The organism is Aquamicrobium terrae, from assembly GCF_040545735.1.
In the GTDB taxonomy this organism is placed as follows: domain Bacteria; phylum Pseudomonadota; class Alphaproteobacteria; order Rhizobiales; family Rhizobiaceae; genus Mesorhizobium; species Mesorhizobium terrae_A.
The window spans coordinates 57672-173014 of the sequence record NZ_JBEPML010000007.1 but is presented as its reverse complement, the minus strand read 5'-3'; the positions used below and the strand labels follow the sequence as shown (position 1 = coordinate 173014).

The following is a 115343-nucleotide window of genomic DNA, read 5'->3' as shown; positions in this document are numbered from 1 at the left end:
GCCTTCCGGCGCCGGCGCGCGGGTGATCATCTCCACGCCGTCGATCTCGAGCGCCTCGTCGACCGGATCGGCGAACGAGACGCTCACCGTCAGCGCCGCGACACCTGCACAAAGAGCGGACAATGCCGCGATGGAACGTCTGCTCACCCTGTCCTCCCCCGCTGGCGCGCGGCATGTCAGCCGCGCATCTGGCTCAATCTGGCTCAGGCCACTTCGATTTTCTGTTCGTCGGTGTAGACGGACCCGTCGTCATCGACCCAGGTCAGCTTGAAGGTGCCGCTTTCGTTGACCTTGGCGCTGAACTCGAAATAGGGGTTGGCCGAGATCGCCGGATCGATGTCGCACGAGAACACCGGCTGCCCGTTGAACTCGCACGAGAACTTGTTGATGATCTTGCGCGGGATAGGCTTGCCGTCCTTGTCCTTGCGCTGACCCGACTCCATCTCGTGGCTGATCAGGGTCTTGAGCACGACAACCTCGCCGGCCTTGGCCTTCTTCGGGATCTTCACGCGGGGCTTGGGAGCTGCAGACATTTCACTTCCTTCAAATTTAGAGCCGGACCGGATGGAGGGACGGATCAGCCGCCGCAGCCGCCGATCGTCACCTTGACTTCCTTCTTGTCCATGTAGACCGAGCCGTCCGCCATCTTGGCGACGGCGATGACGTTCTGGGTCTTGGCCAGGCGCATGCGGGTGGTGGCGGCAGCCGAACCGCTCAGCGCGGTGAAGTTGAACGTCGCCACATCCGGGCTCGGATTGCCATCGGCAAGGATCAGAACCTGCGCGACCATGTCGTCGCCCTCCATGGCGCTCTCGACCTCGACGGAGATCGGCACGGTATTGCCGTTCTCGGCGATCTCGGGCGCGGTGAGGGTGATCTTGCCGCTCTGCACCTCCTTGCCGCCGGCGAAATCCGAAATCAGCTTGCTCGCCTCCTCGGGCGCGGCCATGGCGCGGCCGGGCAGCATCTGCAATGCCGGGACGACGGCCGCACCTGCGGCCAGCGCGAGTACATGACGCCTGTTGAGTGCCATGCTTGTCTCCTTCTCGTTCTATTCCTTGAGCGTCGCCAGATAGGCGACAACATCCTCGACCTGCTGCGCGGTCAGAATTGTCTTGCCGACGAGGTCCTTGCGGACATTGATGCCGACATTGAGGCTGTAGAAGCCCGGCATCATGGTCTCGTCGCTGAACGCCTGCTTGGCGTCCACGACTATGGCGCGCAGTTCTTCCTCGCTCCAGCGATCGGCCGCGCCGTCGAGCGAGGGCGCGACATCGCCGTGAAACTGTTCCTGGGAGAGCGCCGTCACCGCATGGCAGGCAAGGCAATTGCCGAGGCTGCGATTGGCGAGCGTCTTGGCGCCCTCTTCCGGATTGCCGGGAACCCCGGTCAGGGATTCCTTGACGGCCATGTCCTCGATCCGGACGTCGGCCGGAGCCACCTCTGCGGCCTGGGCAAGCCCGGCCCCGGCACATGCGGCAATAGCAACGATAGCGGTGAGCGTCCGCCCCATTCGGCCCTCCTCCAACCAGCGGGCCGCACGGGCGATCCGCTCCTCTCAGTCAACGATAGTCCGCCCCAATCGGGCAATCAATCAAAAAATATGAATTCGTGAATATATCACTCGCCATCCCCCAGCCGGCCGGCCGCCCTCAGCTCGTTGATGATGCGGGCATGGTATTGCTGAAAATGCTCCTCGCGCTCGTAGCCCTTCTCCTTCACCCAGCGGAACATGTTGAGGAAGGTCCATTTGCCGAAGGCGCCCGGCATGGTGGCGACGGCCGCCTCGGCCACCGTCTTGCCCTCTGGCGCCTCCTCCGGCAGGAACACGATGGTGGGCGTGAAGACATAGCCCCATTTGCGCGCGGCGGTCTTTTCGGTCAGCGCCTCGCCGTCGAGGTCGGTGACCTCCTCGTCGCCGAACATGTTGTACTGCACCACCATGAAGTTCTCGCGGATGTAGTCGCGCACCTCCGGGTCGGAGAGGATATTCTCGTGCATCTCCTTGCAGTAGATGCAGCCGCGCTGCTCGAAGGTGATGGCGAGGCGCTTGCCCTCGCCCTTCGCCTGGGCGATATCCTCGGCGATGTCGCGGAAGGTCATGGCGAACCATTCTTCCTTGTGCAGGCCGTCCTCGCCCAGTTCCGCCGCGGCGAGCGTCTGGGCGAAGGCGAGGGCCATCAACAGGGTGAATGCGCGTGCCAGCAGCTTGTGCATGGTCTCTCCTCCTAACCGATGCTCTGGAAGGCCGGGAAGGTTTCCAGGAGCCAGTACGAGATGGCCGACATCTGGCCGGTGATGAACAGGATGCCGGTGACCACCAGCAGGCCGCCCATGGCCATCTCGACCTTGTGCATGTGCTTCTTGAAGCGCGCCGCCCAGCCGAGGAAGCGGCTGGCGAACAGGGCCGCCAGAATGAACGGAATGCCGATGCCGAGCGAATAGGCGCCGAGCAGGCTGGCGCCGCGCAGGGCCGTGCCCTCGCTGCCGGCGATGAACAGGATGGCCGCCAGAACCGGCCCGACGCAGGGCGTCCAGCCGAAGGCGAAGGCCAGCCCGATGACATAGGCACCGAGCGGGCCGGCGGGCTTGCGGTCCACCTGCACGCGCGCCTCGCGATAGAGCATGCCGATGCGGAAGACGCCGAGGAAATGCAGGCCCATGGCGATGATGAGGATGCCTGCTATGATCGCCAGCGTATCGAAATACTGGGCGATGGTCTTGCCGATGACGCTTGCCGTGGCGCCGAGCGCGATGAACACGGTCGCAAAGCCGAGCACGAAGGCGATGGCCGCCACGACCACCCGGCGGCGCTGCGCGGCACCGGGCGTTTCGGTCTTCAGTTCGTCGAAGCTGACGCCGGCGAGCCAGGCGAGATAGGGCGGCACGATCGGCAGGACGCAGGGAGACACGAATGACAGCAATCCCGCAAGAAGCGCCCCGCCCAGGCTTACATCCAGCATTTCCTCTCCCCGCTTGCAGATTCGGCCTTGCGCCGGTCTGGCCTATTGAATGCATACAATGCTATATTTCTATATTAAACAAGGGCTGAAGTTGTGCGAGGGTCGGCGATGACCAGTTTGAAGACGGCGGTACTGGCGTTCCTTGTCCTGGTCGCGGCGGTTCCGGCCGCCGGTGCCGCGGAATTGCTGATGCTGGAACAGCCGGGCTGCGCCTGGTGCGCCCGCTTCAACGCCGAGATCGCCCCGGCCTGGCCGAAGACCGAGGAAGGACGCCGCGCGCCGCTCAGGCGCGTCGACATCACCGAACCCTGGCCGGACGACCTGAAGCACGTGGCCCGGGAGCGGTTCACGCCGACTTTCGTGCTGATGGAGGACGGCAAGGAAATCGGTCGCATCCGGGGCTATGTCGGCGACGAGTTTTTCTGGTATCGTATCGGAGAGATGATCGCGCTGTTGCCCAAGGAACAGTCGACGCAGTAGCAGGGCTGCCCAGGACCAGGGTCGGTGCCAATTTTTATTTCAGGATCGTCAGTCACGACATGAGCTTACCGAAGATCCAAGACGCCCAGACGCCGGAAGACTTCAACCAGCTTCTCGAACAGGCCCGCATGGCCAGCGAATTGCTGAAGGCGCTCGCCCATGAAGGACGGCTGCTGATCCTGTGCCTCCTTGCCGAAGGCGAGAAGTCGGTTTCGGAGCTGGAAGAGGCCATGCGCCTGCCGCAGGCGGCGGTTTCGCAGCAGCTTGCCCGGCTGCGCTTCGACCGGCTGGTCACCACGCGCCGCGAGGGCCGGGTGATCTACTATTCCATCGCCAGCAAGGAAGTGTCCTCGGTGATCGAAACGCTCTACAATCTCTTCTGCGCGCCGGTGCGGCGCCCCCGCAGGGATTAGCCGGGAGCGGCCGCCGGAGGGGGAGCGCGGCCAGGCCGATGCCAACCCGCCGATGCCAGCCCGCCACGCCAGCCACGGGCCGGAACCGCCGCCGGGCGGAGCCACCGGCCTTCAGCCAGAGGGAGGAAGCATGAACATCGCCACCCATCCATGGTTCCTGGCCCTTGCCGGCCTCGGCGCCGGCGTGCTGCTCGGCTTCGTGGCCCGCGCCAATCATTTCTGCACCATGTCGGCGCTGGAGCGCATGTGGTACGCCAACGACAGCCGTGGCGTGCGCACCTGGATGCTGGCCGCCGCGACCGCCCTCATCGCCACCCAGTCGCTGCAGGCGGCCGGCATGGTCGATACGGCCTCGAGTTTCTACATCCATTCCAGCTTCGCCTGGGTCGGCGCCATCGCCGGCGGCCTTGCCTTCGGCTTCGGCATGGCGTTGGTGGGCACGTGCAGCTTTGGCGCGCTGGTGCGGCTCGGCGGCGGCAGCCTGCGCTCGCTGATCGTGCTGGTCATCCTCGGCCTGGCCGCCATGTCGGCACAGAAGGGCCTGATCGCGCAGGCGCGCGTGGCGCTTTCGGACAACCATGCCATCGACCTGTCGGACAAGGGCGGCCAGTCGCTCGGCGCTTTGGCCTCGTTCTGGAGCGACCATGACCTTTCGCTGGCCGTCGCCCTCGTCGCGGGCCTCGGCCTGCTCGGCTGGGTGTTCCGCGACCGCCGCTATCGCGGGCAAAGAGGGTCCATCCTGACGGGGATCGCCATCGGCCTGATCGTCACCTTCGGCTGGTGGGCGACCAGCTACGCGACCGAGCATTCCTTCGAGGTGGTGCAGATCGAGGCCGGCTCCTTCGTCGTGCCGGTCGCCGACACCATGCTGCACGCCATCACCTTCACCGGCGTGGTGCCGGACTACGGCGTCGGGCTGGTTCTGGGCGTGATCGTCGGGGCTGCCGCCTGCGCGGCATGGAAACGCGACGTGCGCTGGGAAGCCTGCGACGACGCGCGCGAGTTGGGCCGGCATCTGGCCGGCGGCGCGCTGATGGGCATCGGCGGGGTCTTCGCCATGGGCTGCACCATCGGCCAGGGCATCACCGGCATCTCGGCGCTCGCCATATCGGCGCCGCTGGTGCTGGCCTCGATCTTCCTCGGCGCGAGGCTCGGCCTTGCCTATCTGATCGAGGGCTCGCCGCTCGGCGCCTTCCGCGCGCTGGACCGGCAGCCCGCGGAATAGGCATCCGGGGATTGCCGCCCTATGCCGGCACGTAGACGAAACCGTTGCCGCGCCGCTCCACCATGCCCGCCCCCGGATGCGGGAAATGGAAGCCGATGGCGCGGGCCTTGTCCGTCGCCAGACGGTCGAGCAGGGCGAGCCGCGTGCCCGCCCCCTGCTGCGGGTCCTGATCGCTGGCCGTCGGCCAGCCGGGCCGCGCGAAGGACACCGTCGCATTGGAAATGGCGTCGCCGACGATCAGCACCGGCTCGGCTCCATGCACCATGAAGGACAAATGGCCCGGCGTATGGCCGGGCGTGTCCACCGCCTCGATGCCGGGCAGCACCTCGTCGCCGCCCTTGATGAAATTCACCCTGCCATCCAGCGCCGCAAAGCGGTTCCGGGCGCCGACCACGAAGGTCTGGCGGTCCTCCGGCATCTGCGACATGGCATCGGACGACGACCAGAAATCCCATTCCGTCCGGCCGATATGATAATCTGCGTCGGCAAACACCAGTTCGTCGAAATCATCGGTCAGCCCCCACAGATGGTCCGGATGGGCGTGGGTGATGACCACGTCGGTCACCTCGCCGGGATCGACGCCGGCCGCTTCCAGCGACTTCATCAGCTTGCCGGTGCTCGACATGAAATTCGGGCCCGCGCCGACATCGAAGATGACCAGCCTGTCGCCTGAGCGAACCAGCGTCACGTTGCAGTCCGGCCGCATCGCATCGGTCGGCTGGCCTGCCTCCTCCAGCAGCCTGACGAGTTCGTCCTGCGGCGCATCGGGAAAGGTGAAATTGAGCGGCAGCGTCATCATGCCGTCGCTGACCACGGTGAGCTCGGCGCTGCCGGTCGACAGCGTCTGCGCCCGTGCCGTCCGGACGGGCGCGAACGCCGCCCCGCCGAGCGCGGCAGCCGTTCCGGCCAGGAATGTCCTGCGGCTCAAAAGCCCCCCGTTTCGCAACATGGTCGACATCGGCCTCCCTCCTTCCATGCAAACATTTTGTTTTTTGCATATTCCAGCAAAGCAGGCTAGCCTTGGCGAGCGAAATGCCGTTTTAGGCAACGGCCAACAAACACCTGTGGAGGAGGACGCCATGCTCAAGCTGAAACCCGTTTGCGGGGCTCTGGTCGCAATCGGCCTGAGTTGCGCCATCACCAGCCTTCCCGCGCTGGCGCAGGACGGGGTTCACACCGTCACCTCCGACAGCCCCTTCGAACAGGTGATGAGCGATCTGGAGGACGCCATCGTCAACCGCGGCTATGTGGTCGACTACCACGGCCATATCGGCGACATGCTCGAGCGCACTGCCGCCGATGTCGGCGGCGGCAAGCTCTACCGCAATGCCGAGTTCCTGCAATTCTGCTCAGCCGTCGTGTCGCGCAACGCCATGGAGGCCGACATTGGCAACATCGCCTACTGCCCCTATGTGATCTTCGCCTACGAGCCCGAAACCAAGCCCGGCGAGGTCACCGTGGGCTTCCGAGAACTGCCGGCCGGCCCCGGCCGCGACGAGGTCAACAAGCTGCTTGCCGAAATCGTCGGCCAGGCCGCCGACGGACTTTGATGCCGCGCGGCTTGACCACACATTGGATTATTGGAATGTACGCGCCTGAAGGTTACGCCCCGGCGCGCTTTGAATCCCTGTTTCTCCTGGAGGAAAGATCTTGAAGACGTTCTATGCCGCCGCGCTCACCATCGGCCTTGCGCTTCCCGTGTCCGCATTCGCGGCCGACCACGAGGTGAAGATGCTCAACAAGGGATCGGACGGCACCGCGATGGTGTTCGAGCCCTTGGTGGTGAAGGCAGCGCCCGGCGACACCATCACCTTCGTGCCGACCGACAAGAGCCACAATTCGGCCAGCATGAAGGGCGGTCTCCCGGAAGGCGCCGAAGCATGGAAGGGCAAGACAAACGAGCAGATCACGGTCACCGTGCCGGCCGAAGGCGTCTACATGTACCAGTGCACGCCGCATCTGGGCATGGGCATGATCGGCGCCGTCGTCGTCGGCCAGCCGACCAACCTGGAAGCGGTCAAGGGCCTGAAATATCCGGGCAAGGCCAAGAAGACGGCGGAAAAGATCTTCGCCGAGATCGAAGCCGGCTCCTGACGAGTGCTGGCCCGCGCGCGGCTGTGCGTGCGGGCCGTTTCAATTCCGGATCGAACGGTCCTCAGGGGCACTGCTGACTTCGCGTGTCACCTGCCCCGGGCAACGCCATGGCGTGCGCAGCATCGCCGCGCCGTCCGGCCTTACGCCCACGGCCGGACCGGTCATGTGTCCGCTCAGACAGCGGTCCGCACATCCAGGCAAATGGATGGCGATCTCGTCGTCTTTTCTTCTTGTGCAGACGACCCTTTGCAGATGCCGGAATTCCGGACGCGATCGGCGCCCCACGGAAACTTCCGTGGCATCATGCAGCAGAGTTTGAATGGATCGACGCCCCCACAAGCGCGTCCAACGGGACGCTTGATACGCTAGCGCGGATGAGTCGCCTGCGATCCCCCGACCGGTGTGTAACCGGGAAACATGTGATTGATCTTGAATGCCACTTCGGTGCGGTTGGTTGCTTTCAGCTTACGCATGATGTTGCGGATATGCACCTTGACGGTGCTCTCGCGCAGGTTCAGCTCATAGGCGATGATCTTGTTGGCCTTGCCGCGCCGCAACGCCTCGACCACTTCGGCCTGGCGCAAGGTGAACATGCCCGACAGCGGCCTGGAATCGGAACCGGTCTCGACCAGCCGACGCATCGCCATGACGCTGCTTGCGGGAACGAACACGCCGCCCGCCATGGCCAGCCCGATGGCCTCGATGCAGACATCGATGCCGACGGAGGTCGGGATGAAGCCGCGTACGCCATATTCGAGCGCCTGCAGGATCTGCGGCAGTTCATCGGTGTCGGCCAGCAGGATCAGCGGGATCTTGGCGAACTCCGCCGACAGGCGCCGGATATCCTCGCCGACCTGCGGATCGCCGATCCGCCTGCCCCCGATATTCAGCAGGATCGCGCATACGGGCGGAACCTGCTCGCGCTTGGCCATGTAGTCCTCGATCCTGCCCACGGGCAGCACCGTCAGCCCGAGTCCCCGCGCAACCAGGCTCTGGGCAAAGCATTCCCGCTCGAGCGCGCGATTGTCGACGATGACAAGCGTGCGGTCGGCTTGCGCCAGCGCCTCGCTTCCGGGGGGTTCAGCGCCCGGATCATGCAAGCCATGTGGTGAGAGTGGAGAACCGATAGGCGTTTTGGATAGTGACGCATTGGCGCCATTGGAAGCGATACCCATACTCATAGGTTTATTCCCCTTTGACACTGTAGGTCTGGTGTCGGCTCTGAGTGGTAATTCGCGACGATTAAACCCCGACCGTTGTGGTATTCTGGCCGGGACCTCCCCCCCGAAGCCGAATGCAACCATAACTTTTTTTGTGGCCCATCAAATTAACCCAGATTAACTGCGTGTTAATCAAACTAAATCGGGGAGTACATCTTATGGATGTAAACCTCTCCGTCCTCAGTTTGAAGGAGAGGCGGAATCCATCCGGCCAAAAAATGAGCATTGCGGCTATGATAGCGGCCACCCGTTCGATGTCGAACTCCGCTTTCCGCAACATTATCTGAAAATATAGCCTTCAGCCGACAAATGACGAATGCCCCCGTATCCGTCTTCTTCACAGTACTGACCGGATTCCAACCTGCCAGACCGGCTTTGGAATTTCCTTTTTTCGATTCGCAATAAGCACTCATCCCAATTGGGGGATTTTATATTCTGCGAATTTAAGTTAACCTGAGACAACCTTTGATAAGGTATTTTATCACGCCGGGGTGAAGCCGCTGGTTGGGGAAGCGGGCTTCGCAACGAAGATATTGAGGAGGACGGTCTGGAGAAGGGGGGTGTCGGATGAACGACACGCGAGATGCGCTCACCCGAAAGCTTCAAGCCTTCAAGGGCCTCGGCCCTGAAGACATGGCCATGCTCCAGGATCTGCAAAGGCTCCGCTCGCAGATCCCGGCCGGCAAGGAGGTTGTCTACGAAGGCCAACATTCGCATACGGCCTATATCCTGCGGCAGGGATGGGCCTGCTCGTACAAGCGGCTGCGCGACGGCAGCCGCCAGATCATCGACATTCAGGTCCCCGGCGATTTTCTGGGGCTGCGCAGCCTGCTCTTGCGGGCCTCCGACCACAGCTTCCTCACCATTACCGATGTCGAGGTGGCCCGGCTCGACAGGCACCGCATGCTGGAGGTGTTCCGCCGCACGCCGCGGCTGGCCGTGGCGCTCATGTGGGCGGCCTCGCGCGACGAGGCCACGGTGGTGGAGCATCTGGTCAGCATCGGCCGGCGCGGCGCCTTCGAGCGCACCGCGCATTTCCTGCTCGAACTCGGCGAACGGCTGAAACTGGTCGGCATCGGCAACGGCAGCGCCTATCCCTGCCCGATCTCGCAGTCGATCCTGGCCGATGCGCTGGGCATGACCGCAATCCACATCAACCGGGTGCTGCGCCAGTTGCGCGAGGCCCGGATCGTCGTGTTCCGCGACGGCATGGTCGAATTCCAGGACATGAAACGGGCCGCCGACATCACCGGTTTCGAACTCACCTATCTCGACCAGTCGCCCGAGAGCTGAGCATTTTCTGCGGCCGGACGGAAACGCCCGGCACAAACGCGTCCCCAGAAAAGCAAGCCGGAACAGCGGGGGCGCGTTCCTGAGGATGCTCGCGACTTCCGCCGCCACGCTGTCACCTCTTCCCGGCCTTACACCCGGAACATGCCATCCGCACGCGCGCTGATGCCTTCGCGAAAGCGGGCCGCAGCCTCCGACCGGTTCTGGACGCCCAGCTTGCCGATGATGTTGTGGAGATGAACCTTGACCGTGTGCTCGGACAAGGAAAACTCGGCGGCGATGATTTTGTTCTGCAGGCCGCGCGCCACCATCTCCAGGATCTGGAGTTCGCGCGCCGTCAGCGTCGCCAGATCATTGTCGACCGCGCCCATGAAGGACCCGCCCGCTACGCCGGCGGACGGAACGGCGCCCTCGCCGGCGATCTGCCTGAAGAACAGGCGCGCCGGAAAATATTCGCCGCCATGCAGCATCAGCCGCAGCACCGACAGCCAGACATCCAGCTTCAGGTCCATCGGCAACACGCCTCGCACCAGCCGCGATCCAAGCAGATCGCTCAGCCGGCAGGACGGCTCACGGTCTCCATGTTCGATGACGGCCGCGCTCGCCAAGGGGTGCAGGCGCAGGATATCGGCCGACGCCACTTCGATGGAGGCGAACATATATGGCTCGAACAGGATGAGCGCCACGGGATCGGGATAGGACATGCGGGCCGCCGAAGCCTCGAGGCGCTGCTCGACCGTCACCGAGGGAAATTCGATCTCCACGGCCCGTATCAGGTTCGCCGACACGGTTCCCGGCATGGCGATGAGCAGCATTGTCCTGCGCGGCGGTCCCACCTCCTCCGGAACCCCCGGCCCGGTGGCCCTATGTTGCGGATCGGTCAATGCGGCTCCCCCCGTGCCACGCCTTCGACAAACCGACAGGGCCGGGCGACATCGTTGCGACTGCCCGGCCCGACGAAACCGATTTCGTCTGCTTACGACGATAACGGCAGCAATCGGGCACGGCGACGCGGCAATAGGCGGAAAGACCGATCGTTCAAGGGAGAGGGATGCGCGACAGTCAGGACACGTGGCTGCCTCTTTGGGAGGTCTGGCGGCGCCCCCGCCATCCTTTTGGATGAGGCCGGCGCCACCGGGCAGCCGGCGCAGGGGCTATTTCGCGAACTTCTTCGCCCCGGCCACGCAGACGACGATGGCGACGGTGACTCCGATCATCGCCGGGTTGACCTCCTCATGCAGCAGCATGGCCGCCAGGGCGAGGCCGAAGAAGGGCTGGAGAAGCTGAAGCTGGCCGACCGCGGCGATGCCGCCCTGCGCAAGGCCGCGATACCAGAACACGAAGCCGATCAGCATCGAGAACAGAGAGACATAGGCAAGCCCCGCCCATGCCGGGCCGCCGATGCCGGCCAGCGTGCCGGGGCTGGTCATCATGGCGATGACCAGCATGATCGGCAGCGACAGCACCAGCGCCCAGCAGATCACCTGCCAGCCGCCGAGCTTGCGCGACAGCCGGCCGCCCTCCGCATAGCCCAGACCGCAGACCACGACCGCAGCCAGCATCAGAAGATCGCCCACCGGCGCGGCCGAGATGCCCTGCGAGACGGCAAAGCCGACGACCAGCAGGCTGCCCAGCAGGGAAAATGCCCAGAAGGCCGGGCGGGGACGCTCACCGCCGCGCAGGACGCCGAAGATGGCGGTGGCAAGCGGCAGCAGGCCGATGAAGACGATCGAATGCGCGGAGGTGATGTGCTGCAAGGCGATGGCCGTGAGCAGCGGGAAGCCGACCACGACGCCCAGCGCGACGACGGCGAGCGAGACGAGGTCGTCCCGCTCCGGCCGGCGTTCGCGCAGCGCCACCAGCAGCGCCAGACCGATGAGGCCGGCGATCGCGGCCCGCGACGCAGTCAGGAACACCGGCGCGAAATCGGCCACCGCCACGCGCGTGGCCGGCAGCGAGCCCGAAAAGATCAGCACGCCGAGGAACCCGTTGAGCCAGCCTGTCGTCGTCTTGTCCATGGTTTTCACCCGTTTCGGCCACCTGCCCGGCCATTTCTGCTTCTCCTATGGGGTAGAGAGGCATGGGTTTTCCAGATACAATGCAGTACGATTTTATCGAACTGTACTGGTCCGAAAGGCATTACGGATGGAAAGGCAGCTTGCGCGCGAAACGGCGGATCCCGCCGATACGCTGATCGGGACGCTGATGGCGACGATCCGCCGCCGCATCGCGTCGCGCAGCCTGACGCCGGGCGCCCGTCTGCCCTCGATCCGCGCCCTGGCAGCCGCCATGCAGGTTTCCAAATCGACGGTGGTCGAAGCCTATGAGCGGCTGGCGGCCGAGGGCGCCATCCGGTCCCGTCCAGGCTCGGGCTATTTCGTGGCCGCGCCGATGGCGCCGCTGTCGCTGGCCGATATCGGCCCGAGGCTCGACCGCGAGGTCGATCCCCTGTGGATTTCGCGCCAGTCGCTCGATGCCGGCGACACCATGCTGAAGCCGGGCTGCGGCTGGCTGCCGGCCTCGTGGATGCCGCAGGAGGCGATGCGGCGCGGCCTGCGCACGCTGTCGCGCACCGCCGATGCCACGCTGGCCGACTACGGCACGCCTCTCGGCCTGCGGCCGCTGCGCGAACTTATGGTGCGGCGCATGGGCGGACACGGCATCGTCGCCGCGCCGGAACAGGTCATGCTGACCGAATCCGGCACCCAGGCCATCGACCTGATCTGCCGCTACCTGCTGGACGCGGGCGACACGGTGCTGGTCGACGATCCCTGCTATTTCAATTTCCATGCGCTGCTGCGCGCGCATCGGGCCAGGGTGGTTTCGGTGCCCTACCGGCCGGACGGGCCGGACATCGAGCGTTTCGCCGCGGCATTGGAGGAGCACCGGCCGCGCCTTTACCTCACCAACAGCGGCATCCACAACCCGACCGGCGCCAGCCTTTCGCCGGTGACCGCGCATCGGCTTCTGAAACTGGCCGACCAGCATGACCTCGTCATCGTCGAGGACGACATCTTCGCCGATTTCGAGCTGACGCCGGCGCCCCGTCTGGCCGCCTTCGACGGGCTGGAGCGGGTGATCGCCATCGGCAGCTTTTCCAAGACCCTGTCGGCCTCGGTGCGCTGCGGCTATGTGGCGGCAAGGCCGGAATGGCTGGAGGGGCTCGTCGACCTCAAGATCGCCACCAGCTTCGGCGGCAGCCATTTCGCCGAGGCTCTCGTGCTGGCGCTGCTGACCGACGGCAGCTATCGCAAACATCTGGAAGCTCTGCGCACCAGGTTGGCGCGCACCCTGGCCGGGACGGCCGCGCGGCTGGAGGCTGTCGGCATCGTACCGTGGCTGATGCCGCAAGCCGGCATGTTCCTGTGGTGCCGCCTGCCGGACGGCGCCGATGCCGGCAAGGTGGCGCGCCATGCGCTGGCCGAAGGCATCGTGCTGGCGCCCGGAAATGCCTTCAGCCTGTCGCAGACCGCGCACGGCTTCATGCGCTTCAACGTCGCCCAATCGGACGATGCGCGCATTTATCAGGTGCTGGAAGCGGCCTTGCAGCGCGTCTGAGTTCAGTGCGCCGGGGCGGCCGGCGAGCGCATCAGCATGCCGAACAGGTCGCGCGGATCGTCGGGATCGGCGATCAGGTCGAGGAACTCCAGCGCATCGCCGCCGACCGTCAAATCGTAGACATAGCGCAGCGCCGAAAAGTCCTCGATGGCGAAGCCGACCGAATCGAACAGGGTGATCTGACGCTCGTCCCGCCGTCCGGCCGCATGGCCGGCAATCACGTCCCACAGTTCGGTGACCGGATAATCGGCGGCAAGCTGCTGGATTTCCCCTTCGATGCGGGTCTGCGGAGGAAACTCCACGAAGATGTCGGAGCGCAGCAGGATGTCCTTGTGAATCTCGGTCTTGCCGGGGCAGTCGCCGCCCACGGCGTTGATGTGGACGCCGGGCCCGACCATGTTGTCGGTCAGGATCGTGGCATATTGCTTGTCGGCGGTGGCCGTGGTGATGATCGACGCGCCCTCGACCGCTTCGGCGGCCGCACCGCAGATCTCGATCGAGGCAAAGCCCTGCCGGGCGAGATTGCCGGCGCATTTGCGCGAGGCGGCCGGGTCGATGTCATAGAGGCGCAGCCGGTCGACGCCGAGCAGCGACTTGAAGGCCAGCGCCTGGAACTCGGACTGGGCGCCGTTGCCGATGACGGCCATGGTGCTGGCACCCTTCGGCGCGAGATATTTGGCCGCAACGGCCGACATGGCGGCCGTGCGCAAGGCGGTCAGCATCGTCATCTCCGACAGCAGCACGGGATAGCCGGTCGAGACATGCGACAGCAGGCCGAAGGCGGTGACGGTCTGGAGGCCGTCGCGCGTGTTCTTCGGATGGCCGTTGACATATTTGAAGCCGTAGAGCGTGCCGTCGCTGGTCGGCATCAGCTCGATGACGCCATCGACGCTGTGCGAGGCGATGCGCGGCGTCTTGTCGAAGCTCGGCCAGCGGCGGAAATCCTCCTCGATATAGCCGGCGAGTTCGCCGAGGAAGCGCTCGATGCCCACCGAATGGACCAGGCGCATCATGCGGTCGACGCTGACGAACGGCACCACGTTGAGTTGCTTGTCCATTCAGGCCGCCCTTCTCTTGCCCGTTATCGTCTTGCCAAGCAGGCTGCCCACCAGTTCGACGGCAAGCCCGGCCGTGCGGCCCCGCTCGTCGAGCACGGGATTGAGCTCGACCACGTCGAGGCTGGTGACGAGCCTACTTTCGTAAAGCAGTTCCATGGCCAGATGCGCCTCGCGGAAGGTGGCGCCGCCCTGCACCGGCGTACCGACGCCGGGGGCCAGCGGCGGATCGAGGAAATCCACATCGAAGGAGACGTGCAGCAATCCGTTCGCCGCGCGCACTTCGTTCAGGAAGGAGTCCAGCAGCGCGGCGATGCCCTTGCGGTCGATGGCGCTCATGTCATGGACGCGCATGGCCGTTTCCGCCAGCGCCTCGCGCTCGGCCGCGTCGACGCTGCGCAGGCCGAGGATGCAGACATGCTGTGGCGACAACGGCGCGGCAAGCGGCGGGAAATAGCCCTCGAAGCCCGGCAGGCCGCACAGATAGGCCAGCGGCACGCCATGCAGATTGCCGCTGGTGGTGCTGTCCAGCGTGTGAAAATCGGAATGGGCGTCCATCCACAGCACGAAGAGCGGCCGCCCCTCTTCGGCGGCGCGGCGCGCCAGCCCGGACACCGACCCCGCCGAGATGCTGTGATCGCCGCCGAGGAAGATGGGGAAGCCGTCGGCGCTCGCCTCATAGGCCATGCCGGCGGTCGCCTCGACCCAGGCACTGACCTCGGGCAGGAATTTCAGGCGGTTGGCATGGGCGGGAACGGCGCGTGGCTGCGGCGTCGGCACGGCACCGAGATCGACGACTTCATGACCGAGGTCGCGCAATGCGGCGACCAATCCGGCATCCTTCAGCACCTCCGGCCCCAGCGCGCAGCCGGGGACGGGCTGCCCCTGCTCGACCGGTACGGAAATCAGCTTGCACTTCATGGCCACCCCTTGATCGTTCGGCCCAGAAGAACCCATTTCCCCGGCACATGGAAGCAGCCAGATTGCCTAATCCGGCGGCACGACTTACCATAATGGTAAGGTCAATTGACCGGATCGGGCATGACATGGACGCAACCGACCAGCGCCTCATCACCATATTGCGCCATGACGGGCGGCGCAGCCTCTCCGACCTCGCCGCCGAGCTGGGCCTGACGCGCGCCACCGTGCGCGCGCGGCTGGAGCGGCTGAAGAACAGCGGCGAGATCATCGGCTTCACCGTCATCCTGCGCTCCGACGCCATCGACCTGCCGGTGCGCGGCATCATGATGATCGAGATCGGCGGCCACAGCGCCGATGCCGTCATCAAGGCGCTGAACGGCTTCTCCGAGGTGAGCGCCATCCACACCACCAACGGCAAATGGGATCTTGTGGTGGAACTCGGCACCTCCGACCTGATCGCGTTCGATCAGGTGCTGCGGCGCATCCGGTTGATCCCCGGCATCACCAATTCCGAGACCAGCCTGCTGCTCGCCACGCCCCGGAGCGTCAAGGCAAGGCTTTAGGAGCGGAATACGAACCGCTTCGGCATGACCAGCGACAGCGCATGGGTCAACTGGCTGCGCGCCAGCAGGCCGAGCGCGGCGAAATAGGTCGCGGCGCCCACGCTCACCAGAATGGCAAGGGCCGCCACCGGCTGCATGCCGGCCGGCAGCAGCGTCCTTGCCAGCAGAACCGTCAGCAGCATCACGATGCCGGCCTGTATCGGCTTCAGCATGACGCCGGCATAGGCGCGCGGGCCGACATCGGTCATCTTGCCGGCGGCGATGAAGGCCAGCGGGCTGAGCAGAATAGCCCGCACCACCATGGCACCGGCAATGGCGGTGATGCCGAAGGACGAGGCAGCCACGACCGCCGCCAGATTGGCGAGGGTCTGGGCCACCTGTATGCGCAGCCAGATATCCGGCCTGCCGCCGCCCTGCACGATCGAGCGCTGTACGCTGCTGATCGCCCCCAGAAGCCCGAGGAACACGAAGGCACGCAGCACTGGCGTCGCTTCCAGCCATTTCTCGCCGAACAGCACATGGATGGCGAGGTCCCCCACCGCCAGCAGGCCGAGATTGGCCGGCACGGCGAGGATCATGGTGAGCGACAGCGTCTGGACATAGGCGGAGCGCAGCCGCTCGATATTGCCCTGTATGGAGGCGACCAGGGGCATGGTGACGCTGTTGGCGGGCGCGATGATGGCATCGGTCATCAGGTCGTTCAGGCGCCGTCCTATAGAATACAGGCCGAGCGCATGGGGGCCGAGCAGGCTGCCGATGATGCCGCGGTCGAACTGCGAATTGGCCACGTCGAGGGTTTGCTGGCCCAGCATCACCAGCAAGGTCGGGCGCGCCGGCTCGACGGCGCGCATGGAAAATCGCGATTGCGGCTTCCAGCCGGCGTAGTACCAGTTCAGCACGCAGGTGAGGAGGTGATAGATGAACGTGGTCATCACCGCGCTCATCGCGCCGAAACCGTAAAGCGCCATGAGAATGGCGACCGGGGCGAGCGCAATGGTTATGATCGCCGTCTGCGAGCCGATGCGGGCGAAATCCCGCTTGACCACACGGATGGCGCCGGGAATGGTGCCGATGCCGTTGGCGACGATGGAGCCGGCCACCACCCACATCAGGGGTTCGAATTCCGCAGCATCGAGGAAGCGTGCGACCGGAGCGGCGGCGGCCAGACAAACCAGCCCGACGCCCAGCGACAGCGCCAGGTTCAGCCAGAACAAACCCGAGATGGTTTCCGGCTTCAGGTTCTGGCGCACGATCAGCGTCTCGCGGAAGGCTCCGGTGGTCAGGAGGGACCCGAGGAGGAAGATGACCGTCGACAGCGTCATCAGGCCGAACTGGTAGATTTCCAGCAGGCGGGCGAGGAAGACGGCGACGAAGAAGACCGTCCCCATGTTGATGATCTGCGAGCCGATCAGCCAATAGGCGCCGAGCCTCGCCTGCTGCTTCAGCACCATCGCGGCCAGTTCCCGTCGCCATGCGCAGTCGATGTCTGAATGCCCGCAGCCAAATGCCCATCTCCACGGGGAACTTCAGGGCCCGCCTGCGACGGCAGGCCGGGGCCGGCGCCCCCTTTGATCAAGCTTTCCCAAGCATCGGCAGCATGCGACCGGCGGCAGGACGAAAGCAAGCGATCACCCGGCGTAGCAAGTCAACAGGATGGCGAGGGGGCTACCCCTTATTGTTGCGTTGATGCTTGGCGACGAGACGCGGAAGCTCTTGCTGCAAGACCAGTAAGGGCCGGCCGCGAACCGCCGCTGCCGGCAAACCACGGGGGGTACGTGGCATGGCTGTCCGGCAGGCAGTCTTCCTCGTTGGCGGCAAGGGGACCCGTCTCGGCGCCCTTACGGCCACCACGCCAAAGCCTTTGCTTCCGATCGCGCCGGACATGCTGGTGCTCGATCTGCTGATCGAGAATGCCGCACGTCACGGCTTCACCGACATCGTGCTTCTGGCCGGCCATCTCGGCGACCGGGTCGAGCTCCTCTACCATGGCCGGCGCATCAGGGGGGCGACGATCCGCGTGGTGCGCGAGCCGGAACCGGCCGGCACCGGCGGCGCGCTGCGCCACGCGGCCGAGCTGCTCGACCCATGGTTCCTGCTGGCCAACGGCGATTCCTGGTTCGACATCAATCTGTGCGCCTTCGCGGTCGCGCCGCCGCGCAACGGCCTTGCCCGCATCGCCCTGCGCCGAATCGACGACTGCGCGCGCTACGGCTCGGTCGAACTGCACGGAAAGCGCATCACCGCCTTCGTCGAAAAGAAGGCCACGGCAGCGGGACCCGGCCTCATCAACGGCGGCATCTACCTGCTCAATCGCGCGGTGCTGGACCATGTCCCCGGCCCCTGCTCCATCGAGCGCGACGTCTTTCCGGCCCTGGTCAGGCGCGGCGGTGTCGAGGGCCAGGTGTTCGACAACTATTTCCTCGACATCGGCCTGCCGGAAACGCTGGCGCAGGGACGCCGCGAGTTCCCCGCCCTGCTGGCGCGGCCCGCCGCCTTCCTCGACCGGGACGGCGTCCTCAACATCGACCGAGGCTACACCTACCGGCCCGAACAGCTCTACTGGACGGAGGATGCCCGCGAGGCGGTGCTCGCCCTCAACGAGGCCGGTTATCTGGTGTTCGTGGTCACCAACCAGGCAGGGGTCGCGCACGGCTTCTACCACGAGGCGGACGTGCACGCCTTCCATGCCCGCATGCAGGCGGAACTGGCCGACATCGGCGCCCATGTCGATGCCTTCTACCACTGTCCCTTCCATCCGGACGCGACGGTGCGTCGCTACCGGCATCCCTCGCATCCCGACCGCAAGCCCAATCCCGGCATGCTTCTGAAGGCGCGGCGCGAATGGCGCGTCAGCGACCGGGGCAGCTTCCTGATCGGCGACCGCGAAAGCGACATCGAAGCCGCGATCCGCGCCGGCATACCGGGCCTGCGCTACGAGGGCGGCAGCCTGCTGGCGACGGTGCGGCAGGCGCTCGCCGCCGTGCGCCCGGCCCCAAGCGTGCCGCCACCCGCGCCGATACTTCTCGACACTCCAGCCATGCAGGCAGGTTGACCATGCCCCATCTCACAGCCACTCGCCGGCAATTCGTCCTCGATCACGGATGGCAGGCCGATACCGCCATCTACCGCGCGGGCCAATGGATGCTCGACTGCGCCGTGCCGTTCTGGGCCGAGCGCGGCGTCGACTGGCAGCGCGGCGGCTATGTCGAGCAGATGGCCTTCGACGGCAGCGCCCGGCCCGTCGACTTCAAGCGCACGCGCGTCATCGGCCGCCAGATCTACGTCTTCAGCCACGCAGCGCTGCTGGGCCGCGACGACGTGCTCGACTGCGCCCGCTTTGGCTACGACTTCCTCACCCGCAACGCCTGGCTGGGGCCGGATGGCGGCTGGGCGCGGCTGCTCACCCCCGACGGCGAGGTCAAGGACCCGACACCGGACCTCTACGACCTCGCCTTCATCCTCTATGCCTTCGGCTGGTTCCAGCGCGCCACGGGCGACGAGACCGCCCATCAATGGGCGCTGCGCACCCTCGACTTCGTCGAGACCCACATGCGCCATCCCGGCGGTCAGGGCTATCTGGTGGAGAAACCGGCTTCCGGCGCGCGCCTCCAGAACCCGCACATGCATCTTCTGGAAGCCGCGCTGGTCAATCTGGAAGTCAGCGGCGACGAACGCTTCCGGCGCTTCGCCGACGGGATCGTGGAGCTTTTCACGACCCGCTTCTTCGACCCCCGGACCTCGACGCTGGGCGAACAGTTCGACGAGCGCTGGCACCGGCTGCGCAACCGGGACGGGCGCGCCATCGAGCCCGGCCACCAGTTCGAATGGGCGTGGATACTGGCGCGCTACCAGCGCCTCACCGGCCGCGACATGAGGCCCTTCGTCGAGGGGCTGACATGGTTTGCCGAGACCCATGGCGTGGAGCACGGCGAATGGCTGGCCCTGAACGCGGTTCGCGACGACGGCGTCGTCCTCGATGCCGGCTCGCGCGTGTGGCCCAACACCGAGCGCATCCAGGCGGCCGTGGCGATGTTCGAGCTGTTCGGCATGGACCCGCGCCCGGTCTTCGCCAGCAGCACGCGGGTGCTGTTCGACCACTTCCTGGACCGGCGGCTGGCCGGGACATGGATGGACCGCATCGACGCCGACCGGCGGCCGATGACAGACCACGTGCCCGCGTCCACCCTCTACCACCTGATGATCGCCTTTGCCGAGATGCTCAGGATCGCTCCGGAGGTGGACGATGCCTTTCCCGGATGAGGCGGCCGCGCTCCTGCCGGGCCTTTTTCTTCTCCATGATTTTCGAGGATGACGATGCACATATTGGTCACTGGCGGGGCCGGCTATATCGGTTCGGTTCTGGTCCCCACGCTTCTGGAGAAAGGCCACAAGGTCACGGTGCTCGACACTTTCGCGCGGGGCACCACCGAGCTTGCGCCCTGCTGCCGCCATGCCGGTTTCGAGCCGGTTCGCGGCGATGCCCGAGACGAGCGCATTCTGGACGAACTGGTGCCGAGGGTGGACGCGGTGATCCCGCTGGCCGCGCTGGTCGGCGCGCCGTTGTGCAACCAGGACCCGATCACCGCCAGGACCCTCAACCGCGACGCCGTGGTGGCGCTGACCCGGCGCGCCTCGCCGGCGCAGATGATCGTCTACCCCACCACCAATTCCGGCTACGGCATCGGCGAACAGGGCATCTTCTGCACGGAGGAGACGCCGCTCAAGCCGATCTCGCTCTACGGCATCACCAAGGTCGAGGCCGAGGCAGCCGTGCTGGATACGGCCCGGGGCGTGACGCTGCGGCTGGCGACGGTGTTCGGCATGTCGCCGCGCATGCGCATCGACCTTCTGGTCAACGACTTCACCTGGCGGGCCGTCACCGACCGCGCCGTGGTCATCTTCGAGGGCCATTTCAAGCGCAACTATATCCATGTGCGCGACGTGGTGAAGGGTTTCGAGCATGCCCTGGCCAATTTCGACGCCATGCGCGGCCAGCCCTATAATCTGGGGCTTTCCAGCGCCAACCTCTCCAAGCTCGAACTGTGCCAGCGCATCCAGGCGCATGTGCCGCAGTTCGTCTATCTCGAGGCACCGATCGGCGAGGACCCCGACAAGCGGGACTACATCGTCTCCAACGAGAAGCTGGAGCGTACCGGCTGGGCGCCGGACTGGGGCCTGGATGACGGCATCGGGGAACTCATTCGCGGCTACAGGATGATCCGCAACTCCCGCTACGCGAATGTGTAAGGCAATTTCCCGCACTTTTGCGTCGAAACAATAGCCAGCGGATACGCCTGAAAGCTGGACGCTCCACCAAAGAGGGTAGCTCGACCACCGAACGCCCGGTTTGCGCGGCAAAACGCCCTTGGAAATACTAACTGCGGCCCGACGACAATCGCCTGCCTGGCCGATCGCGGAAATCTTCAAGCTTGGGGGCATGCATCCATGATCATCGTCAGAAGTCCCTTGCGGGTATCCTTCTTCGGCGGCGGGACCGACCATCCGTCCTGGTTCAACCGGCCGGAGCCGGGGGCCGTGCTCTCCACCACCATCAACAAATACATCTACGTCCAACTCCGGCGCCTGCCGGCGGTGTTCGACTTCAACTACCGCGTGGCCTGGGGCATGCTGGAGGAAGTGCGCTGCATGAACGAGATCCGCCATCCGGTGGTGCGCGAGGTGCTGAAGCACTACGGCTCGGCCGACGACAGCGGCTATGAGGTGATCTACAATGCCGACCTGCCCTCGCAGACGGGCCTCGGCTCCTCCTCCGCCTTCACCGTTTCCCTGCTCCACGCCTATTTCGGCAATCTCGGCCGGCTGAGCCCGAAGCATGTTCTGGCCCGCGAGGCGATCTTCGTCGAACAGGAACTGCTGAAGGAAACCGTCGGCTGCCAGGACCAGATCGCGGCCGCCCATGGCGGACTCAACCGCATCGATTTCAACCCCGACGGCGACCACAGGATACGCCCGGTCAACATCACGCCGACACGGCGCGCCCAGCTGGAGGACTCGCTGATGATGTTCTTCACCGGCTTCACCCGCTCCGCCGACGCCATCGAGAAGAAGAAGGTCGCCCGCTTCGGCGACCGCACCCGCGAACTGCGCGCCATGTACGAGATGGTGGCCGAGGGCGAGCGCATCCTGACCGACCCGAACTGTTCCCTGACAGAATTCGGAAGGCTGCTGCACCACGCATGGATGGAGAAGCGCAAGCTCGACAGCTCCGTGTCCAATCCGGCGATCGACGGCTATTACGAAGCGGCGCGCAAGGCCGGCGCGCTGGGCGGCAAGCTGCTCGGCGCCGGCGGCGGCGGCTTCCTTCTGATGTTCGTGCCGCCGGCCGCACGCGCCTCGGTGCTTGCCGCGCTCGGCGCCCTCACCTTCGTCCCGTTCAGGATGGAGCACGACGGCACGTCGGTGGTGCTCTACAACCCCGACCTGACATCGAACTACCTGACTTCGTCCGCAAGGGTGTCATAGCCGTGAACCTTCATGTCGCAAGCATCGAGGCGGAAGCCGGGATCGCCGGCTTCGTCTGCCGCGCCACAGACAGCATGTGGACGGCCATCGAACGCGCGCTCGACAACGGATACGGGCTCGTCTTCGTCACCGGCAGCAGCGGCGAGGCGGTCGCGCGCCTGACCCTTCAGGAACTGCGCGAGGCCATTCGCGCCGGTGTGCATCTCGGCCACGCCACGCTCGGCGACATCGCCAGACCGGGCGATCTCGACGACCCGGCTTCTCCGGTGGCCCCGATACTGGACGCGCGCCGGCACATCGTGGGCATCGAGAAGCGGCAAGGCGCTGCCCTCCTGCCGGTGGCCGAGCCCGACCTTTCCCATGCGGAGCTGCGCAACCTGCTGGATGCGTTCCTTTCCACATGGATATCGTCCACGGGCGACTACATCACGCGGTTCGAATCGGGCTTTGCCGCCCGCACCGGCATGAGCCATGGCGTCGCCACCTCGAACGGCACGGTTTCGCTGCACCTTGCGCTCGCCGCGCTCGGCATCGGCCCCGGCGACGAGGTGATCGTGCCCGACCTGACCTTCGCCGCCTCGGCCAATGTGGTCATCCATCTCGGCGCCACCCCGGTCCTGGTCGATGTCGATCCGCAAACATGGTGCATCACACCCGAGGCGATCGAGCGCGCCGTCACGCCCCGCACGCGGGCGGTGATGCCGGTGCATGTGTTCGGCCGCCCGGCGCCGATGGCCGAAATCCGCGATCTGGCGCTGCGGCACGGACTGTACGTAGTAGAGGATTGCGCCGAGGCCCATGGCGCACAATATGACGGACAGCCGGTCGGCTCGTTCTCGGACGTCGCCAGCTTCTCCTTCTTCGCCAACAAGATCATCACCACCGGCGAGGGCGGCATCTGCGTCACCCGCAACCCCGACCTCGCCCTGCGCATGCGGATGCTGCGCGACCACGGCATGCGCCCGGAACGCCGCTACTGGCATGAGGAAGCCGGCTACAATTTCCGCATGACCAATCTGCAGGCATCGATCGGATGCGCCCAGCTCGAACGCATGGACGCCTTCCTGGACATGCGCCGCAAGGTGCACGAGGCCTATGAGGCGGCGCTGGGCGGCCTGCCGGGCGTCGATTTTCCCCCGCCGATGCCGCCCCGGCATGAGCCGGTGACATGGTTCTCCTGTGCGCTGGTGCCGGCGGAGGCGAGGCCGAAGCTCATCCAGGCCTGCAAGCAGGCGAACATCGACCTGCGGCCCTTCTTCCACGGCCTGTCCTCCATGCCGGCCTATCGGCACTATGCCAGGAAATGCCCGGCAAGCGCGCGGCTTTCGGCCTGCGGCGTCAATCTGCCGACCTCGCGAAAGGTGGATGGCGGGATGGTCGAGCGCATCGCCGGTATCTTCGCGGGCGTGCTTGAGGCCGGAGGGAGCTAACGAGGCGCAATGATCGCGCGGTTATGTGTGGCGCTGGCCGCCCTGCTCGGCGCAACGGCGGCATGGGGCGCCGACCTGATGTGGGGCGTGAACGGCCATCCCTTCACCGCCTATCCCGGCATCTCGTTCGCGCGGCAGCTCGACTTTGTCCGCGACCTCGGCATGAAATCCTATCGCGTGAACATCTCCACCGCCGACGACATTCCCGAACTGGCGGCTCTGGTCGAACAGGCCAGGGCGCGTGACATCGACATCTTGCCGGTCATCACCCCGGACCTCGATCTCGACGCCGAGACCGCCGGCGATCTCTACGCCAAGTCCTACGCGATGGCGGTGGCCATGGTGTCGCGTTTCAAGGACGACATCCGCGTGTGGGAACTCGGCAACGAACTGGAGAACTACGCGATCCTGACGGCATGCGAAATGCGTGACGACGGCATCCAGTACGATTGCTCCTGGGGGCCGGCGGGCGGCGATGGGCCGGGCCATTATTTCACCCCGCGCTGGAAGCAGGTGAGCGCGGTGCTGCGCGGCCTTTCGGACGGCACCGCGTCGGTCGATCCGACCATCCGCAAGGCCATCGGAACCGCCGGCTGGGGGCATACCGGGGCTTTCGAGCGCATGATCGCCGACGGCATCGACTGGGACATCTCGGTGTGGCACCACTATGGGGCCGATCTCAAACAGCCGCTCGACTATCTCAAGACGCTCGGCAAGCCGATCTGGGTGACCGAGTTCAACCATTCGAGCGAGAAAGGCGAGCAGGCCCAGGCGGACGGATTGCTGGAAATGATGACGCTGCTGCGCGGCTACCGGCAGGACTATCCCATCGAGGCCGCCCACATCTATGAACTGCTCGACGAGCCCTATTGGGCGCCGAGCTTCGAGGCCGTCATGGGCCTGGTGCGGCTGCGGAAGACGGACAAGGGCGCGTGGACGCCGGACGGCGTCAAGCTGGCCTATGGCGTGGCCAAGGCCTTCATTGCCGCCGGCGGCAGCAGCGTGGCGGTCCCGCAATCTCCGGCACAGACCTCGCAGCCCGCCTCCGCAGATCCCGTCCCGCCCGCGGCGGGCTGCGATACGGGCTCCCTGAACACGGCCGTCGTCAACCATGCCAACCAGGTGGCCTATTTCTATTGCCTCGCCCTGAACCGCCTGCCGAACCCCACCGAGCAGTGGCGCCAGGCCCTGGCCATGAAGCAGGGCCGCACGGTGGCCGAGATGATGGCCTCGGTTCTGGAAACACCGGAATTCAGCAAGGTGAATGGGCGCGAGGAAGCGACGAATGCAGCCTATATTGCCGCCATCTACCGAAGGCTGCTTGGCCGCGAGCCGGACGGCAGGGGCCTGTCCGACTATCTTTCACGGCTGGACGGCAACCAGATGACCCGTGAGGAACTGGCCCTGGAAGCGGTCGGCTCACAGGAATTCCGTTCCCTCCATTCCTTCCTCTTCGCGCAGGTTCCGGTCCCCTGACGGCTGCATGGCCAGCAATGTGGCTACCGCCTCCAGAATCTCGCGGTCGAACCGCTCCTCGGAAAAGCGCTCGGCATTGAGGTGGCAGGCCAGCGGCGTCACGGTCGCCGCATTGGCCTCGAACTGCTCGACCGCCTCGATCAGGCTCGCCGTATTTTGGCGCGCGAACAGCACGCCCGTCGGCTTGCCGGACCGACCCAGCGGCCGGACGATATCGGCGGCCCCGCCACGGCCGAAGGCGATCAGCGGCGTGCCGCAGAACTGGGCCTCGGCCAGCGTGATGCCGAAATCCTCGCACCCGGCAAACACCATGGCGCGGGCCCGCGCGACGCGGGCGACATAGTCCTTGCGCGGCAGGTGGCCGGTGAAGGTGATGTTGGAAGCCGCCCGCGCGCGCAGATGCTTCGACTGCGCCTCATCCCCCACCACGACGAGGCGCCGGGACGGCATCTTGCCGAAGGCGTCGACCACCAGGTCCAGCCGCTTGTAGGGCGCATGGAAGGCGGCGGTGACGTAATAGTCCTCCTTGACCGGAACATAGTCGAGCTCCGCCGTGGCGACGGGCGGATGCACCACCATCGCCTCACGCCCGTAGATGCGCTTTATGCGGGAGCGGACATAGCTCGAATTGGCGAGCATCAGGTCCGGCCCGTGGGCGGTGCGCATGTCCCACATGCGCAGCTTGTGCAGCAGGTAGCGGAAGGCGAGCCCCTTCGGCCCATAGCCCATGCGACCCTGTTGCAGATAGGAAAACTGCTCGTCCCAAGCATAGCGGATGGGGCTGTGCACATAGCACAGATGCGGCTGGTCGGGCCGCGTCAGCACCCCGCGGGCGAAGGCGGCCGAGGACGAGATGACGGCATCGTAGCCGGTGACGTCGAACTGCTCGATCAGGATCGGGCAGAGGAAAAACAGGGCGCGGTGATATTTGCGCACCCAGGGCAGGCGGTTGGCCGCCGACGTGTGGAAGGTCACGTCGCGGAAATACTCTTCCTTCACCGCAGGCGGAAGGAAATCGAACAGGGTGAAGACCTCGGCGTTCGGGAATATGCTGCATATGCGGGCCAGCACCCGTTCGCCGCCGCGGAAATTCGGGCACCAGTCATGGACCACGGCGATACGGGCGTTGCGATCCACTTCCGGCACCGCGACCTCGCCAACGGCACGCCGGCTCCATTCTTCATCAAGGCGCGCGACGCTCGCCCAGTCGGTTTGGCGTGCCTGATGCATATCGGAAACCCACCCCAGTTGTGCGGTCGCCCTTTCTGTCGAAGGGCATGGGTCAAGTTTCGTATGGGCCGAGGCCGGCGGACAAGCTGATCTAATGGGGTGAAGGGGGCTAAGCGGCGGCCCGAACACACTCCAAAGGCGTAAGGCCGCTACGCCGATGGAGCTATATTTGCGCGAACCGACGCCTTATTTGCAGGCTGTTTCCTGCCCGCCCGGCACTTAGGATCATGATTGCCGTCCGTCACGGACGAACGGCATGGGGTCGCAACTGTGACGGGGGTTCGTTCATGTCGCTCAGCCTGGCGGTCATCATTCCCACATATGGGCGCAAGGAGGTGCTGGAGCGCCTGCTGAGATGGCTCGGGCACCAGACGCGTTTGCCGCACGAGGTCATCATCTCGGCTCCCGACGAGACGCATGTTCCCGACGTCGAGACGCGTTTCCCGGTGCGCAGGCTCTACGGCCCCCCCAGCCTCACGGCACAGCGCAACCGCGCGCTCGACTATGCCCTCGGCCGCTTCGACATCATCGCCTTTCTCGACGACGACCTGATCCCGGCGACCGATTATATGGAACGCGTCGCGCGGGCGCTGGAGGACAATCCCGACTGGGCCGTGGTCATGGGCGGCATCGTCCGCGACGGCGCGTCGACGAAAGGCATTTCGTGGGAAGAAGGCATCGCCATCATCCGCGAGGCGGAAGCCGGCGGCGAGGTCGACATGCGCGTGTTCGACATGGTCGGCGCCCAGGGCAACAACATGTCGATGCGCTCCTCCGTGATCGGCGACCTGCGCTTCGATGAGCGCCTGGTCCTCTATGGCTGGCAGGAGGACATCGACTTCACCTATCAACTGGGACGACGCGGGCGGGTGGTGTCCCTGCCGTCGATCCGCAGCGTCCATCTCGGCGTCAAGAGCGGCCGCGTCAGCGGGGTGCGCTTCGGCTATTCCCAGGTCGCCAACCCGGTCTATCTGTTCCGCAAGGGCACCATGCCGGGCGATTTCGCGTTCAAGCTCATGGCCCGAACGATCATCGCCAATATCGTCCGCAGCATCCGGCCGGAATTCTATGTCGACAGGCGCGGCCGCCTGCGCGGCAACCTTATCGCCCTCGGGCACCTGCTGCGAGGGCGCATCGAACCGGAATACATCCTCGAAATCTAATGCTGGAACACGATCATGTTCATCCACCGGCTCCTGTCATCCCGTAGCATCGAGCGCCGCGGGCCATCCCACGGCAAGAAATCGGCCGGCACCGGCACGGTGCTGACGATTTGCGCCGCCTCGGCCAGCCTGCTGCTTGCCCTGGGCCCGGCCCACAGCGACGACTATCGCCTTGGCGCGCAGGACAAGATCCGCATCAAGGTCTATGAGTGGCGCGCCTCGCGCGATGCGGTCTTCGAGTGGACGGCGCTCAACGACATGTTCGTCGTGAACTCGGCGGGCTCGCTTTCGCTGCAGCTGGCGGGCGAGATCGAGGCGGCCGGGCGCACTACCTCCGAACTGGCCGGCATCATAGGCGACGCCCTGGTGCACAATATGGGTCTCGGCCGCAGGCCCGACACCGCCGTGGAAGTGGTGCAATACCGGCCGTTCTACATTCTGGGTCAGGTCGCGCAGTCCGGCGAGTTCGCCTACCGGCCGGGCTTGACCGTGTTGCAGGCCGTGGGCATCGCCGGCGGGTTGCGGACACGCGAGGAACGCATGGACCGCTACGAGCGCGAGATCATCCAGGGCCAGGGCGAGGCGAAGTTGATCGGCCTGAGCAAGGTCAACCTGCTGGCACGCAAGGCACGCCTCGAAGCGGAGCTGGCGCAATCGGAAAGCATCGCCTTTCCCCCCGAGCTTACCGCCTACCGGGACAACAGCGACGTCGCCATCCTGATGCAGCAGGAGCAGGCCATCTTCCAGGCCCGCCGCGAAGGGCTCGAGACGCAGGTGCGCGCCTTGAACAATCTGCGCGATTTCCTGGAAAAGGAAGTCACGTCGCTCGGCGCGCAACTGACCTTCCTCGACAAGCAGATAGAGCTGGTGCAGAAGGAACTGGGCAGCGTCTCCGCACTGGTGAACAAGGGGCTTGCAGCCGCGCCGCGCGAACTGTCGCTGGAGCGCGCTCTGGCGCAGGTGCAGAGCGAGCGGCTTGCGGCCGAAACCGGCCTGCTGCGCAGCCGGCAGGAAATCAGCCGCACCGACATCCAGATCATCGAGTTGCAGGACACGCGCCGCAACGAGATCACCGCCGCATTGCGCGACACGCAGGCCGAACTCGATACGCTCGACCGCAAGGCGGAAACCACCGCGCGGCTGATCTACGAGTCGGAACTGGCGGCTCCCCGGTTGCTGGCACAGCGGGCCCGCATGGAGCAGGCGGAACCGCTCTATACGATCTACAGGCCGGGGGCCGATGGAACCGTCACGGAAATGACAGGCACGATGTCGAGCCCGGTGCTGCCGGGGGACACGGTCAAGGTCGAGATTCCGTTGCCGCCGGAGTATCTGAAGGAATTCGGCACGCCCGCAGCCGCCGCCGGCACACGCGCCAACCCCGCCAGCCTCGATATCGATCCCGCCGAACTCGCCGGCAACGCCAGCGAAGCGAAATAGGGACGCCGGGCTCAGGGACAGCGACCTGGGGCACGGGCTGGCGAGCCCGCCAGGCGGCCTATCTGGCGACGGGTAGCGGACCGGCGGTTCGCCCATAGACCTGATCCTGCGCATCGGCGTCATCCCAGATTCGCGCGCCACAGGCCATGACAACGGCCAGCGGCACGAAAAAGCCCATGCCGGGGTCGGCGAGCCCACCGACGATCGACAGCGCCAGCAGCGCGGCCAGCGCGCCCGCGCGGGCGCTCGACACGATCGCATCCAGCTCGGGCTCCATGACCCGGCGCGACCGGGCGGGCGTCCAGACCAGCGCCGCCAGCAAGGTGGCGATGAGGATCGAGCCGACCATGCCCAGTTGCGACAACACGGCAATCGCCCAGCTCGACGCCCGCGAACTGCCAAGGCCGATGCCCAGACCGCTGGTGTCGAAGAAGGCCTGCATGCTCTTGTAGTTCCAGTAGCTGCGTTCCTGGCCGGACGCCGATGACAGCTTGTTGGTGACGACATGGTCGATCAGGCGCAACATCGGGTCGAAGAACTTCGCATTGTAGAGGCTGACAGCCAGCACCACGAAGCCCAGCAGGACCATCAGCACCACCAGCAACAGCTCCTGCAGGCTCAACCGGCCTGCAAGGAAGGATCGTGCCAGGGAAAACGCGACCGGGATGCCAAGCAGGCAAAGGCCGACATAGGCGGTCGTCGAAGTGGACAAGAGGAGCAGGAGGAACAGCACGGCGGCGATCGCCGCCGCAAAGCGGGAGCCGGTCCTGCGCCAGTAAGTATAGCTGAAGGCCAATCCGGCCAGCGAGACGGAGCCAAAAGCCGAAGCTTCGGACTGGGCGCCGGCGATGCGCCAGAACCCTTCCTCCATGGTCAGCGTCAGCATGGCATAGTTGGCAGTGCGGATCGGCCCCAGCACGTCTCCCGCCCCGGCCATCTTGCCGGCAAGGTCGATGATGCCCATGGCGGTATGCAGCCCGAACCACAGGAAGAAGCCCCGCTTCACGTCGACCAGCGCCTCGCGGCGGCGCAAAAGCAGGCAAACGCCAAGGAACACCAGGATGCTCAGGGTGAAATAGGCTGTCTGGGTGATGTTGGCCGAAGTGGGCCCCAGCGCCGTTTCGTAGACACCGCGACTGGTGCGGGACGCGACGAAGACACTGGTCTGCCCGGCAAAGAATCTCGGGAACAGGACGGCCCCGATTATCGCGTAAGCCATCAGGACCACGACCACGGAAGCGACCCCGATGCGCCTGAAAATGGTCACCAGCTCGCGCCAGATGCCCTTGCGCGCCACGGCGGTCACCAGCAACAGCGCGGCGAAGACGGTGTAGATCTGCGGCGACGAACCGCCCACCGCGCTCAAGGTGCCGATCGCGGTGGTTCCGAAGGCCAGCGAGGCCATGAAGGCGACGATCATCGACCAGCCCATGAAGCGGACGAAGACCAGAATTCCGGCGCATACGAGCATGCCAGCTATGGATGGCTGCATCGTCTCAATCCCGGCGCGGCCGCAAGGCGCTGGCGAAGGTCGGTTCGTCTCGAACGCAAACCCACTTCACAGATTTGACAGACTCTGCTTTTTTCCCATGCGGGTGGATGACTGGAGAACGGCAGAAGGGTGGAGATCGTCGTGACCCTGGCACTCGTTGCGGTCGGCCTGATGGGCCTGTTCATCGGCGCCCGCTTTCTTGCACCCGCAATCCTCGCCGCCACGCTGCTGGTGGCGGTGGCTGCCATGGCGGGCGGCCTCATGTTGGGATTGCCGTTCAAGCTCATCCTGCTTCGAACCCTGTACCTCATTCTCGTGCTGCAAGGCGGCTACCTTGCCGGCCTCGGCCTTGCGGCATTGCGCCATCGCAGGAAGCGGCCGGGCCCGGCACAGGACGACGCTCCGCTCACCACGAACCGGCTCCTGAAACGCCCGGCCGGCCTCAGGAAGCCTGATCGAATTTCATGACCGCGCCGACCGTGCGGACGAGGATCAGCAGATCCGCGCCGATCGACCAGTTGCGTACATATTCGGCATCCAGCGAAACCCGGCCGGCATAATCGACCGAATCCCGGCCGGTGACCTGCCAGAGCCCGGTGAGGCCGGGCCTCGTCCGCAAATAGTCCCGCGCCACCGAGCCGTAACGCCGCAGTTCGTCCGCAACGATCGGCCGCGGGCCGACGCAGCTCATCTCGCCGCGCAGCACGTTGAAGAGCTGCGGCAGCTCATCGATGCTCGACTTGCGCAACATGTTGCCCAGAACCGTGAGGCGCGGATCGCGCTTCAGTTTGCGGGATTGCCGCCACTCCTCGGCGGCCTGCGGATTGCAGGCCAGATAGGCCTGGAGCCGCTGCTCCGCATCAACGGCCATGGTACGGAACTTGTAGCAGCGGAACGCGCTGCCGTTGAAGCCGATCCGGCGGTGGGAGAACAGCACCGGCCCGCCGCAGACGAGCTTGATGAGCAGGGCCACCGCGAGCATCAGCGGCATGGCCAGGACAAGCGCCGTCACCGCAATGCCGATATCCATCAGCCGCTTGGCGCGACCACCGAGCGGCCGGGAATGGGTGGTCGAGAAATCGCCGGCGCCGGCTGCCGCCGGCATTGAAAGAAAACCGTCCGCCCCGTCATCCGGGGGCGATGGCACGAACCCCAGATGCGGGAAGTGCCTGCGGTTCGTCAATGATCGTTCCCGCCCCAGAAGCGCGCCGCTTCTGGCATATGATCTCGTCCTGGTCGACATGCCAAAGACGCCCCTTGCCGCCACGTATGGTTGTCGCTTGTCAGATGCCAGAATGTCGAAGACACATGTGCAATCGCAAGTGGATCAATAGTGGTAACCGGTGGCACGCCCCGCCACGGGATTACGCCCAAAATGTTATTGTCCCCGTGAGTTGCCGGCTTCGGGCGGCGTGAGGCGAGGTCACGTAGGCGGTTGCAGGAAGCGATCGCGTGCCGGCCGGAATCCTTCGGCTCCGCAAGCTGTGCCCGAAGCCTCGCAAGGCCGCACGCCCGGCGCCTTTCATCTTTTGGCGTATATGGACTGCCCCCTTTGTGTGGCGTGCGCCGATCCACTTTCTCGGACATGCTGGCTGCCGGCAGCGTCGTGCGACTGCCGGCGACCATGCAATCGACAGATGGACCGGAGGCCCGGCGTGAACGTTCTTCCCGACATTTTCATCGAAAAGGTGAACCGCGCGCAGCAAGACCTCGTCATTTTCGCGGTCATGCGAAACGAGTCGCTGCGGCTGCATGCCTGGCTGCGCCACTATCGGGACATCGGCGTCAGGCAATTCGCTATCGTCGACAACGGCTCGACGGACGCCACGTGGGATATATTGGCCGCGCAGGATGACGTCGTCTTCACCCGGATCGACGGCGGCTACGCCCAGTCCAATTTCGGTGTCGACTGGGCCCATGAATTTCACGACAGGATTTCACCCGGCACCTGGGTGCTGTTCGCGGACTGCGACGAATTGCTGGTCTACCGGGGCTGGCCGCAATCGCCGTTGTCGGCGGTTCTGGACAAGGTGCGCCGGCAGAACCGCAACGCCATCTACGCCTTCATGCTCGACATGTATCCTCGCGGCCCGCTGGAAACGGCATGGCTGGAGGAAGATTCCGATATTTTCCAGGTCTCGCCCTGCTTCGACCTCGACTATATCTTCCGGTTCCGCCCGCAAAAGCCGTGGGGGAAAACCGGGGCGGCGCTGGAGATCGTCGGCGGGCCACGGGTGCGGATCCTTTCGTCCTTCGAGAAGGAGGCCCGCAGCACATGGGTCGACTATTGGCTTTGCGGCCAGATGGATCGGATATTGCCCCATGTGCCCGACAGCCTCGTGGCCACGGTCGTGCGCAGCATGCCGCGCCAGATGCCGTGCCTGTCCAAGGTTCCGCTCGTCCTGACGGGATCGGGATTCAGATATACGAATGCACATGGCGGCACGGGCGGCCACCTGCACGGCGAGAACATGGTTCTTTGCCACTTCAAGTTCCTCGCCGATTTCGCCAGACGGGTGAATGAGGAAGCCGCGCGAAAGGAGCACTATCGGCGGGGGACGGAATATATCCTCTATGCCGACACCATCCGCCGGCGCGGCCATCTCGACCTGAGCTATGAGCGCAGCACCGAATTCAAAGGCGCGGAACAGCTTGTCGAACTCGGACTCATCCGGGACATCACCCCCTGGTGCGCCCAGGCGCCGTCGCCCGCCTTGATCGAGGCCGCGGCGCGGAAACGCCCCGAGCGTGTTCCCGACGGACTGGCATCCTGAGCCGGAAGACATCCGGAACGACGACGGTCAGGGATTTTCAGCCGCGCGAGGCCAGCCGTTCGACTTCGCGCCACAGGGCATCGGCTGTCCGCCTCCAGGTGTAGCGCGCCGCCATGGCCTGTCCGCGCGCCACCATCTCTTCCCGCAACCGGGGATCGCGCTCGAAGCGCAAAATGGCTTCGGCCCAGTCACCGGGAGAGTCCGCGTCGGCATAAACCACGTCGTCGCCCAGCACCTCCGGCATGCTGCCCAATGCACAGGTGATGACCGGGGCGCCGGAATTCAGCGCCTCGAGCTGGGTCATGGCGAAGCCCTCCGTTCGCGCCGGCTGAACGAAGACGAGGGCATTCTGGTAGAGCGCGCGCAGATCCGCGTCACTCACGCCCGAGACGACCACCAGCCTGTCTCCGACTTCCTGCACCGCACCGACGGCCTTGCGCAGGTCGGCCCTTGCAATGACCGCGAGCTTGAGCCGGCTTTCCCCCATGCGCGCGAAGGCCCGGTAGATGACCTCGACATTCTTGTAGGGGAATGCGCTGCCGAGCATCAGCACATAGCCCTGCGGCGACAGGCCGAAACGTGCGAGAACCGAAGCATCCGGCGCGACCCGCACTATATGGTCGGCGCCGTTGTGAATGACCGCAATCTTCGAGGCCGGGGCGATGCCGAAGCGCTGGAGCATCTGGCTCGAGAACTCGGAGACGGTGACGACGCGGCGCGACATGCACCCGGCCACGCGCATCAGGGGCCGGTGCGTGAACAATTCGCCGGACGGGTAGGATTCCGGATAGAGAAACATCTGCGCGTCGTGCACATAGGTGAGCGCGCGCGGATGATACAGGGGTGCGACATTGGCGAAATTGACCAGCGTTCCCGTCCATGCCAGCAATCCCAGGTCGACCGGCTCCCAGAACTTGCCGCCGAGGAGATTGCGGCGGCGGATGCGGATCGCCTCGAGCGGCAGCGAGCGCGTGGCGTCGCTCGGGCACAGCACCTCGATCGACGCACCCGCAAACCTCGCGTCGCCGGCGCGGATCGCCGCGTCCCATGCGGCCAGAACCTCCTCGGCCACGCGCGAGGTTCCGGTGATCGGCCCGCGCAGGAAGCGGCCGTTGACATAGACCTTGCCCGGTTTGTCGTCCTTGCCCATCCCACAGTCCCCCAATGGTTGCGCGCACCATCCCGGCCTCATCCAGAAACGGTAGGCCATTGCCTCATGATGCGTTTGACTCGTCAATGATTTCGGATTGAGAATTTGCCGGACACCGTTCAGGGGCTGGAAGCAGCGGGAGGCAAGGGTGGAGAAGCGGAGCCTGGCCATCTTCTTCTTCGCGGGCTGTTTCAGCGCCGTGACCGACGGCTGCCATGTGCGCGCCTGCCAGGGCGTGGAAATGTTGCTTGCCCTGGGCTGGCGGGTGGTCGTCTATTCCTATCGCAACCATCACCAATGGCCCTGGAACCCGAAAGGCATCGAAGCGTTCCGCACCCGCTTTCCGGGCGCCGAGCTGGTGCTCGACGACTGGAGCCGGAAGCTCGCCATCGTCCAGAAGTTCAAGGGCCTGATCTCCTATCTCGGCGGCAGGCCCGCGGCCCGTGCCCTGCGCACCCATCTGCCGGGGCTGACGCCGGAGTTCGACCGGCTGCTGCGCGATCCCGATCTGAAGCTGGCGCTGGTCAGCTATCCGTGGGGCATGTCCCATCTCAACGGCTCTCCCGGTCCGCACATCATCGTCGACACCCATGATCTGGCCGCACTGGAACGGATACAGGACGACCCTCCCGGCCGGCCCGGGCCAAGATCGATCCTCACCCTCAAGCGCGAGCTTTTCTACCTCGGCGAGGTCGACGAGATATGGTCGACCTCCTACAGCGAAGGCCTGTTCCTGAAATCGCTGCTCGAACGCGATCGCGTGCGCATCGTGCCGCCTGCCTTGCAGGGCTGGAGCGACCCCCGGCCCGCCGGCGTCGCGCCCACATATGACCTGGTTTTCGTGGGCTCCAACAACAGATGGAACCCGAGCGCGATCAGCGGCTTCCTGAATTCCTACGCCGGCTGGGGGCTGCCGCTGAAAATCGCCATTGCCGGCAGCGTCTGCCGCGACAAGCGGGTTGCCGCGGCAAGCGGGGCCGAACTGCTCGGCTTCGTCGATGACCTGAACCTTCTCTATGCCAGCACCCGGGCGGTGATCTGCCCCGTCGAGGGGACGGGCACCAAGATCAAGATCATCGAGGCACTGTCGGCCGGCCGGCCGGTGTTCGCCGCGCCGGGCGCCTTCACCGGCCTGTTGCCCGGCTACGAAGACTGCGTCTTTCCCCTGACCCGGGAAAGCGTCGCCGCCGTCCTCGGCGACTCCAGGGCGCTGGCGGCGGCCCAGGTGGAGGCGCTGCGCTATGCGCGGGCCTACAGCTTCGAGCATGTGGTGGCCGAAACGAGATCGGGGCTTGCCGGCGCCGCCGAAACATTCGTCGCCAGCCCATCCGCCCTTGCCATGAGTTCCAGATAGCGCCGGGCCGAGTCTGCCCAGGAGAACCGCTTGGCCTGCACGCGGCCACGCGCGACCATGGTGTCGCGCAACCGCGCATCGCCCGCCAGGCGCATGAAATGGTCGAACCAGATGTCAGCCCGGTCCGGCGGCGCGTAGAGCACGGCATCGCCGCCGATCTCGGGCAGGCTGGCGCGGTCGGACGCCACCACCGGGCAGCCGCGGACCATGGCCTCCAGCATCGGCAGGCCGAACCCTTCGACGAAGGAAGGAAAGGCAAGGCACAGGCTGTCCTCAAGCAGGGCGGCAAGCTCGTCGTCCGAAATCCTGCCCAGCCACTCGACATTCGATGCCGCCCGCTCCTCCACCGCGCCGAAGACCCGCCCATCGGAGAGCCCGGCCACGGCCACCCGCAGGCCAGCGGCGGCGAGCCGGTCGCTCATGGAGAGGATCAGGCCGATGTTCTTGTGCGGGGCACGGCTGCCCAGAAGCACGACGGTGCGGGGGCCGGCGACGGCCCGCGTGCGCGGCGAGTGGCGCGGCGTCCAGCGCAGCGCATGCTCGTAGCCGTCCGGGGCGACGGTGATCTTGCCCGCCCCGCACAGGCCGTAGCGCACCAACTCCGCCGCGGAATGATCCGACACGGTGGCGACATGCCGCACCGTCCGGCCGAGCGCCGGGATCAGGGTGCGGTAGAGGAGCCGGAACGGCAGCGAATAGCTTTGCGGATAAGCGCGCGTGTTGAGGTCGTGGACGCACAGGATCTGCTTCCTCACCGCCAGCGGGCCGCTGTTGCAGAGGCTGGCGAGGCCGCCCCTGACATGCGCCGGAAGCACGGTCTGTTCCCAGCCATGCCCACCGAAATTGCCGACCGAGCGGCTGCGGATCGCCACAAGAGCGAGATCGTCCTTTGCCTCCGGTGGCATCAGAAGCTCGACCCTCAGGGCATGAGCGAGAGGACCGCCCGCGGCGATCAGGGCGTCCAGCGCCTGCACCACCTCACGCGCGTAGCGCTGCACGCCGGTGACCGGCTGGGCCAGGAAGCGACCGTTGATCGCCCAGTGCCGCGCCGCGTGCGCCATCACGCGAAACGGCGCAGCATGCTGCGAATGGGCAGCCGGGGCAGGCGGCGCGCATGCATCAACAGAACGCCCAGCAGCGGCGCATTGGCGATGCGCAGGGTGCGGGCAAGATCGGCCAGAGAATCGAGCGGGGTGCGATCTCCCTCGGCGACGACCACCACCCCGTCCAGAAGCGAACAGACCAGCAGGCCATCGGCCCCGAACTCATAGGCCGGAAGGTCGAATATCACGACCTTGTAGCCATCCAGTTTCTTGAGCAGAACCTGCATGTTGGCGGGCAAGGCAAGGGTGGCCGGCCCGCGTTCCGCGTTGGGCAGGAAATCGAACAGCGCCGGCGCGACGGTCCCGATCCCGCAGGCGGCGGAGCCGGGTTCATGGAGACCATCGCCCGTTTCGGCGCGGGTAAACCTTTCCCTGAACGCATGGGTCAATGTGAAACGGGGGTCTATGTCGACGAGCAGGGTCTGCACGCCCGAGGCGGCATAGAGGGCGGCCAGGTTGCTGGCCACCGCGCTCTTGTTCCCGCCCGCAGGCGCGGAGGTGATGCCGATGCACAGCCTGGATTTTCCGGCATCGGCAAGGCTGATGACAGCCCTTGCGCTGCGGAGGTTGGCGCTGAACGGCGAGTGCGGGTCCCTGACCACCTCGTCATAGACGCCGGGGCCCTTGCGGGAGACGGCCGGCGGCAATTCGCCGATGCAGACCAGCCCCAGTTGCTCGCCGATCTGACGCGGCGTGCGCAGGGTGCGGTCCAGGCTGTGGCGGACAAAGGCAAGGCCGACGCCCAGCATCAGCCCGGCGAAGGCGCCGAAGACCAACGTCAGCCGCTTGCGGGGCTGGCTTTGCACGTTCGGCTGCACGGCCGTGGTGATGACGCGCGAATTGGCGATCAGGAACGGCTGCTGGTTGACCGCGCCGGTATAGGCCGAAAGCAGGCTCTCATACATCTTGCGATAGGTTTCGGCCTGCACCTCGAGCTGTTCCAGCGTCGGCCCGTCGGCATGCTTGCCGGCGGCAGCGGCGGTATCGTCCGGCTTGTCGATGCGGTAGTCGTAAGTGGCGCGGAATTCCTGGGCGATCTGGGTCGCCTTGTTCATCTGGGCGCCGGCTTCGTCGATGCGCTTTTCCAGCCAGACGACGCCTTCCCGCGCCGCGACCGCCCGGGTTTCCATCTGCTCGCGCACGAAGGCATCGGCCGTGGCGTTGGCGATGCGCGCGGCCAATGCCGGGTCCTGCGACTTGAAAAAGATATCGATGGCGTAGGAAACGCCGACGCGCTGGACGTCGAGGCTCCGGGAAAAGATGTCGGCCGCCCGTTGCTTCAGGGCCGCTTCCGTCTGGTTCGCATCCGCCTCCTCGACCGAGGCCGGCACATATGGCTTTCCGGAAAGCAGCGCCCGGAGCCGCGCAACCCTCTCGCCGAGCCCGGGCCCGCCCGTATCCCTGAAGGCCTCATCGTGGGCCAGGCCGAGTTCCTCGACCACCATCATGGCAATCTTCTGCGAGCGCAGCAGCGCGAGCTGGCTTTCGATCTGGGCCGTATCCAGCGACAGGCTCACCTCGACCATCTGCTGCTGCATGAACTGCGGCAGCTTGGGCTCGATCAGGATCTGGGTGCGCGCCGTGAAAATCCGGTCCGAGGTCGCAAGATAGAGGCTCGCGCCAACGATGCCGACCAGCGCCCACAGCAGGATCGAAACGACGTACCGGCTGAAGAAGGCCAGGATATCCGACAGGTTGATGAATTCCGCAGAGGCGCCGGAACCACGCCAATCGGGTCGTGCCGCCGCCGCTGCCCACTGGCGCTCTAGCATGGCTGCAATCTCCAGCTACCGACCAGCAAGAATCGCGAAGGCCGGATTCCATCGAAAACGACATACATGGCGTTGCAAGAATTGCCCCCTGCTGTGCCTGCCCTGCCTGTCAGAGTAGCGCTCCCCCACCGGCGCGAAAACACGACCAATCGAGGTAGGCGGCGGGCAAAAGCGGCTGCCCACCAGGACATGGCCACACGCCTGTTTCAGGCGATATCGCGCAGCGCCGGACGGGCAGGCTCGGCCGCCTCCGCGACGGCAGCCATGTTCGGAACGGCCAGCGAATGGACGACCGCGCCTTCGGTCTTGTCGAGATACTGCATCAGCGCCGTCACCAGATGGTAGAAGATGCTGGCCGGCACTTCGCCCGCCACGGCCTTGCCCCGCTCGTCGATGCGGTCGATCCAGAAGCCGGTGGGCGCCGGGTCGATGTGCCAGCGGAACAGCCGGCCGACGCGCGCCTCGATCTCCGGCTTGAGGTCGGGGCCTTCCGGACGGTCGAGCGCGATCGCCGCCTTGATCGCCTCCGCCTGCGGCCAGCTTCTGGAGATCAGGTCGAGCGGCAGGCCGTCCCGCGACACCGCGCCATAGGCGAGACCCGTGGCGCGGTTCAGCCCATTGGCCACCGCCGAGGAATAGAGCTTGCGCGCGAACGGAATGAGGTCGGACTGCTTGCTGCGGGCGGCGAACTCGACGAGCAGCGAAGCCCACTCGAAATGATGGCCGGGTTCCGTCCACACACCCTGCCCGCCCGGTGCCGGTTTCCATTCATTGTCGAAATATTCGCCGAGCGTCCAGCTTTCGGGATCGAAGAAATGCGTCCTGAACAGGTCGACGATGCGGGCCGCGCGGCGCAGATAGCTGCGCTCGCCGGTGACCTCGTGCCAGGCCAGGAATGCCTCCAGCAGATGCATGTGCGGATTGGAGCGCCGCAATTCGGTGCCGTCGCAGGTTTCGAGGAAGCCGGTCAGCCGCTCGTCCTCGAGCCAGGTTTCGACGAAGGCCATGGCCTCCTCGCCCCGCGCCAGCGCATCGGGATTGCCGGCGCGGTGGGCATAGGCGAGCGCCAGAAGCACGCAGGCATGGTCATAGGCATCCTCGCACGGATCGGCGATGGAGCCGTCGACATTGAGGGTGCGCGCCCAGCCGCCGCGCTTGGTGCGGCCTTTTTCCATGAAGGCGATGCCATGGGCGATCAGGTCGTCGGCCGGCCCGTCCCACCCGCGCAGCTTGGCGATCGAATAGGCATAGACCTGCCGCGCCATGGTGCGCATGCGCTTCGGCTTGCAAAGCGGCGTGCCGTCGAAGGCGAAGGCTTCGTGGAAGCCGCCATGGCGCTCGTCGACCCCGGCCGTCGACCAGCGCGGCAGCGTCTCTTCGAACAGCCAGTGCGCCACGCGCTGGCGCCAGGCGCCGGGCAGCACCACGCGGTCATGGGCGGGCGTGAACTTGACCTCCAGCCGGCCCCATTTCTCGAGCTGCTCCACGACATGCTTGACGTTCTGGCTCTCGGCCACCGGGGCCACGAAGGTGGCGTCGTCGGTGGCCACCACCGCCACGTCCTTGAGGCCCACGACCGACAGCAGCCGGCCGCCGCTGCGCAGATAGGAGCGCTCGCAATCGATGGCGACGACGTCGCCGATCACCACATTACCGCGCTCGTCGGTGCGGCTGGCCTCGAGCAGCGATTGCCATGACCCCAGGTCGCTCCAGCGGAAGCGCGCCGGCACCATGGCGATGTTGCACAGATGCTCCATGATCGCATAGTCGACCGAGATCGAGGGGATCGACGCATAGGAATCAAGCGGCAGGTAGATGCCGGACAGGTCGCGCGCGGCAGTGTCGAGCGCCCGCTCAGCCTGAAGCCAGATGTCGCGATGATGGTTGAGGAAGGCCGCGCGGATGACCGCCGCCCGAAACAGGAAGATGCCGGTGTTCCAGAAGAAATCGGACGTCGCGAGGTAACGGCTTGCCGTTTCGGCATCGGGCTTCTCGACGAAGCGGACCACGCGGCGCACGCCCGCCCCCTGCTGGTCCTGTTCGGCCAGGTCGTCGCCCGCCTCGATGTAGCCATAGCCGGTTTCGGGGCGCGTGGGCTTCATGCCGAACACTACCACCTGTCCGGCTTTCGCCGCCGGCACGCCGGCCTCCACGCTGTCCCAGAACTGGCGGTCGGTGGTGATGGCATGGTCGGACGGCACGATGAGCACGATGCCGTCGCCGTGGCTGTTGAGGGTGTGCAGGGCGGCGATCGCCACAGCCGCCGCGGTGTTGCGCCCGACGGGCTCGAAGATTGCGCCGCCGCCGCTATAGTCGAAACCGGCAAGGTCGGTGCGGATGCGCTCGGCGTTGCGTTCGGCGGCGATGATGTGGACCGGGGTCTGCCCCTCTTCACGCGCCTTCAGGCGGCGCACCGTCTTCACCAGCATGGAGCCGTCGCCGGACAGATCGTGGAATTGCTTGGGATTGTCTTCCCGCGAAAGCGGCCACAAACGCGACCCGACCCCGCCACTCATCACGAAACACGAAATGCGCTCGGCCATGATCAGCCACCCCCGTTTATCCGTCCCTTTCGATTGAGCATTCGCAACCGCCCGATACCCGGCTTGTCCCCGAAAGCGGCATCCGTCGGCCCGTGCACAGACACCGACCTGCCCTGTTCGAGAGGATGCGAACCGGCCCCAAGACCGGACCATAGGCGATGTCGCAGACGCGCCCGATTAATCCAGGTTAACGATTGCCAGAAGGTGTTATGGGACCGACGGAAGGCTTAGCCACGGGTATGACGAACAGGGTTGACGCCCTGTGGCGCCTTACGCCGCCCGGCGCTCGCCTTGCGCGTCCTCGCCATCGGCCGCCAGCTTGACGAAGGCCTTGATCGGCAGATGGTCCGACGCGACCCGCGCCAGCGGCGTGTCGTGCGCCATCACCGGCGAGACGATATCCGTGCGGTTGGCGATGATGCGGTCCAGCGCCAGCAGCGGCAGGCGCGATGGGAAGCTCGGCACCGCAGGCGGCAACGGCCCGAAGGCCGCCTCGAACATGGCGAGCGCCGAACGATCGTTGAGGCGCCATTCGTTGAGGTCGCCCATCAACAGGGTCGGTGTCTCGGCGCTGGCATTCATGATGTCGAGGATCATGCGGGCCTGAAGGGTGCGCGAATGGCGCAGAAGGCCGAAATGGGCGGCCACGATCCTGATGCTGCCGCCGGCCTCCAGATCGATCTCGGTCATGATGGCGCCGCGCGGCTCCAGCCCCGGCAGCTTGAACTGGTGCACGTCGCGCACCGCGCCACGCCGGAACAGCACCACATTGCCATGCCAGCCATGCGCCTTGGCCTTGCCGAAGACGGGCACCAGCGTCAGCCCCGCTTCGCGCTCCAGCCGCGTCAGGTCGAGCAGCCCTTCCCGGTTGCCGAAGCGCTTGTCGGCCTCCTGCAGGGCGATGACGTCCGCCCCGATCTCATGGATGACCCGGCTGGTGCGCTCCGGATCGAAGCGCCCGTCGGTGCCGACGCATTTGTGGACATTGTAGGAAGCCACGACAAGGCCGGACTGGCCGCCATGCTCCACCGCCGGCACATGCCCCGCATGGTTCCGGCGCATGCGAATCCGCTCCAGGATGCTGGCGGGAAGTCCGCTGCCAAGCTTCTGCATGTTCCTTGCCGTCTCCCTGTGGACTGCGCAGGCTGGAGCTGCGGGTGCGAGTCGGGACTTTTCCCTAAGTTAGGGAAGCGCGAATCACGACGCAACGCCCAAACAGCTTAAAGTCTTTCCTGTCAAAGATATGACCTTCGGCACCCCGGCGCTTCAAAGATAGGGCGAACCGAGCCACAGGATGCGATCCACCAGCCGTACGGGGAACGAGCGGGCGCGCAGGCCGGCCAGCGTCACCGGCGTTGCCTTTTCGACGATGGCGGCGATGCGCGCGTCGATCTCACCGGCGACGCGGGCGTCGAGCACCTCCAGGTCGATCTCGAAATTCAGCCTGAGCGAACGCGGATCGAGATTGGAGGAGCCGACAAAGGCCCAGGTGCCGTCGATGGCCAAAAGCTTGGAGTGGTCGAACGGGCCCTCGGCCCGCCAGACCCGGCAGTAGCTGCGCAGAACCTGGTCGAACTGGGCCGTCATCGCCCGGTCGACGAGCACCAGATTGTTGGCGGCCGGCACGACGATGTCGATGTCGACGCCGCGCCGCGCCGCGGTGGTCAACGCGCTGATCAGCTCGCGGTCGGGCAGGAAATAGGGCGACATGATGCGGATGGAGCGCCGCGCGACCGAAAAGGCTCCCATCAACATCTTGTGGTTGGTTTCCAGGCTCGCATCCGGCCCCGAAGGCAAGGCGCGCATGAAGACGGGCGCGCCGGGCTCCACCGCCGCAGGCTCGATCTGCCAGGCCTCGCCGGCCAGCCGCTCGTCCGTCGCGAAGAACCAGTCCTCGGCCGCGATGGCGAAGATGTCGGCGACCACCGGACCCCTTATGCAGAAATGCGTGTCCCTGGCGCTGGCCGTGCCGGCGAACTCGGCGGTGAAGCCCTGCCTGATGTTCATGCCGCCGGCAAAGGCGACCGCGCCATCCACCACAACGATCTTCCTGTGGGTGCGCAGATTGGCGTAAGGCAGGCGCAGGCCGACGATGATGCGGCCGTTGAAAACGTCGGCTGGAACGCCGCCATCGCGCAGATAGCTGACGATGCTGGGCACCGAATAGCGGGCGCCCACCGCATCGATCAGCACGCGCACGACGACGCCACGCTTGACCGCCGCGATCAGCGCATCGGCGAAGCGCAATCCGATGGGGTCACGGTCGAAGATATAGGTTTCGAGGATGACGCTGCGGCGCGCGCCGGCAATCGCCCCGATCATGGCCGAATAGGCTTCGTCGCCGCTTTTCAGCATGTCGATGGAGTTGCCGGCGGTCATGCTGTGGTGCGTGAGCCGGTCGCCCACGCTCTTCAGGGCCGCGAAACGCCGCCCGTAGCGGTCGGCGATCATTTCATCGGTCACGTCCGCGCCCGGGTGCACCGGCTTCTCGTGCCCGGCCGCCGAGCGTTCGGCGGCGAGCGTGTCGCGCCGGATGCGGTTGATGCCGGCCACCGCATAGATCAGTGCGCCGACGATGGGCGACAGGATGATGACGCCGACCCAGCCGATGGCCGAGCGCACCTCGTCCTTGGTCATGGCCGCATGCACGCCGGCAACGGCGGCGACCAGCACCGAGATGACGGCAAGAATATGCGGCCAATAGGCCAGCAAGAGGTCCCACATGGGCAAAGCGACTCCGCAACCCTGCACTGGCAAGAACCTAGAGCATGAGCCGGGAAAGTGGAAACGGGTCCGATGGCCGAATCCGGCCGGTCATGGCGAGACGCCGCGAATGCGGAAGGCGGACCCGCCTCATCCACGGCCTGGCATTGTACTGCCGTGGCAAATCGCGTCGCCGATCCGCTATCCTCGTTCTAGAATGAGCAGCGAAGCTTCCCATGGAGGCGCTTCCCACACCGTGTCAGGAGATCGAAAGATGAAAGCCAAACTCGTCGCCAGCACAATGCTCGCTGCTTCCCTGCTTGCGGCAAACATCGCCGAAGCCTGCACGCGCGTGGTCTATCACGGCCCCGACGGCCGCTACCTGACCGGCCGCTCCATGGACTGGCGCGACAAGATGATCTCCAATCTGTGGGTGCTTCCGCGCGGCATGGAGCGCAACGGCGCGGCCGGTCCCAATTCAGCGCAATGGTCCTCGCGCTATGGCAGCGTGATCGTGTCGGGCTACGACATCTCGACCACGGACGGCATGAACGAGGCCGGGCTGGTCGCCAATATGCTGTGGCTGGTCAATGCCCAATATCCCGAGGACGATGGCAAGACACCACGCATCTCCCTGTCGATCTGGGCGCAATATTTCCTCGACCAGTTCGCGACCGTCGCCGAGGCGGTCGAACATGCGCGGACCACGCCGCTGCATCCTGCGACGGGCGAAGTGCCCGGCCAGCCCGGCAAGCTGACCACGCTGCATCTGTCGCTCTCGGACGCGACCGGCGACAGCGCCATTTTCGAATGGATCGACGGCCGGCTGGATATCCATCACAGCCGCGACTATCAGGTGATGACCAACGAGCCGCGTTTCGAGGACCAGCTCGCCATCACCCGCTATTGGGGCAAGATCCCCGGCAACGTGTTCCTGCCGGGCACCAGCCGCGCCGAGGATCGCTTCGCCCGCGCGAGCTTCCTCATCAACGCCATTCCCAAGACCGACGATACGCGCGAGGCGGCCGCCGCCGTGTTCAGCGTCATCCGCAATGCCTCGGCGCCATGGGGCATCTCGATCGACAATCAGCCCAACCTGTCCACCACGCGCTGGCGCACCGTGGCCGACCACAAGGACAAGCTCTACTATTTCGAGTCCGTCTATTCGCCGAACGTTTTCTGGGTCGACGTCAAGAAGCTCGATTTCGGCGAGGCAAGCGAGGTCCGCAAGCTGGATCTCGGCCCGGACCAGCGCCACATTTTCAGCGGCGAGGTCTCGGGCGCGTTCGTGGCAGCCGAGCCATTCGCCTTCGAACCGGCCGAATGACAAGGCAAGGGGCGCTTCCCCGGAAGCGCCCCTTGCTTCCTTTTTCAGTTCCGTCCAGCGCGGCCCTTCCTATTCGGCGCTGTCCGGGGCCGGGATCGAGCCCGCCGGGCCGGAATGCATGATCTCGTCATTCTCCGGTCCGTCGACGATCAGGTAGCCCGCCAGCCCGCGCTCGGCCCGCGACAGGGCATGATCGACCAGCACATAGTGCCCGCCGCGGTCGATCTTGAAGTCGACGATGGTGGCGCCGCCCGGCGGAACGGTCACCGTCTGGACGCCGGTGAGCGGCGGCGAGGTGACGCTGCCCAGCGTGTAGACATGGTCGAAGATCTCGCCGATCACATGGAAGGACGAGGTAAAGTTCGGCCCGCCGACACCGAAGTAGATGCGCACCGTCTCGCCCGCGCTGGCATAGAGCGGATGGGTCTTGGTGAGCGCGCCGACCGAACCGTTGAAGAGGAAATATTCCGGCTGCTCGGACAGCAGCTTGTCATAGTCCATCTCCATCTCGCCCTTGGTGCCGAACGGTTCGACCGTGTAGATCTCGCCCTGCATGACGTAGAACTCGCGGTCGACCTGCGGCAGCCCGCCTTCCGGCTCGACGAGGATCAACCCATACATGCCGCTGGTGATGTGGTGGGCGACGCTGGGCGTCGCGCAGTGATAGACAAAGATGCCGGGCTTCAAGGCCTGGAAGGTCACCACCGCCTCCTCGCCGGGCGCGATCTGGGTGAAGTCGGCACCGCCGCCCGGACCGGTCGCGGCATGGAAATCCACCGAATGGGGCATGACGCTGTCGGCGGCGTTCTTGATGTGGACCTCGACCGTATCGCCGACCCGCACCCTGAGGAACGGCCCCGGCACCTTGCTGTTGAAGGTCCAGTAGACATAGGTGGTGCCGTCGTCGAGGCGGCCCGTCAGTTCCACCGTCTCCAGGTCGACGCGCACCACCTGCGGCGCACGCTGGCCGATGGGGCCGGGCAGGTCGGCGGGATCGCGCACGATGTCGGCGGCATTCGTGTCCATTTCGCTGCGCGGGCCGGGCATGACGTGGACCAGCCCTTCCATGCCCGCTTCCCGGTGGCCGGCGATGGAGCAGAAATAGGCGAACTCTCCCACCTTGGTGGCGATGAAGGAGAAGGTGGACGAGGCGTTCTTGCCGACGACGATGGAGGATCGCGCCGCATACTGGTCGATCACCACGTCGTGCTCGGCACCCTCGCCGTTGATGAGGTTGATCTGCACCAGTTCGCCCTCATGCACCATGAGGGTGGGGTTGATCTCGCCGTCGATGTCGCCGCCGACGCCGAGATAGACCATGCGCCCGCCGGCGATGCCGGTCCTGAGCGTGAAAATCGTCGGACTGTGGTAGCTGACCACCGGAGCGGCGCTCGAACCGCCGGACGACGCATCGGCATCCGGTGCGGGCGTGGTCTGGGCCGGTGCCGGCTCCGACTGGGCAGGCTGGGGCTGCGCGGTATCCGCCTGCGCGGTTCCCGCGCCCGCGCCGTGATTGTGGGTCTGGGCCAGGGTCGGCGACCAGAGCATGATCGAAAGCAGCGCCGCCATGATGGCGAGGAGCCGGGCCGGCATGCGCCGTTTCGCCCGGTCCCGCGCCGAATGCGTTGCTGAAGTCGTAAGTGGTCGGGCACCAAGCATGCCCGGTCCAGCTTTCCTTGTCTTGTTCATCGTAGGTATCCTCTCCTTTTTCCATAGTGCGATGGAAAACAGAACAGGACAAGATTGAGGCCGTTACTTCACGGCAGCACAAGCCTCCGCCACGGCATGATCCAGAATGACGCGTGCCTTTTCAAGGGCTTCGGCCTCGGTTGCCGCGATCGCCACCGGATAGGGAGAGGCCTTGGCACGGCCGGGCAGAGCACGCTCCATCGACCCGCGTTCTTCCTCGTCCTCGATGACATGGACGGTGCCGGCCACCAGCCGGGCAAGCTCCGCCTTGCGCGTCTTCATCCACAGGATCATCGGCTTGCCGGCCGGCGGCAGCGGCCGGTCGCCGTCCGTGACGATGATCGCCATAAGCCGGCCGCGCGCCAGAAGCGCATCATATTCACCGGTCCAGCCATGACCGTCCTGTTCGGTTTCGAGCTTGCCGACGCCCAGATAGACGTCCGGCTCCAGTTCGCGGAAGAATTTCATTTCAGGTCTCCTTGATAGATCAGGCTTCATCGATGACGGTCACGGCACGCCGGGCCGCATTGCGGCGCGTGGCGACGGCGAGAATGGCGGCGGCGATCAGGCCGCAAAGGCCGGCAATAGCGGCCGCGACCGCGAACCCGTTCGCGAAGGATGACGCCAGCAGATCGCGAAAGGCATCGGGCGCCATGTCGAGCCCGGCGGGCATGGCGTGGCGGCGCACGGCGCTGCCGGCAAGGGCAGCCGCATCCGCGACCTCGGCCTTGCCGAAAGCGGTTGTCAGCGACGCGACGGCGCGCGCGCCCATCAGCGTGCCGAGCAAGGCAATGCCGATGGTCATGCCGCCCTGGCGCAGGGCATTCATGGTGGCCGAGGCCGTGCCGGTGCGCTCGCGCGGCGCCGCCTCCATCGCCGCTGCCCCGGTCGAGGGCACCGCCAGTCCCATGCCGATGCCCAGCAGGGCGAAGAGCGGCGCAACCACGAGATAGGAGGTGTCCGGGGTGAACGAGGCCATGGCCAGCATGGAAAGGCCAAGCAGCACATAGCCCAGCACCATCAGCCGGCGCATGCCGTAGCTCCGCGCCAGTTGGCCGAACGCCGAGGCGACCAGCGCCATGGCGGCGAACACCGGCGCCATGCGCCAGCCGGCCTGGGTGGCCGACCAGCCCTGCGCCTGCTGCAGGAACAGCGAGAACAGGAACAGGCTGCTGTAACCGGCGAAGCCGAGCACGAAGGAGGCGAAATTGACCGAGGCGAAGGCCGGCTCGCGGAACAGGTCCACCGGCAGCACCGGCCGGGCCGTGCGCATCTCGACCCCGACGAACAGCGCCAGCGCGCCTGCTGCAACCGCCAGCGCGACAAGCACCGCCGGCGCGCTCCAGCCGGCATTGCCGGCGCTGATCAGCGTATAGGTGAGCGCGCCGAGGAAGATCACGCTGAGCACCTGCCCCGCCGGATCGAGCGCGGCGTGGTCCGGGTCGGCGCTTTCGTCGATGCCGCCGAACCCGAGCAGCAGAGCAGCCGCGCCGACCGGCAGGTTGATGAGGAAGATGCTCTGCCAGCCGATATTGTCGACCAGAATGCCGCCGAGCATCGGGCCGATGATCAGCGAGATGCCGCTGAAGGACGACCAGCCGCCGATGACGTGGGCACGGGCGACCGGATCGGGGAAGGTCTGCGTCAGGATCGACAGCGCACCGGGAATGACGAAGGCGCCGGCGATGCCCTGCAGCGCGCAGCCGGCGATGAGCATGGCCAAGGTGGACGCCGAAGCGCAGATCGCCGACCCGGCCACGAACAGCGCGACGCCGGCCAGCCAGGCGCGCTTGCGGCCGTAGCGGTCGCCCACCGGCCCGGCCGACAGCATGAAGGCCGAAAGGCACAGCGCATAGGAGCCGACCACCCATTGCAGGCCGGAAAGATCGGTGCCGAGGCCGGCCTGGATGGCCGGCAGCGCAACGGTGACGATGCTGATGGCGAGCGTGGCCATGAAGGTGCCGAGATAAACGGCGGCGACAGCCATTCTTTTGCGGGAGCGGACCATGGGTGGGGCCATATTTCTTGAGCGATTCACTCATCAATAAATTATCGACCGACCGTCGGTCAATAGCAGGATTGCTTGCGAAGCCCGCCGGATATGCGATAGGCCGGCAGCAGGTCGAAACGCGATGGAGGAGTTGGGAAATGGCCGCAGCGACACGCCCGGGCGCAGCGCCGGCCGAAGCGCGGGCGCCACGCGCGCGCCGGGTGCTGCCGGCCGAGGTGCGGACGGATCATCTGATCTCGGCCGCAGCCGACCTGTTCATCGCACAGGGGCTGGAGGCGACGACCGTCGACGACATCGTTGCCCGGGCCGGTGTCGCCAAGGGCACCTTCTACCACTATTTCGCCACCAAGGCGGATGTGCTTGTGGCGCTGCGCGAACGCTTCTCGCAGGATTTCGCGGCCCGGGCCGCCGCCGCCATCGAGGCCGTGCCGGACACCGATCACCCTGCCCGCTTCAATGCCTGGCTGCGCGCCGCCGTCAGCACCTATCTCGCCAATTTCCGGCTCCACGACGTCGTGTTCCACGACTTCACCCACGACCGCCGCCGCTCGCGGGAGAAGGACATGGTCATCGGCCAGCTTGCCGCCCTGCTGGAAGCCGGGCAGGAAGCCGGCGCGTGGAACCTGCCCAATGCGCGTGCCGCCGCGCTGGTGCTGTTCGACGGCATGCACGGCGTCGTGGACGACGCCATCGCGGCCGGGCAACTGGATCCCGCACCGCTGTGCGGAATGCTGGAGCAGATGCTGGGCCGGATACTGGTTCGATAGAACCTATCGCGCCGCGGCCTGGGCTGCGTGCAAGGTGCGATAACGGCCGTCCGGGCGGGCCAGCAGTTCGGCATGACTTCCCTGTTCGACGATGCGGCCGTTCTCCACCACCAGAATGCGATCGGCATTGGCGATGGTGGCGAGGCGGTGGGCGATGACCAGCGTGGTGCGGCCTTCCGAGAGATCGGCCAGCGACTGCTGGATCGCCCGCTCGGTCTCGGTGTCCAGCGCCGAGGTCGCCTCGTCCAGGATCAGGATCGGCGGGTTCTTCAGGAAGATGCGGGCAATGGCGAGGCGCTGCTTCTGGCCGCCCGACAGCTTTACGCCGCGCTCGCCGATGATCGTGTCAAGCCCGGCTGGCAGCGCGGCGATCACCTGGTCGAGCCGGGCCCGGCGTGCCGCCTCGACGATTTCGGCCTCGCTGGCCCCCAGCCGTCCGTAGGCGATGTTCTCGCGGATGGTGCCGGCGAACAGGAACACGTCCTGCTGCACGATGCCTATATGGGAGCGCAGCGACCTCAGCGTCATGTCGCGGATGTCGACGCCGTCGACCAGGATCGCCCCGGCCTCGACCTCGTAAAAGCGCGGCAGCAGCGAGCAGATCGTCGTCTTGCCGGCCCCCGAGGAGCCGACGAAGGCAATCGTCTCGCCGGCCTCGACCTTGAGGCTGAGGTCTTCGAACACCGGCCGGCCGGCGCCGTAGCCGAAGCGCACATGGCGGTACTCGATGTCGCCCTTCAAGCCGCTGGCCTCGATGGCGCCGGGGCGGTCGGCAATGTCGGGCCTTGTGTCGAGGAAGCGGGTGTAGTGCTGGAATCCGGCGATGCCCTTCGGATACATCTCGATCACCGAATTGATCAGTTGCAGCGGCTGGAAAAACACATTGACCAGCAGCAGGAAACCGACGAAGCCGCCGGGGGTGAGCTCGCCGCGCAGCACGAACCAGGCGCCCACCAGCATCACCACCACCTGCACGAAGCGCATGGACAGGTAGGACAGCGACATCGAGGCTGCCATGACCTTGTAGGCCTCCAGCTTGGTGGTGAAATAGTTGCGATTGTTCTCGGCGAACAGCCGCCGCTCATGGTCCTCGTTGGCGAAGGCCTGCACCACGCGGATGCCGCCGACATTCTCCTCGATGCGGGCGTTGAATTCGGCCACGCGCCCGTAGATCGCCCGCCAGGTGCGGGTCATGCGGCCGCCGTAATACATGGTGATGAAGGCCGAGGCCGGCAGGATGATGGCGGTGATCAGCGCCAGCGGCACATGCACCCACAGCATCAGCAGGAAGGCGCCGATCAGCGTCATGATGGCGATGAACACGTCCTCCGGGCCATGGTGGGCGACCTCGCCGATCTCCTCCAGATCCTTGGTCAGGCGGGCCACCAGATGGCCGGTCTTGACGTTGTCGAAGAAGCCGAAGGACAGCTTCTGCAGATGATCGAAGGCCTTGCGGCGCATCTCGGTCTCGATGCGGATGCCGAGCATGTGGCCCCAATAGGTGACGATGACGTGCAGGCCGGCGCTGACCGCATAGACGAGGAGGAGGCCCAGCGCCGCCAGCGCGATCAGGCCGAGGTTGCCGGTCGGCAACAGCTTGTCGATGAACAGCGTCACCGCCATCGGAAAGGCGAGCTCCAGCAGGCCGGCCGCCACCGCGCTGCCGAAATCCAGCGCAAACAGCCGCCGGTGCGGCCGGTAATAGGCGGCAAAGCGCCTGAGCAGGTCGCGCTTGCCGGGCGACTGGTCGGCAGTCCGCAGTGCCATATCGGTCATCGCCGCATCCATCCTCGCGCTGGCGTTGATTGAGCCGGGTCTCGCCCGATCCGCATCGCACCCATGGCGACGGGATGGCGGTGCCTGTCGATTTTTCCTCTGCCGCCGGCCTTTTCGCACCTACCCAGCAGGGCGAAGCCGCGGCTTCCCGGGAAGCCATCCCCGAGTCGAGGCTGCGCACTATCGTCCGCCGCACATGCTTCTTCAAGCTGCTTTGAAAAATTTCGCAAAATACCCCTTGAACCTCTAGCCGCTAGAGAAACTACAACCACCGGACTGGAAGAAGGACTTGCATCATGACCCAGCCCGGAACTGCAGGCGTCAGCAAGGCGGAAGCATTCGTCTTCCGCGTCGAAGGCATGGATTGCGCCAGTTGCGCCGGCACCATCACCACCGCGCTCGGCCACCTGCCCGGCGTGTCCGAGGTTAGCGTCTCGGTGACGCGCGAGACCATGGCGCTGTCGCTCGACGCCGCGCAAACGCCCGTCGACGCCATCGAGAAGGCGGTGCGCAAGCTGGGGTTCGTCCCCACCCTGCTGGATGCGAAGGCAAAGGCCGGCCGGTCAGCCCCTGCGCACGATCACGATCATGGTCACAACCACCGCGACCATGACCATGGCCACGCCTGCCGCCACGATCACGGCCATGAGGCGCCAGCAGCTCCGGCCAAGGCCCAAAAGCCCTGGTGGCAGAGCGTGAAGTCCCGCCATGCGGCCATCGGGCTGGTGCTGATCGCGCTGTCCTTCGCGGCCGAATTCTTCTGGCCGCGAAGCAGCCGCTACGTGTTCTCCTTCACGACGCTGGTCCTCGTCGCGCCGATTGCGCGGCGTGCGCTGGCGGCGGCGCGCATGGGCGCGCCCTTCACCATCCAGATGCTGATGAGCGTCGCCGCCATCGGCGCGCTGATCATCGGCGCGGTCGAGGAGGCGGCCGTGGTGGTGCTGCTGTTCCTGGTCGGCGAGGTGCTGGAAGGGCTGGCGGCGGCAAGGGCCCGCTCGGGCATCAAGGCGCTGGGCTCCCTCATTCCGCGCACCGCCATGGTCGAGGAAGGCGGCAGCCTGCGCGAGGTGCCGACCGACCAGCTGGCCGTCGGCCAGACTGTGGTGTGCCGGCCGGGCGACCGCATTCCCGCCGACGGCACCGTCGTGGCCGGCATGTCGAGCGTCGATGAATCGCCGATGACCGGCGAGAGCGTGCCGGTCGCCAAGCAGGAGGGCAGCGCGGTCTTCGCCGGCTCGATCAACCATGACGGCTCGCTGCGCATCCGCGTCGAGCGCGCCGCCTCCGACAACACCATCGCCCGCATCATCGCGCTGGTCGAGGACGCGCAGGAGGCGAAGGCCCCGACCGAGCGCTTCATCGACCGCTTCTCGCGCGTCTACATGCCGGTTATCGTGGCGCTGTCGGTGCTGGTGGCGGTGGTGCCGCCTCTGGCGGGCTTCGGCAGCTGGGACGAATGGATCTATCGCGGGCTCGCCCTGCTGCTCATCGGCTGCCCCTGCGCGCTGGTCATCTCGGTTCCGGCCGCCATCGCCTCCGGCCTTTCGGCCGGCGCCCGGCAGGGCATGCTGATCAAGGGCGGCGCGGTGATCGAGACGCTGGCCGGCGCGCAGACCGTCGCCTTCGACAAGACCGGCACGCTGACGCTCGGCAAGCCGAAGGTCACCGACGTGGTGGCCGCCGACGGCGACGCGGCGCGGCTCATCGCCATCGCGGCCGCGGTGGAGCGCGAATCAAGCCACCCGCTGGCCACGGCAATCGTCGACCATGCGGCGGAAAGCGCCGCGCCTGCCCTTGCCGGCGGGGACATCCGCGCGATCGCCGGCCGGGGCATGGAAGGGCGCGTCGGCGGTCAGGCCATCTTCATCGGCGCGCCGCGCTTTGCCGGCGAGGCCGGAACCGTCTCCGACGACCTGATCCGTTCCGCAACCGCGCTGGAAAGCGACGGCAAGACGGTGGCGGTGGTGATCGCCGACGGCAACGCCATCGGCCTTGTCGCCATGCGCGACGAGCCGCGCCCCGACGCGGCCGAGGGGATCGGCCGGCTGCGGCAGCTCGGCGTCGACAGCGTGATGCTCACCGGCGACAACGCCCGCACCGGCACCGCCATCGCCAGACAACTCGGCATGCAGGTGCGCGCCGAATTGCTGCCGCAGGACAAGGTCGGCGAAATCCGCAAGCTCGCCGCCGGCCGTCAGGTGGTGATGATCGGCGACGGCATCAACGACGCCCCGGCGCTCGCCGCCGCCAGTGTCGGGGTCGCCATCGGCTCGGGCACCGACGTTGCGATGGAGACCGCGGACGCCGCCCTGATGGGCAGCCGCATCAACGATGTGGCCGGCATGATCCGGCTGGCGCGCGCCACCATGCGCAACATCCGCCAGAACGTCGCCATCGCCCTCGGCCTCAAGGCGGTGTTCCTCATCACCACCGTCACCGGCCTCTCCGGCCTGTGGATCGCGGTGCTGGCCGACACCGGCGCCACCGTGCTGGTGACCCTGAACGCCATGCGCCTGCTGGCCTTCCGGCCCGGCAGGCCATGACGGATGACGGCCACGATGAGGATTTGTCAGGAGAAAAGGCGCCGATGCGTTTTTCATGAAACCCTCGCGAGCATTACGCGTTAACCTTCTCCGATCCGGCGCGGCCGCGCCCGCTTGAAAGAGGGGTTTTCTCGCAATGTTTCCGATCAGGTCCTTAGCCGTCGCCCTGTCGCTCGGCCTTTCCGCCGTTTCCGCAAGCGCGCAGGTGGTGGTGTCGTCGAAGATCGACACCGAGGGCGGCGTGCTGGGCAACATCATCCAGCTCGTGCTGAACGCCAACGACATCCAGACCAGCGACCGCATCCAGCTTGGCGGCACGCCCGTGGTGCGCAAGGCGATCCTGGCCGGCGAGATCGACATCTATCCCGAATATACCGGCAATGCCGCCTTCTTCTTCGAGAAAGCGGACGAGCCGCTGTGGAAGGACCCCAAGCAGGCCTACGAGGAAGCCAGGAAGCTCGACTACGACGCCAACAAGATCGTGTGGCTGAGCCCCTCGCCCGCCAACAACACCTGGGCGATCGCACTGCGCAAGGACGTCGCCGAGGCGAACAACCTCGCCACCCTGTCGGACTTCGGCAAATATGTCACCGATGGCGGCAAGGTGGTGCTCGCCGCCTCGGCCGAGTTCGTCAATTCCGCCGCCGCCCTGCCCGCTTTCCAGACCACCTACGGCTTCAAGCTCAACCCTGACCAGCTCATCACCCTGTCGGGCGGCGACACGGCCGCGACGATCGCGGCGGCCGCCAACCAGACCAACGGCACCAATGCGGCGATGGTCTACGGCACCGACGGCGGCATCGCGCCCTCCGGGCTCGTCGTGCTGGAAGACGACAAGCATGTGCAGCCGGTCTACCAGCCGGCCCCGGTGATCCGCGAAGAGGTGCTGAAGCAGAACCCGCAGATCGAGGAACTGCTGAAGCCGGTGTTCGAGAAGCTCGACCTCGTGACGCTTCAGGACCTCAACGGCCGCGTGCAGGTCGGCGGCGAGCCGGTCAAAGCCGTGGCCGAGGACTTCCTGAAGAAGAACGGCTTCCTGAAATAGTCCCCGGATAGTCTTTCGGGGGCGAGGCGACAGACGGCGTGGTGGGCATCCGGTTCGACAAGCTTGGCGTGGTGATCGCCGCGATTGCGTTTTACGCCTGCCTGGCGGCGCCCTTCGCCACGTTCCGCGCCAACCGCATCGTGCCGGGCGAGGCGCGCTCGCTGCTGGAGGCGCTGCCGCCCATCGCCGGCGGGGCGCTGGCGGCGGTCATCGTCATCGCCGCGCTGATCGCCCTTTTGCGCACGCCGCTCCTGCTTCGCCTTGGGGCGAGCCTCGTTGCGCTCATAGCCATTGCGGTTCTGATCGGCGTGGCAGGCAGCTTCCTCACGCCGGAGGACAACAACTATGCCCGCGTCTCGCCAGCCCACGGGTTCTGGCTGCTCCTCTTCGCCTTCATGCTGCTGCTGGCCGATGTGCTGACGCGGCTGGCCCTGTCGCCATGGGCGCGCATCCTTGCGCTGCTGGCGGCCGCCGCCCTGCTTGGCCTGCTGCTGGCGTCCGGGAGCTGGGACAGCCTGTCGATCCTCAAGGAATACGCCAACCGCGCCGACAGCTTCTGGACCGAGGGCGGCAAGCATCTCACCCTCGCCCTCGGCTCGCTGGCGGCGGCGGCCATCGTGGGCCTGCCGCTCGGCATCCTGTGCCACCGCGTGGCGCCGCTGCGGGCAAGCGTGCTCAATGTGCTCAACATCATCCAGACGATCCCGTCCATCGCCCTGTTCGGCCTGCTGATCGCGCCGCTCGGTTGGATTGCAGCCAATGTGCCGGGCGCGACGGCGCTGGGCATTCGCGGTATCGGCACGGCACCCGCTTTCCTGGCGCTGTTCCTCTATTCACTGCTGCCGGTGGTGGCCAACACGGTGGTGGGGCTCGCCGGCGTTCCGCGCACGGCCAACGAAGCGGCGCGCGGCATGGGCATGACCGGACGCCAGCGGCTGTTTCGCGTGGAATTGCCGCTCGCCGTCCCGGTGATCCTCACCGGCATCCGCATCGTCCTGGTGCAGAACATCGGCCTCGCCACCATTGCCGCGCTGATCGGCGGCGGCGGCTTCGGCGTGTTCGTCTTCCAAGGCATCGGCCAGACGGCGATGGACCTGGTGCTGCTGGGCGCGCTGCCCACCGTGATGCTGGCCTTCGCCGCCGCCATCGTGCTCGATGCCGTGGTGGAACTCACCTGCGTCCAGAAAAACGGAGGCCCGTCGTGATCGAGATCGAAGGCATCACCAAGCGCTATGGCGACACCGCCGTGGTCGACGACGTGTCGATGGCGATCGAACCGCACAGCATCGCCGTCATCGTCGGCACGTCGGGCTCGGGCAAGACCACGCTGCTGCGCATGATCAACCGGCTGGTCGAACCGACCTCCGGCGCGATCCGGCTCGACGGCACCGACAACCGCACGGTGCCGGGCTACGAACTGCGCCGCTCCATCGGCTACGTCATCCAGGGGCACGGCCTGTTCCCGCACCGCACCGTGGCCGAGAACATCGCCACCGTGCCCGTGCTGCTCGGCTGGGACGCAGGCCGCATCGCGACGCGCGTCGAGGAACTGATGAGCCTGTTCCAGCTCGATCCGGCCGAATTCGCCCACCGCTATCCGCATGAGCTGTCCGGCGGCCAGCAGCAGCGCGTCGGCGTCGCCCGCGCGCTTGCGGCCGGGCCGAACGTGCTTTTGATGGACGAGCCGTTCGGCGCGCTCGACCCCATCATCCGCACCAAGGCGCAGGAGGACCTTCTGGCGATCCAGAAGCGGCTCGGCACCACCATCGTGCTGGTCACCCACGACATGGAGGAGGCCGTGCACATGGGCGACCGGATCGCGGTGATGGATGCCGGCAGGCTGCTGCAGTACGACACGCCGGAGCGCATCCTTGCCCGCCCCGCCAGCGATTTCGTCGAGACACTGGTCGGCGCCAGCGAAAAGCCGTTCCGGCTGTTGTCGCTCGGCCGAGTCGGCGAGGCGGTGGAACAGGGCGTTGCCGAAGGCGAGCCCATCCCCGCCGAGGCCAGCCAGCGCGATGCGCTGGCCGAACTCCTGTGGTCGGGCCGGCCGGCCCTGCCGGTGCGCGGCGCCGACGGAAGGCTGATCGGAAAGGTGACGGTGGACGGCCTGGTGCGGCTGGCGGCGCGGCCCGCATGAGGAAACTGGCATGAAGTGGCTGCCCACCCTTGCCCGGCTGGCGCTGCTGGCCTTTCTGGTCGCCTTCATAACCAACCCCGGCTGGTTCGAGCCGCTGCTGAAGCCGCTGACCGAGAACAACGCCCCGGCGATCTACAATCAGGGCAACCTCTTGACGCTGACGCTCCTGCACCTGCGCACGGTGGCCATCGCCACGCTTGGCGCAATCGTCGTGGCGGTGGGGCTCGCCATACTGGTCACGCGGCCGTTCGGGACGGAGTTCCTGCCGCTGTCGCGCAGCCTGGTCAATATCGGCCAGACCTTCCCGCCGGTCGCGGTGCTGGCGCTGGCCGTCCCGGCGGTCGGCTTCGGGGAAAAACCCACATTGATCGCGCTGTTCCTCTACGGGCTCCTGCCGATCTTCGAGAATGCGCTGACCGGGCTCACCACCTTGCCCGCCCATGTCGTGGAGGCGGCGCGCGGCGCCGGCATGACGCCCGCCCAACGGCTGCTCAGGGTCGAGCTGCCGCTCAGCCTGCCGGTCATCCTCGCCGGCATCCGCCTGTCGGTGGTCATCAGCCTAGCCACGGCGACCATCGGCTCCACCGTCGCCGCCCGGACGCTGGGCGAAGTCATCATCGCCGGGCTGCTTTCCAACAACCTCGCCTTCGTGCTGCAAGGCGGGCTGATCGTGGCGGCCATAGCCGTGCTGATCTATGACGGGCTCTCGGCGCTCGAGCGCCTTGCCGCACGGCGCATGGGCCGCTGACGGCCGGAATCGCGCAAGCCTTGGTCTTGAAGTGCCGGAATTGCCCTGGGCTCCGGCGGGTGGTATCAGCCGGCACGGGGCCGGAAGGCGCGCCTGAGGAGGCAGGATCAAGCATGGGGTCAGGGTCATTGTCTCGTGGGTCGAGCTTTCTGCTGCTTGCGGCCCTTGCCTTTTGCGGACCGCTTGCCGCCCATGCCCAAAACCTGCCGGTGGCGGTGCAGAAGGTCGGCTATGAAGACTATGCCCAGCCGCTCGAACTGTCGGGCGACATCCACGCCCGCCTCAATGTCGATCTCTCCTTCCGGGTCAGCGGCCAGATCGTGGAACGCAGCGCCGATGTCGGCACGCATGTCGAGCCGGGCGACCTGCTGGCGCGGCTGGACGATGCCGAGCAGCAGACCAACCTGCGCGCCGCGCAGGCCTCGCGCGACGCGGCCAAAGCGTTGCTGGTCGAGGCGGAGGCCGCCTACCAGCGCCAGCGGCAGTTGCTGGACCAGGGCTTCACCACGAGAAGCCGGTTCGATCAGGCCGAGCAGCAATGGCTGACGACGAAGAACACGCTGACCAGCGCCGAGAGCGCGCTGGAAAACGCCCGCGACGAGCTTTCCTATACCGAGCTGCGCGCGCCCTCGGCCGGCATCGTCACCGCCCGCAACGTCGAGGCCGGACAGGTGGTGCAGGCTGCGCAGGCGGCCTTCTCCCTGGCCGTGGACGGCGGGCGCGATGCCGTCTTCGACGTGCAGGAAACGCTGGTGAACCATGGCCCGCCAGGCACCGCCGTCACCCTCACTTTGCTGTCGGACCCCGCTGTCACCGCGCAGGGACGGATCCGCGAGGTTTCCCCGGTGGTCGATGCGCGCACCGGCACCGTCCGGGTGAAGGTGGAGATCATCGACCCGCCGCCGCAGATGGCGCTCGGCGCCGTGGTGACGGGCACCGTCCACCTGCCGCAGCAGAAGGTGGCGGTGCTGCCGTGGAGCGCGCTCACTTCCGACAGGGGCCGCCCGGCGGTGTGGAGCATCGCCCCCGACACGGGCGTCGTCAGTCTCGTCCCGGTCGAGGTGCTTGCCTATGAGCGCGAGCGTCTGATCCTGCGCGCCGGGCTGGAGGAAGGCGCCACCGTTGTGGTCAAGGGCGGGCACATGCTGCATCCCGGGCAGGTGGCCGACATCGTGAACGCCGACGCCGGCACGAGCAAGGGGCAATGAGCATGATGCGATCCTTGCGCCTGCTGGCCGCCGCTGGGCCGTTCCTGCTGATCGCGGGCTGCGGCGAGGCCGAGGAACCGAGGCCGGAGCCCCTGCCACGCCCGGTGATCTACACGGTGGTCGAGCCCCATGCGATCGCCGAGGCCGGCTTCACCGGCACCGTCGAGCCCCGCTACAGCACGGGGCTTGCCTTCCGCGTGCTCGGCCGGCTGACCAGCCGCCCGGTGAATGTCGGCGACCTCGTGAAAAAGGGCGACACCGTCGCCACCATCGACCCCTCGGCGCTCGATCTTGCCGTGCAGTCGGCCAGGGCGGACCTTGCGAGCGCCGAAGCGCAGTTCGCCAGCGCCTCGGCCAGCGAGGAGCGCCAGCGCGCGCTGCTCGCCTCCAACAGCGTCTCGCAGGCGGTCTACGACGCGGCCCGCCAGGCCCGCGACAGCGCCGCCGCCGGGCTGGAGAAGGCCCGTGCCGGCCTCAACAGGGCCGAGGACCAGCGCGGCTATGCCCAGCTTCGCCCGGATTTCGACGGCGTCGTCTCGGCGGTCCATGCCGAGGTCGGCGAGACGGTGGCGGCCGGCCAGCCGGTGCTGACCGTGGCCCGCCCCGACATCCGCGAGGTGGTGGTCGACGTGCCGGACCGTCTCGACGGGCTCCTGACACCCGGCGCCGGGTTCGAGGTGCAGTTGCAGGCCGATCCCTCCGTGACCGGCAGGGGCACGGTGCGCGAGGTGGCGCCGCAGGCCGACCCGCAGACGCGGCTGCGCCGCCTGCGCATCGCCCTCGACGATCCGGCGCCCGGCTTCCGGCTCGGCGCCACCGTGCGCGTGGCGCACCGCAGCGCGGGCACCCCGCCGGTGGTGCTGCCGGCCAGCGCCCTGCTCGATATGGAAGGGGCCACCTCGGTGTGGCTGGTCGATCCGCAAAGCCTTGTGGTGAAGAGCAGGCCGGTCAAGGTCGTGCAGAGGCTGGACGACGGGTTCGTGACCGAGGACGTGCCGGTCGGCAGCTATGTGGTGAGCGCCGGCGTGCATGAATTGGCCGAAGGCCAGAAGGTGCGGCTCGAGGGCGAGGGAAAGCACAATTGAAGGGCTTCAATCTTTCCGACTGGGCTTTGAACCACCGTTCCCTGGTCTGGTACTTCATGGCGGTGTTCCTGATCGCCGGCGTCGCTTCCTATGTGAAGCTCGGCCGCGAGGAGGACCCGCATTTCACCATCAAGACCATGGTCGTGCAGGCCAACTGGCCCGGCGCCTCGGTCGAGGAAACGCTCAACCAGGTCACCGACCGCATCGAGAAGAAGCTCGAGGAGCTGGACGGGCTGGACTTCACCCGATCCGTCACCACCGCCGGCCAGTCGGTCGTGTTCGTCAACCTCAAGTCGACCGTGAAGGCGCGGGACGTCGAGCCGAGCTGGGTGCGGGTGCGCAACATGCTGGAGGACATCCGCTCCTCGCTGCCCGAGGGCGTCCACGGTCCCTTCTTCAACGACCGCTTCGGGGACGTGTTCGGCAATATCTACGCCTTCACTTCCGACGGGCTGTCGATGCGGCAGTTGCGCGACCATGTCGAGGACGTGCGCTCGCGCATCCTCACCCTCCCCAATGCCGGCAAGGTGGAACTGATCGGCGCGCAGGACGAGGCGATCTATCTGGAATTCTCCACGCGGCAGGTGGCGGCGCTCGGCCTCGACCAGCAGGCGATCCTGGAAAGCCTGCAGGCGCAGAACGCCATCACCCCTTCCGGCGTCGTGCAGGCCGGCCCGGAACGCATCAGCGTGCAGGTGAGCGGCCAGTTCACTTCGGAAGAGGACCTGCGCGCGGTGAACCTGCGCGTCAACGACCGCTTCTTCCGCCTCTCCGACGTCGCCACCATCACCCGCGGCTATGCCGATCCGCCGAAGTCCCTGTTCAGGGTCAACGGCGAGCCGGCCATCGGGCTCGCCATCGGCATGAAGCCGAACGGCAATCTGCTGGAGTTCGGCGAGGCGCTGGAAGCCTTGATGCAGAAGACCCTGAACGACCTGCCGGTCGGCATCGGCGTCACCAAGGTGGCCGACCAGCCCGAGGTCGTCGATCACGCGGTGTCCGGCTTCACCAGGGCGCTGTTCGAGGCGGTGGTCATCGTGCTGGCGGTGAGCTTCGTCAGCCTCGGCGTGCGCGCCGGTCTGGTGGTGTCGCTGTCCATTCCGCTGGTGCTGGCCATCACCTTCCTCACCATGTCCTTAATGGGCATCTCGTTGCAGCGCGTGTCGCTGGGTGCGCTCATCATCGCGCTCGGCCTGTTGGTCGACGACGCCATGATCGCGGTGGAGATGATGGTGGCGCGGCTGGAAAAGGGCGACCCGCTGAACAAGGCGGCGACCTATGTCTATTCCCACACAGCCTTCCCGATGCTGACCGGAACGCTGGTGACCATCGCCGGCTTCATCCCCATCGGGCTCAATTCCAGCCAGGCCGGCGAATATACCTACACGCTGTTCGTGGTCATCGGTGTATCGCTGCTGGTGTCGTGGATCGTGGCGGTGCTGTTCGCCCCGCTGCTCGGCGTGACATTGCTGCCCGCGACCATGAAGCACACGAGCGAGGAGCCCGGCCCGGTGATGCGCGCCTTCGGACGCGCCCTGCTCGCCGCCATGCGGCACCGCTGGGTCACGATCGTCACCACCGTCGTCCTGTTCGCGGTCGCACTCTACGGCATGACCTTCGTCGAGCGCCAGTTCTTCCCCGAATCCGACCGGCCCGAACTGGTGATCGACTGGCGGCTGCCGGAAAACAGCTCCATCGCCGAAACCCGCGCCCAGATGGTGCGCTTCGAGGAAGCGGTGCTGGAGGGCAATCCCGACATCGACCACTGGAGCAGCTATATCGGCCAGGGCGCTGTGCGCTTCGTGCTGGCCTTCGACGTGCAGCTTTCCAACCCCTATTACGGGCAGATGGTGATCGTCGCCAACGACATCGAGGCGCGCGACAGGCTGCGCCAGCAGTTCAACGAGGTGCTGCGGCGCGACTTCGTCGGCACCGACGTCTTCGTCAAATATCTGGAACTGGGCCCGCCGGTCGGCCGCCCCATCCAGTATCGCGTGTCGGGACCGGACATCCAGACGCTGCGCGGCCACGCCCAGCAGCTCGCCGGCATCCTCGACGCCGACGAGCGCCTTGGCGTGGTGGCCTATGACTGGAACGAGCCCGGCCGCGTGGTGCGCGTCGACGTGCTGCAGGACAAGGCGCGCAAGCTCGGCATCTCGTCCAAGGACATCGCCACCACCCTGAACGGCGTGGTCGGCGGCATCGCCATCACCCAGGTGCGCGACGCCACCTATCTGGTCAATGTCGTGGTGCGGGCGCGCGAGGCCGAGCGCAACTCCATCGAGACGCTGCAAAATCTCCAGATCGCCACCGGGACGGGCAGCTCCGTGCCGCTGGCGGCCATCGCCGACTTCCGCTACGAGCTGGAACAGCCCGTGGTGTGGCGGCGCGGACGCATCCCCACCATCACCGTCTCGGCCGGCATCAACGACAAGACCATGGCCGACACCATCGTCACCGACCTGTCGCCCCGGATCGACGAATTCGCCGCCGGCCTGCCGGCCGGCTATCACGTCGCGACCGCCGGCACGGTGGAGGAAAGCGCCAAGAGCCAGGGGCCGATCGCCGCGGTCGTGCCGCTGATGCTGTTCGTGATGGCGACCATATTGATGCTGCAGTTGCAGAGCTTCCAGAGCCTGTTTCTGGTGGTGGCGGTGGCACCGCTCGGCATCATCGGTGTGTCGGTCGCCATGCTGCTCAGCAACAAGCCGCTCGGCTTCGTGGCCATATTGGGCGTGCTGGCGCTGATCGGCATCCTGATCCGCAACTCGGTGATCCTGATCGTGCAGGTCGAGGACCATATCCGCGAAGGCCAGCATCCGTGGGATGCGGTGGTGGAGGCGTCCACCCACCGCATGCGCCCCATCGCGCTGACGGCCGCAGCCGCCAGCCTGGCGCTGATCCCGATCTCGCGCGAGGTATTCTGGGGGCCCATGGCCTTCGCCATGATGGGCGGCATCATCGCCGGCACGGCGATCACCCTGCTGTTCCTGCCCGCGCTCTACATCGCATGGCACCGGGTGAAGGAGCCGGCGCGGGAGGAGCCAGTGCGGGAGAAGACAGCGGAAGCCTGACGGCGCGCGTGAGGCGGAGCTATTCCTCCCCCTCGCCTTCACCGCCGCCGGTGGCCAGCGCCATCGGGATTTCGCCGGCCAGCAGCTTGTGCTTGGAAAGCAGGCCGGCATCTTCCAGCGCCTCGAAATCGGGCAGGTCGCGCAGCGTGTCGAGCCCGAAATGCGAGAGGAAGGTCTTGGTCGTCACATAAGTGTAGGGTGCGCCGGGCGTCGGGCTGCGCGGTCCCGAGGCGATGAAATCCTGCCCCCGCAGCACGGCGATCAGGTCGCGGCTGATCTCCTTGGCGAAGAAGGACGACAGTTCGGCGCGGGTGATGGGCTGGAAATAGGCGATGGTCATCAGCACCAGCGCCTCGGTCTGCGACAGGGGCCGGCTGGCCTTGTCCATCTTCTGACCCGAGGCGACGCGGATCGCTTCGGCAAAGGCCGGGCGGGTGCGGTGCTGGAAGCCGCCGGCCACCTTCACCAGTTCGTAAGGCCTGCCGCGCAGGTCCTCCCGGATATCGTCGATGATGAGGTCGATGTTGCAGTTGCGGCCGACCACCTTGGCCAGAACCTCGCGCGGCACCGGATCGGACGAGGCGAAAATGACGGCCTCGACGCGACCCATCCATTCGCGCCAGCGCAGTTCGGGCGGCAGGTGCTCAAGCTCGGTGTCGAGCAGCGGCGGCTGGTCGGCCGGGCGCGTCCTGTCGTCGTCGTGCTCTATCTGGTCCGCGGCCATGGTCACAGCCCGTAGATCCTGAATCCGGGACGGCCGGTCAGTTCGCGCACCGCCTCGAACTGCTCCAACCGCGCGAACAACCGGCGCGAGGCAAAGCGCGACAGCTTGCGGGTGGCCAGCGTGCCGGCCACCGCATCGTCGCCAAGCAGCAGGTCGAGCGCATCCGGCGCGCCCTTGGCCCTGAGCTTCGGCGCCACCTCCAGCAGGCGTGCCGTGCGGCGGGCGAGAACCCCGGCCTCGCGCAAGGCGGAGGCCGTGGCTTCGACATAGGCCCGGCACAGCGCCTGCTCGAATGCGGGATCGGCCGGCCTGATGCGCTTCGAACGCTCGCCTTCGGCGCGGAACACGGGATCGAAGGCCAGCGCCATGGCCAGCGGCACCGCGTGCTGCCAGCCGAGACTGCGCGCCAGAACCAGATCGACCAGCCACCAGCACAGCAGTTCGGCGCGCGGTTCCAGCGCCATCACCCGGCCGGCGGCCGAGGCGGCGGCAGTCGGCGCAGGCAGGCCGGACGTCGCCGCCTGTTCGACGGCGCCCGCCAGAGCCTCCCAGTCCATGTCGCCCGGCAGGCCCATCAGTTCGGCAAGGCCGGCCAGCGCTTCGGCATCGACATGCGGCCGCTGCACGGCAAGCCTGCGCCAGGCGCCGAAAAGATTGCCGCCCGGCCCAGGATCGGACCCTCTCGGGCACAGATACCAGGCATCGCGCAGGGCCGCTTGCGTCTCGGTGCGGCCGGCCATGCGGCAGGCGCGCTCGGCGCATTCGAGCGCCAGCCGCTGGCGCCACGCGCCGGCCCAGATCGGCTCGGCGCGCACGAGGCTGTCGAGCGCATGGAGGGCCGCGCCGGCGGCGAAGGCGGCGGAACAGGGATCGGCAACGTCACGGCGCGCGGAAACCCAGCCCGGCAGGCGCGGGACGGCCTCCGGCATGGCAAGGACCGGATCGAAATTGCGCAGCGAATCGGCAAGCGGCTTCATGGCGCGAGCTTAGCCGCACTGTGCGGATGATCACAGATTATGTGCTTCGATCCGCACAATTAATGTGCAGGGACAGCTCCGCTGGGTCAGAAGCTGTTGCGCTCGTGATAGGTGCGCAAGAACGCCTGGATGCGCGGGTCCTCGGGCTGGTGCAGGATGCGGTTCGGCGCATCGACGCCGACCAGCTCGCCCTTTTCCATGAACGCCACCTGATCGGCGACATGGGCGGCGAAGCCCATCTCATGGGTGACGACGACCATGGTGATGCCCTCGGAAGCCAGCGCCTTCATGACGTTCAGCACCTCGCCGACCAGTTCGGGGTCGAGCGCCGAGGTCGGCTCGTCGAACAGCATCAGGCGCGGTTCCATGGCGATGGCGCGGGCGATCGCCACGCGCTGCTGCTGGCCGCCCGACAGGCGCGAGGGGTGGTTCGCCATCTTGTCGGCCAGCCCGACCTTCTTCAGCGCGTCGGCGGCGCGGGCCTCGGCCTCGGCCTTCTTCATGCCGCGCACGCGGATCAGGCCCTCGGCCACGTTCTGCAGCGCGGTCATGTGCGGCCACAGGTTGAACTGCTGGAACACCATGCCGATGGAGCGGCGCATGTCGCGCAGCTTGCGCCCGGCCATCTTGCGCCCGCCCGGCGCCTCGTAGCCGATCAGCTTGCCGTCGATCCGCACCTCGCCGGAATCATATTCCTCGAGGAAGTTGATGCAGCGCAGCAGGGTCGACTTGCCCGAGCCGGAAGGGCCGATCAGGCATGTGACCTTGCCCGGCGGGATGGAGAGGTCGACATCCTTCAGTGCCTGGAACTTGGCGTAGTATTTGTTGACCTTTTGGATTTCGACGGATGACGCGGCGAGCATCTTACGTCCTTTCGATGAGATAACCGGTGATGCGCTTTTCCAGCCGGCGGCCGAAGCGCGAGATGGTTTCGACCAGCGCCCAGAAGAACAGCGCCAGAACGAGGTTCGCCTCCAGATAGCGGAAGGTCTCGGTGGACATGCGCTGCACCTGATACATCAGCTCGGGCACGGTGATGATCGACAGGATCACCGTTTCCTTGGTGAGGATGATCGAGAAGTTGACGAGCGCCGGCAGCGCCGAAACCAGGCCGAGCGGCAGCAGGATGCGGCGCACGATGGCCGGCTCGGACATGCCGATGGCGCGGGCGGCCTCGATCTGGCCATGGGGAACGGCGCCGAAGCCCGAGCGGAAGATTTCCGCGAAATAGGGGCTGCCGTAGATGGTCAGGCCGAGAATGCCGGCCGGCAGCGCGTCAAGCCGAAGCCCGATCAGCGGGCCGCCATAGTAGAGCACGAAAAGCTGCACCAGAAAGGGGGTGCCGCGGATGACCTCGATATAGGCCTGCACCAGCCAGCCGACGGGGCGCGGCGCATAGCGCTGCACAAGCGCGATGACCAGCCCCAGCACCATGCCGAGGATGGTGCCCAGCAGCCAGCACAGGATGGTGAGGCCGAAGCCGCGCAGCAGCATGGGCCCGTATTGTTGCAGGATGCCCCATTCCATCAGACAGCCATCCTGTGTTCGAGGTAACGACCGAAAGCCGCCAGGCACAGATTGATGATGAGGTAGATACAGGCTGCGGCGAGATAGACTTCAAGCGGCCGGAAGGTGGTCGCGGCCTGCGCCTGGCTGGCGCGGGTCAGCTCCAGGATGCCGACGACCGAAACCAGCGAGGATGCCTTGACCAGCAGGATCAGCTCATTGATCAGCGCCGGCAGCGACAGCGTGACCGCCTGCGGCAGCACGATCCGGCCCCAGATATCGCGGGGCGACATGCCGATGGCAGTCGCGGCCTCGGTCTGCCCCTTGGGCAGGGCGTTGATGGCGCCGCGCCAGATTTCCGAAATATAGGCGCTGGCGCAGATGCCGACCGTGACCACGGCCGCGAACATCGCCGGGACGTCGATGCCGATGACAGGCAGCAGATAGTAGAACAGCAGGAGCTGGACGAGCAGCGGAACACCGCGCAGGAAGGAGACCCACAGGCCCGCGATCCGGCGCAGCCAGGCCACGGGCGAGAGTGCGGCGGCACAGACCAGCGCGCCGATGACGAGCCCAAGGCTGATGCCCAGCACGGAGATCAGCAGCGTGTAGCGTGCCGCCCAGAAGAGCGGCCCGAAACTGTCGAGAAAGGTCGGGATCGAGAACATCGCGCCTCCGCTTGTCCTCCCGGCGATCCGGGAAAGGCGCGGGCGGGATTACCCCGCCCGCGGCACAGGATTACTTGGCCGGCACTTCGCGCGGCAGCTCGGTGTAGGAGCCCAGCCACTTCTCCTGGATGGCCTTGACGCGGCCGTCGTCGGTCATCTTCAGCATGGCGTCGTTGATGGCCTTGGCGAAGCTCTCGGTGTCGGCTTCCTTGCGCAGAACCCAGGCGAAATAGGTCGGCTGGCCGAAGGAGGCCGGCTCGAACAGGGCGAAGGTCTCGCCGCGGTTCTTCACCAGATAGGTCAGGTTCGGGAGCGAGCCGGCAACGGCGTCGAGACGGCCGGCGGCAAGGTCGGCATAGGCTTCGTCGGTGGTGCCGTACTCCTTGACGTTCACGCCGCCCAGCTCCTTGCCGTAGGCCTCGAGCTGGCGGAACTGCGCGGTGCCCTGCTGGACGCCCACGGTCTTGCCCTTGATGTCCTCGGGCTTCTTCAGCTCGGTGTTGTTGGCGGCGCGCACCAGCGAGACGGTGGCGTCGGCGATCGGCAGGGTGAAGGTGTAGCGCTCGAGGCGCTCCGGCGTGATGGTGACCGGGGCGATGACGATGTCGAACTTCTTGACCTCGAGGCCCGGCAGTTCGGCGGTCCACGGAATGTCCTGATAGACCGGCTCGACGCCGATTTCCTTGGCGACCTCGTCGAACAGGTCCTTGGTCATGCCCTGGTAGACGCCGTCGATGAGCATGTCGAACGGAGCGTAGTGCATGTCGGTGGCGGTGACGATCTTGCCCGCGGCCTTAATGTCATCGAGCTGGTCGGCGCTGGCGGGAGCCGCGAGGGCCATCAGCGCGATGCCGGCGAGAGCCGACTTCAGAAATCCGGAAAGTTTCATTTCGTTCTCCTTGCTGGACAGGTTCATGTCGTGAATTCACGGGCTTGAGCGGAATGGCCGCGTTTTGCGGACGCCGGACCGATGCTTGCCTTCTGGTGCCGTCACCGGCCGGTTGCCATTGCGCTCATGTCCGTGAGTCCGGGACCTCGTTATTGTTCATTTTTCAACGCGCCACCAGTGACCGCGGCGCGAAGCCTACCAAAGTATTGCCCACCGCTCAGGCCAGCATGTTGCCCGAGATGATGATACGCTGGATCTCGCTCGATCCCTCATAGATGCGCATGATGCGAAGATCCCGGTTGATGCGTTCGACCGGGAAGTCGCGCGTATAGCCATAGCCGCCATGCAATTGCAGCGCGGTGTCGGCGATCCTGCCGGCGGCTTCCGAAGCGCCGAGCTTGGCCATGGACGAGACCAGCGAGAAGCGCCCGCCATGCTCGTGCGCCAGCCCGCGCTGGCGTGCCGCCTCCTGCGACAGGAGCAGCGCCGACTTGTAGGCGAGGCCCATGTCGGCGATCATCCAGCGGATGCCCTGGCGTTCGGACAGGGCGATGCCGCCGATGATGCGTTCCCTGGCATAGGCGATCGCCGCCTCCATCGCCGCGCCGGCCATGCCCAGGCACTGCGCGGCCACCTCGATGCGGCCATTGTCCAGCACCTGCATGGCGGTGCGGAAGCCCTTGCCCTCTTCGCCCAGCAGGGCACTTTCGGGCAACGCGCAGTCGAGGCTGAGGGTGAAGACATGGCCGCCCTTGAGGCCCATGGTCTTCTCCGCCGGGCCGGCTTCGAGGCCGGGCGTGCCCTTGGGCAGGATGAAGGCCGAGATGCCGCGATGCGCCTTGTCCGGATCGGTCACGGCATAGACGACGAGGAAATCGGCCACACCGCCATTGGAGATGAAGCACTTGCTGCCCTTGAGATGCCAGCCGCTGTCGGTGCGGCGGGCGCGGGTCTTCATGTCGGCGGGATCGGAGCCGGCGGTGGGCTCGGTGAGCGCGAAGGCCCCCAGCGCCGCGCCGGAAGCGGCCTTCGGCAGCCACTCCTGTCTCTGTTCCTCGGTGCCGCCGATCAGGATCGAATCGGTCGCCAGATAATGTGCGGTGAGCGCCGAGGCGGTCGAGCCGCAAGCACCGGCGACGATGGAGACGGCGCGCAGCAGCGCAAGCGCGGAGATGCCGCCGCCGCCATAGGCTTCCGGCAGGTTGGCGCCCATCATGCCCGCCTCGCCGAGCGTGGCGAGCTGCTCATGCACGAAGCGCGAGGTCTCGTCGGTTTCGGCGGCCAGCGGCGCGATCCTGTCGGCGCAGATGCGCTCCAGCACCTCGCAGAACATGCGCTCCTCTTCCGCAAGCATGTGCCAGGGGTCGTCAATCTGCATGATGCAGGGCCTCCAGTCCCAATTCCTTCAGAACCGCCTCGATGTCGCCGCCGAGGCGGGGTGCCGATGACGCCGCCACCGGCTTCACGCCGTCGAAGCGCACCGGCTGGCCGACCACCGGCGCACGGCCGAGAACGGGATGCGGCAGCTCGCTCACCAGAGAGCGATGAGCGGCGTGCTCATTGTTCGCGGCCTGTGCGATGTCCCAGATCGGCGCGGTGGGCAGCCCCTGCGCCGAAAGGGCGGCGACGGCTTCCTCCGTCGTCAGCGCGCCCGACCATTCCTCGATCAGCGCCCGCAGCGCCGGCTCGTTGCCGGTGCGGCTGCTGTCGCTTGAAAAACGCGGATCATCGGCAATCTCCGGCTTGCCGATCAGCGCCGCCAGACGCTGGAACTGGCCGCCGTTCAGCACCGCGATCACCACCTGCCCGTCACTGGTCCCGAAGCAGCCGAAGGGGGTGGAGAGCGGATGGCGGTTGCCCACCCGGCCCGGCATCACGCCATCGTAGAAATACTGGGCATGGCTGGTCGTCAGCATGGAGAACAGGGCGTCGTACATGGCGACGTCGAGGGTCGCTCCCTGCCCGGTCGCGTTGCGCTGCACCAGCGCGGCCATGATCGACCAGCTTGCGAACAGGCCGGCGATCAGGTCGGCCACGCTTTCACCCGTCTTCAAGGGTGCGCCGCCGTCCTCGCCGGTCGCCGCCATCAGGCCGGACATGGCCTGCACGACCAGATCGTAGGCCGGCAGGTCCGTGAACGGACCGTCCTGTCCGAAGCCCGAGATCGAGCAATAGATCAGGCGCGGATTTGCGGCGCGCAGCGCTTCGGCGCCCAGTCCCAGCCGGGCGGCGACCCCGGGGCGGAAATTCTCGACCACCACGTCGACGCGGGCGGCGAGTTCCTGCGCCAGCTTCAGGTCGGCCGGCTTCTTGAGGTCGAGGGCGATGCTTTTCTTGCCGCGATTGTTCAGCGTGAACAGCGCGCTTTCGCCATCCTTGAACGGGCCGATATGGCGGTAGTCGTCGCCGGCCGGCGGCTCCAGCTTGATGATCTCGGCCCCGAGGTCGGCCAGCAGCGCGGTGCAATACGGACCGGCCAGAACGCGCGAAAGGTCGAGAACCCTCACCCCCCTCAACGGCCGGCTCATGCGCGGCCTCCGGCGCAGGCCTCCGGCACGAACGCGGCGATCCGTCCAAAGTCGGCCCGTTCGAGATCAGCCAGGACAGGTTCGGGCATTGCCAGCCTCCTCCAGATGCCGCGGCGCGCAGGGGGCGAACCCGATGCGGCGGTAAAGCTCGGTCAGGCTCGGACATGCCGTAACGCCTGACCGGCGCCGCGATCGATCTCCTCACCCTAGCCGAACCTAACCACAGTTCATTCTCTATGTATAGACTTAATTTGCGTCTATGTATAAACTTATTGACGGAGAATTTCGCCGACCGCACCATGCGACGGCATGGGGAGCGCGGCAACACAAGGCGGCGACGCCCGATCGTGAAGGTGAGGGAGGCGGATATGACCGACAGGCGGACCGGCCCGACATCGCCGAAAGCGCAGAACATCGCCAACGAGGTGCGCCGGCGCATCATCGAGCGCGAATGGCGGCAGGGCGACCGCATCCCTGACGAGGCCGACCTCGCCATCGAGTTCGACGCCGCGCGGGCAACGGTCAACAAGGCGCTGCAACTGCTGGCCGACGAGGGCCTGCTGGACCGCCGCCGCCGGGCCGGCACGCGCGTGACCGTCGATCCGATCCGCAAGGCGACGGTGTCGATTTCCATCGTGCGCGAACAGGTGGAGCAAGCGGGCCTGGCCTACAGCTATCGCGTCGTGGCCAAGCGGCGCAGCCCGATCCCCGCCGACATCGCCGCCCGGCTCGGCCTGCCCGAAGGCAAGATGCTGGTCCACATGCGCGCCGTGCACTATGGCGACGGCCGCCCCTTCCAGCTCGAGGACCGCTGGATCAACCCGCCCACGGCCCCGGGGCTCGAAGAGGTCGATTTCTGGCAGCTCAACGCCAATGAATGGCTGGTCCGAAACGCGCCCTATCTGCGGGCCGAACTGGCCTTCTCGGCAGCCAATGCCGACCGGCGGGAGGCGCGACTGCTGCAGACGCAAGTGGGGCAGGCCCTGCTGATCCTGCACCGTACCACCTGGAACGACCGCGGGCCGATCACCACCGTGCGGGTGGCCTGCCAGCCGGGCCACCTCATCAGCACCGAAGCGGGCTATGACAGAAGCCACTGGCCCGCAAGCGGGACGCCGGCCCCCGAGGTTTCCTGACGGCGGACGCAGCCGGCAGGATTCGACGCGGTTTCGCCTGCGCGACCTCCCATCCAAAGGGCGTAAATCCATTGTCGGATCGTCCTACTCCCCTCCCCTGACCTGCCTCCTCACGGTTGAACGGATGAACTTCCGTCGCCCCATTGCGCAAGGAGTTACGACGCAGGTGCAACTGTTCAATGCAGCGGTCCGGGGCGACAGTCCAAGGGCTGGACGAGCCGAATTTTCCGGAATGGGATCATGGGGTCTTTTGCAAGGGGGGTCCCGCGTTTCCGGAAAGCAAGGCCAGCCGGCCAACAAGGAGTGCATAAACCATCTTCGTGGGGGGATGCACTGCATGCAGACGGCGACCGTTCCGGTCGTCGAACCACTGGAACCGTGCCGGCACCATATCGCCTGACAGATGACGGGTGATCGTGTCGCACGGTTCTTTAATCGAGGACACGATCATGGCTAAAAACGGATTCGGTGGATTTGGCCCCTATCTGCCCGGCTGGCCGCTGGGCAATCAGGACCAATATCAGGAACAGGATCAGGACCAAGGACAGGGGCAGGATCAAAACCAGGGGCAGGATTCCTGGCAGAACCAAGGCCAGGAGCAGACTGCGTCGAACACGGCGAACAATGAGGCCGCAAACAATGCCGGCAACAACGCCGGTAACAATGCCGCAAACAATGCCGGCAACAACGCAGCGAATTCCGCCAACAACGCAGCCGGGAACGCGGCCCAGAACGGCGCCTCGAACACGGCCGGCAATGCGGCCAGCAACGCTGCCAACAATGCAGCCAGCAACGCGGCCGGGAACGCCGCCAGCAACACGGCCGAGAACGTCGCGACGAACGCGACCAACGTCGCCACCAATGTTGCGACCTCGGTGTCGACATCCGTGAATGTCGGCCTTGACGGCATCATCCCCAGCGACAACGACTTTGCCGACGTCGATATCTATGGCGGCGCCAAGGTCGACCAGCTGTTCATCAACCGCGACGGCGTGATCTCCTACGATCCGGGCGACGACGTGTCCTTCTCGGATATTCTCAACGGCTCGCTGAACGGATCCGGCAACAACGCCTTCGTGTCCAATCAGGTCAACGACCTGGTCGACAACGATACGTTGAAGGACCCGCAGGTCCACAACAACTCGAACTTCCAGCAGCAGGGCAGCGCCTGGGGCGGAACCTCGACCACCGGTGACGGCATCGATACCGGCGGCGGCGGCGGCGGCGGCGGCGGCAAGGCCGACGCCGATGGCGGCGCAGGCGGTCGCGGCTCGGCCTATGGCGCGGATGCCTTCGGCGGCTTCGGCGGCCACTCCGGCGCAACCGCCGGCGACGGCACCGGTGCCGATGGCGGCGCAGGCGCGGCCGGCACGGGCACCGGGCTCGGCCTTGGCGGCCTCGGCGTCGGCATTGGCGCCGGCGGTGACGGCGGTGCCGGCGGTGCCGGTGGCGCTGGCGGCGGCGGCGGCGCCGGTGGTGCCGGCGGCACGGGCGCTGGCGGTCCCGGCGGTTCGGGCAGCGGCGGCTCCGGCGGCAGCGGCACGGGCGGCTCCGGCGGAACGGCCGGCAGCGGCGCCGCAGGCGGCAGCGGCGGCAATGGCGCGGCGGCGGCAGCCGGTGCGGCCGATGCGGCGGCGGCCCTCGGCGTGGCCGATGCGGCGGCGGCGGCTGACGCTGCGGCGGCAGCAGGCGGCGCAGGCGGCGCAGGTGGCGCCGGCGGCATGGGCGGCACAGGCGGTGTCGGCAATGGCGGCCTCGGCGGTGACGGCTTCGGCGGTCTCGGCGGCGGCGGTGCCGGCGGTGCCGGCGGCGGCGGCGGAACCGGCGCGGCAGGCGGCATGGGCGGTGACGCCGATGGCGGCGGCGGCCTCGGCTTCGGCGCCGGCCAGGGCATCGGCCTCGGCCTCGGCGGCGGTATCGGCGGTGCCGGCGGTGACGGCGGCGCAGGCCTTGGCGGCTGGGCCCTTTCGGCCGGCGGCGATGGCGGTTCGGCCTTTGGCGGGCCGATTTCCGGCGGCAATGGCGGCTTCGGCGGCATGGGCGGCATCGCCACCAATGGTGCCGGCGGTGCCGGCGGCGCAGGCGGCACATGGGGTTCGAACAATGGCGATGACGGCTATGTCAACGGCCTGTCGCAAGCCACGTCCGACGCCGTGGTCGACACCAGCGCCTTCAACCAGCAGATCGTCATGGGCGCGAACGTCCTTGGCAATACGGTCGACATGACTGTGGTCGGCGGCGACCTGATCAGCACAGTGGTCGGGGAAGACGACGGATAACAAGCCGTCCACGGGTCCGGCGCCCTCTCCCCCCAAGGGCGCCGGGTTCTGGAGCTGTGCATGGTCCCCGTGCACAGCTCCCCACTTTTCCTTCAAGCCACGCAAAGAGGGGGAAGCAGATCCGGGCTCACGCCCGGTGCCGTTAACGGAATGGCGCGGTTCAGGGACGGGCGGCCCGGACAAGCGGTTCCGCTGGAAAGCCGGCGAGGTAGTGCACCATGCATATGGACTCGACCACCGAGATCATCGCCCATTTCATCGGAGTTTTCTCCCAGACCGTCGAGGATGTGCGGCTGCGGCTGGACTATGCCGAGTTCACCGCCCAGCAGGAGGCGCCGCCGGAAAATCCCGAACTCCTCAACGTCAAGATCAACATTTCCAGCCCCTATACGCTGGGGCAATTCGCGCCGAAGGTGAGCTATTCGCCGCCGCCGTTCGACATGGTGGCGACCAGCGTCGGCACCTCGGTTCCGTACCAGCCGATCCCCGTGCACATCCCGCGCGGCGACATGACGAAGGTGTTCGGCTCCACCCGCCACCACGACGCCCCGGGCATGTCGGAAAGGGTGATCCCCGAATATGTGCCGATCGGCTCGCTCGCGCTCTATCTGCGCCAGGAAGCGCAGCTCGTCGACAATGACGTTCTGACGATCGGCAATCACGGGCTCGGCATGCACATGGTGGGCGATCCGGTCGCCGCGCTGGCGCGGCTGATGGATGCCTCATCGCAGCTCCAGCCGCTGGCCGACCTGGATGGCCTCCACTCCCCAGGCGATGCGAGCGACTTCCTTCTCCACGCCGCCGATGCGGTCGACATGCTGCCGGATGCAGCTCCCGCCGGCGGCAGCCTGTTCGTGGCGCAGGGCGAAGCCTCCGCCGGCATCCATGTCAACGGCGAAAGCGCCGAGGAAGCGCCGGTTCTGGACGCCTATCTGCCGGCCAAGTTCCTGCCGCCGCCGGAAGACACGGATGACGAGGCACCGGCGCCGAGCGGCGTCGACTACTCGCTCACCTCCAAGATCGACATGGAAGCCGGGGGCAATTTCCTGCTCAACGAGGCGGTGCTGGTCAACAACTGGTACGGCGCGCCCGTGGTCGCGGCGGTCGGCGACTATGCTCATGTCAACGCCATCAGCCAGACCAATGTCTGGAGCGACTGCGATGCCGTATCCAGTGCGCTGGGCGGCTGGCAGACGCTGACGAACACGCCGACGCAGGCCTTCAACGTCGCCACCATCGAGACCATCGCCAACCCGGCCTATGGCGGCCAGACCGCCGACGGGTCGGGCTTCCCGTCCTACTGGCAGGTGGCGCGGATCGACGGCGACCTGATCCTCGCCAACTGGATCAAGCAGATCAGCTTCGTGCAGGACAACGATGTTACCGTGATGTCGGCCTGCGGCGGCGGCACCACGATCACGCTCGGCGACAACACGACGCTCAACATCACCTCGCTGGCCGAGCTCGGCATCTACTACGACCTCATCATCGTCGGCGGCAGCATCTATCACGGCAACATCATCAGCCAGACCAACATCCTGCTGGACGACGACCTGGTGGGAACCCTCGGCGATTTCCAGACCTCGGGCCAGGCCTCGCTGTCGACCGGCGGCAACCTCTTGTGGAACCAGGCTTCGATCACCCAATACGGCACGATGAGCTTCGAGCAACTGCCCTCCTCCTTCCAGGAGGCGGCCGACAAGCTCGCTGCCGGCCCGACGGACGCGCCGGCCGGTCTGCTCAACCACCAGGCCTTCAGCGGGCTGGCCGGCCTGAAGGTGCTCTACATCTCCGGCGATGTGATCGACCTTCAATATATCAGCCAGACCAACATTCTGGGCGACGCCGACCAGGTGGCGCTGGCGATGGACCAGGCGGGCGCCTATGCCGATGCCGACTGGAACATCTCCACCGGCACCAACGCCCTCGTCAACTATGCCCACATCGTCGACGGCGGCGTCGATTCCACCGTCTATGCGGGCGGCAATGTCTATTCGGACGAACTGCTCATCCAGGCCGAACTGATCTCGAACGACACCGGCCTCTATACGCAGGACGCCAACGCACTGGTGAACGAGGCGGTGGTGTTCCTGAGCGACGACATGCTGGCCCCGGATGCCGACGACGGGCCGCCGATCCACGACGGCGCGGCGCACGGCATCGGATCGGCCGACGTCATGCAGACCATGTTGAGTTGAAACAAGCCAGACCGAGACACCCGACTGACAGGGGGACAGGAGCGCGTCTTCATGGAGAGGTTTGAGGCAATGGCGGCACCGCGTGCCGCGGCAGGCAACACCGGTTTTTGCGAGCCCGACACGGAACCATTGACGCAGATGCTGGCCGCGCTCGAGCGCGAGATCGAAATCTCGGTCGAGGACGCCGTGTCGGAGCATCGCACCGAAGGACCGGCCCCGGATCTCGCGGAAGGCCGTGACACACACGAACAGGGGGACCGCCAGGAGGCGCCCGAAATGGCGCCCGGCGGCCCCGAACCGGAGACAAGCATGCGACAACCGCAACAATCCGGACCCGAAGCGGCAAGGCCGGGGGCGACGGTCATTCTCGAAGGCGAGACCGGGCCACTCCAGGCGCGGCCGCAGCCGCCGGCCGACGGCCAGCAGCCTTCGGCGCCCGGCCGCTATTCGGTGACCGACGACAAGGGCGGCAAGGGCAAGGGCGGTTCCGGCACCTTCCACCGGCGGCTGGGACCGGTCGACCTGTCGAAGAGCCTCGGCGCCGGCCTCGGCGCGGTGCGCAAGAACCTGTTGATGGTGCTGCTATTCACCAATGCCAGCAACATCCTCGTGCTGGCCATCCCCGTCTATCTGTTCCAGATTTCCGACCGGGTGCTGACCAGCCGCTCCACCGACACGCTGGTGATGCTGACCATCGTCATCGTCGGCGCTGTGCTCCTGCAAGCGACCTTCGATGCGATCCGCCGCTTCATCCTGATGCGCACCGCCGTGGAGGTCGCGGCCCAGCTCGGCGCGCCGATCCTGAGTGCCGCCGCACGCGCCTCCCTGCACGGTTCGGGCCGCGAATACCAGACGCTGGGCGACCTCCAGCAATTGCGCTCCTTCCTCGTATCCGGAACCTTGCTGTCCTTCCTGGACATTCCTTTCGCGCCGCTCTTCATACTGGCCGTTTATCTGGTGCATCCGCATCTCGGCAGCATCATCATACTGTCCGGCGTGCTGCTGTTGATCGTCGCCTTCGTCAACCAGCGCATAACCGCCGCTCCGTTCGGCGAGGCCAATGTCTTCCAGAGCCGCGCCAACCTGCATCTCGATTCCATGGCCCGCAACTCGCAGATCATCAACGCGCTGGCGATGATCCCCGAGGCGGTGAAGATCTGGGGGCAGGACACGGCCGGCTCGCTGAAGGCGCAGGTCAAGGCGCAGGACCGCAATATCGTGTCTGCCGCCACCTCCCGCGCCATCCGCCTGCTGACGCAGGTGGCGCTGCTTGGCTGGGGCGCGTTCCTCGCCATCGAGGGCGAGATCACCGGCGGCATGGTCATCGCCGCCTCGATCATCGCCGGCCGGGCGCTCGCTCCCATCGAAGGCTCGATCGAGGGCTGGAACCAGTTCATCCTGTCGCGCGGCGCCTATGGCCGCATCAGCGCGCTGCTGCGGTCCTCGCCGCTGAACCTCGAACGGCTGGTGCTGCCCAATCCGGAAGGTCGGCTCGACGTGGAGCGCGTGCTCTATGTGCCGCAGGGCACCAAGCGCGTGGTGCTGAACGGCATCAACTTCTCCCTCCAGCCGGGCGATTCGCTGGCCGTCATCGGCAATTCGGGCGCGGGCAAGACCACCCTCGGCAAGATGCTGGTCGGCTCCATCCTGCCCACCTCCGGCGCCGTGCGCCTCGACCTGATGGACCTGCGCAACTGGGACCAGCGCCAGTTCGGCGACAATATCGGCTACCTGCCGCAGGACGTTCAGCTCTTCCCCGGTTCCATCAAGGCCAACATCGCGCGCATGCGCGACGATGTGGACGACGCTGAAATCTACCGGGCCGCGATCCTGGCCGACGTGCACGAGATGATCGCCACCTTCCCGCAGGGCTACGAGACGCAGGTCGCGGCCGACGGCTCGCCGCTGTCGGGCGGGCAGAAGCAGCGCATCGCGCTGGCTCGCGCCTTCTTCGGCGACCCGCGCATGATCGTGCTCGACGAGCCGAACTCCAACCTCGACGCCGCCGGCGATTCGGCACTGGCACGGGCGCTGCGCCACGCCAAGGAAAACCGCATCACGGTGATCGTCATCACCCAGCGGCCGTCGCTGCTGCGCCATGTCGACAAGATCCTGCTGATGACCAACGGCACCATCTCCATGTTCGGCCGCCGCGACGAGGTGCTGCGCGCGCTGGCCGCCCACAATGCCGGCCAGTTGCACGGCAGCCCGTTCGGCGAGCGGCTTCCCCAGGCCGGTACGGCTCAGGCAGGTGCAGCATGAGCACCGAAGTCGCCAAGCTCCAGGACCTCACCTGGTATGCCGAGGTTCCCCGCTCCATCCGCAAGCAGAGCATCGCCGGCGTGCTGCTGATGATCCTGTGCTTCGGCGGCTTCGGCGTGTGGGCCGGCTTCGCGCCGCTCGCCGCAGCCGTCATCGCCCAGGGCAGTTTCGTGGCCACCGGCCAGAACAAGATCGTCCAGCATCTGGAAGGCGGCGTCATCAAGGAAATCCTCGTTTCCGAGGGCGACCATGTGACCGAGGGCCAGCCCCTGGTGCAACTGGACGAAACCTCGGCGCTCGCCAATGAGCGCCAGTTCTTCCTGCGGCGCGCGCGGCTCGACGCCATCGTGGCGCGCCTGAACGCCCAGTACGAGGAAAAGAAGCGCATCGAATTCCCGGCCGAACTGACCGGCAGCACCGTCGATCCGGAAATCGCGGAAATCCTAGCCAGCCAGCGGCTCAATTTCGAGGCCTCGCAGCGCAAGCTCAACAGCGAGATCGAATTGCTGAACAACAACATCGCGGCGCTCGAATTCCGCGCCGGCGGCTACAAGGCGCAGCAGGAGGCGCTGGCGCGCCAGATCCAGTTCCTCCGCGACGAATATACCGGCAAGCAGAAGCTCTACGATCAGGGGCTGCTGCGCAAACCGGAGATTTCGGCCATCCAGCGCGCCATGGCCGAGGCCGACGGGCAGAACGGGCGGCTGACGGGCGAGATCGACGAGATCGGCGCGCAGATGGAACGCTACCGACAGCAGGTCCAGCAGACGCTTGCCGCCTACCGGCAGGCAGCACTCGACGAGTTGCAGAGCGTCGAGGCGGAACTGGACACGGTGCGTGAGCAGTCCCGCGCCGCCGAGAACGTGCTGCGCCGGGCGACCATCAACGCGCCGGTCAGCGGCACCGTGGTGCGGCTCTACTACCACACCTCCGGCGGCGTCATCGAAAGCGGCAAGAGCATCGCCGAAATCCTGCCATCCGACGTGCCGCTGATCATCGAGGCGCAGATACCACGCACCAAGATCGATTCCGTGCGCACCGGCCAGGAGGCGACGGTGCGGCTCACAGCCCTCAACCAGCGCACCACGCCGGTGCTGACGGGCGAGGTGTTCTATGTGTCGGCCGACGCGCTGCGCGAGCAGTCCGTGCAGGAAGTGCGCGAAATCTATCTTGCCCGCGTGCGCCTGCCGCCCAGCGAACTGGCCCGGGTGCGCGGCTTCATGCCGACGCCCGGCATGCCGGCCGAAGTGCTGATCCAGACGGCGGAGCGCACCTTCTTCGACTATCTGTCGAAACCGATCCGCGACAGCATGAACCGCGCCTTCCGCGAGGATTAGACGCCGCTTGCCGGCGGTGCTAGGATCGCGGCGTCTTGGGCAAGCAAGCAGCCTCGCGATGAACCGATCGGTGCCGCCTTTCAGGGACGTGCTGACCCTTCTGGGCCAGCTCAACTATACGTGGACCAACACCGAGAGCCTGCTTATCCACCTGATCGCGGGGCTCGCCGGGGTGGACAAGGAAACCGCCACCATCATCTTCCTGACCCTCAACACGACGCGCGCGCGCGTCGACCTTGTCGAGCGGCTGGCCAAGATGGCGCGCACGCCGGCACCGGTGCGCAAGGACATCCTGGACGTCACCCGCAAGATGATGGCGGAGGCGAAGCTGCGCAACAAATACAACCATTGCATCTATTCCTTCGACGACAGCGGCAACAACGTCTCCACCCTGCTGATGCGGGTTTCGGAATCCGGCGAACAGCTCAGATACGGCAAGATGGATGCCATCGACGCCGACGAGATCTCCAACATCACCCAGTCGATCAACCGGCTGGCGGAGACCAACCGCGAGATATGGGCGCTGGCCCGCCGTCACGGCTTCCCCCTGTAAACGGCCCAGGCGATTGCCACGGCGGCACGGCTCGTTGTAGCCATTCCCGACCGCTCATTGTTGGAGGAGACGCAGCATGGACCGGTTTACCGGCGGTTGCCTGTGCGGCGATGTCCGTTTCGTGGCGTCGGGTCGGCCCTACCGGGTCGGCCTTTGCCACTGTCTCGACTGCCGCAAGCACCATGGAGCCCTTTTTCACGCGTCCGCGATCTTTCCCGAAGACGCGGTGACGATCGAAGGTGAAACACGCGACTATGCCGGCCGGTTCTTCTGCCCCCGCTGCGGCTCGCCCGTATTCGCACGCACCGCCGACGAAATCGAAGTGAACCTGGGGTCGCTGGATGCCCCGGATCAGCTAAAACCAACCTACGAACTGTGGACCGTGCGCCGCGAGGCGTGGTTGCCGCCCTTCCCGCTCGCGAACCGCTACGAGCGGGATCGCGACGCCACCAGCCGTTACGAGGAATAAAGCATGTCGCCCGAAAGTGGGAACCGGTTTCGGGATAACGACATACGAAAAAACAACAACGTAAAGCGCAAGGAGCGAATCTGAAAGATCGCGACGCGCGTTAGGACGCCCGACCGGCCGGGCGAGCGGCGCCTCATTCCGGAAATCCCGCCTTGCGGTAACCGTCGACGAAATGTTGAAGTGTTGCGGCGTCACGGAACGGCTCCGTCGCCGCCCAATGGCGGATCGTGAAGCGCGGGTTGGCGACGAGGAACAGCTCGGCTTCCGCACGCGCCTCATCGAGCCGGCCGAGCTGCGCAAGGCTCGCCGCAAGGAAGCGGCGCGAGCTTGTCCGGTACGTCTCGTCCCGGCGCAGCGTCTCGACGGCGGCCTCGTAGTCCGCGGAAGCATATTGCGCCTGGCCGAGCACCAGATAGTACCAGCTCGCCGGAAACGGGTTCAGCCGCAACGCCTTGCGGATGTGTTCAAGCCCCTTCCCGACCCGGCCGGCCAGGACCGCGATGTCGGACAGTGCCGCCCATGCATCGGCCTCGTTCGGATCGAGCCTGATCGCGCGCTCGAACTCCGCATCCGCCTCGGCGAAGCTGCGCTCATAGGCCAACAGATAGGCCAGCACCCAGCGGCAGCCGGCATCGTTGGGATCGATGGCCACCGCCTTGCGCGCCAGTTCCAGCGCCGCGCTGCGGGAAGCTTCGGTCGGCCCGCCGGCATGCACCCATCCCATCCAGTGGTTCATGGCAAGCCAGCGATAGGCTTCGGCATAGTCCGGATCGAGCGCAACCGCGCGCGTCAGCATGAGGTGCGCTTCCTGCGCCGCCTGCGGCGCATCATCCATCAGCTTGCGCGCCCGCACGCACAGGTCGTAGGCTTCGATGTTCCTTGCCCGATGGCGCGGCGGCAATACGCTCAGCCGCCCAAGCAGCGCCTCCACGATCCTGGCCGTCACCTCATCCTGGACGGCAAAGATGTCTTCGAGGCCGCGATCGAAGCGTTCCGCCCACAAATGCTCGCCGCTCGCCGCGTCGACCAGTTGGGCGTTGACGCGCACGCGCCTGGCGGCGCGCCGTGCGCTGCCTTCCAGAAGGTAGCGCACGCCAAGGTCCTCGGCGATCGCGCGCACGTCCATCGCCTTTCCCTTGTAGGCGAAGACCGAGTTGCGGGCGATGACGAACAGGCCGGAATGCCGGGAAAGATCGGTGATCAGGTCTTCGGTCAGCCCATCCGCGAAGGAGTTCTGCTCGGGATCGTTGCCGGGACTCACGAAGGGCAGCACGGCGATCGAAGGCTTGTCGGGCAGCGGCAAAGGCCGTCGCCTCGAACCACCGATCTGTTCGACGGCGCCCGTGAAACGGTAGCCGACGCGGGGAACCGTGGCGATCCATTCACTGCCGTTGCCGGCCGGGCCCAGCAGCTTCCTGAGCTGCGAGATCTGGACGGTGAGATTGCCTTCCTCGACGGCGGCGCCCGGCCATGCCGCATCCATCAACGCCGCCTTGTTCAGGATTTCGCCGGGCCGCTCGACAAGTGCCGCGAGCAGCTTCAGCCCGGGATAGCCGACGGCGACGGGCACGCCATCCCGAAGGAGCGTTCCCGCACCCGGATCAAGCACGAACGGACCGAAGGCAAAGCGCGATCCCTGCATACGGCACATCTATAGCCGGTTTGGAAGTTTTGAGAACTTTTTGGCAGCGCTTAATTACGCCGCCGCTCGCATCCCGCAGAATCCAGCCTCTTCCAGGCCGAAGGCTCACGAAGCTTCAAACCCTGATGGAGGCTGCCATGAACGACACATCTGCACCGGCACCGGATCGAGCCGCCCGGCCGACAATCGCCGTGAAAGCGGCACCCCGGCGCTACAGCCTCGCGGCCTTACGAAACATGGTTTCGGCCTGGCGCGAACGGACGCGCTTTCGCCGGGAACTCAAGCAAAAGCTGGAGGACGATCCTTATCTGATCGACGATATCGGCCTGACGCGACGGCAGGCCGAGGAGGAAATCGCCAGGCTGCCCTTCTGGCAGCGATAAGCCCATCGGCCCTTCCCGATCTGTCCGCGAGTGTGGTTCCAGCAACAACCGGCGAAAAGTGGCGCGTCCCACCGGGGAAGTCATGGCCGTGGAATCCGTCGCTACGGTTCGCGGGGCGACCGTGCGCCCCGCGGCCGAGCGTAAGTTGGTCTACTCGAACTGGTTGAGTTTCACGTCTGCTGCCGACAGCAGAAAATCTCGGGAAGCCTCAACGTCACGGATCGCCTTTGTGACATCGACATCCACCAGCTCGCCGGCCCATTTTCTGATCGCGCCGGCAACAATGACGGTGTCCACGTTGCTGCGCTCCATAAGCGTGACGACAGCGCCTGGAACATTGTTCAAGGGCGCCGTGTTGAGAGCCCGGGCGTCAAGCAAGATGATATCCGCATCTTTTCCAACGCTCACCGACCCGATCTTGTCCGCCAGTTGCGCAACGCGCGCTCCTTCAACAGTCGCAAACCGAATGACATCGGCCGGAGTGAGCAAAGTCGGATTTTCCGTTGCGCCTGCAAGCGCTTTCTGGTTCGCCTCATTTCGTTGCAAGACGTAGACAGAGCGCATCTGTGTGAACATATCCGCGGTCATCGTCGTTTCAACGTCGGTGCTAAGCGACGGTTGAACATTGTTGTCCAGCGCTGTCTGTACGGGCGGGCTGCCATGGCGCATGGTCATCTCGATAGGAGCGGCGATCGAGACGCCGGCGCCAGAGTCGGCTATTTTCTTCCAGGTTTCGTCACGCAGATTGGTCGCGTGAATGAATTCCACCTTCGATCCCAGCAGCTTTTCCTGCGCGAGATAGTCGACGTACTCATCACCCTTCATCAGGTTCCCAATCAAATGCGATACGATCGGGAGGTCCAGTTCTCGAACCAGCGTCATGCTCTCGGCAAAAGTTGGGCTGACATATTCGGTTCCCATGGCAATCGTGAGGAGTTGGTCCGCCGACGAGAAATGCCGCTTGACCAAATCCCGGATGCCGGCGGGGTGTTTTGTCTCCGGTCCATATCCCTCGGAATAGGCCTTGACCGCACGCCGGCGCACATCCTTCAAAGCGGCTATCGATGACTCGCTGTGATCCGGGCTGTGATTGATTTGCGACGTGTCGACAACCGTCGTAACGCCCGCGTCGAGTTGGCTCAGGCCGGAAAGGTAGATGGAAGAATACGCATCCTCCGGCCTGTAGAGCGGCGACATTTTTTGAATGATGAAATCCATGTAGTTCAGCTTGCCGGCGGTGTCGTTCGTGGGGAACAACAACGCCTCGGGCAGAGTGCTTCTCAGCGCCGTTTCAAACTGGTGATGGTGCGTATCGACAAAGCCGGGCATCAGGATCTTACCGGTGGCGTCGATTACCTGTGCGTCCCCAACATCCAGATCGGGACCGATCGCTGCAATCTTGGTGCCTTCGATCAGGACGTCCGCGATCGGAAAGTTGCCGACCTCTGGGTCCATGGACAGAACGACGGCATTGCGCAGAACATAGCGGGTTGCGCTGGCCCCGGTCTGCGCGGGCATCCCTGTCGATTGCGCAAACGCTGACGACACAGAACGCAGTGAGGAGAGAACGGCGGTAGCCAGAATGAAGCAAGCCGACCCTGACAGGAATTTCCGCCTGCTGAGGCCTGTTGTGCCGAGGGAGTGGGGGGATGGCTGTTGATGTCGCATTATCAAGCTCTTTACTCCGATGGTGGCCGTGCGAGTTCCGCAGTACTGCGGATTTCCGACAGATAACTTCTGTGTTTGCGCGCCATGCTCGCTGAAGAGCTAGCCGCCATTTCATACCTTCATTACCCTAGGTGTCCGGAAGCGGCGTGACCTCGCTCTCATCGGGAACGTGGCCAAAGCGCCGTTGTTTCCGGTCTTCCTTGGTCTGCTCGATGCGCTCCTTGCTCGACGGGATGAAGTTCCGCCAGATGATGGCATCGCCCGCCTGTCGATCGGCTCAACCGCCAACGGGTGGGTTGCAGAGACAATAGGAGGTCGCGGAGCCATCCCAATAGCCTATATATATCGATACAATGTATCGACTGGAAAGATGGATGATGGAAGCGACCATCCTCGACCAGATGGGGACCGCAGCCGTTGACGAAGGCAGCTTCTCGGCAGCAGGTCGCAAGATCGGCCGGGCGGCGATCAAGCCGGAGAAAACATCAGCCGGAAGGCCGGGCCAACAGCGCAGAAGCAGCCGAAATCCGTGCTTCAACCTCGGACCAGGTGGGGGCGTCACCCATCAGCGCGTGATTTATCGCATCGGTCACGATCATATCGTGAAAGAAGATTGCGAGTCGCTTGCCGTCGGGTTCATCACCCAGGAAGGCGGCAATGACGGATTGGCTCTTTTGCGGACCGACCCGATACCATTCAGCCATCAGTTCCGGAAACTTGTCAGAGACCCCCATAATCATACGCTGAAAGGCGATATGGCGTGGCTGCATCAGTTGCTGCATCAACGTCCTACCGAGAATCGCGAGGCCGGTTTCCCGCGACGCCGTGCGCAGATCAAGAGTCGTCAGAGGCGACAGAAAGTCGGCGGCCAAGCGGCGAACAATCTCGGCGAACAGCCCTTCTTTGCCGCCGAACTGTTTGTAAACATTTGTCTTTGATCCGCCCGTCGCACGGATGACTTCATCGAGACTGACGGCGTCGAAGCCGCGGGCGAGGAACAGCTCGGTGGCAGTCTTGATGATCATCTCGTGTCGGGCGAGCCCCCGGGCATTCAGCCGGGGCATGTCACGACGGTCACTCATTTTCCTTGGTTTGCAGCCGATTGCGCCATCGAAGGCTTGTCATGATGGGCGACCCGGAAGGCGCGGCGATCAACATGCTGAGCATAAAGCAGACTGGCGACAACGATGGCCACGCCAACCGACTGTATCGGCGTCGGAACAAAGCCACGGAAAACGGCATCCAGCGCGAAAGCTGTCAGCGGCGTCAGCAACATCAGCGGCGCGACAGCCGATGGCCCTGCCTTCTGGACCGCACCGAACCAAAGCACGAAGGCCAGTGCGGTGATAACCAGCGCCATGACGATCAGCCCGATTGCATTTTCGCCGGTCAGGCTGGCAGGAATATCGCCAAAGATTACAGCGACAATGGACAATTCGACTCCCGCCACGATCAATTGCCATGCCGTCAGTCCGATGAGCGACGCAGGCCGTCCCCAATGATGCAGGAACGTGCTGCCCAAGGCAACCGAACCGGCTGCACCCAGAGCCGCGGCGACGCCGATCGCGTCCAGCCCGGCATCGCCCTTCAACACGACCATCGCGACACCCAGAGCGCCTAGAACGACCGCTGCCAGCTTGCCGGACGAGGGAACCGCTCCCAACACAGGTCGTGCGAGCAGCACCATGAATAGCGGCCCAAGCGCCTGAAAGGTTGCCGCGACACCGCCTGGCAACCGCACCGCCGCGATGAACAGAAGTGCGAAGAAGAGCCCGCTGTTCAGTGTTCCCAGAACAACGATCTTGCCCCACCAGTCGCGCGGCGGGAACTCGCGCGCCAACAGTAGCAGCGGCAGGCCACCGCCTATGGCCCGCACGGCGGCAATGAACATGGGATTCTGCGGCAGCATCTCCGTGGTAACGATATAGGTCAAACCCCACAGTATCGTTGCCACGGCAGCCGCCATCTTGGGTGAAAGGGTCATGAGGGCCTCGTATCAAGCGAACCGAAATTATATTTGATACGATATCGTATCAAATTGTGGAAAGCGTATACCCAATTCAACATGACTGCCTTGCAATTTCCGGGTGACCAAGATCCTGCCAGCAGACCCCGGCCAGGGCAGGGATCTGGGATGCGATCCCACACGAGCGGTGGATTCGCCGGCGGAGCGGCCCTGGAGAACGCCAGTGCGCCCAGCGCTTCTCAGCGTGCCTTGCGGTAGTCGACAGCGTTGCGCGACCCTGTCACTGCCAGGAACGTTTCCGTATTGGGAATGACCTCAGTGTTCTGCGCGGCTACTGCAATCCATCCCGAACCCTGTCGCCGAACGACGAAGACCAGGATCGAATGCCGCGGGTCGGCGGCGCTGCCTTCCGGAGTGAGTTGGCCCTCGATACGATAGCGTGCGTGCACGATCACCGTGTCGCCCATGGGACGCACCCGACGTTCCTCGACAATCAAATGCGCAGCCCGGAAGAACGTGGACAGGCCATAGTCATGGGCCTTGCGGATATCGCGACGCTTGCACCACCAAAGGCCGACGACGTTGACGAAATCAGCATCTTCCGCGAAGAGTTCGGCCAGCGTCGCCGCGTCGCGCGCGTTCCAGGCATCGGCAAATTGTTGCGCAATCTCGGCCGGGTCCTGGATAGGTGCATCGGTGCTATCGGAAATCACCCGGCCGCTCCTTTTGATAGCCTACCAGTTTTCACCGAACGGTCGAGCTTCCATCTCGAACGTCCATGCCGAACGGTCCTGCTGCGCCAGCCACAACACGTTCTTCGCCAGTGCCTCAGGCTTGACGAAGAAGCTGTCCGGCTTGTCCGGCATGTTCTTGCGCGATCTGGGCAGGTCGACCACGCCATCGATGATGACTAACGCGACATGGATGCCGGACGGCCACAGATGCCGCGCCAGACCCTCGGCCAGGCTGCGCTGCGCCGCCTTGGCCGGCGCAAACGCGACGGTGCGCGCATTGCCGCGCCGTGATGCGGTCGCGCCAACGATCAGGATGTTGCCACCCCCGCGTTGTTTCATGCCCGCAAGCACCTGCTGCGTCGCAACAAAGAGACCCAACGCATTTACCTGCCAATTTCGCTCGAAATCCTGGGCACTTGCCTCTTCGATCGTGGCCCAGGTTCCTGGTCCCGCATTATAGATCAAGGTATCTGTGTCACCCAGCTCGGTCTTGATCTGCGTGAAGGCAGCGGCGACGGAATCGGGGACACTGGCATCGCATACGATCGCCACCGCATCGCCCAATTCCTTGGCCAGCGGCCCGGTATGGTCGAGGCTTCTGGCAAGAAGCGCCACGGCATAGCCCGCCGCCGAAAACTGGCGGGCCAGCGCGGTGCCGTTGCCGGGACCAACGCCGATGATGGCGGCTATCGGTTTGGTGGTGCTCATCGATATCTCCCGTTCATGAGGTTGCGTCCGACAATTCCTGGCTTGCCTCGCTCACTTGGCGCGGGAATCCCGCAGGTCAAGACAGGGCCCGCCGGGATAATCCCGCATAAATTTGTCGTCCTATGGCTTTGACAATAGGGGGGTCCTGATGTGTTCGAAATCGACCGCCAGGTGGTCGGCGATCCTCCGCAAGTTTGTGTTGAAGTGTCCGACATAGACACCGTCGAAGCGTATGAGCGTCGTGAACAAACGGATGTCGGCCTCAGTGAGCTGATCTTCGATCAACCCGTTCCGCCCGGAAAGACGTTCTTCCAGCCAGTCCAGAATTTGGAACAGGCCTCGTCATAGGCTGCTTGTGTCGTTGCGAAACCCTGCTTTGTACACTCCGTTATTGAGCGTGTCGCAGACGCGCTCCGTTGGGTTGCAGAGATATAGGACGTGGCAGAACTATCCTAATAGCCTATATATATCGATACAATGTATCGATCGGAGAGATGGATGATAGAAGCGATTACCCTCGACCAGATGCGCACCCTGGTCGCAGCCGTCGATGAAGGCAGCTTCTCGGCGGCAGGTCGCAAGATCGGCCGGGCGCAATCCGTCGTCAGCCAGACGATCGCCGGTCTTGAGACCCAGCTCAAGTTGAGGCTGTTCAACCGCGAAGGGCGCTACCCGGTACCGACCGAGGCCGGCAGGGTTCTGGCCCAGGAAGGGCGGACAGTGTTGCGACAAGCGGGCCAGTTCAGGGCCCGCGCCCGGGATCTTGCGAGTGGAATCGAGCCGGAGGTGTCGATCGCAATTGACGAGATGTTCCCGGTTGAAATCCTGACTGCGGCAATCGCCGATTTTTCGGCCAATTTCCCGGACACGCTGCTCAGGGTCCAGGTCGAAGGTCTCGGGGCGGTGATCCAACCCGTGCTCGACAAGCGGTGCTCGATTGCGGTCGCCGCCGCAGCCCAGCTCTTTTCGCCGGAACTGGAGACGACCTTGCTTCTGTCCACCAGGCTGACGCTCGTGGCTTCACCCGGCCACCCGCTGGCGATGACGTCCGCTCCGATCTCGATGAGACAATTGTCGGGGCATGTTCAACTCGTCCTGGCAGACAAGTCCGAGCTCTCTCAGGGACAGCAGTTCGGGGTAATCGCATCAAAGGTCTGGCGGCTCACGGACCTGGGAATGAAGCACGCTTTTCTGAAGGCGGGTCTGGGCTGGGGCAGCATGCCCTTGCCAATGGTCCGGGCCGACCTGGCCAATGGCAATCTCATCGAGCTTGATACCGAACGCGGTGTCTGGGAAGAAGGAGACCAGATCAGGATGTCTGCCCTACATCGCCGCGATTTTCCGCCCGGGCCGGCAGGGCGATGGTTGATCGCAAACTTGCGCGATCAGGCGATGAAATCCTCGCTGTCGAACTGACCAGGAGCCAGAACAAGGCCGACGGCACAAGGACATTGTTTGCGGCTGCCGCCCGACGCCGAACATAGCTTCATAGGCCGCACCGAAAGCAAGCCGCCCTCCTCTGCCGGACCGCGATTTGGCGACGATCTTGTATTGCTTTGTTTCTGTACCTAGATCGGCGGCGAACAAGAAAGATGATCTGCAAGCTCGCGATGAGTGCGGCAATAGCTCCCGCTCGCCACCGGCTTCCGTGTCGCAGCGCGATCAGAAAGGCCGCCGGATGAAACTTTCCCCGGAAACGCTCGACGATGACGCCGCGCGTCCCAAAGCGCCCGCGCTTCCTCAGCTGACACCTTCTCAACAACAGGCGGCCAGAAGGCTCTCGCTGATCCATGCGATGCATCTACGCGACGTCGATGCGGTAGCGGGATTGATGGAAGATATCCGCAACGCGGTTGCCGACCCTTCCAGTCTCGCTCCAGCTCTCGCCAAGCTGCCTCTGACGCGCAACATGGAACGTTTCGGTACGCTGTGCGGCAGCCAATGCCGTGCCTTGCAGGGGCATCACGACATCGAAGAGGCGTACATATTCCCGGAACTGGCTCACCGCGGTGACGAACGGGTCCGACCGCTCCTTGATCGGTTGCATGCTGAGCACGAGGTGATTCACACGCTGATCGACGATTTGCGGCGAGAGGCCGCACATCTGGCGAAAACGGGGGATCCCTTTGTCTTCGGAAGATGTGTTTCCGCATTTAAGCTCCTCGACAAGGCAATCCGCTCGCACTTTGGCTATGAGGATTCCGAACTAGTGCCTGCGCTTGGCGCCTATGACGTTCCAGTCTGACGGCACCACGTTTCGACGGGAATGTTTCAGTTTGGCCGGGGAATCTGGCTGTCCTATGTCGGGCGGCGGTCCTTCCCTGATGGGCAGACCATGTCGGCGCCATCCACTCGCGATCTTCGGCGGCCTATGCACGAGCGAAACAACGAGCCTGTCGCCCGTGTGCATGCCGCAGAGGTCGATCGGCCCCGGCCCGAAAGCAGGACAAATCCTGAATGTCGCCAGTGAGGTTAAATGGACAGCGTCTACGAACCAGCTTTGCGGTCCCGTCAAAAGCTTTCATGACATTGCCGCCTCCTCGATTAACCAGTTGATGAAAGAGCCCACCTCGGCAGTCTCCCGTTTTGCTTCCGGGCAGATACAATAATAATTGTGTAGAGCGGGTACGCTGAGTTGCAGCGGTTGGACCAGTCGGCCTTCGTCAAGATCGCGGGCGGAAACAACTTCATCGCTGAGCGCGACACCGAAACCATCACGTGCGGCCTGAAGGACGATGCCGAAGTCGTCGAAATAGACGTCCGCTTCGCCGGCATAGGCAATGCCCGCCTCCGCCTGCCAGCGACGCCATTGCGATCCGTCGTCCTCATGAAGCAGCCGATGATAGGCGAGGTCGGAGGGCTGGCGGATGGCCTGCGGTCCACGCAGGAGCTGCGGGCTGCAAACCGGCGTCATGTGGATGCCGTGCAGCAGGCGCCACCAGAAACCCGGCCACGGCGGTGTCCCATAGACAATCGCAACATCGGTCTTGCGCCAGTCGACGCCGGGAAAGTGGCTCGATGTGACGACTTTCAACTGGAAATTCGGGCTGTCGGCCATGAAGGTGAAAAGCCGGGTGGCGAGCCACGCGACGCCGTGCACTTGGGGGATGGAAATGGTCAGGGTCCGCCTGCTCGCTTCACCATATCTTTGCGCCGAAACCTGGCGGACGCCGGTCTGGATCGCATCCATCGCGCTTGCCACCGAGCGCTGGAGCTGGCTCCCGCTCCGGGTCAGGGCCAGTTGGCGGCCGCGCTTTTGGAACAGGTCGACCCCGAGCGCCGCCTGTAATGCGCGAATCTGCTGGCTGACGGCGCCCGGCGTTACGTGCAGCTCGGCCGCCGCCGCGCTGACATTGCCGAGCCGCGCGACGCTTTCGAAGACGCGAAATGCATGAAGGGGAGGCAGCGCCATCGACTTCTTTCCTCGGTCGGGGGCTTGACGGTCAGGCATTCTGGTCGCGTCCGGGGCGCAATTGCTTGATCACGCGATCGGCGAGCGCGCGCAGAACCGGATCGTCCGCCCGGTCCACAGGACAGACGATGTAATATTCGCGCGCGGCGTTGATCGTCGTCGAGAACGGCTGGATGAGCCGGCCTTCGCTCAGAAAGTTCCGCGTCAGTACGTCCGAGACCAGCGCCACACCGCGGCCTTGGACGGCAGACGCGATCGCCTGCGCCACCGAGTTCACCCGCACCCGCGTGTTGCCCTCCAAGCCGATCCGCGCGGCGATGGACCACTTGGCCCATTCGCCGCCGTCGTCCTCGTGCAGGAGGGCGACCGAACTCAGTTTCCTGTCGCGGTTGCGCAGGTCGAGGCGGGGAAACAGCGTCGGCGAGCAAACGGCGCAGAGCCTGACTTCGCTGAGCGAACGCCAATATTTTCCGGTAAACGGCGGGTTGTCGTAGACGATGGCGAGGTCGTTCTTGTCCCAGTCCACATCCGCGGCGGTGATTGCCTCGTTGATCGTCAAGCTGGTAATGCCGTTCAACTGGGCGAAATCGACGATCGCTGCGGTCAGCCAGGCAATGCCTAGCGCGGTCGGCACGGAGACCGATAGTGCGGCGGGCTGGTCGCCAACGGTGATTCTTCGCGAGGCGCGCGTCGCCGTGTCGAGTTGGCCGAGCGATATGGCAACAGCCTGCGAAAAATCCTTACCCGCCTGGGTCAGCGCAACATTCCTGCCCGCTTTCTGAAACAGCACGATACCCGTCGCTTCGCTGAGCTTCTTCAATTGCAGGGAAATCGCGCTGGGGCTGAGGTTCAGTTCCTCGGCCGCATGCCGGACCCCTCCGAGACGTGCCGTTGCCTCGAAGGCCGGCAGATATTGCAGGTATGGGGCAAGGCGGCTCATCGGAGGGGTCGACCAATAGTTTGATATAATAGAACGATATCGGCGATTATAAATTGATTTTTCCAAACTGTTAAGGGTGCTATTCCAAGGACACAGAGGAGAATGCTCATGATCTCGGCAAAACCATTCGACTATCCCTATGATGGCAATCTGGAAGTGCGGAAGACTGCGCTCGTCGTCATCGATCTGCAGGAGGATTTCCTCTCGACGACGGGTTACTTCGCGCGCCAGGGCTATGATCCCGCACCGCTCCGCGCGATCCTTCCAGCGGTCAACCAGCTCATCGCGGCCTGCCGGGATGCGGGCATCCTGATCATCCATACGCGGCAGGGCTATCGCGCCGATCTCGCCGACATGACCCCTTACGAAAAATGGCGCCGGCAGCGCTCCGGCCTCGACGAAACCACGGCTCTGCTGCGGTCCAGCCCCGGCTTCCAGATCGTCTCCGAACTCGACGTGCGCCCGGAAGACGTCATCATAGACAAGACCTGCAACAGCGCCTTCACCTATACGGATTTCGAGCATGTTCTTCGCGCGCAGGGGATCACGCATCTCCTGTTTACGGGCTGCACCACGGATGTCTGCGTGCACACGACACTCCGGGAAGCCTGTGACCGGAACTTCCAGTGCCTGACGATTTCTGACGCCTGCGCCAGCGGCGACCAGTACGCCCACGAGGCGGCGCTTCACATGGTCACTGTCGAGAATGGCATTTTTGGAGCCCTTACCGATACAGCAGCAGCCGTCGCTGGCCTGAAGAAGCTCGGAAAAGCTGCGAAATGAGCGAAGTGCGCGCGAACCAGAAATACCTGTCGCTGATGCGCCTGACACAGAAGGGGCTTGCCGAACTCACCGATAGCGCAAAGCGCCGGAAGGTCAGCGAGGACCGCGTGGCAGCACTCGGCGGTCGTTCGATCGCCTTCTATGCGCTGCTTGGCCCCTACGATTTCGCGCAGGTTTTCGAAATGCCGAGCAATGAGGCGATGATGCAATACGTCCTTACCGCGCGTCGCGACGGACATGTGGAGCCTCTCATCCTGCCGGCCTTCGACACCAAGATATACGGCCAGATCCTTGATGTGGTGAGCTAGCAAAACAGTTTAGTTTTTCTGAGATTTCCTAGAGAAAACATTTAGCTTGTTTGAAAAGGCCGCTCGTATACGACTTCTAAAAACTTCGATCCAAGAAGCTAAAAAAGGGAACATGACAATGGGGACCACGATATCGGGTGTAAAACCGTCTCTTCTGGCAGGCGCCGTGCTTGCCTTGCTCTTCGGCGCCGGCAACGGCCTTGCCGCCGACGAAAAGCCTGATTTCGTATCGGGGGGTGTCTTGAAGGTCTGCACCGGCGGCGAGTTTCCGCCGATGGAGTACTACGAAAATCCGGGCGATAAGGACCTCATCGGCTTTGAAATCGACGTCATGAACGCGATCGCCAAGCGCTGGGGCGTAGAGGCCGAATATGTCATCGGCGACTTCAAGGGGCTGCTGCCCTCGCTCGATTCGAAGCGTTGCGATCTCGTTGCAAGCGGCATCCTGATCACGCCCGCCCGCCTCGAAAAATACGATGGCATCCCCTATTTCAGCTCTCATGTCGTGATGGTCACCGCGGCGAAAGATACGGAGACGAAGGTCCCCGCCGACGTCAGCGGCAAGATCATGGCGATCGAGGCCGGCACGTCTTATGAGAAGATGGCCGCCGACCTGAATGCGGAGCTTGAAGCGGAAGGCAAGGCCCCGACCCAAGTGCAGACCTATCCCTCCGCCTCCGGGGTAATCGAGCAGATTCTGGTGGGTCGCGCGACGGCGACCATCACGCAGGATACAACGGCCGCCTATCGCATGCTCCAGATTCCGGGTCGCCTGGCCATACCCTACACCTACGATCAGAGTGAAAACTACGGCATCTATCTGCGAAAGAGCGACAGCGACCGCCAGCTGCTGAAAGAGGCGATCCAGGCCCTCCAGGCAAGCGGCGAGATGAAGGCATTTCTTCAGAAATGGAACCTGCCGGAGACGGCGACCGACGTTTCCCACGACGTCAACTGACGACAGGACGGTTCATCGTTGTTCCAACTCGACCTCTTCCTGCACGCGATTTTCAGCGCCCCCCTCTTCAAGGGGGCGCTCCTGACAATCGGCCTTTCCCTCTGTGTGATGGCCGTGTCTCTGGTGCTCGGCATGGGGCTCGGCTCCATGGCGGGTTCCCCCCGACCGGCGCTCCGGTGGCTGGTGACGCTCTATGTCTGGTTATTCCGCGGTGCCCCGGCCCTGCTCGTGTTGCTCTTCGTCTGGAATGGCCTGCCGCAGATCTCGGAGATTTTTCGCGCCGGCTGGTTCACACCCTTCGTCGCGGCATTCCTGGCGCTGTCTCTCATCCAGATCGCTTACCTGGCGGAAATCCTGCGCAGCGCCTTTGCCGCCGTCGGCCATGGCCAGCGGGAGGGAGCCGCGGCCCTTGGCATGCATCGTTGGCAGATCTTTCTGGTCATCACCATGCCGCAGGCGCTCCGGATCGCGGTTCCCGCGCTGATGAACGAATTCATCTCGCTCCTGAAGACCACGTCGCTTGCAACCGTGATCTCACTCAAGGAGCTGATGACCGTCTCGCAGTTCGCCATCGCGACAAGCTTCCGCTTCCTCGAATGGTATGGCGCCGCCCTCGTCTACTATCTCGTCATCGTCTCGGTGCTGACACTCGCGCAGAACCGTATCGAGCATGTGCTTTCACGCGGCTACCGCTAATCCCTTCCTTCTTCCCGAGCTGGATACGGACATGACCCAACCGACCATCGCTCCTGCCCACGAGCCCGCAATCCAGGTGGCGGGCGTCAACAAATGGTATGGCGCTTTCCAGGTGCTGAAGGACATCGATCTTACGGTGAACAAGGGCGAGCGCATCGTGATCTGCGGCCCATCCGGCTCCGGAAAGTCGACGCTCATCCGCTGCATGAACCGCCTCGAGGTGCATCAGGAAGGTTCGATCATCGTCAATGGCATCGAGCTCACCAACCAGCTCAAGCGCATCGACCGCGTTCGAAGCGATGTCGGCATGGTCTTCCAGCACTTCAACCTGTTCCCACATCTGACGGTCCTGGAAAACTGCACGGTGGCCCAGCGCTGGGTGCGCAAGCTGCCGAAGAAGGAGGCGACCCAGATCGCCATGCGATATCTGGAGCGCGTCCATATTCCGGAGAAGGCGGACAAATATCCCGGCCAGCTCTCCGGCGGCCAGCAGCAGCGCGTCGCCATCGCCCGGGCGCTGTGCATGAACCCGAGCATCATGCTGTTTGACGAACCGACCTCGGCGCTCGATCCCGAAATGGTCAAGGAGGTGCTGGACACGATGATCTCTCTCGCGTCCGACGGCATGACGATGGTCTGCGTCACGCACGAGATGAATTTCGCGCGCGAGGTGGCGAGCGAGGTGGTCTTCATGGATGGCGGCCAAGTCATCGAGCGCAACACGCCCGACATCCTGTTCTCCGCGCCAGTGCACGAGCGCACGAAACGCTTCCTCGGCAAACTTCTGCATTGAGGAAGGAGAGGGTGAGCGATACGGACTGGTTTTCGAAGGAGATGCTCTCGGAGGGGCTGACCCGGCTTTACGAGCCGCATGTACACAGCTTTTTCCGGGCCAACATGTTTCACATCGTCGGTCGGGACGCCGACCTCGTCATCGACTTCGGCATGGGTTTCTGCAGCCTCGAGCGCGCGTTGAACATTCCGGCCGGCAAGCCCGTCTTGGCGGTCGCAACCCATGCCCATATCGACCATGTCGGTTCGTTCCATGAGTTCGAGAACCGGCTGGGACACGAAGCCGAAGCCGCTGCCTTCGCGCACATGCACGACGCCGACACGCTGGCCCCCTATTTTCGCACGCAACCGGGCGCCCTCGCGCAGGTGCCGTCTCCGGGCGCGAGGCCGGAGACCTATACGATTTCGCCCGCGCCGCTGACCACGACCCTCAGGGAAAACGACATCATCGACATCGGCGAGGTCCGTTACACGGTGTTACACCTTCCCGGCCACTCCCCCGGTTCCATCGGCCTTCTCGATGAGAAGGCGGGCACGTTTTTCAGCGGCGACGCGATCTATGAGGGGAAGCTCGTGGACGACCTGCCGGGCTGTGACATCGAGATCTATAAGGCGACCATGGAGCGCCTGCTGCACCTCGAAGTTCATGTGACTCATGGCGGTCATGGGGTTAGCTTTGGAGAGCCGCGCCTAAGGGAACTCGCTCAGGCCTACCTTTGCTCCAAAAGTACGCAGGAGTCCTAGTGCTGCCGATATTCTAACGCTTATGGCGCACCCGACAGGATTCGAACCTGTGACCTTCGCCTTCGGAGGGCGACACTCTATCCAGCTGAGCTACGGGTGCATAGCAAGGCGTGCAACCTCTTAGACGATCCGCAGGCGTCCATCAACGGCAGAGATTGCGAAAGCGGCGTTTATCCCTATCCAGCAAGTGGCCGAACGCACAAATTCCCCGACAAGCCCCGCCCCGCTCGTCATTTCCGTCCCGCAAGGCCCGCTCCACGAGCGGCGGTCAGGCGGCGCGTTCGGCGATCGCGGTTCCGGCGGCCCAGCCCGACGACCATGCCCACTGGAAATTGTAGCCGCCCAGCCAGCCGGTCACGTCCACCACCTCGCCGATGAAGTAGAGCCCGGCTACCGCCCTCGCCTCCATGGTGCGCGAATCGAGGCCGCCCGTGTCGACACCGCCCAGCGTCACTTCGGCGGTTCGATAACCCTCGGTTCCAATGGGGTGAAGCTCCCAACCGTGCAGCGTGGCGGCGATCGTCGCGAGCTTCCTGTCGGTCGCCTCGCCGAGCGTGCCCGACCAGCCCTGCACCTGGGCGAGACGGGCCGCCAGCCGCTTCGGCAGGATTTCGCCGAGCGCCGTCGAAATGCTCCTGCGGCCATTCTCGCGCTTGGCCGCGCACAGCAGCGCGAACATGTCGGTGGGGGGCAGCAGCGCGATCCGGATCGGCTGCGTCTCGCGCCAATAGGAGGAAATCTGCAGGATCGCCGGGCCGGACAGGCCGCGATGGGTGAACAGCAGCGCCTCCTCGAATGCGGTCTTGCCGCAGGAGACGCGCACGTCCACCGCCACGCCGGCGATCTCGCGAAACCCCGCCAGCACATCCTCGCCGAAGGTGAGCGGCACCAGCGCGGGGCGGGTTTCGGTCACCGCCAGCCCGAACTGCCGGGCAAGCTGATAGCCGAGGCCGGTGGCCCCCATCTTGGGGATCGACTTTCCGCCGCAGGCGACCACGAAGTGGCGGCAATCGACAATCGCCGGGCGCTCGCCGCCCAGCGTGACCGTAAAGCCCGCCTCGCTGCGCTCGATCCTTTCCAGCGTGGTGGAGAGCCGCAACTCGCAGCCGGCGCCCGCCATCTCCTGCAACAGCATGGCGATAATATCCCTGGCCGAGCGGTCGCAGAAGAGCTGCCCCAGGGTCTTTTCGTGATAGGCGATGCCGTGTTTCTCGACCAGCGCAATGAAATGCTGCGCCGTGTAGCGGCCGAGCGCGGATTTGGCGAAATGCGGGTTGCCGGACAGGAAGGTGCGGGCGGTGGCCCCGATATTGGTGAAGTTGCACCGGCCGCCGCCGGAAATGCGGATCTTCTCGCCCGGATTTCGGGCGTGATCGAAGATGAGCACCCGGCCGCCGCGCGCGGCGGCGTGGATGGCGCACATCATGCCCGCGGCGCCCGCCCCGAGAATGACAGTGTCGAATGTTTCACGCCGCATCGAATGCTTCCGCCCGCTTCTCTTTGCGCGCCCGGTAGACGATCCGGGCGCATCCATCAACAGGCGATGCAGCAACGCCCGCAAACCGGTAGGCGGAAATATCGGCGATTGGCCTGAACGCCTTTCCGGCTCTATGAGAGGACGAATGGCCACACTCCACACCCTCGCCGCCGTCGAGAGCGCTCGACAGGACATCAGGAAAAGCCGCTTTCTGGCCATCGCCGGACCTGTGGACTCGGAAGCGGCGGCAAAGGCGTTCATCGCCGCGCACTCCGACGCCTCGGCCAATCACAATTGCTGGGCCTGGCGGGTGGGCCCGGCCTATCGCTTCAGCGACGACGGCGAACCCGGCGGAACCGCCGGAAAACCGATCCTGCAAGCCATAGACGGCCAGTCGCTGGATCGCGTGGCGGTGGTCGTCACCCGCTGGTTCGGCGGGGTGCTTCTGGGCAGCGGCGGGCTGATAAGGGCCTATGGCGGCACGGCCGCCGCCTGCCTGCGGGCGGCGGCCAAGATCCCGCTCATCGAAACGGCCGAGGTGACGATCACCTGCGGCTTTGCCGATCTGGCGCTGGTGGAGGCCCGATTGGCCGGTCTGCCGGCCGCACGCATAACGGCACAGAACTACACCGCCACCGGCGGGGCGTTCACCGTATCGATCCACCGCCCGGAACTCGAAGCCACGCTGGCGATGGTCGCCGACCTCACCAGCGGCCGCGCCACGATTTCCATGCCTCGATGAAGCGCGACGGGGCTTTACAGCCGCGGCCAAATCACGCTCCTTATTCTCGACGGGCCGAGAGAGGTGAGTCGTGAAGATATCGAGCGTGGTCTCCGCCGCCGTGGCGGTGGGGCTGGGTGTGTTTGTGGCCTCCGCGGTGCAGGCCGGCGAGGCAAGCGGACGGATCGCGCCGCACGCCGAGCGCTGGGAAGCACGGATTGGCGGGGGAATATACGACGCGGGGGTCTTCGTGCCGCATGACTTCAACGGCGGCACCCTCAATGGAGAGATCCTGGCGCCGTCACCCGGCTTTCTGGCATGGCTGGGCTCGCCGCGACCCTATGTCGGCGCCGATGTGGCGCTGTCCTCCGACCCCGTGCACTTCCTTTACGCCGGCCTCAACTGGGAAGCCCGGCTGACGGAAGGGCTTTATGTCGGCTTCAGTGCCGGCGGATCGGTCAACACCGGCAGACACATAGGCCCGCGCGACCTCGGATCGAACGTCCTCTTCCATCTTCAGGCCAGCGCGGGCGTGGATGTTACCGAAAGCACCGCGTTTCAGGTCTATTTCAACCATTTCTCGAATGCGGAACTTGCCGGGGCCAATGACGGTTTCGAGAATGCCGGCGCGCGGCTGGTGCTTCGCTTCTGACGGACACGCGGAGCCGGGACAATCGACGCCGGCCGTCCTTGACCTTTCGGGCATTGTGGGTTCAGTTGCGGCCGTTTCGACACCATTTTCCCATGGCAGGCATGAGCTGCGGTTCGGCTGCCGCCTGCCAAGGCGTTCCTCTGAAGGGTCTGCGATGATGAAGACAGTTTCGAGCGCGAAGGCGCATGGCGGCCTCCAGGGTGTCTATGCGCATGCCTCGGAGACATGCGCCTGCGAGATGACCTTCGCGGTGTTCGTGCCGCCGCAGGCCAAGGAGGGGCCGGTGCCGGTGCTGTGGTACCTGTCGGGGCTGACCTGCACCCATGCCAATGTCATGGACAAGGGCGAATACCGGCGCCTGGCGGCCGAGCTCGGCCTGATGATCGTGTGTCCCGACACCAGCCCGCGCGGCGAGGGGATTCCCGACGAGAAGGACAACTGGCAGTTCGGTTCCGGCGCCGGCTTCTATGTCGATGCCACCGAGGCGCCCTATGCGAAGAACTATCGCATGTATTCCTATGTCACCGGGGAGCTGCCGGCGCTGGTCGCCGCCCATTTCCCCGCCGACATGGGCCGGCAGGGCATTTTCGGCCACTCGATGGGGGGCCATGGCGCGCTGACCATCGCGCTGAGGAACCCCGACCGGTTCGCAAGCTGCTCGGCCTTCGCGCCGATCGTCCAGCCGAGCACGGCGGGATGGTCGCGGCCGGCGCTGGAGAAATATCTGGGGCCGGACGAGGCGAGCTGGCGCGGCTGTGACGCCACGCTGCTGATCGCGGACGGCCACCGCTTCCCCGAACTGCTGGTCGACCAGGGCACGGCCGACGGCTTTCTCGACGAAGGCCTGCGCCCGTGGCTGCTGGACGAGGCCTGCCGCGCGGCCGGCATGGAGCTGACGCTGCGCATGCAGGACGGCTACGACCATTCCTACAACTTCATCTCCACCTTCATGGACGACCATCTGAAGTGGCACGCCCAGCGGATGGGGTGAGCCGGCACGGCATATAGCCTGGAGCATCGGAATAATCCGAAAACCGCGTACGCTTTTCGGTCCGATGCTCCAGCTATGGCCGATCGGCCTGCTGCATCCGGCACTCCGGCGGCGGCACGATGCCGATGTCGACGAGATCGATATGGGCCGCGCCGAACATCTTGCGGGCAATGGCCACGATGTCCTGCGCATGGTCGCCCGGCGAGAACTCATCGTCGACGCTCACCTCGATCGACAGTGTAAGGCGCACTTTCTGGTTCATGTCAGCCTGCCTGAAGAGACCATTGCTGGACGTTTCCAGCGCAGCGGGAACGGAGCGCTGCGGCGCGACGGCCGCCTGCGGTCACGTAAATCCAAGGGAGGAGACAACGGCCACCAGAAGCAGCGACATAGCGGCGAGCACAAGCACGTAGTTCATCGGAGTTCCCCTGTTCGGGCCAGTTTTCAAAAACCGGTAGCCGATTGCGGGAACATGGACTTTGCGGCGGCGCAAAGAAAAGTGGCCTGCCGGGCGACTGGCCGATGGACGCCAGTCTGCCCGCCGTCAACATTTGTGGCGGCGGGCAGATAAATTTTCGGGTCGATTTTCAGTTGCCGGCAAGGCTGCCGCTGAACACCGTCGTGGCATCACCCGTTTCGCCGTCGAACTGGACCTTGGCGTAGGAACCAGCGCCCAAATTGGCAGGGACCCCCACATGCAGGGGAACCGAGACGGTGGAACCATCTTCAAGAACGATGGTGCGCGCCTGGCTGTCATAGGACCGGACGGTGCCGCTGATGGTGCTGGCCGCCATGGCGGAGCCCGAAAGCAGGGCGAGCGCGGCAAGCGAAGCGAGAATCCTGGTCATCTTTTCAATCCTTCTAAGCATTTATAATTACAAAGCAATTTCGATCCATTGCTTTGACCCTCCGGATATAGGCGCCTCGAAAGACAGTCAGTAGATGTTCAAGATTGACCAGTCTGTTCACGATAACTGGACGGCAAAAGCGGGCAGGAATTGACGCAGGAAAGAACTTCCCCGCAATGCCCCCTGTACGGCGCGCGCCATCGCGAATGGCTGCCGGGCGCACCAAACCCACAGCGGGCGGAGAAAGACGGAACTTGCAAGGAAACTGGTGCCGCTGAAGGGACTCGAACCCCCGACCCCATCATTACGAATGACGTGCTCTACCAACTGAGCTACAGCGGCCCCGGAGGGCGAACCTCCGAAAGTGCGGGCGTGATACCCGCAAGCCCGGGCAAATTCAAGATGGCCCGCGTAAATTCAGCATGGATTGTCGACGGCGATGCATTCCCGGCCGGATATGGCCGGCAAAGCGGCATGCTGTACGGGAAGGTCCTGTTCGCAGTTCGCCAACAGCGTTGATTGATCGGCTTTCTGCGGGTAACCATCAGCACATCGTAAGCGGCTTTCAAAGGATTCCGGCTTGGACCCGATCGAAAAAGCGATTCGGAACGCCCTGGAAAAAGGCAACGCCGGGGACCGGGCCTTCCGCGAGAAGGTGTACCGTTCGGCCTTCTCCGCGCTCGATCGCGCCTTGCAGGCCAATCCGAACGTAACGGTCGAGACGGCCATCAACCGCCGCAAGGCCATGCAGGCGAAGATCGCGGAGATCGAGGCGGAATTCCTGCCGGCGCCCTCGGCCGCCGGTTCCGCAATGGCGGATGAAGACAGCGTGCCGGCACCAAGCGTGGACGCGCCAGTCCAGGCCGCAGCGGCCGGTCCTGCCCCGCGCGGGCCGCGCAGCGAACCGACGCTCGACACGCCCACCGGTCATACCGATGCGCCTTCCAACGGGCATGTGCTGCCGGAAGTGCCGGACATCATGCCAGATGCGCCGCTGCCGCGCACGGCGGCCGAGCCGCAGCCCGACCGGGCCCCGCGGCGGCGGCGCCCACGCAAGCGCGGCCTCCCCGCCCTGTTCACCGGCCTGACGCTGCTGGTCATCATCGGCCTCGGCGCCTGGTGGCTGCTGCAATCGGGCGCGCTGCGCTCGCCGGAAGAGCGCGGCGAGGTGCCTGTGCCGCCGGCCAGCGTGGAGGACGAGGATTTCTCGCCCTCAGGCTCGACTGCGCCGCTGCAGACCGGGCAGGCGGAATTCTCCGGCGAATGGATCACCGTCTTCACGCCGCTCGACCCGACGACGGTTTCCACGCCCTCGGATGCCAGCGCCGAAGTGATGGAGGACGACAGCGGCTCTTTCCTGCGGGTGCGCTCGGGCGGCTCCGGCTCCGCCGTCTCTTTCGACGTCGGCCAGGGCATACTCGACGAGGTGGCGGGCACGCGGGCGGTCTTCGTGCTGGTGGCCCGCGCCGAGGACGGCAAGGAAACGCAGATATCCATCGACTGCAATTTCGGCGAGCTCGGCGATTGCGGGCGCAAGCGCTACGAGGTCGGGCGCGAGCGCAGCGAATATCTGTTCGACGTGCAGTTGCCCGACAAGCGCGCCGGAGCGGCCGGCACCATCGCCATCAATTCCGATGTCGAGAACCAGGGCAAGGCCATCGACATCTACGAGATCAGGGTTTCGCCCAACCAGTAAGCCGTTGTTTTTACGCCTGTCGGTGTCCCGCAACCGGGCCCCACTTGCGGGCGACATGCGCTAATCCAGAAGCTCCTTCAGCGTCTCGATGCGGTCCGCCTCAGCCGAGGGCTTGTCCCAGCGCAGGCGCGAAATGCGCGGAAACCGCATGGCCACGCCGGACTTGTGGCGTGTCGAACGGTTCAGGCCCTCGAACGCCACCTCCAGCACCAGCCCGCTCTGCCGGTCGGCACGCACGGCGCGCACCGGTCCGAAACGCTCGACCGTGTTGTCGCGCACATATTTATCGATCTGGCGCAGTTCCTCGTCGGTGAAACCGAAATAGGCCTTGCCGACCGGCACCAGTTCCTCCTCGCCCTCCGCACCCGACCAGACGCCGAACGTATAGTCGGAATAGAAGGAGGAGCGCTTGCCGTGGCCGCGCTGGGCATACATCAGCACGGCATCGATAACATGCGGATCGCGCTTCCACTTGAACCACGGCCCCTTGGGCCGCCCGGCGAGATAGGGCGAATCCCACCGCTTCAGCATCACCCCCTCGATGATCGGATGCGGCGGCGCGATGCGAAGATCCTCCAGCGCTTCCCAGCCTTCGAAGGTGACCAGCGGCGAAAGGTCGAAGCGGGCAGGATCGAGCGTGGCGACGATTGCCTCCAGCCGGTCGCGCCGGTGGCGAAAAGGCAGTGCGCGCAAATCCTCCCCGCTCCATTGCAGGAGATCGTAGCAGCGCACGAAGGCCGGATAATTCTGCATGATCTTCGGCGAAACCGTCTTGCGGTTCAGCCGCTGCTGAAGGTCGGAGAACGTGCCGGTGGCGGCGGGCGAGCCGACCAGCAATTCGCCGTCGATGACGGCCTCGAAGTCGATGGCGTCGGCGAGGTCGGGAAAGGCGCGGGACACGTCGTCGCCGGTGCGCGAATAAAGCCGCTGGACGCCGCCTTCGGACGACACCTGCACGCGGATGCCGTCCCATTTCCATTCGGCGGCATAGTCGGCCGGGTCGAGCCTGTGGAGGTCCCCTTCACCCACCGGATTGGCCAGCATGACCGGACGGAACAGGGCGCGCGCGGCGCGTTCGGGCTTGGGCGCGCGCCCTTCCAGCCAGGCGAACAGTTCCGTATAGGGCGGCTCCAGCCCGTGCCACAATTCCTCGATCTCAGCCACGTCCACCGGGCCGAGATCGGCCACGGCCTGCTTGGCGAGACGAGCCGAGATGCCGATGCGCAACCCGCCGGTGACCAGCTTGATGATGGCGAAGCGGGCGGGAATATCGGACTGGTCGAGCAGGCCGGCCAGCACCTTCGGCCCGTCGGAGCGGCTGGCGGCCTGCAATTTGGCGATGACTTCGGAAAGCGTCATGTGATGGGGAGAGGAAGCACCCCCACCCGTGCCCCCTCCCCGCAAGGAGGAGGGGGACGCAGTGCCTGATGCGCTTTCGCTTGGTTGATCCGTATCGGTGACAGACAAGACGGCCGCCGCGCGGGCGTCCTCCCCTCCCCCTTGTGGGGAGGGGTCGGTGGGGGCCATGTCCCGCTCACTCGGCCATACCAGCGAGACGGTCTCGGCCAGATCGCCGACATAGTCGTAGGAATAGCCGAACAGCACCGGATCGATGCGCTCGGTGACCAGCGTGCGCAGCATGGCCGGCTTCACCGCTGCGATGGACAGGTCGCCGGTCATCGCCGCCAGCGCCAGCCCGCGATCCGGGTCCTCCGTCTCGCGGAAATAATCCGTCAGCAGCTTGAGCTTGCCGTTGCGCGACGGCGTCAGCACCAGCCGGTCGAGAAGTTCGGCAAAACGGTTCATCTGCTTGTGAAGGCGCTTGACAGTCCCCGTGCCCGGAAAGAACTATCCGCCCTGTTCAAGGGGTAGGGGCTACAATTCATGAACTTCAAAATACTGTACATCTCGTTGCTGCCATTTGCGGTTGCTGTTCCGTCAGCATCCGCGGCGGATTTTTCGATCGGATTCGACTGGGGAAACATAAAGAAGTGCACCAGTGGAAATCCAAACACCGTTGTGAATCCCAAATTTACGCTGCGAGGCGTGCCTGCAGGGACGGCATCTATTCGCTTCCACATGGTTGATCTTGCCGTGCCGCGCTATCCGCATGGTGGGGGCAAGGTCGCATATAAGGGCGAATCGACCGTAGCACCGGGCGCCTTCAAATATCGCAGCCCATGCCCGCCAAATGGGCGTCATACCTATCAGTGGACGGCGACCGCGCTCGATGCCAAGGGCAAGAAGCTCGGAGAAGCGAAGGCACGCAAGGCCTATCCCTGAAACGTCGGGCATCAGTCCCCCTCGTCCTCATAGCCAACGAGATGCAGCGGGCGGGCACTGATGCCCTGCAATTCGCACCAGCGCACCAGCGCCTCCTCGCGGCCATGCGTGACCCACACCTCGCCGGCGCCGGTCTCGGTGATGGTTTCGCAAAGCTCGTCCCAGTCGCAGTGGTCGGAGATGATCAGCGGCAGTTCGACGCCGCGCTGGCGGGCGCGCTGGCGAATGCGCATCCAGCCCGAGGCGAAGCAGGAGACGGGATCGGGAAAGCGTCGCGCCCAGCGATCGGCGAAGGCCGATGGCGGGCCGATGACCACGGCCCCGGCAAAATCGCCCTTGCGGCCCGCCTCCACCGTCGCCGGCTCCAGCGCGCCGAGGTCGATGCCCTCATTCTGATAATAGGCGCTGAGCCTGGCCAGCGCGCCATGGATATGGATCGGTCGGTCGTAACCCGCCTGCCGCAGCAGCTTCATCACGCGCTGCGCCTTGCCCAGCGCATAGGCGCCGACCAGATGGGTGCGCTCGGGAAACTGCGCCACGGATTTCAACAGCCGGGCGATTTCCTCCTGCGGCGGCGGATGGCGGAAGACGGGCAGCGCGAAGGTCGCCTCGGTGATGAACACGTCGCAGGGCACGAGCTCGAAGGGCGTGCAGGTCGCATCCGGCATGCGCTTGTAATCGCCGGAGGCCACGATGCGCAGGCCCCCCTTCTCCACCGCGATCTGCGCCGAACCCAGCACATGGCCGGCCGGATGGAAGGTGACGGAAACGCCGGCAATATCGATCGTCTCGCCAAAGCCGACCACCTGCGTGGCCCCGGCAAAATCCTCGCCATAGCGCAGCGCCATGATGTCGAGCGTCTGGCGCGTGGCCAGCACCTTGGCATGGCCGGCGCGCGCATGGTCCGAATGGCCGTGGGTGATCAGGGCACGGGCCACCGGCCGCACCGGATCGATGAAGAAATCGCCGGGCGGGCAATAGAGCCCTTCGGGGCGAGGCTGGAGCAGGTCGCTGGCGCGCATGGCTGACAGATAGGTCGTTTCGAAGGCACGGAAAGACGCACTGTGCCTTCGACCTGCCGCCCGCGCAAGCAAATGATCCTGTTTTGTTCTTTTTGCTTGGCGATCCGTCCGGCCCGCGCTACCTGTGGGAGCGTGACAGCGAAGCCCGCGCCATTGCAGGAAACGGCCGTTGCCCACCTGCCCGAGCCGTTCCTGAAATGGTTCGCCGGCAAGGGCTGGATGCCGCGCGCCCATCAGCTCGAGCTGCTCGCCCGCGCGCAGGCCGGGCAATCCACGCTGCTGATCGCGCCCACGGGCGCCGGCAAGACGCTGGCCGGCTTCCTGCCGTCGCTGACCGAACTGGCGGTGCGGCCGAAGCGCAAGCCCGGCCAGGCCCGGCGCGGCATCCACACGCTCTACATCTCGCCGCTCAAGGCGCTGGCGGTGGACATCGAGCGCAATCTCGGCAAGCCGGTCGCGGAAATCGGCCTTTCCATCGACATCGAGACGCGCACCGGCGACACGCCGGCCCACAAGCGCCAGCGCCAGAAACTCGCTCCGCCCGACATATTGCTGACCACGCCCGAGCAGCTTGCCTTGCTGATCGCAAGTGCCGACGCCAGGCGCTTCTTCGAGGATCTGCGCTTCGTGGTCTTCGACGAGTTGCACTCGCTGGTGACCTCGAAGCGCGGCCATCTGCTTTCGCTGGGGCTCGCGCGGCTGCGCGCCATCGTGCCGGGGCTCCAGACCATCGGGCTTTCCGCGACCGTGGCCGAGCCGGACGATCTGCGCCGCTGGCTGGTGTCGCAGAATGCGCCCGACGAGCTGGCCGGGCTTGTCACCGTAGAAGGTGGAGCCAAGCCCGACATCTCCATCCTCGACTCGCAGGAACGGGTGCCATGGGCGGGCCATTCGGCGCGCTACGCCATTCCGGAAATCTACGAGGCGATCCGGCGGCACAGGACGACGCTTTTGTTCGTCAACACCCGCAGCCAGGCGGAAATGCTGTTCCAGGAGCTTTGGCGCGCCAATGAGGATGCGCTGCCCATCGCGCTGCATCACGGCTCGCTCGATGTCGGCCAGCGGCGGCGGGTGGAAAAGGCCATGGCCGACAATGCGCTGCGGGCCATCGTCGCCACCTCGACGCTCGACCTCGGCATCGACTGGGGCGATGTCGATCTCGTCATCCATGTCGGCGCGCCGAAAGGCGCCAGCCGGCTTGCCCAGCGCATCGGCCGCGCCAACCACCGCATGGACGAGCCGTCGAAGGCGATCCTCATCCCCGCCAACCGCTTCGAGGTGCTGGAATGCCGGGCGGCGCTCGACGCCAACTATCTCGGCGCGCAGGATACCCCGCCCTTGCTGGCCGGTGCGCTCGACGTGCTGGCCCAGCATGTGCTTGGCACGGCCTGTGCCGCCCCCTTCGATGCCGATGCGCTTTATGAGGAGGTGCGATCCGCCGCGCCCTATGCGGCGCTCGACCGCGTGACCTTCGACCGCGTGGTCGATTTCGTCGCCACCGGCGGCTATGCGCTGCGGAACTACGAGCGCTATGCCCGCATCCGCAAGACGAAGGAAGGGCTGTGGCGCATCACCCATCCGCGCATCGCCCAGCAATACCGGCTCAATGTCGGCACCATCGTCGAGATGCCGGAACTAAACGTGCGCTATGTGCGCGTGAGCCGTGGACTGGCCGGCCATGGAGGGCGGGTGCTGGGCAAGGTGGAGGAATATTTCGCCGAAACGCTACGGCCCGGCGACAATTTCCTGTTCGCCGGCAAGATCCTGCGCTTCGAAGGCATCCGCGAGAACGAATGCGTGGTGTCGGCCGGCTCCGGCGCCAACATCATCGTGCCGAGCTATGCCGGCGGCAAGTTCCCGCTTTCCACCTATCTGGCCGATCAGGTGCGCGCCATGCTGGCCGATCCGGACAGATGGTCGACGCTGCCCGAACAGGTATCCGACTGGCTGCGGCTGCAAAAGCAGAAATCCATGCTGCCGAAGCGCGGCGATCTGCTGGTCGAGACCTTTCCGCGCGGCGACCGGCACTACATGGTGTGCTATCCGTTCGAGGGGCGGCTGGCGCACCAGACGCTCGGCATGCTGCTGACACGCCGGCTGGAGCGCGCCAACGCCCGCCCGCTCGGCTTCGTCGCCACCGACTATTCGCTGGCCATCTGGGCGCTGGACGACATGGGCGCGCTGTTCAGGGCGAAGAAGCCGTCATTGGCGGAGCTGTTCGACGAGGACATGCTGGGCGACGACCTCGAAGCCTGGCTCAACGACAGCTGGATGCTGAAACGCATGTTCCGCACCTGCGCGGTGATCTCCGGGCTGATCGAGAAGCGCTTTCCGGGGCAGGAAAAGACCGGCAGGCAGGTGACGGTCTCGGCCGACCTGATCTACGATGTGCTGCGCGGCCACGAGCCCGACCATATCCTGCTGCAGGCGACGCGGGCCGATGCCGGCGCCGGCCTGCTCGATGTCAGCAGGCTTGCCGACATGCTCTCGCGCGTGCGCGGGCGAATCGTGCATAAGCCGCTGGAGCAGATTTCGCCGCTGGCCGTGCCGGTCATGCTGGAGATCGGCAAGGAATCGGTCAATGGCGGCGCCAATGAGAGCCTGCTGATGGAGGCGGCCGAACTGGTCGAGGAAGCGATGGGACGCGGATGAATCTTTCGCCGGCCACCATGATGCCCGATGCCGAACTGGTCGCCATCGCCGGCGAGCGGGCCGTCTGCGATATGCGCGGCGTCCTCTATTTTCCTGAAACGGACGTGCTGGCCGTATCGGATTTGCATCTGGAAAAGGGTTCTTCGCTGGCCCGGCGCGGGGCGCTGCTGCCGCCCTATGACACCATCGCCACGCTGGCGCGGCTGCAGGAGGCGCTCGATCTCTACCGGCCGCGTATCGTCGTCAGCCTCGGCGATTCCTTCCATGACGGCGAAGGGGCTGCACGCCTGCATCCCGCCTTCCGCGAGCGGCTGGAGGCGATGATGGCGGGGCGCGACTGGTTCTGGATCGCCGGCAACCACGATCCGGACGCGCCGGCGGATCTGCCGGGCGACACCGTGCGGGAGCTTGCCATCGGCGCGCTGCTGTTCCGGCACGAGCCGTCGCGAACCCCGGTCGAAGGCGAGATCGCCGGCCATCTGCACCCTTGCGCGCGCATCGTCCAGCGCGGCCGCTCGGTCAGGCGGCGCTGCTTCGCCAGCGACGGCGCGCGCATGGTGATGCCGGCCTTCGGAGCCTATACGGGCTCGCTCAACGTGCTCGACCGCGCCTATGCCGGCCTGTTCCGCCGCGACAGCCTGATGGCCTACATGATGGGCCGCGACCGCGTCTTCGCGATCGCCGGCTCCATGCTGCGACCCGGCTGAACGGCTGCCGAGTCATCCGGAAAAACGGCCCCTTGCCCGTTCATGGGGCAGCGCCCAGATTTGACCGGTGGATTTGAAGCGCTCGTCATCCCGGCCAAGGGAGCGTCAGCGACCGCGAGCCGGGATCCATGCCTGAACCCTGGACAGGCCACGGAATGGATCCCGAAGCGCTCCACCATCCGCTTCCGGATGAAATGCCTCAATCCCTGCGGAAGACGATGCTGCCCAGCCAGCCCACGGCCATGGCGAAGGCCACCGACAGCGCGCCGTAGAAGAGGCCGTGATTGTGGGCGAGGCGGAATACCGCCTGCTCGAAGCCGGCCTTGCGGATTTCGAGCTGGGCCGAGCTTTCCTTCACGAACATGCCGTTCTTGAACAGGAAGGCGCGCGCCTTGTGGGTGCCGACCGGCGCGTCGGGCGCCAGCCGCACCGTGGCGCGGAACAGGTTCTGCGACAGAAAGCGCACCCCGCCGACATTCTCGCTGTAGAGCCCGGCGGCGACCTTGCGGTTGCGCAGCGCCTTGGTGAATTCGGCAATGGTGAGCGGGTTGCCTTCGGGATCGGCCGGTTGCAGGTAGATGTTGTTGGTGCCGAGCGAAAGCTGGCGGTAGCTGACCGGCTCGGTGATGTCCTGGAACGGACGCGTGGTGGCGACCGAATAGGAAACCGGAACGTTCTCGAACTCCTCCGACTGGAGGTTGATCCACACGCCCAGCACCCGGTCCTTGCGGCGCACGACGATGCGCCGCGCCGGCCCCTCGAGCACCACGATCACATCGTAGCGCCCCTGCCGGGCCACTTCGGGATCGACATTTTCGAGCGCCCCGAAAATGGTGAGGTCCGCGCCCGAGAACCCGGCGGTGATCGAGATATGCTCGGTCGACAGCCCGATCTGGATGCCTTCGGGATTGGGATTCTGCGCCGCCGCCGGAATCGACATGGCGACCAGCGCCAGAAGCGGCAGCAGCAGGCACAGGACGGGCGTCGCGCGGACCGTCATCAGCCCAGCCCCGGAATGCTGAGCGAATAGACATTGTCCGGCCGGATGAAGAGATCGACGGCCAGGCGCAGCGCAACGGCCAGCACCAGAAGGGCCAGCAGCGCCCGCAATTGCTCGCCCCGCAGCTTCTGTCCCGCCTTGACGCCATACTGCGCTCCGGCCACGCCGCCCACCATCAACAGCATGGCCAGCACGATATCGACGGTGTAGTTCGTCGAGGCGTGCACCAGCGTCGTATAGGCCGAGGTGAAGATGATCTGGAACAGCGAGGTGCCGACGACGACATTGGTGGGCACACGCAGCAGATAGATCAGCGCCGGCACCATGATGAAGCCGCCGCCCACGCCCATGATCGACGACAGGAAGCCGATGATCGCGCCGATGACGAGCACGGGGATGACGCTGACGAACAATTTGGAGGTGCGGAACCGCATCTTCAGCGGCAGGCGGTGAATCCAGTTGTGCTGGCCGGGTTTCTTCAATCCCGTCGGCGCCCCGCCGCGCGAGGCCCGCAACGACCGCACGCTTTCCACCAGCATCAGCGCCCCGACGCTGCCCAGCAGCACGACGTAGAGCAGCGAGATGAACAGGTCGAGCTGGCCGAGGCTGCGCAACAGCGAGAACACATAGACGCCCGCCGTCGAACCCACGATACCGCCGGCCAGCAGCATGAAGCCGAGCTTGAAGTCCAGCGTGCCGCGCTTCATGTGCGACATGGCGCCGGAGAAGGACGAGCCGATGACCTGGTTGGCGCCGGTGGCGACGGCGATGGCAGGCGGGATGTTGTAGAAGATCAGCAGCGGCGTGATCAGGAAACCGCCACCCACCCCGAACAGACCCGAGAGGAACCCCACCGCCGCGCCCATGGCCAGCAGCACGAAGACATTGACGGAAATTTCCGCAATCGGGAGATAAATGCCCACCCGTCTATTCCAATCGACCGTCGTTTCCGGACCGCATCATAGCGCCGAAAAGCTAACCTGTTCTTGCACGGGAACCGCGGACGGACTTTCGTCCGCCGCAGCCTTGAAACCAGAACCATGTCAATCAGTTAACAGGCAAATATGTGGCAAGGCATCGTATAAACGACGCTGTCCACTTTTATTTGCGTTCTATTTGCGCGCCACAGCGAACCCAGCGCCCAGCGGCTCGCCGAAAGCGGGCGCAACTGTCCGCTTTGTGTGCCTGCGGCGAGGGATCATCTGCCTGCGCGCCTGCGGCGTCGCGGTTGCCGCTTTGCGCGCCTGCGGCGTCGCGGTTACCGCTTTGCGCGCCTGCGGCGTCGCGGGTTACCTACGCGCCAGAAGGGCCTCCACCAGCTTCTCGTCGACCTCACCGGTCGGCGACAGCCCGTTGTCGGTCTGGAAGGCGATGATGGCGTCCTTGGTCTTGCCGCCCATGACGCCGTCGACCGCGCCGGCCGAATAGCCGTTCTTGTTGAGGATGGCCTGGATGTTCTGCACCGCCTTCTTCATGTCGACGGAGGCAGTGGTGACGGGCTCATCCAGCCAAGCGTCGGGAATGGTGACGCCGTTGGCATCCATGTCGAGTTCCCTCGCCTGCCACAGCTCCGCCGTCTGGCGCGCCTTTTCGAGTTGCTCGGGACGCAGCACCTTGGCGATCTCGTCACGCTTGGTGGCGGCGTCCTTGTCCCCGGTTTTGGCAACCAGCGCGAACCACTTGTAGGAATCCTCGAGGTTCTGCGTCATGCCGACGCCCTTGGCGGCGAGGATGCCGAGATTGAACTGGCTGTCCTTGACGCCGAAATCGGCGGCGGCCTTGAACCAGCGCACCGCACCCTCGTTGTCGGCGGCGCCATCGGGACCCATGGCCAGCAGCACGGCGAGATTGTGCATGGCGCTGGCATTGCCCTGCCCGGCCGCCATCTCGTACCATCTCCTGGCCTTGTCGGTGTCACGTTCGACGCCGATGCCCTTTTCGTAGAAATTGCCGATGCGGTACTGCGCCGGCGCCAGGCCCTTATCGGCGGCGCTTTCATACCATTTGGCGGCGGCGGCCATGTCTTCCTGCACCCCGCGGCCCTCGGCATAGCGCGCGCCGATCTCAAACAGCGCCTTGGCGTCGCCCGATGCGGCGGCATCGCGCAAGGCCGGCGTGCCGAGATTGGCGGGCACGTCGATCGGCGTGGCGGCAACCGGCGGCACGGCACCGGTCGAGACGGTGTCTGTGGAAACGGGGTCGATGGAAACGGGATCCGGGGAAACGGGATCGGGGGAAACGGGATCGGTCGTAACCTCTTCGGTCCCGCTGGCCTGCGCTTCCGGCACGGCCTCTGCAGGCGTTCCGGCCACCGGAGCCGGCGTCGAAACAGCATCGGGAACCGGCGCGGCGGCCTGTTGCCGCATATCCGCCTCGGCAGCAGCCATCTCGTCTTCCGGACGCACCGGCTCGACCATGCGCGCCGCCTCCGCCTCACGCTCCGGCTGTTCGGGCGTCACGGTTTGCTCGACGACGGCCGGCGCCGTCTCGATGCGGGCGGCCTGCTGCTGGTCGGCCAGGAACGCCTTGCCGAACTGCAGGCCGGCCAGCGCCAGGATCACCGCGCCGACCGCCATCAGGATCGGCTTGCGGCGGGCCTTGAACAGCTCGCCGATGCGCAGTCCCTTGGTCTGGCCGCCCAGGCTCGACTGGCGCTTCAGCGTTTCGGCTTCGGCGGCCGCGGCCTGGGCCGCGCGGCGGGCGGCGGCGATGAAGTCGGACTTCGCCGTGTCGGCGGCCGGGCGGGCGGCGGACTGGCTGCGCTCGTCGCGTACCCGCTTCAGGATGGCGTTGAGATCGGGCGCGCCCGAACCGGGCTCGAGCGGGCGGTTGATCAGCGCCGGCTCCAGCGGTTCATCGAGGCCGATTTCGGCCGGTTCGGCAACCGCGACCGGCTCGGCCGGCCTGGCGGCGGCGGCATCCTTGCGGAAGGCGCGGGTGAGGTTGCCGAGCAGCGACGTCTTGCGCGCGGATTCCTGCCCGGCCGTTTCGCCGAGCGCGGCCTTCGCCGCCTCGGAGGCGGCCTGCGCCGGAGTGCGTATCTGCATTTCGCCGTCCATGGCATCGACCAGAAAGGTCTCGCCCTCGGCAGCCAGGGCGGCCGGCGCTTCCATGTCGAGGCTCGGCGCCCCGGTTACCGCGATCTTGGCCCCCGGCCGCGCGGCCATATCGGCCTCGGCGCCCGGAGCCTCCAGCGAGCCCAGACGCTCGACGATTTTCAGCAGCGTGTCGTGGATGGCCTCGAAGGTCCGGGCATTGCGGTCGTCGGAACGGCGCGTCAGCCCCTCCAGCGTCTTGAGGTCCTGCGCAAGGCCGGCGACGGCGACCTGCTCGATGCCGCCGGTGCCGCCCATGGACTGCACGGCCCGTTCGGCCGCCTCGCGCGCGGCCTCAACGATGGTTTCGCGCGTGCCGGCAAGCGACTGCTCGATCTGGCTCAGGCGCGGGCTGATGTCCTCGAATTCCGGCAGCGGCGTGCCCGGTTGCGCGAGATGCGCCGACAGCCCGGCCACCTGCGCCTCGAGGCTGCGGATCAATTGCTGGTCGAGGGCGCCGAAGCGCTCGGCGGAACCGTCGATCTGCCGGGAGATTTCGGCAAGGCGCACTTCCAGGCCCCGGATGGCTTCCTGTCCGGCCGGCTCGCGGCTTTCTATCTCGCGGGCCAGGGCGTCGAAGCGGGCGTCGATCGCCTCGATCACCTCCGCTCCGTCGAAGGCGGGCGCGATCTCGCGCCGGTCCAGCCTCTCGGCAACCTCGTCCAGCCGCCGCTCAAGGTCGCGGAAGATGATGTTGCCCTGCTCGACGGCATCGCTCTGCCGGCGATCCAGCGAAGCGGCGAACAGGTCGAAGCGCTGCTCCAGCCCTTCCATGAGATGGTCGAGGTCGGGCATGGCCGGCGCCTGGCCGAGCCGTTCGGCGATGATGGCGATCTGGTCGGCGAAGCGTTCCATCATGTCTTCGGGCAGGCGGCTTTCCGCGGCCAGTTCGTCGACCCGGCGCGACAGCATGTTCAGCCGCTCGATGATCTCCAGCGAGGGGCGGTCCTGCGCCACTTCCTCGATCTGCTCGGCCAGCGCGGCGATGCGGTTCTCGATCCGCTCCAGCGAGGCGGGGTCGAAACTGCTGGCCTGCGCCGCCACGGTCGAGGCGACGATGGCGCGCGAGATTTCATCCAGCCGCTCGTCGATCAGGCCGAGCGTGTCGGGAGCGGCCGACGGCTGGGTCATGAACTGGTCGACCGCCACGGCAAGCGTGTGCAGCTTCTCTTCCAGCGAGCCGAGCGACAGCGACTGCGGCAGCGTGTCGACCGCACGCGCGATCTCTTCCAGCCGCTGGCCGAGCACGGCAAAGCCGGCGTCGACGACACGATGGTCGGCGCCGGCCTCGAAACGGCCCTCGAAGGCCGTCCAGCGGCGGTCGAAATCCTCCCAGCGCCGATCGACGGCCCGCACGCTTTCCTCGCGCGCCAGCGTCTCGACCTGGGCCTTGAGCTGTTCCAGCTCCAGCCGAAGCAGATTGACGCTGCGATCGTCGTTCCTGTGGGCCAGTTCCCGAACGGATTCGGAAAGGCGCTCCAGTTCACGGCCGAAACGGACGCCGTCGCCGGCGCCGGCGCCGGACCGGCCGGCCTTGTCGATGTCGCGGCGCAGGACCTCGAATTCGCGATGCAGGTCGGCGGCCATCTGCTGGCGCAATTCGTCGCGCAGCTCCTGCAACTCGCCGGCAA

At 65.6% G+C, this 115343-nt stretch carries 103 protein-coding genes and 2 tRNA genes (2 of these 105 cut by a window edge); 52 read left to right on the top strand and 53 right to left on the bottom strand.

Going from position 1 to position 115343, the window contains the following annotated elements:
* The 6 genes from soxA to ABID37_RS12200 form a co-directional block, all read right to left on the bottom strand.
* Positions 1-147 carry the start of a sulfur oxidation c-type cytochrome SoxA gene (gene soxA / locus ABID37_RS12225; RefSeq protein ID WP_354195042.1) on the bottom strand. Its footprint begins 714 nt before the window's first position, so only the first 147 of its 861 coding nucleotides appear in the window; its start codon is at positions 145-147; its stop codon lies off the left edge, out of view.
* Between the two features lie 56 nt (positions 148-203).
* Positions 204-533, bottom strand: a complete 330-nt coding sequence (soxZ, locus tag ABID37_RS12220; protein WP_354195040.1) for a thiosulfate oxidation carrier complex protein SoxZ — start codon at positions 531-533, stop codon at positions 204-206.
* A 44-nt stretch (positions 534-577) separates the two neighbouring features.
* Complete coding sequence (gene soxY, locus ABID37_RS12215; RefSeq protein ID WP_354195038.1) at positions 578-1033, bottom strand: thiosulfate oxidation carrier protein SoxY; 456 nt, start codon at positions 1031-1033, stop codon at positions 578-580.
* 18 nt (positions 1034-1051) lie between these two features.
* Positions 1052-1513: a sulfur oxidation c-type cytochrome SoxX gene (gene soxX / locus ABID37_RS12210; RefSeq protein WP_354195036.1), complete on the bottom strand. Its 462-nt coding sequence runs from the start codon at positions 1511-1513 to the stop codon at positions 1052-1054.
* Between the two features lie 107 nt (positions 1514-1620).
* Positions 1621-2217, bottom strand: a complete 597-nt coding sequence (locus ABID37_RS12205) for a thioredoxin family protein (RefSeq protein ID WP_435521557.1) — start codon at positions 2215-2217, stop codon at positions 1621-1623.
* A gap of 11 nt (positions 2218-2228) precedes the next feature.
* A complete protein-coding gene (locus ABID37_RS12200; protein WP_354195034.1) occupies positions 2229-2963 on the bottom strand; it encodes a cytochrome c biogenesis CcdA family protein in 735 nt (244 codons plus the stop codon).
* Between the two features lie 108 nt (positions 2964-3071).
* Between ABID37_RS12200 and ABID37_RS12195 the strand changes: the two genes are divergently transcribed.
* From ABID37_RS12195 to ABID37_RS12185, 3 genes are all read left to right on the top strand, one after another.
* Positions 3072-3443, top strand: a complete 372-nt coding sequence (locus tag ABID37_RS12195) for a thioredoxin fold domain-containing protein (protein WP_354195032.1) — start codon at positions 3072-3074, stop codon at positions 3441-3443.
* A gap of 59 nt (positions 3444-3502) precedes the next feature.
* Complete coding sequence (locus ABID37_RS12190) at positions 3503-3856, top strand: ArsR/SmtB family transcription factor (protein WP_354195030.1); 354 nt, start codon at positions 3503-3505, stop codon at positions 3854-3856.
* Between the two features lie 130 nt (positions 3857-3986).
* Positions 3987-5081 (top strand): YeeE/YedE family protein, encoded by a 1095-nt coding sequence (locus ABID37_RS12185; RefSeq protein ID WP_354195028.1) that lies wholly within the window; start codon positions 3987-3989, stop codon positions 5079-5081.
* Between the two features lie 19 nt (positions 5082-5100).
* Here ABID37_RS12185 and ABID37_RS12180 read toward each other — a convergent pair whose 3' ends face one another.
* Complete coding sequence (locus ABID37_RS12180; protein WP_354195026.1) at positions 5101-6039, bottom strand: MBL fold metallo-hydrolase; 939 nt, start codon at positions 6037-6039, stop codon at positions 5101-5103.
* A 121-nt stretch (positions 6040-6160) separates the two neighbouring features.
* On the opposite strand from ABID37_RS12180, the gene ABID37_RS12175 reads away from it, so the two are divergent.
* Complete coding sequence (locus ABID37_RS12175; protein WP_354195024.1) at positions 6161-6631, top strand: DUF302 domain-containing protein; 471 nt, start codon at positions 6161-6163, stop codon at positions 6629-6631.
* A gap of 130 nt (positions 6632-6761) precedes the next feature.
* Positions 6762-7175: a pseudoazurin gene (locus tag ABID37_RS12170; RefSeq protein ID WP_435521560.1), complete on the top strand. Its 414-nt coding sequence runs from the start codon at positions 6762-6764 to the stop codon at positions 7173-7175.
* 365 nt (positions 7176-7540) lie between these two features.
* Here the strand turns inward: ABID37_RS12170 and ABID37_RS12165 are convergent, their stop codons facing one another.
* A complete protein-coding gene (locus ABID37_RS12165) occupies positions 7541-8356 on the bottom strand; it encodes a LuxR C-terminal-related transcriptional regulator (protein WP_354195022.1) in 816 nt (271 codons plus the stop codon).
* A 606-nt stretch (positions 8357-8962) separates the two neighbouring features.
* Here ABID37_RS12165 and ABID37_RS12160 point away from each other — a divergent pair.
* The gene (locus ABID37_RS12160) at positions 8963-9688 is read left to right on the top strand and encodes a Crp/Fnr family transcriptional regulator (protein ID WP_354195020.1); all 726 of its coding nucleotides are present in this window, start codon (positions 8963-8965) and stop codon (positions 9686-9688) included.
* Between the two features lie 128 nt (positions 9689-9816).
* Here the strand turns inward: ABID37_RS12160 and ABID37_RS12155 are convergent, their stop codons facing one another.
* On the bottom strand, positions 9817-10569 hold the full coding sequence (locus tag ABID37_RS12155) for a helix-turn-helix transcriptional regulator (RefSeq protein WP_354195018.1): 753 nt from the start codon (positions 10567-10569) through the stop codon (positions 9817-9819).
* A 270-nt stretch (positions 10570-10839) separates the two neighbouring features.
* Positions 10840-11703: a DMT family transporter gene (locus tag ABID37_RS12150; protein WP_354195016.1), complete on the bottom strand. Its 864-nt coding sequence runs from the start codon at positions 11701-11703 to the stop codon at positions 10840-10842.
* A gap of 127 nt (positions 11704-11830) precedes the next feature.
* Here ABID37_RS12150 and ABID37_RS12145 point away from each other — a divergent pair, with 127 nt between their 5' ends.
* Entirely contained in the window at positions 11831-13243 is a 1413-nt protein-coding gene (locus tag ABID37_RS12145) for an aminotransferase-like domain-containing protein (protein WP_354195014.1), read from the top strand.
* A 2-nt stretch (positions 13244-13245) separates the two neighbouring features.
* Here ABID37_RS12145 and ocd read toward each other — a convergent pair whose 3' ends face one another.
* A complete protein-coding gene (gene ocd, locus ABID37_RS12140; protein WP_354195012.1) occupies positions 13246-14301 on the bottom strand; it encodes an ornithine cyclodeaminase in 1056 nt (351 codons plus the stop codon).
* Complete coding sequence (gene rocF / locus ABID37_RS12135; protein ID WP_354195010.1) at positions 14302-15219, bottom strand: arginase; 918 nt, start codon at positions 15217-15219, stop codon at positions 14302-14304.
* A gap of 125 nt (positions 15220-15344) precedes the next feature.
* Here rocF and ABID37_RS12130 point away from each other — a divergent pair, with 125 nt between their 5' ends.
* Positions 15345-15782, top strand: a complete 438-nt coding sequence (locus tag ABID37_RS12130; protein WP_354195008.1) for an Lrp/AsnC family transcriptional regulator — start codon at positions 15345-15347, stop codon at positions 15780-15782.
* Here the strand turns inward: ABID37_RS12130 and ABID37_RS12125 are convergent.
* The gene (locus ABID37_RS12125; protein ID WP_354195006.1) at positions 15779-17233 is read right to left on the bottom strand and encodes an oligosaccharide flippase family protein; all 1455 of its coding nucleotides are present in this window, start codon (positions 17231-17233) and stop codon (positions 15779-15781) included. The two genes, ABID37_RS12130 and ABID37_RS12125, sit on opposite strands and share 4 nt — an antisense overlap.
* A 329-nt stretch (positions 17234-17562) precedes the next feature.
* Between ABID37_RS12125 and ABID37_RS12120 the strand changes: the two genes are divergently transcribed.
* The 6 genes from ABID37_RS12120 (at position 17563) to ABID37_RS12095 (ending at position 25171) form a co-directional block, all read left to right on the top strand.
* On the top strand, positions 17563-18834 hold the full coding sequence (locus tag ABID37_RS12120; RefSeq protein WP_354195004.1) for an HAD-IIIA family hydrolase: 1272 nt from the start codon (positions 17563-17565) through the stop codon (positions 18832-18834).
* A 2-nt stretch (positions 18835-18836) separates the two neighbouring features.
* The gene (locus tag ABID37_RS12115) at positions 18837-20042 is read left to right on the top strand and encodes an AGE family epimerase/isomerase (RefSeq protein WP_354195002.1); all 1206 of its coding nucleotides are present in this window, start codon (positions 18837-18839) and stop codon (positions 20040-20042) included.
* Positions 20043-20096: 54 nt separating this feature from the next.
* Complete coding sequence (locus ABID37_RS12110; protein ID WP_354195000.1) at positions 20097-21029, top strand: NAD-dependent epimerase/dehydratase family protein; 933 nt, start codon at positions 20097-20099, stop codon at positions 21027-21029.
* A gap of 198 nt (positions 21030-21227) precedes the next feature.
* A complete protein-coding gene (locus ABID37_RS12105) occupies positions 21228-22265 on the top strand; it encodes a GHMP family kinase ATP-binding protein (protein ID WP_354194998.1) in 1038 nt (345 codons plus the stop codon).
* Between the two features lie 2 nt (positions 22266-22267).
* Positions 22268-23695, top strand: a complete 1428-nt coding sequence (locus ABID37_RS12100) for a DegT/DnrJ/EryC1/StrS family aminotransferase (RefSeq protein ID WP_354194996.1) — start codon at positions 22268-22270, stop codon at positions 23693-23695.
* A 9-nt stretch (positions 23696-23704) separates the two neighbouring features.
* Positions 23705-25171, top strand: a complete 1467-nt coding sequence (locus tag ABID37_RS12095) for a DUF4214 domain-containing protein (RefSeq protein WP_354194994.1) — start codon at positions 23705-23707, stop codon at positions 25169-25171.
* Here the strand turns inward: ABID37_RS12095 and ABID37_RS12090 are convergent.
* Positions 25115-26401, bottom strand: a complete 1287-nt coding sequence (locus ABID37_RS12090) for a glycosyltransferase (protein WP_354194992.1) — start codon at positions 26399-26401, stop codon at positions 25115-25117. The two genes, ABID37_RS12095 and ABID37_RS12090, sit on opposite strands and share 57 nt — an antisense overlap.
* Before the next feature lie 287 nt (positions 26402-26688).
* Here ABID37_RS12090 and ABID37_RS12085 point away from each other — a divergent pair, with 287 nt between their 5' ends.
* Complete coding sequence (locus ABID37_RS12085; protein ID WP_354194990.1) at positions 26689-27564, top strand: glycosyltransferase family 2 protein; 876 nt, start codon at positions 26689-26691, stop codon at positions 27562-27564.
* Between the two features lie 15 nt (positions 27565-27579).
* On the top strand, positions 27580-29004 hold the full coding sequence (locus ABID37_RS12080; RefSeq protein WP_354194988.1) for a polysaccharide biosynthesis/export family protein: 1425 nt from the start codon (positions 27580-27582) through the stop codon (positions 29002-29004).
* Positions 29005-29062: 58 nt separating this feature from the next.
* Here the strand turns inward: ABID37_RS12080 and ABID37_RS12075 are convergent, their stop codons facing one another.
* The gene (locus tag ABID37_RS12075) at positions 29063-30496 is read right to left on the bottom strand and encodes a hypothetical protein (RefSeq protein WP_354194986.1); all 1434 of its coding nucleotides are present in this window, start codon (positions 30494-30496) and stop codon (positions 29063-29065) included.
* 141 nt (positions 30497-30637) lie between these two features.
* Here ABID37_RS12075 and ABID37_RS12070 point away from each other — a divergent pair, with 141 nt between their 5' ends.
* Entirely contained in the window at positions 30638-30964 is a 327-nt protein-coding gene (locus ABID37_RS12070; RefSeq protein WP_354194984.1) for a hypothetical protein, read from the top strand.
* Here the strand turns inward: ABID37_RS12070 and ABID37_RS12065 are convergent.
* Positions 30939-31601, bottom strand: coding sequence for a sugar transferase (locus ABID37_RS12065; protein WP_354195187.1), 663 nt, complete (start codon positions 31599-31601; stop codon positions 30939-30941). The two genes, ABID37_RS12070 and ABID37_RS12065, sit on opposite strands and share 26 nt — an antisense overlap.
* A 550-nt stretch (positions 31602-32151) precedes the next feature.
* Here ABID37_RS12065 and ABID37_RS12060 point away from each other — a divergent pair.
* Complete coding sequence (locus ABID37_RS12060; protein WP_354194982.1) at positions 32152-33270, top strand: glycosyltransferase family 2 protein; 1119 nt, start codon at positions 32152-32154, stop codon at positions 33268-33270.
* 37 nt (positions 33271-33307) lie between these two features.
* Here the strand turns inward: ABID37_RS12060 and ABID37_RS12055 are convergent, their stop codons facing one another.
* Entirely contained in the window at positions 33308-34420 is a 1113-nt protein-coding gene (locus ABID37_RS12055; RefSeq protein WP_354194980.1) for a glycosyltransferase family 4 protein, read from the bottom strand.
* Positions 34421-34568: 148 nt separating this feature from the next.
* On the opposite strand from ABID37_RS12055, the gene ABID37_RS12050 reads away from it, so the two are divergent.
* The gene (locus ABID37_RS12050; RefSeq protein WP_354194978.1) at positions 34569-35774 is read left to right on the top strand and encodes a glycosyltransferase; all 1206 of its coding nucleotides are present in this window, start codon (positions 34569-34571) and stop codon (positions 35772-35774) included.
* Here the strand turns inward: ABID37_RS12050 and ABID37_RS12045 are convergent.
* The 5 genes from ABID37_RS12045 to ABID37_RS12025 form a co-directional block, all read right to left on the bottom strand.
* Complete coding sequence (locus tag ABID37_RS12045; RefSeq protein WP_354195185.1) at positions 35672-36835, bottom strand: glycosyltransferase family 4 protein; 1164 nt, start codon at positions 36833-36835, stop codon at positions 35672-35674. The genes ABID37_RS12050 and ABID37_RS12045 overlap by 103 nt on opposite strands.
* Positions 36835-38649 carry a GumC family protein gene (locus ABID37_RS12040; protein ID WP_354194976.1) on the bottom strand — a complete coding sequence of 605 codons (1815 nt, stop codon included), beginning with the start codon at positions 38647-38649 and terminating at the stop codon, positions 36835-36837. The genes ABID37_RS12045 and ABID37_RS12040 overlap by 1 nt, the downstream gene beginning before the upstream one ends.
* Positions 38650-38855: 206 nt before the next feature.
* Positions 38856-41192, bottom strand: a complete 2337-nt coding sequence (locus ABID37_RS12035; protein WP_354194974.1) for an AGE family epimerase/isomerase — start codon at positions 41190-41192, stop codon at positions 38856-38858.
* 270 nt (positions 41193-41462) lie between these two features.
* A complete protein-coding gene (locus tag ABID37_RS12030) occupies positions 41463-42305 on the bottom strand; it encodes an endonuclease/exonuclease/phosphatase family protein (protein ID WP_435521556.1) in 843 nt (280 codons plus the stop codon).
* 153 nt (positions 42306-42458) lie between these two features.
* Complete coding sequence (locus tag ABID37_RS12025; protein WP_354194972.1) at positions 42459-43916, bottom strand: phospholipase D-like domain-containing protein; 1458 nt, start codon at positions 43914-43916, stop codon at positions 42459-42461.
* Between the two features lie 253 nt (positions 43917-44169).
* On the opposite strand from ABID37_RS12025, the gene ABID37_RS12020 reads away from it, so the two are divergent.
* On the top strand, positions 44170-45222 hold the full coding sequence (locus tag ABID37_RS12020) for a linear amide C-N hydrolase (protein ID WP_354194970.1): 1053 nt from the start codon (positions 44170-44172) through the stop codon (positions 45220-45222).
* Between the two features lie 69 nt (positions 45223-45291).
* Here ABID37_RS12020 and nirK read toward each other — a convergent pair whose 3' ends face one another.
* The 3 genes from nirK to ABID37_RS12005 all read right to left on the bottom strand — a co-directional run bounded on the left by nirK (position 45292) and on the right by ABID37_RS12005 (position 48898).
* On the bottom strand, positions 45292-46815 hold the full coding sequence (nirK, locus tag ABID37_RS12015) for a copper-containing nitrite reductase (protein ID WP_354194968.1): 1524 nt from the start codon (positions 46813-46815) through the stop codon (positions 45292-45294).
* A 159-nt stretch (positions 46816-46974) separates the two neighbouring features.
* The gene (locus ABID37_RS12010) at positions 46975-47379 is read right to left on the bottom strand and encodes a hypothetical protein (protein ID WP_354194966.1); all 405 of its coding nucleotides are present in this window, start codon (positions 47377-47379) and stop codon (positions 46975-46977) included.
* A gap of 19 nt (positions 47380-47398) precedes the next feature.
* Positions 47399-48898, bottom strand: a complete 1500-nt coding sequence (locus ABID37_RS12005; protein ID WP_354194964.1) for an MFS transporter — start codon at positions 48896-48898, stop codon at positions 47399-47401.
* A 161-nt stretch (positions 48899-49059) separates the two neighbouring features.
* Here ABID37_RS12005 and ABID37_RS12000 point away from each other — a divergent pair, with 161 nt between their 5' ends.
* Positions 49060-49689: a TetR/AcrR family transcriptional regulator gene (locus tag ABID37_RS12000; protein ID WP_354194962.1), complete on the top strand. Its 630-nt coding sequence runs from the start codon at positions 49060-49062 to the stop codon at positions 49687-49689.
* 3 nt (positions 49690-49692) lie between these two features.
* Here ABID37_RS12000 and ABID37_RS11995 read toward each other — a convergent pair whose 3' ends face one another.
* Positions 49693-51465 (bottom strand): ABC transporter ATP-binding protein, encoded by a 1773-nt coding sequence (locus tag ABID37_RS11995; RefSeq protein WP_354194960.1) that lies wholly within the window; start codon positions 51463-51465, stop codon positions 49693-49695.
* 296 nt (positions 51466-51761) lie between these two features.
* Here ABID37_RS11995 and ABID37_RS11990 point away from each other — a divergent pair, with 296 nt between their 5' ends.
* The 8 genes from ABID37_RS11990 to ABID37_RS11955 all read left to right on the top strand — a co-directional run bounded on the left by ABID37_RS11990 (position 51762) and on the right by ABID37_RS11955 (position 63308).
* Complete coding sequence (locus ABID37_RS11990) at positions 51762-54008, top strand: heavy metal translocating P-type ATPase (protein ID WP_354194958.1); 2247 nt, start codon at positions 51762-51764, stop codon at positions 54006-54008.
* A 136-nt stretch (positions 54009-54144) separates the two neighbouring features.
* The gene (osmF, locus tag ABID37_RS11985) at positions 54145-55053 is read left to right on the top strand and encodes a glycine betaine ABC transporter substrate-binding protein OsmF (protein ID WP_354194956.1); all 909 of its coding nucleotides are present in this window, start codon (positions 54145-54147) and stop codon (positions 55051-55053) included.
* Positions 55054-55094: 41 nt separating this feature from the next.
* A complete protein-coding gene (locus ABID37_RS11980; RefSeq protein WP_354195181.1) occupies positions 55095-56258 on the top strand; it encodes an ABC transporter permease in 1164 nt (387 codons plus the stop codon).
* On the top strand, positions 56255-57193 hold the full coding sequence (locus ABID37_RS11975) for an ABC transporter ATP-binding protein (RefSeq protein ID WP_354194954.1): 939 nt from the start codon (positions 56255-56257) through the stop codon (positions 57191-57193). The genes ABID37_RS11980 and ABID37_RS11975 overlap by 4 nt, the downstream gene beginning before the upstream one ends.
* A 10-nt stretch (positions 57194-57203) precedes the next feature.
* Positions 57204-57941, top strand: a complete 738-nt coding sequence (locus tag ABID37_RS11970; protein WP_354194952.1) for an ABC transporter permease — start codon at positions 57204-57206, stop codon at positions 57939-57941.
* Between the two features lie 113 nt (positions 57942-58054).
* A complete protein-coding gene (locus tag ABID37_RS11965) occupies positions 58055-59149 on the top strand; it encodes an efflux RND transporter periplasmic adaptor subunit (RefSeq protein WP_354194950.1) in 1095 nt (364 codons plus the stop codon).
* A 2-nt stretch (positions 59150-59151) separates the two neighbouring features.
* Positions 59152-60234 carry an efflux RND transporter periplasmic adaptor subunit gene (locus tag ABID37_RS11960; RefSeq protein ID WP_354194948.1) on the top strand — a complete coding sequence of 361 codons (1083 nt, stop codon included), beginning with the start codon at positions 59152-59154 and terminating at the stop codon, positions 60232-60234.
* Between the two features lie 56 nt (positions 60235-60290).
* Entirely contained in the window at positions 60291-63308 is a 3018-nt protein-coding gene (locus ABID37_RS11955) for an efflux RND transporter permease subunit (RefSeq protein WP_354195179.1), read from the top strand.
* Positions 63309-63327: 19 nt separating this feature from the next.
* On the opposite strand, the gene scpB is transcribed toward ABID37_RS11955, so the two are convergent.
* The 8 genes from scpB to ABID37_RS11915 form a co-directional block, all read right to left on the bottom strand.
* Positions 63328-64032, bottom strand: coding sequence for an SMC-Scp complex subunit ScpB (gene scpB / locus ABID37_RS11950; protein ID WP_354195177.1), 705 nt, complete (start codon positions 64030-64032; stop codon positions 63328-63330).
* A gap of 2 nt (positions 64033-64034) precedes the next feature.
* Positions 64035-65009, bottom strand: coding sequence for a DUF1403 family protein (locus tag ABID37_RS11945; protein WP_354194946.1), 975 nt, complete (start codon positions 65007-65009; stop codon positions 64035-64037).
* A gap of 86 nt (positions 65010-65095) precedes the next feature.
* Positions 65096-65872 carry an amino acid ABC transporter ATP-binding protein gene (locus ABID37_RS11940; RefSeq protein ID WP_354194944.1) on the bottom strand — a complete coding sequence of 259 codons (777 nt, stop codon included), beginning with the start codon at positions 65870-65872 and terminating at the stop codon, positions 65096-65098.
* Between the two features lies 1 nt (position 65873).
* Positions 65874-66536 carry an amino acid ABC transporter permease gene (locus ABID37_RS11935; protein ID WP_354194942.1) on the bottom strand — a complete coding sequence of 221 codons (663 nt, stop codon included), beginning with the start codon at positions 66534-66536 and terminating at the stop codon, positions 65874-65876.
* A complete protein-coding gene (locus ABID37_RS11930) occupies positions 66536-67183 on the bottom strand; it encodes an amino acid ABC transporter permease (protein ID WP_354194940.1) in 648 nt (215 codons plus the stop codon). Before ABID37_RS11930 ends, ABID37_RS11935 begins: the two co-directional genes overlap by 1 nt.
* Before the next feature lie 70 nt (positions 67184-67253).
* Positions 67254-68072 (bottom strand): transporter substrate-binding domain-containing protein, encoded by an 819-nt coding sequence (locus ABID37_RS11925; protein ID WP_354194938.1) that lies wholly within the window; start codon positions 68070-68072, stop codon positions 67254-67256.
* 217 nt (positions 68073-68289) lie between these two features.
* Complete coding sequence (locus ABID37_RS11920) at positions 68290-69453, bottom strand: acyl-CoA dehydrogenase family protein (RefSeq protein ID WP_354195175.1); 1164 nt, start codon at positions 69451-69453, stop codon at positions 68290-68292.
* Positions 69440-70600 (bottom strand): CaiB/BaiF CoA transferase family protein, encoded by a 1161-nt coding sequence (locus ABID37_RS11915; protein WP_354194936.1) that lies wholly within the window; start codon positions 70598-70600, stop codon positions 69440-69442. The genes ABID37_RS11920 and ABID37_RS11915 overlap by 14 nt, the downstream gene beginning before the upstream one ends.
* Before the next feature lie 368 nt (positions 70601-70968).
* Between ABID37_RS11915 and hutC the strand changes: the two genes are divergently transcribed.
* From hutC to ABID37_RS11880, 7 genes are all read left to right on the top strand, one after another.
* A complete protein-coding gene (hutC, locus tag ABID37_RS11910) occupies positions 70969-71736 on the top strand; it encodes a histidine utilization transcriptional repressor HutC (RefSeq protein ID WP_354194934.1) in 768 nt (255 codons plus the stop codon).
* Between the two features lie 449 nt (positions 71737-72185).
* On the top strand, positions 72186-74015 hold the full coding sequence (locus ABID37_RS11905; RefSeq protein ID WP_354194932.1) for a hypothetical protein: 1830 nt from the start codon (positions 72186-72188) through the stop codon (positions 74013-74015).
* Positions 74016-74233: 218 nt separating this feature from the next.
* Entirely contained in the window at positions 74234-76213 is a 1980-nt protein-coding gene (locus ABID37_RS11900) for a type I secretion protein (protein WP_354194930.1), read from the top strand.
* A gap of 51 nt (positions 76214-76264) precedes the next feature.
* Positions 76265-78475 carry a type I secretion system permease/ATPase gene (locus tag ABID37_RS11895; RefSeq protein WP_354194928.1) on the top strand — a complete coding sequence of 737 codons (2211 nt, stop codon included), beginning with the start codon at positions 76265-76267 and terminating at the stop codon, positions 78473-78475.
* Positions 78472-79812, top strand: coding sequence for an HlyD family type I secretion periplasmic adaptor subunit (locus ABID37_RS11890; RefSeq protein WP_354194926.1), 1341 nt, complete (start codon positions 78472-78474; stop codon positions 79810-79812). Before ABID37_RS11895 ends, ABID37_RS11890 begins: the two co-directional genes overlap by 4 nt.
* Positions 79813-79870: 58 nt before the next feature.
* Entirely contained in the window at positions 79871-80365 is a 495-nt protein-coding gene (locus ABID37_RS11885) for a hypothetical protein (protein WP_354194924.1), read from the top strand.
* Positions 80366-80441: 76 nt separating this feature from the next.
* Entirely contained in the window at positions 80442-80834 is a 393-nt protein-coding gene (locus ABID37_RS11880; RefSeq protein WP_354194922.1) for a GFA family protein, read from the top strand.
* Positions 80835-80967: 133 nt separating this feature from the next.
* On the opposite strand, the gene ABID37_RS11875 is transcribed toward ABID37_RS11880, so the two are convergent.
* Positions 80968-82476 (bottom strand): winged helix-turn-helix domain-containing tetratricopeptide repeat protein, encoded by a 1509-nt coding sequence (locus ABID37_RS11875; protein WP_354194920.1) that lies wholly within the window; start codon positions 82474-82476, stop codon positions 80968-80970.
* 137 nt (positions 82477-82613) lie between these two features.
* On the opposite strand from ABID37_RS11875, the gene ABID37_RS11870 reads away from it, so the two are divergent.
* Positions 82614-82859 (top strand): DUF1127 domain-containing protein, encoded by a 246-nt coding sequence (locus tag ABID37_RS11870; protein WP_354194918.1) that lies wholly within the window; start codon positions 82614-82616, stop codon positions 82857-82859.
* A gap of 150 nt (positions 82860-83009) precedes the next feature.
* Here ABID37_RS11870 and ABID37_RS11865 read toward each other — a convergent pair whose 3' ends face one another.
* The 6 genes from ABID37_RS11865 to ABID37_RS11840 form a co-directional block, all read right to left on the bottom strand.
* Positions 83010-84377 carry an amidohydrolase family protein gene (locus tag ABID37_RS11865; RefSeq protein ID WP_354194916.1) on the bottom strand — a complete coding sequence of 456 codons (1368 nt, stop codon included), beginning with the start codon at positions 84375-84377 and terminating at the stop codon, positions 83010-83012.
* Positions 84378-85012: 635 nt separating this feature from the next.
* On the bottom strand, positions 85013-85552 hold the full coding sequence (locus ABID37_RS11860; protein WP_354194914.1) for a TetR/AcrR family transcriptional regulator: 540 nt from the start codon (positions 85550-85552) through the stop codon (positions 85013-85015).
* A 53-nt stretch (positions 85553-85605) separates the two neighbouring features.
* Positions 85606-86511, bottom strand: a complete 906-nt coding sequence (locus ABID37_RS11855) for a DMT family transporter (protein ID WP_354194912.1) — start codon at positions 86509-86511, stop codon at positions 85606-85608.
* Between the two features lie 221 nt (positions 86512-86732).
* Positions 86733-87206, bottom strand: a complete 474-nt coding sequence (locus ABID37_RS11850; RefSeq protein ID WP_354194910.1) for a YybH family protein — start codon at positions 87204-87206, stop codon at positions 86733-86735.
* A 21-nt stretch (positions 87207-87227) separates the two neighbouring features.
* The gene (locus tag ABID37_RS11845; RefSeq protein ID WP_354194908.1) at positions 87228-87935 is read right to left on the bottom strand and encodes an SDR family NAD(P)-dependent oxidoreductase; all 708 of its coding nucleotides are present in this window, start codon (positions 87933-87935) and stop codon (positions 87228-87230) included.
* Positions 87936-88055: 120 nt separating this feature from the next.
* Positions 88056-88220 carry a glutathione S-transferase C-terminal domain-containing protein gene (locus tag ABID37_RS11840; protein ID WP_354194906.1) on the bottom strand — a complete coding sequence of 55 codons (165 nt, stop codon included), beginning with the start codon at positions 88218-88220 and terminating at the stop codon, positions 88056-88058.
* Between the two features lie 213 nt (positions 88221-88433).
* Between ABID37_RS11840 and ABID37_RS11835 the strand changes: the two genes are divergently transcribed.
* Both ABID37_RS11835 and ABID37_RS11830 read left to right on the top strand, forming a co-directional pair.
* Positions 88434-89351 (top strand): LysR family transcriptional regulator, encoded by a 918-nt coding sequence (locus ABID37_RS11835; RefSeq protein ID WP_354194904.1) that lies wholly within the window; start codon positions 88434-88436, stop codon positions 89349-89351.
* Positions 89352-89469: 118 nt separating this feature from the next.
* Positions 89470-90180, top strand: a complete 711-nt coding sequence (locus ABID37_RS11830) for a hemerythrin domain-containing protein (protein ID WP_354194902.1) — start codon at positions 89470-89472, stop codon at positions 90178-90180.
* Positions 90181-90456: 276 nt separating this feature from the next.
* Here the strand turns inward: ABID37_RS11830 and ABID37_RS11825 are convergent, their stop codons facing one another.
* On the bottom strand, positions 90457-91347 hold the full coding sequence (locus tag ABID37_RS11825; RefSeq protein ID WP_354194900.1) for a LysR substrate-binding domain-containing protein: 891 nt from the start codon (positions 91345-91347) through the stop codon (positions 90457-90459).
* 31 nt (positions 91348-91378) lie between these two features.
* On the bottom strand, positions 91379-92287 hold the full coding sequence (locus ABID37_RS11820) for a LysR substrate-binding domain-containing protein (RefSeq protein WP_354194898.1): 909 nt from the start codon (positions 92285-92287) through the stop codon (positions 91379-91381).
* Between the two features lie 108 nt (positions 92288-92395).
* On the opposite strand from ABID37_RS11820, the gene ABID37_RS11815 reads away from it, so the two are divergent.
* Genes ABID37_RS11815 through ABID37_RS11790 form a run of 6 tightly spaced genes read left to right on the top strand, consistent with a single transcriptional unit; the run spans position 92396 to position 96568 of the window.
* Positions 92396-93070, top strand: a complete 675-nt coding sequence (locus ABID37_RS11815; RefSeq protein WP_354194896.1) for a cysteine hydrolase family protein — start codon at positions 92396-92398, stop codon at positions 93068-93070.
* Positions 93067-93378 carry a GYD domain-containing protein gene (locus ABID37_RS11810; RefSeq protein ID WP_354194894.1) on the top strand — a complete coding sequence of 104 codons (312 nt, stop codon included), beginning with the start codon at positions 93067-93069 and terminating at the stop codon, positions 93376-93378. The genes ABID37_RS11815 and ABID37_RS11810 overlap by 4 nt, the downstream gene beginning before the upstream one ends.
* Positions 93379-93424: 46 nt before the next feature.
* Positions 93425-94336 (top strand): transporter substrate-binding domain-containing protein, encoded by a 912-nt coding sequence (locus tag ABID37_RS11805; protein ID WP_354194892.1) that lies wholly within the window; start codon positions 93425-93427, stop codon positions 94334-94336.
* An 18-nt stretch (positions 94337-94354) separates the two neighbouring features.
* Positions 94355-95032: an amino acid ABC transporter permease gene (locus ABID37_RS11800; RefSeq protein WP_354194890.1), complete on the top strand. Its 678-nt coding sequence runs from the start codon at positions 94355-94357 to the stop codon at positions 95030-95032.
* A gap of 31 nt (positions 95033-95063) precedes the next feature.
* Positions 95064-95825, top strand: coding sequence for an amino acid ABC transporter ATP-binding protein (locus tag ABID37_RS11795; protein WP_354194888.1), 762 nt, complete (start codon positions 95064-95066; stop codon positions 95823-95825).
* A gap of 11 nt (positions 95826-95836) precedes the next feature.
* Complete coding sequence (locus tag ABID37_RS11790) at positions 95837-96568, top strand: MBL fold metallo-hydrolase (protein ID WP_354194886.1); 732 nt, start codon at positions 95837-95839, stop codon at positions 96566-96568.
* Positions 96569-96591: 23 nt separating this feature from the next.
* Here ABID37_RS11790 and ABID37_RS11785 read toward each other — a convergent pair.
* Positions 96592-96668, bottom strand: a tRNA-Arg gene (locus ABID37_RS11785).
* Between the two features lie 168 nt (positions 96669-96836).
* Positions 96837-98045, bottom strand: a complete 1209-nt coding sequence (locus tag ABID37_RS11780) for a BaiN/RdsA family NAD(P)/FAD-dependent oxidoreductase (protein WP_354194884.1) — start codon at positions 98043-98045, stop codon at positions 96837-96839.
* A gap of 145 nt (positions 98046-98190) precedes the next feature.
* Between ABID37_RS11780 and ABID37_RS11775 the strand changes: the two genes are divergently transcribed.
* From ABID37_RS11775 to fghA, 3 genes are all read left to right on the top strand, one after another.
* Positions 98191-98787, top strand: coding sequence for an IMPACT family protein (locus tag ABID37_RS11775; RefSeq protein WP_354194882.1), 597 nt, complete (start codon positions 98191-98193; stop codon positions 98785-98787).
* Between the two features lie 70 nt (positions 98788-98857).
* On the top strand, positions 98858-99418 hold the full coding sequence (locus ABID37_RS11770; protein WP_354194880.1) for an acyloxyacyl hydrolase: 561 nt from the start codon (positions 98858-98860) through the stop codon (positions 99416-99418).
* A gap of 157 nt (positions 99419-99575) precedes the next feature.
* Entirely contained in the window at positions 99576-100409 is an 834-nt protein-coding gene (gene fghA / locus ABID37_RS11765; RefSeq protein ID WP_354195173.1) for an S-formylglutathione hydrolase, read from the top strand.
* Positions 100410-100482: 73 nt separating this feature from the next.
* Here fghA and ABID37_RS11760 read toward each other — a convergent pair whose 3' ends face one another.
* The 3 genes from ABID37_RS11760 to ABID37_RS11750 form a co-directional block, all read right to left on the bottom strand.
* Complete coding sequence (locus ABID37_RS11760) at positions 100483-100671, bottom strand: hypothetical protein (RefSeq protein ID WP_354194878.1); 189 nt, start codon at positions 100669-100671, stop codon at positions 100483-100485.
* A gap of 325 nt (positions 100672-100996) precedes the next feature.
* Positions 100997-101257 carry a hypothetical protein gene (locus ABID37_RS11755; protein WP_354194876.1) on the bottom strand — a complete coding sequence of 87 codons (261 nt, stop codon included), beginning with the start codon at positions 101255-101257 and terminating at the stop codon, positions 100997-100999.
* Between the two features lie 266 nt (positions 101258-101523).
* Positions 101524-101599, bottom strand: a tRNA-Thr gene (locus tag ABID37_RS11750).
* Between the two features lie 238 nt (positions 101600-101837).
* On the opposite strand from ABID37_RS11750, the gene ABID37_RS11745 reads away from it, so the two are divergent.
* Positions 101838-102953: a hypothetical protein gene (locus ABID37_RS11745; protein ID WP_354194874.1), complete on the top strand. Its 1116-nt coding sequence runs from the start codon at positions 101838-101840 to the stop codon at positions 102951-102953.
* Positions 102954-103013: 60 nt separating this feature from the next.
* On the opposite strand, the gene ABID37_RS11740 is transcribed toward ABID37_RS11745, so the two are convergent.
* Positions 103014-104759 carry a cisplatin damage response ATP-dependent DNA ligase gene (locus ABID37_RS11740; RefSeq protein ID WP_354194872.1) on the bottom strand — a complete coding sequence of 582 codons (1746 nt, stop codon included), beginning with the start codon at positions 104757-104759 and terminating at the stop codon, positions 103014-103016.
* Between the two features lie 78 nt (positions 104760-104837).
* Here ABID37_RS11740 and ABID37_RS11735 point away from each other — a divergent pair, with 78 nt between their 5' ends.
* Positions 104838-105236, top strand: coding sequence for a YbhB/YbcL family Raf kinase inhibitor-like protein (locus ABID37_RS11735; RefSeq protein WP_354194870.1), 399 nt, complete (start codon positions 104838-104840; stop codon positions 105234-105236).
* An 11-nt stretch (positions 105237-105247) separates the two neighbouring features.
* Here the strand turns inward: ABID37_RS11735 and ABID37_RS11730 are convergent, their stop codons facing one another.
* Positions 105248-106258: a ligase-associated DNA damage response exonuclease gene (locus ABID37_RS11730; RefSeq protein ID WP_354194868.1), complete on the bottom strand. Its 1011-nt coding sequence runs from the start codon at positions 106256-106258 to the stop codon at positions 105248-105250.
* 219 nt (positions 106259-106477) lie between these two features.
* Between ABID37_RS11730 and ABID37_RS11725 the strand changes: the two genes are divergently transcribed.
* Positions 106478-108910, top strand: coding sequence for a ligase-associated DNA damage response DEXH box helicase (locus ABID37_RS11725; RefSeq protein ID WP_354195171.1), 2433 nt, complete (start codon positions 106478-106480; stop codon positions 108908-108910).
* Positions 108911-108927: 17 nt separating this feature from the next.
* On the top strand, positions 108928-109617 hold the full coding sequence (gene pdeM, locus ABID37_RS11720; protein ID WP_354195169.1) for a ligase-associated DNA damage response endonuclease PdeM: 690 nt from the start codon (positions 108928-108930) through the stop codon (positions 109615-109617).
* A 199-nt stretch (positions 109618-109816) separates the two neighbouring features.
* Here the strand turns inward: pdeM and ABID37_RS11715 are convergent, their stop codons facing one another.
* From ABID37_RS11715 to ABID37_RS11705, 3 genes are all read right to left on the bottom strand, one after another.
* On the bottom strand, positions 109817-110617 hold the full coding sequence (locus ABID37_RS11715) for a TIGR02186 family protein (RefSeq protein WP_354194866.1): 801 nt from the start codon (positions 110615-110617) through the stop codon (positions 109817-109819).
* The gene (locus tag ABID37_RS11710; RefSeq protein ID WP_354194864.1) at positions 110617-111540 is read right to left on the bottom strand and encodes a sulfite exporter TauE/SafE family protein; all 924 of its coding nucleotides are present in this window, start codon (positions 111538-111540) and stop codon (positions 110617-110619) included. The genes ABID37_RS11715 and ABID37_RS11710 overlap by 1 nt, the downstream gene beginning before the upstream one ends.
* A gap of 366 nt (positions 111541-111906) precedes the next feature.
* On the bottom strand, positions 111907-115343 hold the 3' portion of the coding sequence (locus ABID37_RS11705) for a peptidoglycan-binding protein (RefSeq protein ID WP_354194862.1). It continues 328 nt past the right edge of the window; the window shows 3437 of its 3765 coding nt (coding positions 329-3765); its start codon lies off the right edge, out of view; it ends in the stop codon at positions 111907-111909.

Coding starts and splice junctions, on each gene's coding strand:
- ABID37_RS12160 (WP_354195020.1), top strand. CDS start 8,963: ATGAACGACACGCGAGATGCGCTCACCCGAAAGCTTCAAGCCTTCAAG.
- ABID37_RS12190 (WP_354195030.1), top strand. CDS start 3,503: ATGAGCTTACCGAAGATCCAAGACGCCCAGACGCCGGAAGACTTCAAC.
- soxY (WP_354195038.1), bottom strand. CDS start 1,033: ATGGCACTCAACAGGCGTCATGTACTCGCGCTGGCCGCAGGTGCGGCC.
- ABID37_RS11755 (WP_354194876.1), bottom strand. CDS start 101,257: ATGACCAGGATTCTCGCTTCGCTTGCCGCGCTCGCCCTGCTTTCGGGC.
- ABID37_RS12075 (WP_354194986.1), bottom strand. CDS start 30,496: ATGCAGCCATCCATAGCTGGCATGCTCGTATGCGCCGGAATTCTGGTC.
- ABID37_RS12065 (WP_354195187.1), bottom strand. CDS start 31,601: ATGCCGGCGGCAGCCGGCGCCGGCGATTTCTCGACCACCCATTCCCGG.
- ABID37_RS12035 (WP_354194974.1), bottom strand. CDS start 41,192: ATGGCCGAGCGCATTTCGTGTTTCGTGATGAGTGGCGGGGTCGGGTCG.
- ABID37_RS11885 (WP_354194924.1), top strand. CDS start 79,871: ATGAACCGATCGGTGCCGCCTTTCAGGGACGTGCTGACCCTTCTGGGC.
- ABID37_RS11930 (WP_354194940.1), bottom strand. CDS start 67,183: ATGTTCTCGATCCCGACCTTTCTCGACAGTTTCGGGCCGCTCTTCTGG.
- pdeM (WP_354195169.1), top strand. CDS start 108,928: ATGATGCCCGATGCCGAACTGGTCGCCATCGCCGGCGAGCGGGCCGTC.
- ABID37_RS11915 (WP_354194936.1), bottom strand. CDS start 70,600: ATGAGCCGGCCGTTGAGGGGGGTGAGGGTTCTCGACCTTTCGCGCGTT.
- ABID37_RS11775 (WP_354194882.1), top strand. CDS start 98,191: ATGGCCACACTCCACACCCTCGCCGCCGTCGAGAGCGCTCGACAGGAC.
- nirK (WP_354194968.1), bottom strand. CDS start 46,815: ATGCCGGCCCGGCTCCTCGCCATCATGGCGGCGCTGCTTTCGATCATG.
- ABID37_RS12010 (WP_354194966.1), bottom strand. CDS start 47,379: ATGAAATTCTTCCGCGAACTGGAGCCGGACGTCTATCTGGGCGTCGGC.
- ABID37_RS12025 (WP_354194972.1), bottom strand. CDS start 43,916: ATGTGGGACCTCTTGCTGGCCTATTGGCCGCATATTCTTGCCGTCATC.
- scpB (WP_354195177.1), bottom strand. CDS start 64,032: ATGGCCGCGGACCAGATAGAGCACGACGACGACAGGACGCGCCCGGCC.
- ABID37_RS11810 (WP_354194894.1), top strand. CDS start 93,067: ATGAGCGAAGTGCGCGCGAACCAGAAATACCTGTCGCTGATGCGCCTG.
- ABID37_RS12165 (WP_354195022.1), bottom strand. CDS start 8,356: ATGAGTATGGGTATCGCTTCCAATGGCGCCAATGCGTCACTATCCAAA.
- ABID37_RS12175 (WP_354195024.1), top strand. CDS start 6,161: ATGCTCAAGCTGAAACCCGTTTGCGGGGCTCTGGTCGCAATCGGCCTG.
- ABID37_RS11855 (WP_354194912.1), bottom strand. CDS start 86,511: ATGACCCTTTCACCCAAGATGGCGGCTGCCGTGGCAACGATACTGTGG.
- ABID37_RS12005 (WP_354194964.1), bottom strand. CDS start 48,898: ATGGCTGTCGCCGCCGTTTATCTCGGCACCTTCATGGCCACGCTCGCC.
- ABID37_RS11825 (WP_354194900.1), bottom strand. CDS start 91,347: ATGGCGCTGCCTCCCCTTCATGCATTTCGCGTCTTCGAAAGCGTCGCG.
- ABID37_RS12090 (WP_354194992.1), bottom strand. CDS start 26,401: ATGCATCAGGCACGCCAAACCGACTGGGCGAGCGTCGCGCGCCTTGAT.
- ABID37_RS12115 (WP_354195002.1), top strand. CDS start 18,837: ATGCCCCATCTCACAGCCACTCGCCGGCAATTCGTCCTCGATCACGGA.
- ABID37_RS12180 (WP_354195026.1), bottom strand. CDS start 6,039: ATGTCGACCATGTTGCGAAACGGGGGGCTTTTGAGCCGCAGGACATTC.
- fghA (WP_354195173.1), top strand. CDS start 99,576: ATGAAGACAGTTTCGAGCGCGAAGGCGCATGGCGGCCTCCAGGGTGTC.
- ABID37_RS11960 (WP_354194948.1), top strand. CDS start 59,152: ATGATGCGATCCTTGCGCCTGCTGGCCGCCGCTGGGCCGTTCCTGCTG.
- soxX (WP_354195036.1), bottom strand. CDS start 1,513: ATGGGGCGGACGCTCACCGCTATCGTTGCTATTGCCGCATGTGCCGGG.
- ABID37_RS12020 (WP_354194970.1), top strand. CDS start 44,170: ATGAAAGCCAAACTCGTCGCCAGCACAATGCTCGCTGCTTCCCTGCTT.
- rocF (WP_354195010.1), bottom strand. CDS start 15,219: ATGAAGTGCAAGCTGATTTCCGTACCGGTCGAGCAGGGGCAGCCCGTC.
- ABID37_RS11835 (WP_354194904.1), top strand. CDS start 88,434: ATGATAGAAGCGATTACCCTCGACCAGATGCGCACCCTGGTCGCAGCC.
- ABID37_RS12080 (WP_354194988.1), top strand. CDS start 27,580: ATGTTCATCCACCGGCTCCTGTCATCCCGTAGCATCGAGCGCCGCGGG.
- ABID37_RS12185 (WP_354195028.1), top strand. CDS start 3,987: ATGAACATCGCCACCCATCCATGGTTCCTGGCCCTTGCCGGCCTCGGC.
- ABID37_RS12045 (WP_354195185.1), bottom strand. CDS start 36,835: ATGGCGCACGCGGCGCGGCACTGGGCGATCAACGGTCGCTTCCTGGCC.
- ABID37_RS11760 (WP_354194878.1), bottom strand. CDS start 100,671: ATGAACCAGAAAGTGCGCCTTACACTGTCGATCGAGGTGAGCGTCGAC.
- ABID37_RS11880 (WP_354194922.1), top strand. CDS start 80,442: ATGGACCGGTTTACCGGCGGTTGCCTGTGCGGCGATGTCCGTTTCGTG.
- ABID37_RS11900 (WP_354194930.1), top strand. CDS start 74,234: ATGCATATGGACTCGACCACCGAGATCATCGCCCATTTCATCGGAGTT.
- ABID37_RS11995 (WP_354194960.1), bottom strand. CDS start 51,465: ATGACCGATATGGCACTGCGGACTGCCGACCAGTCGCCCGGCAAGCGC.
- ABID37_RS11795 (WP_354194888.1), top strand. CDS start 95,064: ATGACCCAACCGACCATCGCTCCTGCCCACGAGCCCGCAATCCAGGTG.
- ABID37_RS12125 (WP_354195006.1), bottom strand. CDS start 17,233: ATGGTGCTGAAGCAGCAGGCGAGGCTCGGCGCCTATTGGCTGATCGGC.
- ABID37_RS11895 (WP_354194928.1), top strand. CDS start 76,265: ATGGAGAGGTTTGAGGCAATGGCGGCACCGCGTGCCGCGGCAGGCAAC.
- ABID37_RS12145 (WP_354195014.1), top strand. CDS start 11,831: ATGGAAAGGCAGCTTGCGCGCGAAACGGCGGATCCCGCCGATACGCTG.
- ABID37_RS11970 (WP_354194952.1), top strand. CDS start 57,204: ATGAAGTGGCTGCCCACCCTTGCCCGGCTGGCGCTGCTGGCCTTTCTG.
- ABID37_RS12150 (WP_354195016.1), bottom strand. CDS start 11,703: ATGGACAAGACGACGACAGGCTGGCTCAACGGGTTCCTCGGCGTGCTG.
- ABID37_RS11845 (WP_354194908.1), bottom strand. CDS start 87,935: ATGAGCACCACCAAACCGATAGCCGCCATCATCGGCGTTGGTCCCGGC.
- ABID37_RS12085 (WP_354194990.1), top strand. CDS start 26,689: ATGTCGCTCAGCCTGGCGGTCATCATTCCCACATATGGGCGCAAGGAG.
- ABID37_RS11730 (WP_354194868.1), bottom strand. CDS start 106,258: ATGCGCGCCAGCGACCTGCTCCAGCCTCGCCCCGAAGGGCTCTATTGC.
- ABID37_RS11865 (WP_354194916.1), bottom strand. CDS start 84,377: ATGCCCGCGCAGACCGGGGCCAGCGCAACCCGCTATGTTCTGCGCAAT.
- ABID37_RS12095 (WP_354194994.1), top strand. CDS start 23,705: ATGATCGCGCGGTTATGTGTGGCGCTGGCCGCCCTGCTCGGCGCAACG.
- ABID37_RS12120 (WP_354195004.1), top strand. CDS start 17,563: ATGGCTGTCCGGCAGGCAGTCTTCCTCGTTGGCGGCAAGGGGACCCGT.
- ABID37_RS11935 (WP_354194942.1), bottom strand. CDS start 66,536: ATGGAATGGGGCATCCTGCAACAATACGGGCCCATGCTGCTGCGCGGC.
- ABID37_RS12000 (WP_354194962.1), top strand. CDS start 49,060: ATGGCCGCAGCGACACGCCCGGGCGCAGCGCCGGCCGAAGCGCGGGCG.
- ABID37_RS12110 (WP_354195000.1), top strand. CDS start 20,097: ATGCACATATTGGTCACTGGCGGGGCCGGCTATATCGGTTCGGTTCTG.
- ABID37_RS11925 (WP_354194938.1), bottom strand. CDS start 68,072: ATGAAACTTTCCGGATTTCTGAAGTCGGCTCTCGCCGGCATCGCGCTG.
- ABID37_RS11780 (WP_354194884.1), bottom strand. CDS start 98,045: ATGCGGCGTGAAACATTCGACACTGTCATTCTCGGGGCGGGCGCCGCG.
- soxZ (WP_354195040.1), bottom strand. CDS start 533: ATGTCTGCAGCTCCCAAGCCCCGCGTGAAGATCCCGAAGAAGGCCAAG.
- ABID37_RS11955 (WP_354195179.1), top strand. CDS start 60,291: ATGGCGGTGTTCCTGATCGCCGGCGTCGCTTCCTATGTGAAGCTCGGC.
- ABID37_RS11945 (WP_354194946.1), bottom strand. CDS start 65,009: ATGAAGCCGCTTGCCGATTCGCTGCGCAATTTCGATCCGGTCCTTGCC.
- ocd (WP_354195012.1), bottom strand. CDS start 14,301: ATGGACAAGCAACTCAACGTGGTGCCGTTCGTCAGCGTCGACCGCATG.
- ABID37_RS12040 (WP_354194976.1), bottom strand. CDS start 38,649: ATGCTAGAGCGCCAGTGGGCAGCGGCGGCGGCACGACCCGATTGGCGT.
- ABID37_RS11740 (WP_354194872.1), bottom strand. CDS start 104,759: ATGAACCGTTTTGCCGAACTTCTCGACCGGCTGGTGCTGACGCCGTCG.
- ABID37_RS11860 (WP_354194914.1), bottom strand. CDS start 85,552: ATGATCATCAAGACTGCCACCGAGCTGTTCCTCGCCCGCGGCTTCGAC.
- ABID37_RS11965 (WP_354194950.1), top strand. CDS start 58,055: ATGGGGTCAGGGTCATTGTCTCGTGGGTCGAGCTTTCTGCTGCTTGCG.
- ABID37_RS11875 (WP_354194920.1), bottom strand. CDS start 82,476: ATGCAGGGATCGCGCTTTGCCTTCGGTCCGTTCGTGCTTGATCCGGGT.
- ABID37_RS12130 (WP_354195008.1), top strand. CDS start 15,345: ATGGACGCAACCGACCAGCGCCTCATCACCATATTGCGCCATGACGGG.
- ABID37_RS11735 (WP_354194870.1), top strand. CDS start 104,838: ATGAACTTCAAAATACTGTACATCTCGTTGCTGCCATTTGCGGTTGCT.
- ABID37_RS11990 (WP_354194958.1), top strand. CDS start 51,762: ATGACCCAGCCCGGAACTGCAGGCGTCAGCAAGGCGGAAGCATTCGTC.
- ABID37_RS11870 (WP_354194918.1), top strand. CDS start 82,614: ATGAACGACACATCTGCACCGGCACCGGATCGAGCCGCCCGGCCGACA.
- ABID37_RS11815 (WP_354194896.1), top strand. CDS start 92,396: ATGATCTCGGCAAAACCATTCGACTATCCCTATGATGGCAATCTGGAA.
- ABID37_RS11890 (WP_354194926.1), top strand. CDS start 78,472: ATGAGCACCGAAGTCGCCAAGCTCCAGGACCTCACCTGGTATGCCGAG.
- ABID37_RS12030 (WP_435521556.1), bottom strand. CDS start 42,305: ATGCAGAAGCTTGGCAGCGGACTTCCCGCCAGCATCCTGGAGCGGATT.
- ABID37_RS11725 (WP_354195171.1), top strand. CDS start 106,478: ATGCCGCGCGCCCATCAGCTCGAGCTGCTCGCCCGCGCGCAGGCCGGG.
- ABID37_RS11905 (WP_354194932.1), top strand. CDS start 72,186: ATGGCTAAAAACGGATTCGGTGGATTTGGCCCCTATCTGCCCGGCTGG.
- hutC (WP_354194934.1), top strand. CDS start 70,969: ATGACCGACAGGCGGACCGGCCCGACATCGCCGAAAGCGCAGAACATC.
- ABID37_RS12200 (WP_354195034.1), bottom strand. CDS start 2,963: ATGCTGGATGTAAGCCTGGGCGGGGCGCTTCTTGCGGGATTGCTGTCA.
- ABID37_RS12195 (WP_354195032.1), top strand. CDS start 3,072: ATGACCAGTTTGAAGACGGCGGTACTGGCGTTCCTTGTCCTGGTCGCG.
- ABID37_RS11715 (WP_354194866.1), bottom strand. CDS start 110,617: ATGACGGTCCGCGCGACGCCCGTCCTGTGCCTGCTGCTGCCGCTTCTG.
- ABID37_RS11820 (WP_354194898.1), bottom strand. CDS start 92,287: ATGAGCCGCCTTGCCCCATACCTGCAATATCTGCCGGCCTTCGAGGCA.
- ABID37_RS12205 (WP_435521557.1), bottom strand. CDS start 2,217: ATGCACAAGCTGCTGGCACGCGCATTCACCCTGTTGATGGCCCTCGCC.
- ABID37_RS12105 (WP_354194998.1), top strand. CDS start 21,228: ATGATCATCGTCAGAAGTCCCTTGCGGGTATCCTTCTTCGGCGGCGGG.
- ABID37_RS11940 (WP_354194944.1), bottom strand. CDS start 65,872: ATGCTCGCCGCGTCATCCGTCGAAATCCAAAAGGTCAACAAATACTAC.
- osmF (WP_354194956.1), top strand. CDS start 54,145: ATGTTTCCGATCAGGTCCTTAGCCGTCGCCCTGTCGCTCGGCCTTTCC.
- ABID37_RS12055 (WP_354194980.1), bottom strand. CDS start 34,420: ATGGGCAAGGACGACAAACCGGGCAAGGTCTATGTCAACGGCCGCTTC.